At 62.5% G+C, this 115,343-nt stretch carries 92 protein-coding genes and 2 pseudogenes (1 of these 94 cut by a window edge); 49 read left to right on the top strand and 45 right to left on the bottom strand.

The genetic code is table 11. The features are described 5' to 3' along the window. The 3 genes in view from ACQZ2L_RS15185 to ACQZ2L_RS15175 are tightly spaced (at most 29 nt apart) and all read left to right on the top strand, a layout consistent with a single transcriptional unit that may run on beyond the window. On the top strand, nt 1-2,714 hold the 3' portion of the coding sequence (locus tag ACQZ2L_RS15185) for a TonB-dependent receptor plug domain-containing protein (protein WP_430326805.1). 127 nt of this gene lie to the left of the window's left edge; 2,714 of the gene's 2,841 nt are visible here — the last part of the coding sequence; the start codon falls outside the window, past its left edge; its stop codon occupies nt 2,712-2,714. Between the two features lie 29 nt (nt 2,715-2,743). Continuing rightward, nucleotides 2,744-5,527 (top strand): insulinase family protein, encoded by a 2,784-nt coding sequence (locus ACQZ2L_RS15180; RefSeq protein ID WP_430326804.1) that lies wholly within the window; start codon nt 2,744-2,746, stop codon nt 5,525-5,527. Further along, nucleotides 5,524-7,191: an ABC transporter ATP-binding protein/permease gene (locus tag ACQZ2L_RS15175; RefSeq protein WP_430326803.1), complete on the top strand. Its 1,668-nt coding sequence runs from the start codon at nt 5,524-5,526 to the stop codon at nt 7,189-7,191. The genes ACQZ2L_RS15180 and ACQZ2L_RS15175 overlap by 4 nt, the downstream gene beginning before the upstream one ends. 6 nt (nt 7,192-7,197) lie before the next feature. On the opposite strand, the gene ACQZ2L_RS15170 is transcribed toward ACQZ2L_RS15175, so the two are convergent. The 5 genes from ACQZ2L_RS15170 to choX form a co-directional block, all read right to left on the bottom strand. Continuing rightward, nucleotides 7,198-7,455, bottom strand: coding sequence for a hypothetical protein (locus tag ACQZ2L_RS15170; RefSeq protein ID WP_430326802.1), 258 nt, complete (start codon nt 7,453-7,455; stop codon nt 7,198-7,200). 239 nt (nt 7,456-7,694) lie between these two features. Beyond that, nucleotides 7,695-8,186: a thioesterase family protein gene (locus ACQZ2L_RS15165; protein WP_430326801.1), complete on the bottom strand. Its 492-nt coding sequence runs from the start codon at nt 8,184-8,186 to the stop codon at nt 7,695-7,697. 10 nt (nt 8,187-8,196) lie between these two features. Next, nucleotides 8,197-9,162: an L-carnitine dehydrogenase gene (locus ACQZ2L_RS15160; RefSeq protein ID WP_430326800.1), complete on the bottom strand. Its 966-nt coding sequence runs from the start codon at nt 9,160-9,162 to the stop codon at nt 8,197-8,199. A gap of 18 nt (nt 9,163-9,180) precedes the next feature. Next, nucleotides 9,181-10,065 carry a 3-keto-5-aminohexanoate cleavage protein gene (locus ACQZ2L_RS15155; protein ID WP_314874618.1) on the bottom strand — a complete coding sequence of 295 codons (885 nt, stop codon included), beginning with the start codon at nt 10,063-10,065 and terminating at the stop codon, nt 9,181-9,183. Nucleotides 10,066-10,261: 196 nt separating this feature from the next. Next, nucleotides 10,262-11,206, bottom strand: coding sequence for a choline ABC transporter substrate-binding protein (gene choX, locus ACQZ2L_RS15150; RefSeq protein WP_430326799.1), 945 nt, complete (start codon nt 11,204-11,206; stop codon nt 10,262-10,264). A gap of 145 nt (nt 11,207-11,351) precedes the next feature. Between choX and ACQZ2L_RS15145 the strand changes: the two genes are divergently transcribed. Further along, on the top strand, nt 11,352-12,299 hold the full coding sequence (locus ACQZ2L_RS15145; protein ID WP_430326798.1) for a GlxA family transcriptional regulator: 948 nt from the start codon (nt 11,352-11,354) through the stop codon (nt 12,297-12,299). A 10-nt stretch (nt 12,300-12,309) separates the two neighbouring features. Here the strand turns inward: ACQZ2L_RS15145 and ACQZ2L_RS15140 are convergent, their stop codons facing one another. Next, the gene (locus ACQZ2L_RS15140; protein ID WP_371411593.1) at nt 12,310-12,711 is read right to left on the bottom strand and encodes a lysozyme inhibitor LprI family protein; all 402 of its coding nucleotides are present in this window, start codon (nt 12,709-12,711) and stop codon (nt 12,310-12,312) included. A gap of 233 nt (nt 12,712-12,944) precedes the next feature. Between ACQZ2L_RS15140 and ACQZ2L_RS15135 the strand changes: the two genes are divergently transcribed. The 6 genes from ACQZ2L_RS15135 (at nt 12,945) to ACQZ2L_RS15110 (ending at nt 20,772) form a co-directional block, all read left to right on the top strand. Further along, nucleotides 12,945-13,922, top strand: coding sequence for a dipeptidase (locus ACQZ2L_RS15135; RefSeq protein ID WP_086976918.1), 978 nt, complete (start codon nt 12,945-12,947; stop codon nt 13,920-13,922). 76 nt (nt 13,923-13,998) lie between these two features. Further along, a complete protein-coding gene (locus ACQZ2L_RS15130; protein ID WP_314874605.1) occupies nt 13,999-14,529 on the top strand; it encodes a DUF5943 domain-containing protein in 531 nt (176 codons plus the stop codon). A gap of 21 nt (nt 14,530-14,550) precedes the next feature. Continuing rightward, nucleotides 14,551-16,611: a dimethylglycine demethylation protein DgcA gene (gene dgcA, locus ACQZ2L_RS15125; protein ID WP_101322481.1), complete on the top strand. Its 2,061-nt coding sequence runs from the start codon at nt 14,551-14,553 to the stop codon at nt 16,609-16,611. 195 nt (nt 16,612-16,806) lie between these two features. Next, nucleotides 16,807-18,759 (top strand): dimethylglycine demethylation protein DgcB, encoded by a 1,953-nt coding sequence (gene dgcB, locus ACQZ2L_RS15120; protein ID WP_430326797.1) that lies wholly within the window; start codon nt 16,807-16,809, stop codon nt 18,757-18,759. Further along, a complete protein-coding gene (locus ACQZ2L_RS15115; protein WP_430326796.1) occupies nt 18,759-19,991 on the top strand; it encodes an electron transfer flavoprotein subunit alpha/FixB family protein in 1,233 nt (410 codons plus the stop codon). The genes dgcB and ACQZ2L_RS15115 overlap by 1 nt, the downstream gene beginning before the upstream one ends. A gap of 10 nt (nt 19,992-20,001) precedes the next feature. Continuing rightward, nucleotides 20,002-20,772, top strand: a complete 771-nt coding sequence (locus tag ACQZ2L_RS15110) for an electron transfer flavoprotein subunit beta (protein WP_150572817.1) — start codon at nt 20,002-20,004, stop codon at nt 20,770-20,772. 670 nt (nt 20,773-21,442) lie between these two features. Here ACQZ2L_RS15110 and gbcA read toward each other — a convergent pair. Next, complete coding sequence (gene gbcA, locus ACQZ2L_RS15105) at nt 21,443-22,735, bottom strand: glycine-betaine demethylase subunit GbcA (RefSeq protein ID WP_430326795.1); 1,293 nt, start codon at nt 22,733-22,735, stop codon at nt 21,443-21,445. A 293-nt stretch (nt 22,736-23,028) separates the two neighbouring features. Here gbcA and gbcB point away from each other — a divergent pair, with 293 nt between their 5' ends. Then, nucleotides 23,029-24,129 carry a glycine-betaine demethylase subunit GbcB gene (gene gbcB, locus ACQZ2L_RS15100; protein ID WP_430326794.1) on the top strand — a complete coding sequence of 367 codons (1,101 nt, stop codon included), beginning with the start codon at nt 23,029-23,031 and terminating at the stop codon, nt 24,127-24,129. 30 nt (nt 24,130-24,159) lie between these two features. Here gbcB and ACQZ2L_RS15095 read toward each other — a convergent pair whose 3' ends face one another. After that, complete coding sequence (locus tag ACQZ2L_RS15095) at nt 24,160-25,785, bottom strand: methyl-accepting chemotaxis protein (RefSeq protein ID WP_430326793.1); 1,626 nt, start codon at nt 25,783-25,785, stop codon at nt 24,160-24,162. 282 nt (nt 25,786-26,067) lie between these two features. Between ACQZ2L_RS15095 and ACQZ2L_RS15090 the strand changes: the two genes are divergently transcribed. The 4 genes and pseudogenes from ACQZ2L_RS15090 to ACQZ2L_RS15075 all read left to right on the top strand — a co-directional run bounded on the left by ACQZ2L_RS15090 (nt 26,068) and on the right by ACQZ2L_RS15075 (nt 28,694). Continuing rightward, nucleotides 26,068-26,298, top strand: a complete 231-nt coding sequence (locus tag ACQZ2L_RS15090) for a hypothetical protein (protein WP_103435263.1) — start codon at nt 26,068-26,070, stop codon at nt 26,296-26,298. Continuing rightward, on the top strand, nt 26,295-26,597 hold the full coding sequence (locus ACQZ2L_RS15085; protein ID WP_101322472.1) for a cell division protein ZapA: 303 nt from the start codon (nt 26,295-26,297) through the stop codon (nt 26,595-26,597). Before ACQZ2L_RS15090 ends, ACQZ2L_RS15085 begins: the two co-directional genes overlap by 4 nt. A gap of 159 nt (nt 26,598-26,756) precedes the next feature. Beyond that, a pseudogene (locus ACQZ2L_RS15080) lies at nt 26,757-27,830 on the top strand (HAMP domain-containing protein); the annotation flags it as partial. Nucleotides 27,831-27,956: 126 nt separating this feature from the next. After that, nucleotides 27,957-28,694 carry a methyl-accepting chemotaxis protein gene (locus ACQZ2L_RS15075; RefSeq protein ID WP_430326873.1) on the top strand — a complete coding sequence of 246 codons (738 nt, stop codon included), beginning with the start codon at nt 27,957-27,959 and terminating at the stop codon, nt 28,692-28,694. A gap of 244 nt (nt 28,695-28,938) precedes the next feature. Here the strand turns inward: ACQZ2L_RS15075 and ACQZ2L_RS15070 are convergent, their stop codons facing one another. After that, entirely contained in the window at nt 28,939-29,988 is a 1,050-nt protein-coding gene (locus ACQZ2L_RS15070; RefSeq protein ID WP_181108049.1) for a low specificity L-threonine aldolase, read from the bottom strand. 293 nt (nt 29,989-30,281) lie between these two features. Here ACQZ2L_RS15070 and glyA point away from each other — a divergent pair, with 293 nt between their 5' ends. From glyA to ACQZ2L_RS15030, 8 genes are all read left to right on the top strand, one after another. Continuing rightward, nucleotides 30,282-31,535 carry a serine hydroxymethyltransferase gene (gene glyA / locus ACQZ2L_RS15065; RefSeq protein ID WP_101322469.1) on the top strand — a complete coding sequence of 418 codons (1,254 nt, stop codon included), beginning with the start codon at nt 30,282-30,284 and terminating at the stop codon, nt 31,533-31,535. Nucleotides 31,536-31,550: 15 nt separating this feature from the next. Further along, nucleotides 31,551-32,801, top strand: a complete 1,251-nt coding sequence (locus tag ACQZ2L_RS15060; protein WP_101322468.1) for a sarcosine oxidase subunit beta family protein — start codon at nt 31,551-31,553, stop codon at nt 32,799-32,801. A 15-nt stretch (nt 32,802-32,816) separates the two neighbouring features. Further along, the gene (locus tag ACQZ2L_RS15055) at nt 32,817-33,152 is read left to right on the top strand and encodes a sarcosine oxidase subunit delta (RefSeq protein ID WP_101322467.1); all 336 of its coding nucleotides are present in this window, start codon (nt 32,817-32,819) and stop codon (nt 33,150-33,152) included. Continuing rightward, the gene (locus ACQZ2L_RS15050; protein WP_430326792.1) at nt 33,149-36,163 is read left to right on the top strand and encodes a sarcosine oxidase subunit alpha; all 3,015 of its coding nucleotides are present in this window, start codon (nt 33,149-33,151) and stop codon (nt 36,161-36,163) included. Before ACQZ2L_RS15055 ends, ACQZ2L_RS15050 begins: the two co-directional genes overlap by 4 nt. Nucleotides 36,164-36,244: 81 nt before the next feature. Then, complete coding sequence (locus ACQZ2L_RS15045) at nt 36,245-36,877, top strand: sarcosine oxidase subunit gamma (RefSeq protein WP_430326791.1); 633 nt, start codon at nt 36,245-36,247, stop codon at nt 36,875-36,877. A gap of 10 nt (nt 36,878-36,887) precedes the next feature. Continuing rightward, a complete protein-coding gene (gene purU, locus ACQZ2L_RS15040) occupies nt 36,888-37,745 on the top strand; it encodes a formyltetrahydrofolate deformylase (protein ID WP_103435252.1) in 858 nt (285 codons plus the stop codon). 278 nt (nt 37,746-38,023) lie between these two features. Next, nucleotides 38,024-39,223, top strand: coding sequence for a formaldehyde dehydrogenase, glutathione-independent (gene fdhA, locus ACQZ2L_RS15035; RefSeq protein WP_430326790.1), 1,200 nt, complete (start codon nt 38,024-38,026; stop codon nt 39,221-39,223). Nucleotides 39,224-39,429: 206 nt separating this feature from the next. Then, nucleotides 39,430-40,005 carry a DUF2780 domain-containing protein gene (locus tag ACQZ2L_RS15030; protein WP_430326789.1) on the top strand — a complete coding sequence of 192 codons (576 nt, stop codon included), beginning with the start codon at nt 39,430-39,432 and terminating at the stop codon, nt 40,003-40,005. 30 nt (nt 40,006-40,035) lie between these two features. Here ACQZ2L_RS15030 and ACQZ2L_RS15025 read toward each other — a convergent pair whose 3' ends face one another. Further along, nucleotides 40,036-40,923, bottom strand: a complete 888-nt coding sequence (locus ACQZ2L_RS15025; RefSeq protein WP_430326788.1) for an acyltransferase — start codon at nt 40,921-40,923, stop codon at nt 40,036-40,038. A 182-nt stretch (nt 40,924-41,105) separates the two neighbouring features. Here ACQZ2L_RS15025 and ACQZ2L_RS15020 point away from each other — a divergent pair, with 182 nt between their 5' ends. The 4 genes and pseudogenes from ACQZ2L_RS15020 to creD all read left to right on the top strand — a co-directional run bounded on the left by ACQZ2L_RS15020 (nt 41,106) and on the right by creD (nt 45,421). After that, nucleotides 41,106-41,612: an ATP-dependent zinc protease family protein gene (locus ACQZ2L_RS15020; protein ID WP_430326787.1), complete on the top strand. Its 507-nt coding sequence runs from the start codon at nt 41,106-41,108 to the stop codon at nt 41,610-41,612. A 110-nt stretch (nt 41,613-41,722) separates the two neighbouring features. After that, nucleotides 41,723-42,403, top strand: a complete 681-nt coding sequence (gene creB, locus ACQZ2L_RS15015) for a two-component system response regulator CreB (protein WP_430326786.1) — start codon at nt 41,723-41,725, stop codon at nt 42,401-42,403. After that, nucleotides 42,403-43,830, top strand: a pseudogene (gene creC, locus ACQZ2L_RS15010) (two-component system sensor histidine kinase CreC); the annotation flags it as partial. The gene creB and the pseudogene creC, both read left to right, overlap by 1 nt. A gap of 262 nt (nt 43,831-44,092) precedes the next feature. Then, complete coding sequence (creD, locus tag ACQZ2L_RS15005) at nt 44,093-45,421, top strand: cell envelope integrity protein CreD (RefSeq protein WP_430326785.1); 1,329 nt, start codon at nt 44,093-44,095, stop codon at nt 45,419-45,421. A 106-nt stretch (nt 45,422-45,527) separates the two neighbouring features. On the opposite strand, the gene ACQZ2L_RS15000 is transcribed toward creD, so the two are convergent. From ACQZ2L_RS15000 to aceE, 6 genes are all read right to left on the bottom strand, one after another. Continuing rightward, nucleotides 45,528-46,151: a glutathione S-transferase gene (locus ACQZ2L_RS15000; RefSeq protein ID WP_430326784.1), complete on the bottom strand. Its 624-nt coding sequence runs from the start codon at nt 46,149-46,151 to the stop codon at nt 45,528-45,530. A 9-nt stretch (nt 46,152-46,160) separates the two neighbouring features. Then, nucleotides 46,161-46,826: a peptide-methionine (S)-S-oxide reductase MsrA gene (gene msrA, locus ACQZ2L_RS14995; protein WP_430326783.1), complete on the bottom strand. Its 666-nt coding sequence runs from the start codon at nt 46,824-46,826 to the stop codon at nt 46,161-46,163. A gap of 97 nt (nt 46,827-46,923) precedes the next feature. Then, a complete protein-coding gene (locus ACQZ2L_RS14990) occupies nt 46,924-49,617 on the bottom strand; it encodes a putative bifunctional diguanylate cyclase/phosphodiesterase (RefSeq protein ID WP_430326782.1) in 2,694 nt (897 codons plus the stop codon). A gap of 205 nt (nt 49,618-49,822) precedes the next feature. Beyond that, entirely contained in the window at nt 49,823-50,512 is a 690-nt protein-coding gene (locus ACQZ2L_RS14985; RefSeq protein ID WP_430326780.1) for an NYN domain-containing protein, read from the bottom strand. 305 nt (nt 50,513-50,817) lie between these two features. Further along, nucleotides 50,818-52,458 (bottom strand): dihydrolipoyllysine-residue acetyltransferase, encoded by a 1,641-nt coding sequence (aceF, locus tag ACQZ2L_RS14980; protein WP_101322450.1) that lies wholly within the window; start codon nt 52,456-52,458, stop codon nt 50,818-50,820. Nucleotides 52,459-52,471: 13 nt separating this feature from the next. After that, nucleotides 52,472-55,117 (bottom strand): pyruvate dehydrogenase (acetyl-transferring), homodimeric type, encoded by a 2,646-nt coding sequence (gene aceE, locus ACQZ2L_RS14975; protein WP_430326778.1) that lies wholly within the window; start codon nt 55,115-55,117, stop codon nt 52,472-52,474. Between the two features lie 383 nt (nt 55,118-55,500). Here aceE and glnE point away from each other — a divergent pair, with 383 nt between their 5' ends. From glnE to ACQZ2L_RS14935, 8 genes are all read left to right on the top strand, one after another. Beyond that, on the top strand, nt 55,501-58,434 hold the full coding sequence (glnE, locus tag ACQZ2L_RS14970; protein WP_430326777.1) for a bifunctional [glutamate--ammonia ligase]-adenylyl-L-tyrosine phosphorylase/[glutamate--ammonia-ligase] adenylyltransferase: 2,934 nt from the start codon (nt 55,501-55,503) through the stop codon (nt 58,432-58,434). A 231-nt stretch (nt 58,435-58,665) separates the two neighbouring features. Further along, the gene (gene waaF, locus ACQZ2L_RS14965) at nt 58,666-59,715 is read left to right on the top strand and encodes a lipopolysaccharide heptosyltransferase II (RefSeq protein ID WP_430326776.1); all 1,050 of its coding nucleotides are present in this window, start codon (nt 58,666-58,668) and stop codon (nt 59,713-59,715) included. Then, entirely contained in the window at nt 59,716-60,774 is a 1,059-nt protein-coding gene (waaC, locus tag ACQZ2L_RS14960; RefSeq protein WP_430326775.1) for a lipopolysaccharide heptosyltransferase I, read from the top strand. Next, nucleotides 60,774-61,898 carry a glycosyltransferase family 4 protein gene (locus ACQZ2L_RS14955; RefSeq protein WP_430326774.1) on the top strand — a complete coding sequence of 375 codons (1,125 nt, stop codon included), beginning with the start codon at nt 60,774-60,776 and terminating at the stop codon, nt 61,896-61,898. The genes waaC and ACQZ2L_RS14955 overlap by 1 nt, the downstream gene beginning before the upstream one ends. Continuing rightward, nucleotides 61,895-62,701 carry a lipopolysaccharide core heptose(I) kinase RfaP gene (gene rfaP / locus ACQZ2L_RS14950; protein ID WP_430326773.1) on the top strand — a complete coding sequence of 269 codons (807 nt, stop codon included), beginning with the start codon at nt 61,895-61,897 and terminating at the stop codon, nt 62,699-62,701. Before ACQZ2L_RS14955 ends, rfaP begins: the two co-directional genes overlap by 4 nt. Then, complete coding sequence (locus tag ACQZ2L_RS14945) at nt 62,701-63,435, top strand: lipopolysaccharide kinase InaA family protein (RefSeq protein WP_430326772.1); 735 nt, start codon at nt 62,701-62,703, stop codon at nt 63,433-63,435. The genes rfaP and ACQZ2L_RS14945 overlap by 1 nt, the downstream gene beginning before the upstream one ends. Beyond that, nucleotides 63,432-64,184 carry a lipopolysaccharide kinase InaA family protein gene (locus ACQZ2L_RS14940; protein ID WP_150571142.1) on the top strand — a complete coding sequence of 251 codons (753 nt, stop codon included), beginning with the start codon at nt 63,432-63,434 and terminating at the stop codon, nt 64,182-64,184. The genes ACQZ2L_RS14945 and ACQZ2L_RS14940 overlap by 4 nt, the downstream gene beginning before the upstream one ends. Next, nucleotides 64,184-65,626 carry a lipopolysaccharide kinase InaA family protein gene (locus ACQZ2L_RS14935; RefSeq protein ID WP_430326771.1) on the top strand — a complete coding sequence of 481 codons (1,443 nt, stop codon included), beginning with the start codon at nt 64,184-64,186 and terminating at the stop codon, nt 65,624-65,626. Before ACQZ2L_RS14940 ends, ACQZ2L_RS14935 begins: the two co-directional genes overlap by 1 nt. On the opposite strand, the gene ACQZ2L_RS14930 is transcribed toward ACQZ2L_RS14935, so the two are convergent. The 8 genes from ACQZ2L_RS14930 to ACQZ2L_RS14895 all read right to left on the bottom strand — a co-directional run bounded on the left by ACQZ2L_RS14930 (nt 65,599) and on the right by ACQZ2L_RS14895 (nt 76,599). Then, on the bottom strand, nt 65,599-68,409 hold the full coding sequence (locus tag ACQZ2L_RS14930; RefSeq protein ID WP_430326770.1) for a dermonecrotic toxin domain-containing protein: 2,811 nt from the start codon (nt 68,407-68,409) through the stop codon (nt 65,599-65,601). The genes ACQZ2L_RS14935 and ACQZ2L_RS14930 overlap by 28 nt on opposite strands. 71 nt (nt 68,410-68,480) lie before the next feature. Then, nucleotides 68,481-68,666, bottom strand: a complete 186-nt coding sequence (locus tag ACQZ2L_RS14925; protein ID WP_430326769.1) for a hypothetical protein — start codon at nt 68,664-68,666, stop codon at nt 68,481-68,483. Beyond that, a complete protein-coding gene (locus ACQZ2L_RS14920; protein ID WP_430326768.1) occupies nt 68,663-69,775 on the bottom strand; it encodes a PepSY-associated TM helix domain-containing protein in 1,113 nt (370 codons plus the stop codon). The genes ACQZ2L_RS14925 and ACQZ2L_RS14920 overlap by 4 nt, the downstream gene beginning before the upstream one ends. 68 nt (nt 69,776-69,843) lie before the next feature. Next, nucleotides 69,844-72,276 (bottom strand): TonB-dependent siderophore receptor, encoded by a 2,433-nt coding sequence (locus ACQZ2L_RS14915; RefSeq protein WP_430326767.1) that lies wholly within the window; start codon nt 72,274-72,276, stop codon nt 69,844-69,846. 106 nt (nt 72,277-72,382) lie between these two features. Continuing rightward, entirely contained in the window at nt 72,383-73,339 is a 957-nt protein-coding gene (locus ACQZ2L_RS14910) for a FecR domain-containing protein (RefSeq protein WP_430326766.1), read from the bottom strand. Further along, nucleotides 73,336-73,854, bottom strand: coding sequence for an RNA polymerase sigma factor (locus ACQZ2L_RS14905; protein ID WP_150571148.1), 519 nt, complete (start codon nt 73,852-73,854; stop codon nt 73,336-73,338). Before ACQZ2L_RS14905 ends, ACQZ2L_RS14910 begins: the two co-directional genes overlap by 4 nt. Before the next feature lie 97 nt (nt 73,855-73,951). Further along, complete coding sequence (locus ACQZ2L_RS14900) at nt 73,952-74,665, bottom strand: 3'-5' exonuclease (RefSeq protein ID WP_430326765.1); 714 nt, start codon at nt 74,663-74,665, stop codon at nt 73,952-73,954. Further along, the gene (locus ACQZ2L_RS14895) at nt 74,662-76,599 is read right to left on the bottom strand and encodes a DUF294 nucleotidyltransferase-like domain-containing protein (protein ID WP_430326764.1); all 1,938 of its coding nucleotides are present in this window, start codon (nt 76,597-76,599) and stop codon (nt 74,662-74,664) included. The genes ACQZ2L_RS14900 and ACQZ2L_RS14895 overlap by 4 nt, the downstream gene beginning before the upstream one ends. A 226-nt stretch (nt 76,600-76,825) precedes the next feature. Between ACQZ2L_RS14895 and ACQZ2L_RS14890 the strand changes: the two genes are divergently transcribed. Then, nucleotides 76,826-77,269 carry a response regulator gene (locus tag ACQZ2L_RS14890; RefSeq protein WP_430326763.1) on the top strand — a complete coding sequence of 148 codons (444 nt, stop codon included), beginning with the start codon at nt 76,826-76,828 and terminating at the stop codon, nt 77,267-77,269. A 138-nt stretch (nt 77,270-77,407) separates the two neighbouring features. Here the strand turns inward: ACQZ2L_RS14890 and ACQZ2L_RS14885 are convergent, their stop codons facing one another. Next, entirely contained in the window at nt 77,408-79,585 is a 2,178-nt protein-coding gene (locus ACQZ2L_RS14885) for a malate synthase G (RefSeq protein WP_430326762.1), read from the bottom strand. A gap of 450 nt (nt 79,586-80,035) precedes the next feature. On the opposite strand from ACQZ2L_RS14885, the gene ACQZ2L_RS14880 reads away from it, so the two are divergent. Beyond that, nucleotides 80,036-80,554 (top strand): glycine cleavage system protein R, encoded by a 519-nt coding sequence (locus ACQZ2L_RS14880; RefSeq protein WP_430326761.1) that lies wholly within the window; start codon nt 80,036-80,038, stop codon nt 80,552-80,554. Nucleotides 80,555-80,963: 409 nt separating this feature from the next. On the opposite strand, the gene rarD is transcribed toward ACQZ2L_RS14880, so the two are convergent. From rarD to ACQZ2L_RS14860, 4 genes are all read right to left on the bottom strand, one after another. Continuing rightward, nucleotides 80,964-81,851: an EamA family transporter RarD gene (rarD, locus tag ACQZ2L_RS14875; protein ID WP_430326760.1), complete on the bottom strand. Its 888-nt coding sequence runs from the start codon at nt 81,849-81,851 to the stop codon at nt 80,964-80,966. A 62-nt stretch (nt 81,852-81,913) separates the two neighbouring features. Next, on the bottom strand, nt 81,914-82,888 hold the full coding sequence (locus tag ACQZ2L_RS14870) for a serine/threonine protein kinase (RefSeq protein ID WP_101322428.1): 975 nt from the start codon (nt 82,886-82,888) through the stop codon (nt 81,914-81,916). A gap of 64 nt (nt 82,889-82,952) precedes the next feature. Then, entirely contained in the window at nt 82,953-83,717 is a 765-nt protein-coding gene (locus ACQZ2L_RS14865) for a TOBE domain-containing protein (RefSeq protein WP_430326759.1), read from the bottom strand. Nucleotides 83,718-83,789: 72 nt separating this feature from the next. Further along, entirely contained in the window at nt 83,790-84,527 is a 738-nt protein-coding gene (locus ACQZ2L_RS14860; protein ID WP_430326758.1) for a ComF family protein, read from the bottom strand. A gap of 89 nt (nt 84,528-84,616) precedes the next feature. On the opposite strand from ACQZ2L_RS14860, the gene bioB reads away from it, so the two are divergent. From bioB to ACQZ2L_RS14815, 9 genes are all read left to right on the top strand, one after another. Further along, entirely contained in the window at nt 84,617-85,675 is a 1,059-nt protein-coding gene (bioB, locus tag ACQZ2L_RS14855; RefSeq protein WP_430326757.1) for a biotin synthase BioB, read from the top strand. A gap of 1 nt (nt 85,676) precedes the next feature. Next, nucleotides 85,677-86,849, top strand: coding sequence for an 8-amino-7-oxononanoate synthase (bioF, locus tag ACQZ2L_RS14850; protein WP_430326756.1), 1,173 nt, complete (start codon nt 85,677-85,679; stop codon nt 86,847-86,849). Beyond that, on the top strand, nt 86,842-87,573 hold the full coding sequence (locus tag ACQZ2L_RS14845; protein ID WP_430326755.1) for an alpha/beta fold hydrolase: 732 nt from the start codon (nt 86,842-86,844) through the stop codon (nt 87,571-87,573). Before bioF ends, ACQZ2L_RS14845 begins: the two co-directional genes overlap by 8 nt. Then, a complete protein-coding gene (bioC, locus tag ACQZ2L_RS14840; protein ID WP_430326754.1) occupies nt 87,566-88,390 on the top strand; it encodes a malonyl-ACP O-methyltransferase BioC in 825 nt (274 codons plus the stop codon). Before ACQZ2L_RS14845 ends, bioC begins: the two co-directional genes overlap by 8 nt. A gap of 1 nt (nt 88,391) precedes the next feature. Further along, nucleotides 88,392-89,072 carry a dethiobiotin synthase gene (gene bioD, locus ACQZ2L_RS14835; protein WP_430326753.1) on the top strand — a complete coding sequence of 227 codons (681 nt, stop codon included), beginning with the start codon at nt 88,392-88,394 and terminating at the stop codon, nt 89,070-89,072. 123 nt (nt 89,073-89,195) lie between these two features. After that, nucleotides 89,196-89,492, top strand: a complete 297-nt coding sequence (locus tag ACQZ2L_RS14830; RefSeq protein ID WP_101322420.1) for a pyrroloquinoline quinone biosynthesis protein PqqE — start codon at nt 89,196-89,198, stop codon at nt 89,490-89,492. Between the two features lie 266 nt (nt 89,493-89,758). Continuing rightward, a complete protein-coding gene (locus ACQZ2L_RS14825) occupies nt 89,759-91,564 on the top strand; it encodes a phenylacyl-CoA dehydrogenase (protein WP_430326752.1) in 1,806 nt (601 codons plus the stop codon). A 210-nt stretch (nt 91,565-91,774) separates the two neighbouring features. After that, nucleotides 91,775-93,058, top strand: coding sequence for a diguanylate cyclase (locus ACQZ2L_RS14820; protein ID WP_430326751.1), 1,284 nt, complete (start codon nt 91,775-91,777; stop codon nt 93,056-93,058). A gap of 126 nt (nt 93,059-93,184) precedes the next feature. Then, nucleotides 93,185-94,963, top strand: a complete 1,779-nt coding sequence (locus ACQZ2L_RS14815; protein WP_430326750.1) for an acyl-CoA dehydrogenase C-terminal domain-containing protein — start codon at nt 93,185-93,187, stop codon at nt 94,961-94,963. Nucleotides 94,964-95,219: 256 nt separating this feature from the next. On the opposite strand, the gene ACQZ2L_RS14810 is transcribed toward ACQZ2L_RS14815, so the two are convergent. Beyond that, nucleotides 95,220-96,143: a LysR family transcriptional regulator gene (locus ACQZ2L_RS14810; RefSeq protein ID WP_430326749.1), complete on the bottom strand. Its 924-nt coding sequence runs from the start codon at nt 96,141-96,143 to the stop codon at nt 95,220-95,222. Nucleotides 96,144-96,310: 167 nt separating this feature from the next. Between ACQZ2L_RS14810 and ACQZ2L_RS14805 the strand changes: the two genes are divergently transcribed. Next, a complete protein-coding gene (locus ACQZ2L_RS14805) occupies nt 96,311-97,534 on the top strand; it encodes an aspartate aminotransferase family protein (protein WP_430326748.1) in 1,224 nt (407 codons plus the stop codon). A 340-nt stretch (nt 97,535-97,874) separates the two neighbouring features. Then, nucleotides 97,875-98,033: a YqaE/Pmp3 family membrane protein gene (locus tag ACQZ2L_RS14800; RefSeq protein ID WP_101322414.1), complete on the top strand. Its 159-nt coding sequence runs from the start codon at nt 97,875-97,877 to the stop codon at nt 98,031-98,033. Between the two features lie 51 nt (nt 98,034-98,084). Here the strand turns inward: ACQZ2L_RS14800 and ACQZ2L_RS14795 are convergent, their stop codons facing one another. From ACQZ2L_RS14795 to ACQZ2L_RS14750, 10 genes are all read right to left on the bottom strand, one after another. Continuing rightward, on the bottom strand, nt 98,085-99,917 hold the full coding sequence (locus ACQZ2L_RS14795) for an alpha/beta hydrolase family protein (RefSeq protein ID WP_430326747.1): 1,833 nt from the start codon (nt 99,915-99,917) through the stop codon (nt 98,085-98,087). After that, nucleotides 99,883-101,043 (bottom strand): pyrroloquinoline quinone biosynthesis protein PqqE, encoded by a 1,161-nt coding sequence (gene pqqE, locus ACQZ2L_RS14790; RefSeq protein WP_430326746.1) that lies wholly within the window; start codon nt 101,041-101,043, stop codon nt 99,883-99,885. The genes ACQZ2L_RS14795 and pqqE overlap by 35 nt, the downstream gene beginning before the upstream one ends. Beyond that, a complete protein-coding gene (gene pqqD, locus ACQZ2L_RS14785) occupies nt 101,015-101,290 on the bottom strand; it encodes a pyrroloquinoline quinone biosynthesis peptide chaperone PqqD (RefSeq protein WP_430326745.1) in 276 nt (91 codons plus the stop codon). The genes pqqE and pqqD overlap by 29 nt, the downstream gene beginning before the upstream one ends. After that, on the bottom strand, nt 101,287-102,042 hold the full coding sequence (pqqC, locus tag ACQZ2L_RS14780; RefSeq protein ID WP_430326744.1) for a pyrroloquinoline-quinone synthase PqqC: 756 nt from the start codon (nt 102,040-102,042) through the stop codon (nt 101,287-101,289). The genes pqqD and pqqC overlap by 4 nt, the downstream gene beginning before the upstream one ends. Nucleotides 102,043-102,051: 9 nt before the next feature. Next, nucleotides 102,052-102,963 (bottom strand): pyrroloquinoline quinone biosynthesis protein PqqB, encoded by a 912-nt coding sequence (pqqB, locus tag ACQZ2L_RS14775; RefSeq protein ID WP_430326743.1) that lies wholly within the window; start codon nt 102,961-102,963, stop codon nt 102,052-102,054. Between the two features lie 79 nt (nt 102,964-103,042). Further along, the gene (gene pqqA / locus ACQZ2L_RS14770; protein ID WP_003243383.1) at nt 103,043-103,114 is read right to left on the bottom strand and encodes a pyrroloquinoline quinone precursor peptide PqqA; all 72 of its coding nucleotides are present in this window, start codon (nt 103,112-103,114) and stop codon (nt 103,043-103,045) included. A 159-nt stretch (nt 103,115-103,273) separates the two neighbouring features. Further along, nucleotides 103,274-105,604: a pyrroloquinoline quinone biosynthesis protein PqqF gene (gene pqqF, locus ACQZ2L_RS14765; protein ID WP_430326742.1), complete on the bottom strand. Its 2,331-nt coding sequence runs from the start codon at nt 105,602-105,604 to the stop codon at nt 103,274-103,276. Between the two features lie 40 nt (nt 105,605-105,644). Further along, nucleotides 105,645-106,433: a carbon-nitrogen hydrolase family protein gene (locus tag ACQZ2L_RS14760; RefSeq protein ID WP_430326741.1), complete on the bottom strand. Its 789-nt coding sequence runs from the start codon at nt 106,431-106,433 to the stop codon at nt 105,645-105,647. Nucleotides 106,434-106,445: 12 nt separating this feature from the next. Next, nucleotides 106,446-108,125, bottom strand: coding sequence for a flavin monoamine oxidase family protein (locus ACQZ2L_RS14755; RefSeq protein ID WP_430326740.1), 1,680 nt, complete (start codon nt 108,123-108,125; stop codon nt 106,446-106,448). A 173-nt stretch (nt 108,126-108,298) separates the two neighbouring features. Then, entirely contained in the window at nt 108,299-108,760 is a 462-nt protein-coding gene (locus tag ACQZ2L_RS14750) for an Lrp/AsnC family transcriptional regulator (RefSeq protein ID WP_101322405.1), read from the bottom strand. A 194-nt stretch (nt 108,761-108,954) separates the two neighbouring features. Between ACQZ2L_RS14750 and ACQZ2L_RS14745 the strand changes: the two genes are divergently transcribed. After that, nucleotides 108,955-109,638 carry a hypothetical protein gene (locus ACQZ2L_RS14745; RefSeq protein WP_430326739.1) on the top strand — a complete coding sequence of 228 codons (684 nt, stop codon included), beginning with the start codon at nt 108,955-108,957 and terminating at the stop codon, nt 109,636-109,638. Nucleotides 109,639-109,651: 13 nt separating this feature from the next. Here ACQZ2L_RS14745 and ACQZ2L_RS14740 read toward each other — a convergent pair whose 3' ends face one another. From ACQZ2L_RS14740 to ACQZ2L_RS14720, 5 genes are all read right to left on the bottom strand, one after another. Then, on the bottom strand, nt 109,652-110,800 hold the full coding sequence (locus ACQZ2L_RS14740; RefSeq protein WP_430326738.1) for a Fic family protein: 1,149 nt from the start codon (nt 110,798-110,800) through the stop codon (nt 109,652-109,654). Nucleotides 110,801-110,969: 169 nt separating this feature from the next. Then, nucleotides 110,970-111,284 carry a helix-turn-helix domain-containing protein gene (locus ACQZ2L_RS14735; protein WP_430326737.1) on the bottom strand — a complete coding sequence of 105 codons (315 nt, stop codon included), beginning with the start codon at nt 111,282-111,284 and terminating at the stop codon, nt 110,970-110,972. Further along, a complete protein-coding gene (locus ACQZ2L_RS14730) occupies nt 111,281-111,625 on the bottom strand; it encodes a toxin (RefSeq protein ID WP_430326736.1) in 345 nt (114 codons plus the stop codon). The genes ACQZ2L_RS14735 and ACQZ2L_RS14730 overlap by 4 nt, the downstream gene beginning before the upstream one ends. A 520-nt stretch (nt 111,626-112,145) precedes the next feature. Further along, complete coding sequence (locus tag ACQZ2L_RS14725; protein WP_430326735.1) at nt 112,146-112,991, bottom strand: hypothetical protein; 846 nt, start codon at nt 112,989-112,991, stop codon at nt 112,146-112,148. Beyond that, nucleotides 112,991-115,183: an AAA family ATPase gene (locus ACQZ2L_RS14720; protein ID WP_430326734.1), complete on the bottom strand. Its 2,193-nt coding sequence runs from the start codon at nt 115,181-115,183 to the stop codon at nt 112,991-112,993. The genes ACQZ2L_RS14725 and ACQZ2L_RS14720 overlap by 1 nt, the downstream gene beginning before the upstream one ends. Nucleotides 115,184-115,343: the final 160 nt, after the last annotated feature.

Below are 115,343 nucleotides of genomic sequence, written 5' to 3'. Positions count from 1 at the left end.
AGGCCGCCGAGCGCACGCTGTTGAGCCAGGTGCACATGTTCGACATCCCCGCGCAGAACCTCGCCATCGCGCTGATCAACTTCGGCCAGCAGAGCAATCTGCAGGTGACGGTCGACCCGGACCTGCTCGACGGCCTGCAATCGAGCGCCATCAGCGGCCAGTTCAGCAGCGAAATCGCCCTGTCGCGCTTGCTCCAGGGCAGCGGCCTGGCCTGGGACTACGAGTACGGCGCGCTGGTCTTCCGTCGCCTGCAAAGCGCCGCCGACGGCGCGCTGGAACTGCACAACACGGTGGTTTTGGGCGATACCGAAGAGAACAGCTACATGGGCGCCACGGTCATCGACCGCAAGGCAATCAAAGCCTTCCCCGGCGCTAACGGCGACATCACCACGCTGCTGCAGATGCACCCCAACGTGCAGTTCAGCACCGACCAGAAAAGCTCGAACACGCCCGGCGAAATCGACCCGGCCGACATCAGCATCAACGGCGCGAAGTTCTATCAGAACAACTTCATGATCGATGGCATCTCGATCAACAACGACCTCGACCCCGGTGCCCACGGCTACAACGAAACCCGCCAGTTCGACTCGGCGCCGAGCCGCTCCCACGGCATAGCGCTGGACGCTGACCTGCTGGAAGAAGTGAAGGTCTACGACAGCAACGTGCCGGTCGAGTTTGGCGGCTTCAATGGCGGTGTGGTCGATGCCATCACTCGCCGCCCGAGCCAGGACCTGCACGGCAAGATCTCCTACGCCATGACCCGTTCGGAGTGGACCAGCTACCACATCACCCGGGAAAACAAAGAGACCTTCGACACGTCGTCAAACGAGAAAAACCAGCCTGAGTTCACCAAGACGACATTGCGCGGCACCCTCGAGGGCCACCTCACCGACAACTTCGGCGCGTTGCTGAACTTCTCCCAGAAGCGCTCGTATCTGCCCCTGCGCGGCTACGCCAACGGCTACAGCAGCCCCACCAGCGACAACGACCAGGAGCAGACCCGCCAGCTCGACAACTTCCTGCTCAAGACCTACTGGACGGTCAACGACCGCCTGACCCTGGACACCTCGATCGTCTACGCCCCGCAGGAAAACACCTACTACCGGGAAGACTACCGGGACTCGGGCTACACCAATATCAACGGCGGCTGGCAGGGCTCGTTCAAGGCCATCTACGAGGGCGACAGCGCGCGTTGGACCCAGCAGCTGGCCATGAGCGATCTGTATGCGTCGCGTGAGTCGGACAGCGATGAAGAGATCAAATGGTATTGGTCCGATACCAAGAACTGGGGCAATCCAGGCCTGACCAATGCGCGTAGCTCGCAAGGTGGCTTTGGCGATATCTACCAGACCCAGCGCAGCCTCGACTACAAGCTCAAGGCCGACTGGCAGACCTTCAATCTGGGCAGCACTACCCACAGCCTGACCACTGGCCTGGAGCTGGGTTGTCAGCAGGCAACCTGGGAACGTGAAGACCCTGCGTTGTCGGTCGCCACGTCCAAACGTGATGGCGGAGTGTGCAGCGGCAATGACCCGTTCTGCTCCACCGGCACATTGCTCAATGGCCAGAGTCGTCAATGGGCCACGGCGAAGATGAGCTACGGTGCCGGCAAAATCGACATGGCGCAGAAGAAGTACGCCTTGTTCATTCAGGATGAAATCGGCTACGGCAACCTCACCCTGCGTCCGGGCCTGCGCTATGAGGGTGACGACTACATGGAGAAGAAAAGCCTGGCGCCGCGCTTTGCCGGCGACTACGACTTCTTCGGTGATCGCAGCACCGTGCTGGTGTTCGGCGCCAACCGCTACTACGGTCGCAATCTGTTCAAATACCGCCTGGCCGATGGGCGTCAGGGTTACACCACACGCTATACCCGCACGACCCAGGAAGGCGACTGGACCAATGCCAGCCGCAACCCGAACCTGAGCAAGTTCTCGACGATGGACATCCCCTACGACGACGAGTGGATGCTGGGGCTCAACCAACGCTGGTTCAACACCGAGTTCCAGCTCAAGTACGTCAACCGTACCGGCAAGGGGCAGATCTACCGGACTCGTCCGTATTACTACCTCGACGCCAAGGACATTCCTGAAGGCTACAGCAAGGACTACTACAGCTACCTCAATGCGGGTACCAGCAAAAGTGAGAACCTCAGCCTGACGGTCACGCCGATGCAGCCACTGCGCTTCCATGGCACCAGCACCAGTGTGCAATTGGCACTGGACTGGTCGCGCTCGAAAAACGCTTATGGCGCGACCTATGAAGCAGGCCTGGACGGCGACCAGCTGGACAATGAAGACGTCGTTCTCGACGGCAAGCGCATCGCCTATCACGAACTGCCGGCCAGCGACTTCAACCGGCCATGGACCGGGCGCCTGACCACCATCACCGACATCCCTCAGTGGAACCTGTCGGTGAGCAACTTCTTCCGCTACCGCGGCCCCTACGATCAAGTGGTCGGGGTCGACCCCGATGTCGAGATCGACGGTGAAGTACTGAAGCGTTACGAAACCGTGGCTACCCCCGGTGCGCCGACCTGGGACATGCGTGTGGCCTGGGAAATCCCGACCGGCAATGACCAGGCGATGTTCGTCAATGTCGACGTGACCAATGTCACCGACCAGGTCAACAAGATCGCCAGCCGCGAGTCGGTCAGCCTGGTCAGCTACGAAGTCGGCCGCCAGTACTGGCTGGAAGTCGGCTACCGCTTCTGATCCTCCTATAAAAAACCGTGGACACCCTGATGAAAAAGCTCATTGCCGGCCTGCTTGGCCCGCTGCTGCTCTGCGCCTGCGCAGCGCTGCCTGACGCCGATACACCGCTGCCGTGGGACGCCGCCGTCAGCCAGGGCACCCTGGCCAACGGGCTGCAATACCGGCTGGTGCGCGAGACCAGCCAGCCCGGCAGGCTCGACCTGCGCCTGGCGGTCAACGCCGGCTCCATTGACGAAACTGAAGACCAGGTTGGCGTCGCGCACATGGTCGAGCACTTGCTGTTCCACAGCCGCGCCGGGCACAACAGCAACGTGCGCGAGCGCATGACCGAGCTGGGTTGGGTGCAGGGCCGGCATTTCAATGCCATGACCAACTATGAACGCACCCAGTACATGCTCAGCCCGCCGGCTGGCGTCAAGCAGACGCCGCAGGCCTTGCAGGTACTTGCAGACATGGTTTTTGCGGCCGACTACACGGCGGCGGACCTTGAGCGCGAGCGGCCGATCGTCATCGAAGAATGGCGCGGCGGCCTTGGCGTGGCCCAGCGCATGAACCAGCAACGTACGGCGTCGCAGCGGGTCGGTTCGCGCTACCCCGAACACCGCACCATCGGCAATGAAGCGGCGATCCGCAGTGCCAGCCTGGGCAGCCTGCAGGCGTACCAGGCGAAGTGGTACCAGCCTGGCAACATGGTCATCTCGGCGGTCGGTGACTTTGAGCCGGCGGCGATGCTGGCGCAGATCGAGCAGGCCTTCGGCACGGTCGCTGGCAGCGGCAGCCCGGCACGGGCCTATCGCGACCTGCCGCTGGACAACAGCCTCAAGGTCTTCCACCTGCACGACCCGCAGTCGGGCAGCAATCAAGTCTCGCTGCTGCTGCGCCTACATGAGCCGGACAGCCGCGGCAGCAGCCGCAATGCCTTGCGTGAGCGGCTGATCGACCGCATGACCCTGGCCATCCTGCTCGACAGCCTGCGCCGCCAGCCGCTGCAACCGGGCGTGCGTAGCTTGATTGCGCAGAAGACCCTGATCGGCAGCCAGTCGACCGTGCTGGGTATCGCCGCCGGGGTCGAGGGCCAGGCCCACGATCAGGCGCTGCGCCAGTTGCTCAGCGAGATCGAGCGGCTGCGCCAGCATGGTTTCAGCGAGGCCGATTTCCAACGCGAGCAGGCGCATATTCGCAGCCTCGGTGAGAAGACGGTGGCCAATACCAAACCACGCAGCTTCGAGCAGTGGGTCGAGCAATTGAGCAACGCTACTGTCCCTGAAGGGCGGGTGACTGATCGTCAGGCCACCGCCGGGCGCTATCTTGAAGTGCTTGAGCAGATCGATCGCCGCGACCTTGAGCAGCGCCTGCAGCGCTGGCTTGCCAGCCCTGACCGGGTGCTGCAGATCAGCGCGCCAGAGGCCAGCCTGGCGCGCCTGCCGACGGTCGCGGAGGTCGAAGCGCTGCAGGCAAGCATTGCCCAGACACGCCCGTCGGCACCTGTCAGCGAAGCGCCCAAGGTCGCTGCAACGCCTCGTTTCGAACTGCCTGCACCTGGCCCGGCCGGGACCATCGTTGCGCGCCAGGCTTTTGCTCAAGAGCAGGTCGAGCACTGGCAGTTGAGCAACGGTGATCGGCTGGTCTGGCTGCGCCGCAACGGCCCGGATGGCAAGTGGTTGCTGCAAGCGGAGTCATCGGCGGGCTACAACATCGACGGGGCGCCGGCTTGGCGTTTGCAGATGGCGGCGCAACTGGCGCTGGCCAGTGCCCCCCAGGCAGGCGCAAGCGAGGCGTTGATCGAGTGGCGCAAACAGCAGCGCGCCACCATCAGCCTGGAGCACTCACCGCAGCGCCTGCAGATTAACCTCAGCGCAGCGCCCGAGCAGCTGCCAAGCGTGTTCCAGAGCTATCGCCTGAGCCAGCAGGCGAACATCGACCCGGCGCTGTTCAGCGAAGCGCGCGCGGACCTGCTGGCACGCAGCGACAGCCGCCCGGATGATGTGCGCAGCCAGCAGGACAGCCAGCAGCGCCGGCTCAAATTCGGCGCCGATGCCTGGCAGGCGCCAACGCCTGTCACGCTGCAAGCGCTGACCAGCGAGCAACTGCGCGCTGACTGGCAGCGCCTCTCGGGTGCGCCTGTCACCTACTACCTGATGGCCGACATTGACCCTGCCCAACTGGAGCCGCTGGTGCGCGAGCAGCTCGCCAGCGTGCCGCGCACGTCCGCCTTGCCGAGCAAGCCGGTTATGCAGCAACCCGGCCAGCGTCGGCATGACCTGGCTATCGCGCTGGAGCCCAGGGCCGTGCTTGAGGCCAGCAGTTATCAGCCGCAGGCCTGGAGCCCTGAAGCGGCCATGCGTGTGGCCGCCCTGCGCGACCTGGCCAACCAGCGCCTCAAGCAGCGCCTGCGCGGTGAAGCCTCGGGGATCTACCGCTTGCAGTTCGACAGCGAACTGAACCCACAGACCCAGCGCATCGAGAGCCGCTTGAACTTCACTTGCGACCCGGCCCGGGTCGATGAGTTGTGGGCGCTGGCGCAGCAGACCCTGGCCGAACTGGACGTGGATGCACAGTGGGTTGCCGTGCAACGAAGCGAACTGTCTCGCCAGGAAGCCAAGCGCCGTGACGACCCGCAAACCCAGTTCAAGCGTTTGATCCTCAGCGAGCGTCACTGGCAAGACCCACGCTACCTGCGCACCCAGGCGCAGTTGCCGGCAGCGCTGAGCTTGCCAGCCCTGCAGCAGCAGGCGCGGCAGTTGTTCCCGCTGGCCAATCAGGTGCAGTTGCGCTTGCTGCCTTCGGTGACCGCACTGGAGCAGGCGCTGTGAATACGCTGCGCAGATTCGTCCGTCTGAGCCGGCCCTTTTGGCATGATCGCGGCCAGTGGCAGGGCTGGCTGATGCTGGCGGCCGTGATCGGCCTGGGCTTGCTGGTGGTGCAGATCAATGTGCTGATCAACAGCTGGAGCAAGGCCTTCTATGACACCCTGGCGGCGTTCGATACTGCTGCCCTGTATGGGCTGGTGGGCCAATATGCGCTGTATCTGGGCGCCTACGTGCTGATCATCGTCGGCCTCGATTACATCCGCAAACGCCTCGAACTGCGCTGGCGCCAGGCAATGACCGCACGCCTGACCGATGCCTGGCTGGCCGATCACGCTTTCTATCGGCTGGGCCTGAGCGGCGAGCCGGACAACCCTGACCAGCGCATCGCCCAGGATGTCGACCTGATGGTGGGGTTGAGCATCGAACTGGTGGCGTCATTGGTGATCAACCTGGCCCAGGTTGGCGCCTTTGCGCTGATCCTGTGGAACCTGTCCGGCGTGCAGAGCTTCAGCCTGTTTGGCGCGACCTTTACCGTGCACGGCTATCTGCTGTGGATCGTGGTCATCTACACCCTGACCGGGAGTGTCCTTACGCACCTGATCGGCAAGCCGCTGCACGCGCTGAACTACGAACGCGAGCACCGTGAAGCGGACTTTCGCGCGAGCCTGCTGCGCAAGCGCGACCATGCCGAGCAGATTGCCCTGTACCGCGGCGAAGGTGTCGAGCGCGAGCAACTGGCCCGGCGTTTTCAGGCGATTGCGAGCAACTGGCGGCAGTTGATCGGCCGCGAGCGTGACCTGAGCCTGTTTACCGTTGCCTACCAGCGGTTGAGCCTGATCATTCCGGTGTTTGCGGCCATGCCGGCGTTCATGAGCAAAGCCATCACCCTGGGTGGCTTGATGCAGATCCGCAGCGCGTTCAGCGCCGTGCACGATTCGTTGAGCTGGTTCATCAAGCTGTACAACAAGCTGGTGCGCTGGAGCGCGGCACTGGAACGGCTGGATCAGTTCGAGCGGGCCATCGAAGCCAGCCGGCAGCAGCTGGTCAGCGCGCCGCAGGGCAGTTGCCTGTGTACGCAAGGGCTGACCCTGTGCCGGCCAGATGGCAGCGCACTGCTGAGCAATCTCGATCTGCGGGTGGGCCAGGGCCAATGGCTGCGCCTGGCCGGCCGCAGTGGTTTGGGCAAGTCGACCCTGCTGCGCACCCTGCAAGGCTTGTGGCCGTATTGCCGGGGTAACTGGCAGTTGCCGCCCGGGCGCAGCCTGCTGTTGCCGCAGAAGCCGTACCTGCCACAGATGCGCCTGCATGAACTGCTGGCGTATCCGCAGTTGCAGCGCTTCGACGATGTGCTGTTGATCGACGCCCTGGTCAAGGTCGGTTTGAGCGAACTGGTCAGCCGCCTGGGTGACGAAGCAGAGTGGGAGCGGGTGCTCAGTGGCGGTGAACAACAGCGCCTGAGCCTGGCGCGGGCGTTGCTGTACCAACCCGACACGCTGTACCTGGACGAAGCCACCAGCCAGCTCGATTTCAACGCCGCCTATGGCCTGTTGCGTATGCTTCGTCGCGAGTTGCCGCAGTGTACCGTGGTGGGCGTGACCCACCAGGTCGGCCTCGGCGAATTGTTCGAGCGCACGCTGGAGCTGGAGCCTCAGCTCCAGCCCGCATGAGCCAAATCAGGCGCGCTTGCTGAACTGCGCCAATGCCGGCAGCAGCTGTTTCTCGATGGCCTGGCGCACTGCCGGGAGGATCGTCGCGCTGCCGGTGTACATCTGCTCGACCATGCCCTTGAGTGCACGTGCGTTGGGTTCGGTCAGCCCGCGCACCACCACTTCGCAGGCCTGCTCGGCGCTGGCGCCGGCGGGAATGTCAAAGCCGCGAGCGCGCATTTGCCCCAGCAGGTCGTCCTGATCAATCAAATCCGCATGCATCATGGTTGTTGTCCCTTCTTATCGCCAAGAGAGTGCTGCTGTGATTTACGACCGATTCTGTGACGACCGCGACATGCCCGCAACAACAGAATGCCGACATGGCTGCTTTGGCTATGAACAGGTCGCTCATGGCTAACTCGATCAACCAATGGGCCCGCACACTGGGGTCATTCACCGCAACGTGGGGTTTGGTCACCCTGACTCGTCACAGTGAATATCGCTCACTCTCCCGCCCCGACAGCTCACGGCTTGTCGGGGTTTTTTTTGCCCGGTAGCTGCAAGGTCCGACCTATCCATGTGTCTGCCGGCAATGGCGCTTGAGCCGCAACCATGGCCTGCAGTTGCGACCGGCTGTAGTCGCTGAACGGCGCCGAACTCGGCCCGGCCAGGTCCACGTGCAAGAGCATCTGCTCGCTGGCCGCCAGTGCCTGTTCGAGGTCTGCCCGGTGCAGGCTGTGGTAGAGGTGCAGGCGTTTGCTGTCAAAGCCGAGGATATGGGTTTGCACCCATACCTCGCTGCCCAGTTTGACCTCGTGCAGGTAGTTAATATGCGCCTCGAGGGTAAACAGCGAATGGCCGCTGTGCCCACGCGCGTCGGCGTCCAGGCCGATCTGCTCCATCAGCGCGTCGGTGGCGTAGCTGAAGATCAGCAGGTAATAGGCATCGCGCAGGTGGCCGTTGTAGTCGACCCAGTCCGCCTGGACTGGGGTGCGGTAGGTAATCAATGCAGGCATCGTCTGCTCCTCAGTCCGCAAAGCTCATGCCGTGCTCGGCTTTGCTGGTTTTCACCGCTTCCAGCACGGCCAGCAGGGTGTCGTCGCGGTAGCGTTCAAGGGCCGCGATACTGCGCTCGCCGAGTTGCTCCGAGGTGCCGGCAACCACGTCTTCGATCAACTGTTCGCTGAGCTCCGGCGCTGGCAGGTAGGTCCAGGGCAGCTTCAGCGCCGGGCCGAACTGAGCCATGAAGTGACGCATACCGGCATCACCACCCGCCAGGGTGTAGGTGAGGAAGGTGCCCATGAACGACCAGCGCAGGCCGGCGCCAAAACGGACTGCATCGTCGATCTCGCCGGTGGTAGCGACGCCGTCGTTGACCAGGTGCAAGGCTTCGCGCCAGAGCGCTTCGAGCAGGCGGTCGGCGATAAAGCCGGGGACTTCCTTGCGTACGTGCAGTGGGCGCATGCCGAGCGCGGTGTAGATGATCTTGGCGGCTTCGATGGCATCGGCAGCGGTATTGCGGCCACCAACGATTTCGACCAGCGGCAACAGATAGACCGGGTTGAACGGGTGGCCGACCACGCAGCGTTCGGGGAGGCTGGCCGACTCGTAGAATTCACTCGGCAATAGCCCTGAGGTGCTCGAGGCGATGATTGCAGCGGGCTTGGCGGCAGCGCTGATGCGCGCATGCAAATCGAGCTTGAGCTCCAGTCGCTCGGGTGCGCTTTCCTGGATGAAGTCGGCGTCGCGCACGCAGTCTTCGATGCTGTCGACAAAGCGCAGCCGCTGTTGTGCTGCACCTGCTGCCAGGCCTTGTTTCTCCAGCGCTGGCCAGGCATTGGCGACACGTTGGCGCAGGGCTTGTTCGGCGCCGGGGGCTGGGTCCCAGGCGATTACATCGAGGCCGTGGGCAAGGGCGCGGGCGACCCAGCCGCTGCCGATGACGCCACTGCCAAGCGCGGCAAAAATCTTGATATCGGTGATGAAAGGCATGTTCGACTCCTGAGGGAATTACCGGCGCTTGAGATTCATTTTTGCCCGGCCTTCAGCCGGTGTGAGCACGCGGGCGCCGAGCCGGCTGAGGATCTCCACCGCACGCTCGACCAACTGGCCGTTGCTGGCCAGCACGCCTTTGTCCAGGTACAGGTTGTCTTCCAGGCCGACCCGCACGTTGCCGCCGAGCAGCACGGCTTGCGCGGCCATCGGCATCTGCATGCGGCCAATGCCGAAGCCAGCCCAGGTCGCGCCTTGCGGCAGGTTGTCGACCATCGCCTTCATGGTCCCAGTGTCGGCTGGCGCCCCCCAGGGGATGCCCAGGCATAGCTGGAACAGCGGGTCGTCGAGCAGGCCTTCCTTGATCATCTGCTTGGCGAACCACAGGTGACCGGTGTCGAAGATTTCCAGCTCGGCCTTGACCCCCAGCTCGGTGATCCGTTTGGCGCCCGCGCGCAGTTGCGCCGGGGTCGACACATAGATGGCGTTGCCATCGCCGAAGTTGAGCGTGCCGCAGTCCAGCGTGCAGATTTCCGGCAGCAGCGCCTCGATGTGCGCCAGCCGCTCCAGCGGGCCGATCAGGTCGGTGCCGGGGCCAAACTCCATCGGCGACTCGCCCGGGCCGATCTCCAGATCGCCGCCCATGCCGGCGGTGAGGTTGACGATGATGTCGACGTCGGCCTCGCGGATGCGCTGCATGACTTCGCGGTACAGCTCGACATCGCGGCTGAAACGGCCGGTCTGCGGGTCGCGGACATGGCAGTGGACGACGGTGGCGCCGGCCTTGGCGGCCTCGACCGCGGCGGCGGCGATCTGCGCCGGGGTGATCGGCACCAGGTGGCTCTTGGCGACCGTGTCGCCAGCGCCGGTGAGGGCGCAGGTAATGATGACGTCGTGGTTCATGCTGGGGTTCCTGGCTAGAAGTCTGGATGGCGTGGGCTGTACGCGGTCCGTGTAGGAGCGGCCTTGCCGGGGCGCCGGACCGGTCGGAAAGGGCTGCGTAGCGGCCCCACGATTTATGCCGCGCCACAGATTGCCGGGGCCGCTACGCGACCCTTTCGCGACACAAGGCCGCTCCTACAAGGACCGCGTAGGTCGCTTAGTTGGCGCTGAGCTTGAGGTTGTCGGCAGCCGGCTTGCCGTCGAAGGTGGTCACCCCTTCAAGCCAGCGGGCTTTGTCTTCGGGGTGGTCCTGCAGCCATTTGCGGGCTGATTCCAGCGCGTCCTTGTGATCGAGCAGCGGCTGCATCATGCGGCTCTCGGTCTCGGCGCTGAAGGTCAGGTTGGCCAGCAGCCGGCTGGCGTTGGGGCAGCGCTCGGCATAGTCAGGCGCGGTCACCGTCCACACTGTGGCGCGGCCTTCGTCCGGGCCGAGGGCGTCTTCACTGGCGCCCAGGTAGACCATGTCGATGTTGACGTTCATCGGGTGCGGGGTCCAACCGAAGAACAGCACCGCTTCCTTGCGCCGCACTGCGCGGTCAACCGCAGCCAACATGCCGGCCTCGCTGGACTCGACCAGCTGGAACTTGCCCAGGCCGAACTGGTTCTTGGCGATCATTGCCTTGATCTGGGTATTGGCGCCTGAACCGGGTTCGATGCCGTAGATCTTGCCGCCCAGCTGCTTCTCGAACTTGTGGATGTCGGCAAAGCTTTGCAGGCCCTGATCGGCCAGGTATTTGGGCACCGCCAGGGTGGCGCGGGCATCGTTCAGGCTGGGCTCAGCGAGCACCTTGACCTGCTTGGCCTCGACGAACGGGGTGATGGTCTGGTTCATGATCGGGTTCCAGTACCCGAGGAACATGTCCAGGCGCTTGTCGCGGATGCCGGCAAAAATGATCTGTTGCGAGGCACTGGTCTGTTTGGTCTGGTAACCCAGGCCATCGAGCAATACCTGAGCCATGGCGCTGGTGGCGATGACGTCGGTCCAGTTGACCACGCCGAGGCGGACCTTCTGGCACACCGCAGGTTCGCCAGCAAATGCTGGCAGGGCAAAGCTGGTACTCAACACAAGGGGTAACAGGCTGCGGCGGATCAAGCTGTGCATGGTGGCTCTCCATCGGCAGTGCATGTTGTTATGGTGGGCGACCTCTGCGGGCCGTGTGACTAAGCTACCCGGCAAGCCTAGGCAAAAGTCGCACGCTGGCGACCAACATTTGCACCCTGGCGACTACCTTGTGCGGGAGCCCTCGATGGCCGTTACCATTCACTTTCTGCTGTTGCCGGGTTTTTCCGCGATGGGCTTTATCAGTGCCCTCGAGCCGTTGCGGGTGGCCAACCGCTTTCGCGGGGCGTTGTATCGCTGGCGCGTGCTCAGCCTGGACGGCGGCGCGGTGCAGGCGAGCAATGGCATGTCGGTCAATGCCGATGCTGCATTGGCGGGTGAGGCGGCGCCGCAGATGCTGTTGGTGGTGGCTGGCTTTGACCCGCTGGCGCACTACAGCCTGGCGTTGCAGCAGGCGCTGCGTCGGCTGGAGCACGAGGGGGTGATTCTCGGCGGGATCGATACCGGCGCGATGCTGCTGGCTGAAGCCGGCCTGCTCGAAGGCTATCGGGCGACCTTGCACTGGGAAGCGCTGGAGGCGTTCAAGGAACGCTACCCACGCTTGCAGGCCACCCAGGAGTTGTTCGAGATCGACCGGCGACGGATCACCTGTGCCGGCGGTACGGCATCGATCGACCTGATGCTCGATCTGATCGCCCAGGCCCATGGCAGCGAGCTGGCGGTGCAGGTTTCCGAGCAGTTCGTGCTCGGCCGCATCCGCCCACGCCAGGATCATCAGCGCATGCAGATTGCCGCGCGTTACGGGCTGAGCAACAAGAAGCTGGTCAAGGTGATCGGCGAGATGGAACGCAATACCGAGGAGCCGTTGAACACTCAGGTGCTGGCCGACCTGATCCAGGTCACCCGGCGCCAGTTGGAGCGGTTGTTCCGCCTGCACCTGAACGACACGCCGAGCGGCTTCTATCTGCGTCTGCGGCTGGACAAGGCGCGCCAGTTGCTGCGCCAGACCGACATGAGCGTGCTGCAGGTCAGCATCGCCTGCGGCTTTGACTCGGCGTCGTACTTTACCCGCTGCTACCGGGCGCGCTTCGAGCGCTGCCCGCGGGCCGACCGCCACACCAGTGCGGCGTCATGACGGCGGCGGGTTATTGTTGACCGATCGACTGCAGGTATTCGGAGCGATCATCGCTGCGTTGCGCCACGCAGGTGTTCCATGCCGCTTCGAAGGCCTTGCTGCCGGGCTTCTCGGCAGCGGTCTCGACCTTGCAGTCGGCATCGCGCAGTTGCGTCCACAGGGTTTGCGCCGCGCGGAAGCGCTCGGACAGGCTCTGCACCTTGTCGCCCTCATCCGGGTACTGGTCGCGGATTCGCTGGATCAGGTCATCGAAGGCCGCCTGTAGCTCGCGCTCAGCGGTTTGCTTGTTGTAGGCGGCGCAGGCGTAACCCTGGGCATCGCTGTCGACGTTGTCGCATGGGGTGGACTCATCGTCTGCGGCGAACGCGAACGGCGCGCTCAACAATAAAGTCAGGCCTATCAATGAATTGATCCGCAGCATGTTCACTTCCCATGAAAAAGTCGGGCAATTCTCGCTCAGCGCTGCCCCCTTGAACAGGCTTGAGCGACATTTGTCATGAAGCCAACTGTCGCGATGAGGGCTTTGACGCTTTCGGTATGGCCCTTGTCGTTTTTGCATCCGGCTCGTCGTTCGCGCAGGCATATGCTGGCCCTAAACGCCGACACCTGATTCGGCGCAACCCATATCAAAAAGGGGACAGCCTGATGAGCCCAGCCGAATTACACGCCGACAGCATCGTCATCGATGGCCTGATCATCGCCAAGTGGAACCGCGAGCTGTTCGAGGACATGCGCAAAGGCGGCCTGACCGCAGCCAACTGCACAGTGTCGGTGTGGGAAGGGTTCAAGGCCACCGTCGACCAGATCGCCGCCAGCCAGAAGCTGATCCGCGACAACAGCGATTTGGTGATGCCGGTACGCACCACCGCCGACATCCGCAAAGCCAAGGAGCTGGGCAAGACCGGTATCCTTTTCGGCTTCCAGAACGCCCACGCCTTCGAAGATCAGATCGCCTACGTCGATGTGTTCAAGCAGCTCGGCGTCGGCATCGTGCAGATGTGCTACAACACCCAGAACCTGGTTGGCACCGGTTGCTATGAACGTGATGGCGGCCTGTCCGGCTTCGGTCGCGAAATCGTCGCCGAGATGAACCGCGTCGGGATCATGTGCGACCTGTCCCACGTCGGCTCGAAAACCTCCGAAGAAGTCATCCTCGAATCGAAAAAGCCGGTGTGCTACTCGCACTGCCTGCCGTCCGGGCTTAAAGAGCACCCGCGCAACAAGTCCGATGCTGAACTGAAGTTCATCGCCGATCACGGCGGCTTCGTTGGCGTGACCATGTTTGCGCCGTTCCTGGCCAAGGGCATCGATTCGACCATCGACGATTACGCCGAGGCGATCGAATACACCATGAACATCGTCGGTGAAGATTCCATCGGCATCGGCACCGACTTTACCCAGGGTCACGGCCAGGAGTTCTTCGAATACCTGACCCACGACAAGGGCTACGCCCGCCGTCTGACCAACTTCGGCAAGATCATCAACCCACTTGGCATCCGCACTGTGGGCGAGTTCCCCAACCTCACCGAAACCCTGCTCAAGCGCGGCCACAGCGAACGCGTGGTGCGCAAGATCATGGGCGAGAACTGGGTCAACGTGCTCAAGGATGTGTGGGGCGAGTAAGCCGCACTCCAAACCGTTCTGCCCAGGCCAGAACCTGCCTGGGCCATCTTTCAAAAATTTCTGGAGTTAAGTTTCCATGGCCAAGATCGCCCCGCAATTGCCAATCGAAGTCGACAGCGAGACCGGTGTCTGGACTTCCGACGCGCTGCCGATGCTGTATGTGCCACGCCATTTCTTCGTCAACAACCACATGGGCATCGAAGAAGTGCTGGGCGCCGATGCCTACGCCGAGATCCTCTACAAGGCCGGCTACAAGTCGGCCTGGCACTGGTGTGAAAAAGAAGCCGAATGCCATGGCCTGGAAGGCGTGGCGGTGTTCGAGCACTACATGAAACGCCTGTCCCAGCGCGGCTGGGGCCTGTTTGAAATCGAAGCCATCGACCTCGACCAGGGCACCTGCAGCGTCAGGCTCAAGCACTCGGCGTTCGTCTATGTGTACGGCAAGGTTGGCCGCAAGGTCGACTACATGTTCACCGGCTGGTTTGCCGGCGCCATGGACCAGATTCTCGCCGCCCGTGGCAGCTCGCTGCGCACCGTGGCAGAGCAGGTCTACGGCGGGTCGGAAGAGGGCCACGAAGATGGCCTGTTCGTTACAAAGCCGTTGTAAGCCTGAGCCGGAGATAGCGTCATGGCCTTCGAAGCAATGTTCCAGCCGATCCAGATCGGCAAACTGACCATCCGTAACCGCGTGCTGAGTACTGCCCACGCCGAGGTGTATGCCACCGACGGCGGCATGACCACCGACCGTTACGTCAAATACTACGAAGAGAAGGCCAAGGGCGGTATCGGCCTGGCCATCTGTGGTGGCTCGTCGGTGGTCGCCATCGACAGCCCGCAGGAATGGTGGGCTTCGGTCAATCTGTCGACCGACCGGATCATCCCGCACTTCCAGAACCTTGCCGACGCTATGCACAAGCACGGCGCCAAGATCATGATCCAGATTACCCACATGGGTCGCCGCTCACGTTGGGACGGCTTCAACTGGCCAACCCTGATGTCGCCGTCGGGCGTGCGTGAGCCAGTGCACCGTGCGACCTGCAAGACCATCGAGCCGGAAGAGATCTGGCGGGTGATCGGCAACTATGCGCAAGCTGCGCGCCGGGCCAAGGAAGGTGGCCTGGATGGCGTCGAACTGTCGGCAGTGCACCAGCACATGATCGACCAGTTCTGGAGCCCGCGGGTCAACAAGCGTACCGACGAATGGGGCGGCAGCTTCGAAGGCCGGATGAAGTTCGGCATGGAAGTGCTCAAGGCCGTGCGCGCCGAGGTTGGCGACGACTTCTGCGTGGGCATGCGCATCTGTGGTGACGAGTTCCACCCCGATGGCCTCAGCCACGAAGACATGAAGCAGATCGCCGCGTACTACGATGCGACCGGCATGCTCGACTTCTTTGGCGTGATCGGTTCGGGCTGCGACACCCACAACACCCTGGCCAACGTCATCCCCAACATGAGCTTCCCGCCGGAGCCGTTCCTGCACCTGGCCGCCGGCATCAAGGAAGTGGTCAAGGTCCCGGTACTGCACGCGCAGAACATCAAGGACCCGAACCAGGCACAGCGCATCCTCGAAGGTGGCTATGTCGACATGGTCGGCATGACCCGTGCGCACATGGCCGACCCGCACCTGATCGCCAAGATCAAGATGGGCCAGATCGACCAGATCAAACAGTGTGTCGGTGCCAACTACTGCATCGACCGCCAGTACCAAGGGCTGGATGTGCTGTGCATCCAGAACGCCGCGACCTCCCGTGAATACATGGGCGTGCCGCACATCATCGAGAAGACCACCGGCGTCAAACGCAAGGTAGTCGTGGTCGGTGCCGGCCCTGCCGGCATGGAAGCGGCGCGAGTTGCCGCCGAGCGTGGCCACGACGTGACCGTGTTCGAGAAGAAAGAACAGATGGGCGGGCAGATCACCATTGCTGCCAAGGCCCCGCAACGCGATCAGATTGCCGGTATCACCCGCTGGTACCAGCTTGAGTTCGCCCGCTTGAAGATCGACCTGCGCCTGGGCACTGCGGCCGACATTGCGACCATCCAGGACCTGCGCCCGGACGTGATCGTGCTGGCCGTCGGCGGCCATCCGTTCGTCGAGCAGAACGAGCACTGGGGCGCCGCTGAAGGCCTGGTGGTCAGCAGCTGGGACGTGCTCGATGGCAAGGTTGCGCCGGGCAAGAACGTGCTGGTGTACGACACCATCTGCGAATTCACCGGTATGTCGACCGCGGACTTCATCGCCGACAAGGGCAGCCAGGTCGAGATCGTCACCGACGATATCAAGCCAGGCGTGGCCATGGGCGGCACCACCTTCCCGACCTACTACCGCAGCATGTACCCGAAAGAAGTGATCATGACCGGCGACCTGATGCTGGAAAAGGTCTACCGCGAAGGCGACAAGCTGATCGCGGTGCTGGAAAACGAATACACCGGCGCCAAGGAAGAGCGGGTGGTTGACCAGGTGGTGATCGAGAACGGCGTGCGTCCTGATGAAGAGCTGTACTACGGGCTCAAAGAGGGTTCGCGCAACAAGGGCCAGATCGATGTGGAGGCGCTGTTTGCCATCAAGCCACAGCCGATCCTCAGCCAGCCGGGCGAAGGCTACTTGCTCTATCGCATCGGTGACTGCGTGGCCCAGCGCAACGTGCACGCTGCGATCTACGACGCCTTGCGTCTGTGCAAGGACTTCTGATCGATCGCACATGAACTGGCCCCTGTAGGAGCGGCCTCGTGTCGCGAAAGGGTCGCGAAGCGACCCCGGCGATCTTGTGACGCTACATAGATCCTGGGGCTGCTTTGCAGCCCTTTCGCGACACAAGGCCGCTCCTACAGAGAGCCGCGTTGCCCTTGTGGCGGCGCACGATTTCAGCTGTTGTGGGAGCCTCCCATGTTGAACACCCTTCTACCCATTCTGCTGTTCGCGGCCCTTGGCCTGGCAGTGCTCGGTGCGTTGCGCCGGGTGCGCATGTGGCGCCGTGGCCGGCCGTCCAAGGTCAACCTGCTCGGCGGCCTGCTGGCCATGCCGCGGCGCTACCTGGTGGATCTGCACCATGTGGTCGAGCGCGACAAGTACATGTCCAACACCCACGTCGCCACTGCAGGCGGCTTTGTGTTGTCGGCAGCGCTGGCGATTCTGGTGCATGGCTTTGGCCTGCAGAGCAAGATCCTTGGCTACGCCTTGCTGGTCGCCACCGTGATCATGTTCACCGGCGCTCTGTTCGTCTTCAAGCGGCGCCTCAACCCGCCTGCGCGGCTGTCGAAAGGGCCGTGGATGCGCCTGCCGAAAAGCCTGTTGGTATTCGCGGCGAGCTTCTTCATTGCGACGCTGCCGGTGGCCGGCATCCTGCCCGCCAATACCGGCGGCTGGGTGATGGTCGCGGTGCTGGGGCTTGGCGTGCTGTGGGGCGTGTCCGAGCTGTTCTTTGGCATGACCTGGGGCGGGCCGATGAAGCACGCCTTCGCCGGTGCCCTGCACCTGGCCTGGCACCGTCGTGCCGAGCGCTTTGGCGGTGGCCGCTCGACCGGGCTCAAGCCAATCGACCTGGAAGACCCGAATGCGCTGCTCGGTGTAGAGAAGCCTGCCGACTTCACCTGGAACCAGCTGCTCGGTTTTGACGCCTGCGTGCAGTGCGGCAAGTGTGAGGCGATGTGCCCGGCGTTCGCCGCCGGCCAGCCGCTGAACCCGAAGAAGCTGATCCAGGACATGGTCATCGGCCTGGCTGGTGGCACCGACGCCAAGTTTGCCGGCAGCCCGTATCCGGGCAAGCCGCTGGGCGAGCATGGCGGCCATCCGCATCAGCCCATCGTCAATGGCCTGGTCGATGCCGACACGCTGTGGTCCTGCACCACCTGCCGCGCCTGCGTCGAGGAATGCCCGATGATGATCGAGCACGTCGATGCCATCGTCGACATGCGCCGGCACCTGACTCTGGAACGCGGCGCCACGCCGAACAAGGGCGCCGAGGTGCTCGATAACCTGATCGCCACCGACAACCCGGGCGGCTTCAATCCGGGCGGGCGGATGAACTGGGCCGCCGACCTTAACCTGCAGCTGCTCAGCGAGGTGAAAACCACCGAGGTGCTGTTCTGGGTCGGTGATGGTGCCTTCGACATGCGCAACCAGCGCACCCTGCGTGCCTTCGTCAAAGTGCTCAAGGCGGCTGGTGTGGACTTTGCCGTGCTCGGCCTGGAAGAACGCGACAGCGGTGACGTCGCCCGTCGCCTGGGCGATGAAGCTACCTTCCAGCAACTGGCCAAACGCAATGTCCAGACCCTGGCGCAGTACCGCTTCCAGCGCATCGTCACTTGCGACCCGCACAGCTTCCATGTGCTGAAGAATGAATACGGCGCGCTCGGTGGCGATTATCAGGTGCTGCACCACAGCACTTACATCGCCGAGCTGATCGCCGCCAACAAGCTCAACTTGGGCCAGCACAAAGGTTCCAGCGTGACCTATCACGACCCGTGCTACCTGGGCCGCTACAACGGCGAGTACGAAGCGCCGCGCGAAGTGCTCAAGGCGCTGGGCATCGAAGTACGCGAGATGCAGCGCTCGGGCTTCCGTTCACGTTGCTGCGGCGGCGGTGGCGGTGCACCGATCACCGACATCCCGGGCAAGCAACGGATCCCCGACATGCGCATGGACGACATCCGCGAAACCGAGGCCGAAGTGGTCGCCGTGGGTTGCCCACAGTGCACCGCGATGCTTGAAGGTGTGGTCGAACCACGGCCGCTGATCAAGGACCTCGCCGAGTTGGTCGCCGATGTGCTGATCGAAGCCGATGCTCCAGCTACTGCGAAAGCTGCAGCAGCCAAACGTGAACCTGCGGAGGTGCATTGATGAGCGACATCATCCGCCGCGACCCTCGCGCTGAGTGGATCGCCCGTAACCGTCTGCATCCGCTGCACGCAGCGATGCAGACCCAGCAAACCAGCTGGATGGGGCCTAACGGCATCATCCGCAAGAACCCTCACGCGATTGCCGCAGGTTTCATTGCGGCCAGCGGCCTCAAACGCCTGGACCGCAGCGGTGCCCAACAAGGCACCGCTACCGGGGCCCGGCGTACGGCTGCTGCTGAAGTGCAGTTGCCGCTGCATCAGGTGGCAGATCCGGCGTTTTACATCGCTGTGGTGCCGGACATGGTCGGGGGCCGCCTCGGTTCTCACGACCGCGACTTGCTCGGCTTGGCTCACAGCCTGGCTGGCAAGGATGGCGCGGTGCTGGCGATTGTTTTTGGCGAGCACAAAGAAAGCAATTTCGGCGCCGCCGGTGTCGATCGCCTGCTGGTGATCGAAGGCGAGGCATTCCAGGGTTATGCACCGGAGCAACTGGTGCAGGGCCTGCGCGCTGTGGATAACCAGTTTGCCCCGCAACATTGGTTGCTGCCAGACAGCCGCACCGGTGGCGGTGAGCTTGGCCGACGCTTTGCTGCATCGCTGGGTGAGCGCCCGGCAACGCGGGTCTGGCAGATCAAGGATGGCCAGTGCATCGGCCGTGCTGGCGCGGGTCAACAAGACCTGCAACGGGGCATGGCGCGGTTGATTCTGGCGGCTGCCGAATGCGCCGAGCCGGTCAGTGAAACCCGCCATGAGGCGCTACCGGTCGAGTTGTCCACAAGCGTTGCGCGCAGCCTGTCGCGGATCGAAGACCTCGGCTCGGTGGCGGTCGACCCGGCCGCCATTGCCATGGCCGAGTCGGAGTTCATCGTCTCTGGCGGCAACGGCGTCAAGGACTGGGAGCTGTTCCACCGCGCCACCGCTGCATTGGGCGCCACTGAGGGTGCCTCGCGGGTGGCCGTCGACGACGGCTTCATGCCGCGTACGCGCCAGGTTGGCGCGACAGGCACCTGGGTTACCGCGCGGGTGTACATGGCGGTCGGCATTTCCGGCGCGATCCAGCACCTGCAGGGTATTGGCGCTTGCGACAAGGTGGTGGCGGTGAACATGGACCCTGGCTGCGACATGATCAAACGGGCCGACCTGTCAGTGATTGGCGACAGCGCGGCGATTCTTCAGGCTCTGATCGAAGCTGTGGATAACTACCGCAGCGGCGGCCAGCGCGACGCGGCATAAGGGTTCCAACATGAGTACAAAGGTCATTAGCCTGGTTTCCATTGGTGCTCATCCCGGCTCTGGCCGTAGTCGCCGGGCCGAGCAGGATGCCCGTGCGGTCGAGCTGGGGTTGCAGCTGGCTGGGGATAACTTGCAGGTGGTGCATGCTGGCGATCACCGCCAGGAGGCGTTGCGGGCTTATCTGGGCATGGGCCTGGATCATCTGGATGTGCTCGAACAGCCGGAAGGGGCTGACGTGCTCGAAGTGCTTGGCGACTACTTACGTGATGCTGGCGCCCAGCTGGTGTTGACCGGCAGCCAGGCCGAGACCGGCGAAGGTTCAGGCATGTTGCCGTTCTTGCTGGCCGAGAAGCTGGGTTGGCCGTTGATTGTCGGGCTGGCTGAGGTCGAGTCGATCGAGAATGGCACCGCACAGGTCTTGCAGGCGCTACCGCGTGGTCAGCGGCGCCGGCTGAAGGTGCGCTTGCCGTTGCTGGCCACTGTGGATAACGCAGCACCCAAGCCACGCCAGAGCGCGTTTGGCCCTGCGCGGCGTGGCGTGCTGGCAGCGCGTGATGTGGCGATTGTTGAGGATGAGCTGCTGGCGGACGCCGAGCTGCAACCGGCCCGTCCACGGCCCAAGCGGCTCAAGGTGATCAAGGCCAAGAGCGGTGCGGATCGGATGAAGGCTGCGACGGCCAAGGCCAGCGGTGGCGGCGGCAAGGTGCTGAAGGATGTTTCCCCCCAGGAAGGCGCCGAGGCCATCCTGAAGTTGCTGGTTGAAGAAGGGGTGCTGCGTTAGCGGCAGTGCCTGATTCCTGCGCGGTCCCTGTAGGAGCGGCCTTGTGTCGCGAAAGGGTCGCGCAGCGGCCCCACATTTTCAGCTTCGCCGCTGACATTGCTGGGCCAGCTCCGCTGGCCTTTCGCGACACAAGGCCGCTCCTACACAGAGCGCTGTTCTTACGCACATTTGCTGTTAGTCAGGCTGTGGATAAAGTGTTCGCTCATGTCTGCAGCCCTTTGAATTCGGGGCGTGCAGCCCTCTGTACAATAATTGATCAACCTAAGCCATGGATTTCCATGGCTTTTTTCCGTGCACAGGCGTTGTAGTTGCCCACAATCGCTGTTAGCGGGGCTGTGGATAAACTGTTCGGCTAACTCGCTAGGCCACGTATCCCGTGGCTTACATAGGATTGATCAAAATTCAATCAATCTTCATCACAAGATGCTCGAATGCCTGAGATTCAGGGCTCTCGATAGCTTATCCACATGTGTAATCAATGTTGTTCACATTCTCTGTTGGCGCTTCTGTGGACAACATGTTTGGCATCCGCTGCAAGCCACTTATCTTAAGGCCTGTAGAGAAATGATCAATAATTGATCAGGAGGGGCTTGGAGCGAGGTCTGAGAATGCTACCGGGTACCTGTGGACAACGTGCCGGGCACACGCAAAGGCATGCCCGGCAGGTCAATTACTGCGTAACGACTTCTTTCAGATAAGGCGCAGGTTCCGCACCGAGGTTTTCCAGCACGCGCTGGCTGTACCAGTCGATGAAGTTGACCACACCAAACTCGTAAGTCTTGGAGTACGGCCCAGGTTGATAGGCAGTTGAGTTGATCCCGCGCTGGTTCTCTTCAGCCAGACGGCGGTCCTGGTCGTTGGTGGCGTCCCACACTTTGCGCATCTGCTCTGGGTCGTAATCAACGCCTTCAACAGCATCCTTGTGAACCAGCCACTTGGTGCTGACCAGGGTCTCCTGAGCGCTGATCGGCCACACCGTGAAGACAATCATGTGATCGCCCATGCAGTGGTTCCACGAGTGCGGCAGGTGCAGGATGCGCATCGAGCCCAGGTCCGGGTTCTGGATGCGGCCCATCAGCTTCTTGCTCGCCTGCTTGCCGTCCATGGTCATCGATACCGTGCCCTTGAGCAGCGGCATGCGCACGATGCGGTTACGCAGGCCGTGGCTCTTGTGCAGGTAAGGGATTTTCTCTGCTTCCCACGCGGTGGCGCAGGCAGCGACGTGGTCCTTGAACGACTGATCGGCACGCGGGTCGTTGGTGTCGTCCCACTCGAGCAGGGTCTTGAGCAGCTCTGGGTGCGAGCCGGAGCAGTGGTAGCACTCGCGGTTGTTTTCCAGCACCAGCTTCCAGTTGGCTTTCTCCAGCAAGGTGGTTTGCACCGCCACCTTGGTGTTCTCCATGTCGTACGGTTCCATGTAGTGGTCGAGCGTCGCCAGGAACTCGTCGATCGCCGGCGGGTTCTGCGCCAGACTGATGAAGATGTAGCCACCCGCGACTTTGACATTGACCGGCTTGAGGCCGTACTCCTTCATGTCGAAATCGGCGCCCATTTCGGTGCCGGCAAACAACAGGCGGCCATCGAGCTCGTAGGTCCACTGGTGGTAGTGGCAGACCAGCTTGGCGACCTTGCCCTTCTCGCTGGTGCACAGCCGCGAGCCGCGGTGGCGGCAGACGTTGTGGAATGCATGCACCTTGCCTTCGGCGCCACGGATGACAATGATCGGGTTTTTGCCGACCTGCAGGGTGAGGAAGTTGCCCTTGGTCGGGATCTCGCAGGTCATGCCTGCGATCAGCCATTCCTTCTGGAAAATTTCCTGCATGTCGATCTGAAACAGACGCTCGTCAGTGTAGAACGGCTGGGGCAGCGAGTAGGTGCGCTCGCGGGTCTGCAGCATCTCGGCGGTGGCCTTGCGTGCAGCTTCCAGTGGATCGCCCAGGCTCAGGGTTGCGGTGACGTCCATCGTTGTAATCCTCAAGGCCGATAAAGGCCGGCGAAAGGTGGCTAATCGTTGTTTTAGTGCCGCAAGGCAGGTGCAGAAAACATCAGGTCTAGTTGCCGTGGAGTGTGCGATCAAGGGCGCCTTGAGCCGTATCCATGGGCGACATGGCCGAATCGAATTCCGACGCGCCAGCCCTTGTCGTGCGGGGCTGGTCGCGATAAGCACGCCGATGTCGCTGATGGGAATGTGCCGGGCCACGGCCTTGAGCATTATCGGAGCCATAAAAGGCCGGTAGTCGGCCGCGGGAGAACAACATGTCCGAAACATTCCTCAACCCGGTCAGCACCCAGACCTGGGCCAACGGCCGCCACATCGTGCGCTGCGTCAAGGTCATCCAGGAAACCTGGGATGTGCGCACCTTCTGCTTCATGGCCGACCAGCCGATCATGTTCTTCTTCAAGCCCGGCCAGTTCGTCACCCTGGAGCTTGAGATCGAAGGCAAGCAGGTGATGCGCTCGTACACCATCTCCAGCTCGCCGTCGGTGCCGTACAGCTTCTCGATCACGGTCAAGCGGGTACCGGGTGGGCATGTTTCCAACTACCTGCACGACACCATGCACGAAGGCGCCGAACTGCCGGTGCACGGTCCGGTCGGCTTGTTCAACGCAATCGATTTCCCGGCACCAAAGGTGCTCTACCTCAGCGGTGGCGTCGGTATTACCCCGGTGATGTCGATGGCGCGCTGGTTCTACGACACCAACGCCAACGTCGACATGGTGTTCGTCCACAGCGCGCGTTCACCGAAGGACATCATCTACCACCGCGAGTTGGAGCAGATGGCCTCGCGCATCCCCAACTTCAGCCTGCACATCATTTGTGAAAAGCACGGGCTGGGCGAGCCGTGGGCAGGCTATCGGGGCTATCTGAACCAGCGCCTGATGGAGCTGATCGCCCCGGATTACATGGAGCGCGTGGTGTTCTGCTGCGGGCCTACGCCGTACATGAGCGCGGTCAAGCGCATGCTCGAGGCGGTCGGCTTCGACATGAACAACTACCACGAGGAGTCGTTTGGTGCGACCCCGGCAGAGGCCAAGGCCGACGCTGTCGAGCACGCCGAACAGGCAGCCGATGCACCGGAAGTGGATCTGTCCGATCTGAACCTGGTGGAATTCGTCGGCAGCGACAAGAGCATCCGCGTGGCCCCGGGCGAGACCGTGCATGCGGCGGCGGCCAAGGTTGGCCTGATGATCCCGAAAGCCTGCGGCATGGGCATCTGCGGCACCTGCAAGGTGCTCAAGCTGGGCGGCGAAGTGGACATGGAGCACAACGGTGGCATCACCGAAGAGGACGAAGCCGAGGGCTACATCCTCTCCTGCTGCAGCGTGCCGCGCGGCGACGTGCGTATCGAGTACTAAGCCGAGGCCGCTTGGGCCCTGCAGCCTGGGTCAGACGCGGAAGCGTGCAACCAGGCTGCTGAGGTCGACGGCCAGACGCGACAGCTCGGCACTCGCCGCGCTGGTCTGGTGTGCACCCGTGGCGCTTTGCACCGACAGGTCGTTGATGTTGACCAGGTTGCGGTCGACTTCACGGGCGACCTGAGCCTGTTCTTCCGCCGCACTGGCGATGACCAGGTTGCGCTCGTTGATGTGCGCTACTGCCGTGGCGATGGTGTCCAGCGCCAGGCCCGCGCCGCGGGCGATGTTCAGGGTTGATTCGGCGCGTTCGGTGCTGGTGCGCATCGAGTCGACCGCCTGGCCGGTGCCGCCCTGGATGGTGCCGATCATGCGCTCGATCTCGCTGGTCGACTGCTGGGTGCGATGCGCCAGCGCACGCACTTCGTCAGCTACCACGGCAAAACCACGCCCGGCCTCACCGGCCCGCGCTGCCTCGATGGCGGCGTTGAGGGCGAGCAGGTTGGTCTGATCGGCCAGGCCGCGAATCACGTCGAGTACCTTGCCGATATCCCGCGACTGTTCAGCCAGGTGAGTGATCAGCTTGGCAGTGCCCTGGACGTCACCGCTCATGCGCTCGATAGCGCTGACGGTTTCCATTACCAGGTCACGGCCATCGCTGGTCGAACGGCTGGCTTCGGCCGAAGCCTCCGAGGTGCTGACGGCATTGCGCGCCACTTCTTCGACCGCGCTGGTCATCTCTGTTACGGCAGTGGCGGCTTGTTCGATTTCGGCGTTCTGCTGCTGCAGGCCGCGCGCGCTTTCGTCGGTCACGCTGTTGAGCTCTTCGGCCGCCGAGGCGAGCTGGGTAGAGGAGCCGGAAATAAGGTGCAGGGTGTCGCGCAGCTTTTCCTGCATGCGTGCCATGGCCCGCTGCAGGCGCGCTGCTTCGTCGCTGCCTTCGGCGCGAATGGTGTGGGTGAGGTCGCCATCGGCTACTTGTTCGGCGGCCTGCAAGGCCTCTTCGATCGGCTTGACGATGCTGCGGGTCAGCAGCAGTGCGCAGACCAGGGTCAGCACGGTAGCGACGATGAGCAGGCCGATCACCAGGGTGAACGCCGTGCTGTACTGGTTGGCGGCGGTGGCGTTGGCGTTGCGCGCCTGCTCGGTGTTCATTTCCAGCAGGGTGTTCATGACCTTGTTGATCTGCTCGGAGTTGGTCAGCAGGTCGCGGTTGAGCAGGTCGGCCAGTTCGTCGATGCGATTGGTCTGGCTCAGGCTGCGCATGCGGGTTTCCAGCTGGCGGTACTGGGTCAGCAATTGGCCGTACTGATCGAACGCGGCTTGTTCTTCGGCGGCGACGATAAACGTCTGGTAACGGCTCTGGGCCTTGTCGATCTGTGCATTGCGCTCGTCCAGCAGGCGCAGGGTGTCTTGCTGAGTGGCCGGGTCACGATTGACCAACAGGCGATAGGACAGCGTACGCAAGCGCAGGCTCAGCGCGGTCAGCTCATCGAGGGTCTTGATGCTCGGCACGTTGATGCTTTCGATGGCGACACCCGCCTGGCGAATTTTGCCCATCTGGATCAGCGAAAATACGCCAAGGCCAAGCATCAATGCGCCGATCAAGGCAAACCCGAGCAAGGCGCGCGGGGCGATATTCATATTGCGTAGCGACATGATTTGGACAATCCAGGCAAGGTAAGGGGGCGCGCAATCCTTGCGTCGGGATGAGACCTGTATGGCTATCGGTCGTGACCGGCCAGTCTTGAGTGCGATGAGCAAAAGCCCGAGTTGGCCGCGACAAATCCTGACCGGCGGTTGACCCAGGCCGGAACAAGGTGGCCGATCCCCTGTCAATCTGGCCTGGCTGAAGCCTTTTGACCCGATATTTAATGGCGGGGGCGCGTGCTTTTCTTTATCGTGTGCGCCCTCTGCAACAACCCGAGATAGACATACCCCATGTTGGAAACTTCCCTGAATCAACTCGAGCAACTGGTCAACGACCTGATGCAGAAAAACACCCAGCTGAGCGAGCAGAACGCTGCCATCGCCCAGGAACTGGCCCAGGCCAAGGAAGATAACGACAGCCTGCAGCTGTCGCTGATGGAACAGGAAGAGAAACACGGCGCCGCTGCTGCGCGTATCCAGGCGCTGGTTGAGCGCGCCAGCGCAGGTGTCGTCAACGCATGAAACTGCAAGCGCAGCCGATCAATGTCGTGTCGATTCTGGGTATCGACTATTCGATCAAAGCCCCTGAAGGCCAGGAAGAGACCCTCTCGCAGGCTGTGCGGATGCTTAACACCGCCCTCAACGAAACCAAGCGCCAGTACCCGACCCTGATCGGTGACAAGCTGCTGGTTCTGGCGGCGCTGAACCTGTGCTCGCGGCAGATCGAACTGCAAAAAGAGCATCAAGTGACGCTCGCGCGCACCCAGGCGCAGATCGATGCCACGGTAGATGCCATCGCACGCACCATCGGCGAGCAGTAAAGCACTAGCCAGCAGGCAAATTTCGAGCGGGGAACAGCCATGCGGTGACGCGTGGCTGTTCCCCGTTTTGCGTTAAGCGTTTGTCGATGATTACTGGATTGAATGGATACGTAAGTGTATACAATCTCCCAAAACAAGAATCCTGGGGGAGGGAAACGTATGCGTATCTGGCGGCGAAGTATCCAGTTGCAGTTGATCGCAGGCATGGGCGCAGCCCTGTTGGTGAGCATCCTGGTGGTGGTTGCGATCTATACCGTGGCGCTCAATCGCCTGACCGAGCGCTATCTGCTGGACACTGCGCTGCCGGCCAGCATCGAGGCCATCCGCAACGATATCGAGCGCATGCTCAGCCAGCCGCTGGTGGCGGCCGCCGATATCGCTGGCAATACCCTGCTGCGTGACTGGCTCGCTGCCGGTGAGAATCCCGCGGAGGCGGCGCGCTTCGTTGAATACCTGGAGGCTGCCAAGCAGCGCAACCATGCGTTTACCGCGTTGTTCGCCGCCACTGCCAGCGGCCACTACTACAACGAGAAAGGCCTGGATCGCACCCTTAGCCGGCAGAACCCCAAGGACCAGTGGTTCTATGGCTACATCGACAGTGGTGCCGAGCGGCTGATCAATATCGACGTGGATGGTGCCACCGGCGAGGTGGCGCTGTTCATCGACTACCGCATCGAAAAGGCCGGGCAACTGGTCGGCATCGCCGGCATGGGCTTGCGCCTGACCGAGTTGTCCAGGCTGATCCACGACTTCAGCTTTGGCGAGCAGGGCAGGGTCATGCTGGTGCGCAACGACGGCCTGATCCAGGTCCACCCGGACAACCAATACAGCGCCAAACGCACGCTTTCCGAACAGGTCGGTGGCGACGCCGCCAAGCTTTTACTGGGGCAGGGCGCAGGCCTGCAACGTAGCCAGTTCGAACGTGACGGCGAGCAGTATCTGGCCCTGAGCCTGCCGCTGCGTGATCTCAACTGGACGCTGGTGGCCGAAGTGCCGCAGGCGCAGATCTACGCGCAGATGCGCCAGGCGGTGTGGCTGACCAGCTTGATCGGTGGGGCAGTCGCTTTGCTGTCATTGCTGTTGGTGGTGCTGCTGGCACGCGGGTTGGTGCGCCCGATCCGCCAGGTGACCACGGCGCTGGTGCAGATCGGTGGCGGCGCCGGCGACCTGAGCCATCGCCTGGATGATTCCCGCGAGGATGAACTGGGTGACCTGGCTCGCGGCTTCAACCGCTTTCTCGACAGCCAGCGGGCGCTGATCGCCGAGGTGTTGAGCACTACCGAGCGCCTGCACCGCTCGGTCGAGCAGGTAACGCAGGTGGTCGGCAACACCGCTGACCGCTCGGAACGCCAGCAACAGATGACCGAGATGGTTGCTACCGCCGTGCACCAGATGGGCCTGACTGTGCAGGATGTTGCGCAAAACGCCGGGCATGCGGCGTACGCCTCGCAGTCGGCACGTGACGAAGCGGTGCAGGCGCGCGCACAAGTGCAACAGTCGGTACAGGGCATCCACGGCATGTCCGGTGAAATCAGCCGGGCTGCCGAGGCGGTGGGCCAGTTGGCGCAGGAAGTGGCCTCGATCGATGAGGTGCTGGCGGTGATTCGCAGCGTTTCCGAGCAGACCAACCTGCTCGCCCTCAATGCGGCCATCGAGGCAGCCCGCGCCGGTGAAATGGGCCGTGGCTTTGCCGTGGTCGCCGATGAAGTGCGCACCCTGGCCCGGCGCACGCAGCTGTCGACCGATCAGGTGCAGCAGATGATTCAGCGCCTCAAGCAGGGCGCCGGCGTGGCTGTGACGTCAATGCAGGCCGGCCAGCTGGCCACCGGTAGCGGGGTTGAAGCAAGCCAGCGCACCGGCACCTCGCTAGGGGCGATCACCGATCAGGTCGAGCGCATCAGTGACATGAACCAGCAGGTGGCCACCGCGACCGAGCAGCAGTCAGCGGTGACTGAAGAGATCAATCGCAACGTGCAGGGGATTTCTGACCTGGCGCGGCAGACCGCCGCCGAGGTGCTTGGTTGTCGCGAGGAATGCCAGACACTGCGCCGCCTGGCCGATGACTTGGCGCGGCAGATGGGTGGTTTCAGGCTTTAAGGTGATGCGTCGGGAGCGTGCACAGTAGCCGGGGTATTTTGTGGTGTTGCACAAATCCCGGGGCCGCTGCGCAGCCCTTTCGCGACACGAGGCCGCTCCTACAGGACCCCGCCGTATCTAAGACGTGCGCTGCTGTAGGAGCGGCCTTGTGTCGCGAAAGGGGCGCGTAGCGGCCCCGACATTGTGTGGTGGTGCACAAATCGCCGGGCCCGCGTTGCGGGCCTTTCACGACACAAGGCCGCTCCTACAGGGGGGTGGCTGCCACGACGGCGCGGATATCTGCCGCCAGCTCACGCACGCGCGTGAGCTCGGTGTCCCACGAGCACATGAAGCGTGCGCCGCCGCTGCCAATGAAGGTATAGAAGCGCCAGCCCTTGTTGCGCAGCGCCTCGAGCGCCGGCTCCGGCATCTGCAGGAACACCCCGTTGGCTTCCACCGGGAACATCAGCTTTACCTGCGGCAGGTCGCTGACCAGCGAGGCCAGTAACTGCGCGCAGTGGTTGGCGTGGTTGCCATGGCGCAGCCAGGCGCCGTCTTCCAGCAGGCCCACCCAGGGCGCGGAGAGGAAGCGCATCTTCGATGCCAGTTGGCCGGCCTGTTTGCAGCGGTAGTCGAAGTCTTCGGCCAGCTCGCGATTGAAGAACAGGATCGCTTCGCCCACGGCCATGCCGTTCTTGGTGCCGCCGAAGCACAGCACGTCGACGCCGGCCTTCCAGGTCAGCTCGGCGGGCGAGCAGCCGAGGAACGAGCAGGCATTGGTAAAGCGCGCGCCGTCCATGTGCAGGTTGAGGCCCAGCTCCTTGCAGGTGGCGCTGATCGCCTTGAGCTCGTCGGGGCGGTACACGGTGCCGACTTCGGTGGCCTGGGTGAGGGTCACCACGCGTGGTTTCGGGTAATGAATGTCCTGGCGTTTGAGCGCCACTTCGCGGATCGACTCAGGCGTCAGCTTGCCGTTGACGCTGGGGGCGGTGAGCAGCTTGGAGCCGTTCGAGAAAAACTCCGGAGCGCCGCATTCGTCGGTTTCGACGTGAGCAGTCTCTGAACAGATCACGCTGTGATAGCTCTGGCACAAAGAGGCCAGGGCCAACGAGTTGGCCGCGGTGCCGTTGAAGGCGAAGAACACTTCGCAGTCGGTTTCGAAGATCTTGCGAAAGTACGCCGCCGCACGCTCGGTCCACTGATCGTCGCCGTAGGCGCGCTCGTGGCCCTGATTGGCCTTGGCCATCGCCGCCCAGGCTTCGGGGCAGATGCCGGAATAGTTGTCGCTGGCGAATTGCTGGCTGTTATCTGTCATGACACGGTCCTGTGAACGACGCAGAGATGCACTCTAAACGATCATTTACCCGGTTGCCTATACAACCGTGCACGGCGCAATTGCCCGGCCCGCCGGCGGCTCAAGCACGCGGGCTCAGGCAAATGGCTGATTCTGGCAAGCATGCCCGCCCGCGACAGCTCAACTGCGAATGTCGTAAACGCGCCATTGCAAGGCGTGCGCAGGCATCTGACCCACCCGCCGCAGTCATACCATCGGCACAAAGGGGCACTGAACCCTACTGACAAAAAATGATCGCTGCCGGGAGACACATGATGTTCAGCAAGCAAGACCAGATCCAGGGTTACGACGACGCGCTGCTGGCGGCGATGAATGCCGAAGAACAACGTCAGGAAGATCACATCGAGCTGATCGCTTCGGAAAACTACACCAGCAAGCGCGTGATGCAGGCCCAGGGCAGCGGCCTCACCAACAAATACGCCGAAGGCTATCCGGGCAAGCGCTACTACGGCGGTTGCGAGCACGTCGACAAGGTCGAGGCACTGGCCATCGAGCGCGCCAAGCAATTGTTCGGTGCCGACTACGCCAACGTCCAGCCGCACTCCGGCTCGTCGGCCAACAGCGCCGTGTACCTGGCCCTGCTGCAGGCCGGTGACACCATTCTGGGCATGAGCCTGGCCCACGGCGGCCACCTCACTCATGGTGCCAAGGTGTCGTCCTCGGGCAAGCTGTACAACGCGGTGCAATACGGCATCAACACCGACACCGGCCTGATCGACTACGACGAAGTCGAGCGCCTGGCGGTCGAGCATCAGCCGAAGATGATCGTTGCCGGCTTCTCGGCTTACTCCAAGACCCTCGACTTCCCGCGCTTCCGCGCCATTGCCGACAAGGTCGGCGCGCTGCTGTTCGTCGACATGGCCCACGTTGCCGGCCTGGTTGCCGCTGGCCTGTACCCGAACCCGCTGCCATATGCCGACGTGGTCACCACCACTACTCACAAGACCCTACGCGGTCCACGTGGTGGCCTGATCCTGGCCAAGGCCAACCCGGACATCGAGAAAAAGCTCAACGCTGCAGTCTTCCCCGGCGCCCAGGGCGGCCCGCTGATGCACGTCATCGCCGGCAAGGCAGTGTGCTTCAAGGAAGCGCAGGAGCCAGGTTTCAAGCAGTACCAGCAGCAGGTCATCGACAACGCCCAGGCCATGGCCGAAGTGTTCATCAAGCGCGGTTATGACGTGGTGTCCGGCGGTACCGACAACCACCTGTTCCTGGTCAGCCTGATCCGTCAGGGCCTGACCGGCAAGGACGCTGACGCAGCCCTGGGCCGCGCGCACATCACCGTCAACAAGAACGCCGTACCCAACGACCCGCAGTCGCCGTTCGTTACCTCGGGCCTGCGCATCGGCACCCCGGCGGTCACAACCCGCGGTTTCAAGGTGGCTCAGTGCGTGGCACTGGCCGGCTGGATCTGCGATGTCCTCGACAACCTGGGCGACGCCGACGTCGAAGCCGACGTTGCCAAGCAGGTCGCCGCACTGTGCGCCGACTTCCCGGTTTACCGCTGAGTGGAGTAACAGACAATGGAACGCTATTCGGGCTTCGGCCTTTTCAAACACTCCCTCAGCCACCACGAAAACTGGCAGCGCATGTGGCGCACGCCGACCCCGAAAAAGGTCTATGACGTGGTGATCGTGGGCGGCGGCGGGCATGGCCTGGCCACTGCCTACTACCTGGCCAAGGTGCACGGCATCACCAACGTTGCCGTGGTCGAAAAAGGCTGGCTGGGCGGCGGCAACACTGCGCGTAACACCACCATCGTGCGCTCCAACTACCTGTGGGACGAGTCGGCCAAGCTCTACGAGCACGCCATGAAACTGTGGGAAGGCCTGTCGCAGGACATCAACTACAACGTGATGTTCTCCCAGCGCGGCGTCTACAACCTTTGCCACACCCTGCAGGACATCCGTGATTCGGAGCGTCGGGTCAGCGCCAACCGCCTCAATGGCGTCGACGGCGAGCTGCTCAATACCGACCAGGTCGCGGCCGAAATCCCGTACCTGGACTGCTCGAAAAACACCCGCTATCCGATCCTCGGTGCAACCGTTCAGCGCCGTGGCGGCGTGGCCCGTCACGATGCCGTGGCGTGGGGCTTTGCCCGCGCTGCCGACGCTTTGGGCGTCGACCTGATTCAACAGACCGAAGTGACCGGCTTCCGTAAGGAAAACGGCGCGGTGATTGGTGTCGAGACCAACAAGGGCTTCATCGGCGCCAAGCGCGTCGGCGTGGTCACTGCCGGTAACTCCGGGCACATGGCGCGCCTGGCCGGCTTCCGTCTGCCGCTCGAGTCGCACCCGCTGCAGGCGCTGGTTTCCGAGCCGATCAAGCCAATTATCGACAGCGTGATCATGTCCAACGCGGTCCACGGCTACATCAGCCAGTCGGACAAAGGCGACTTGGTCATCGGCGCCGGTATCGACAGCTGGGTTGGCTATGGCCAGCGCGGTTCGTATCCGGTGATCGAACATACCCTGCAGGCGATCGTCGAGATGTTCCCGATCCTCTCGCGGGTACGCATGAACCGCCAATGGGGCGGCATCGTCGACACCTGCCCGGACGCCTGCCCGATCATCTCCAAGACCCCGGTGAAGAACCTGTTCTTCAACTGCGGCTGGGGCACCGGCGGCTTCAAGGCCACCCCAGGCTCAGGCAACGTGTTTGCCGCAAGCCTGGCCAAAGGCGAAATGCACCCACTGGCTGCGCCATTCTCCATCGACCGCTTCTACAACGGTGCGCTGATCGATGAACACGGCGCTGCGGCCGTCGCCCACTAATCGGAGACAATCGTCATGTTGCATATTTTCTGTCCCCACTGCGGCGAGCTGCGCTCCGAAGAAGAGTTTCACGCCTCAGGCCAGGCCCATATTGCCCGCCCGCTCGATCCGGCGGCTTGCTCCGACGAGGAGTGGGGCACCTACATGTTCTTCCGCGACAACCCGCGTGGCATTCACCACGAACTGTGGGACCACGTTGCCGGTTGCCGTCAGTATTTCAACGTCACCCGCGACACCGTGACCTACGAGATTCTGGAAACCTACAAGATCGGCGAGAAGCCGCAGATCACTGCCGCCAGCAAGGCTAGCGCCGCGCCGTCGACCGTCAAAGGCCTGGGGGAAAAAGTATGAGCCAGAGTTATCGCCTCGCCAGCGGCGGCCGTGTCAACCGCGGCAAAGTCCTCAATTTCAGCTTCAACGGCAAGACCTATCAGGGTTACGAAGGTGACAGCCTGGCAGCCGCGTTGCTCGCCAACGGTGTCGATGTGGTCGGCCGCAGCTTCAAGTATTCGCGGCCTCGCGGGATCATCGCGGCCGGCACCGAAGAGCCGAATGCGATCCTGCAGATCGGTTCCAGCGAAGCCACCCAGATCCCCAACGTGCGCGCCACTCAGCAGCCGCTGTACGCCGGCCTGGTCGCGACCAGCACCAACGGCTGGCCGAACGTCAACAACGACGTGATGGGCATCCTCGGCAAGGTCGGTGGCAGCATGATGCCGCCGGGCTTCTACTACAAAACCTTCATGTACCCGAAATCGTTCTGGATGACTTACGAGAAGTACATCCGCAAAGCCGCCGGCCTCGGTCGCGCGCCGCTGCAGAACGACCCGGACAGCTACGACTACATGAACCACCACTGTGACGTGCTGATCGTCGGTGCTGGCCCTGCCGGCCTGGCCGCAGCGCTGGCCGCTGGCCGCAGCGGTGCGCGGGTGATCATCGCCGATGAGCAGGAAGAGTTCGGCGGCAGCCTGCTCGACAGCCGCGAGACCCTCGATGGCAAGCCTGCCACTGATTGGGTCGCAGCTACCGTGGCCGAGCTGCAAGGCATGGCTGAAGTGCTGGTACTGCCACGCGCTACCGTCAACGGCTACCACGACCATAACTTCCTGACCATTCACGAGCGCCTGACCGACCACCTCGGTGACCGCGCGCCGATTGGCCAGGTCCGTCATCGCGTCCACCGTGTGCGTGCCAAGCAAGTTGTACTGGCTGCTGGCGCCCACGAGCGTCCGCTGGTGTATGGCAACAACGATGTGCCGGGCAACATGCTTGCCGGTGCTGTATCGACCTACGTGCGCCGCTATGGCGTGGCGCCTGGGCGCAAGCTGGTGCTGTCGACCAACAACGACCACGCCTACCGCGTTGCGCTGGACTGGCACGATGCCGGCCTGCAAGTGGTGGCGATCGCCGATGCGCGGCACAACCCACGCGGTTCGCTGGTGGAAGAAGCACGCGCCAAGGGCATTCGCATCCTCACTTCCAGTGCTGTGGTTGAAGCGACTGGCAGCAAGCATGTGACCGGTGCCCGGGTTGCCGCCATCGACGCCCAGGCGTTCACCGTGACCAGCCCTGGCGAAACCCTGGCCTGCGACCTGATCGCGACCTCCGGCGGCTACAGCCCGATCGTCCACCTGGCCTCGCACCTTGGCGGGCGTCCGGTATGGCGTGAAGACATCCTCGGTTTCGTCCCGGGTGATGCGCCGCAAAAACGCGTCTGCGTTGGCGGCATGAATGGCGTCTACCCGCTCGGTGATGTCCTGGCCGATGGTTTCGAAGGTGGCGTGCGCGCTGCTACCGAAGCTGGCTTCAAGGCCGTGGTTGGGACCCTGCCCAAAGCCGTCCAGCGCACTGAAGAGGCTACCCTGGCGTTGTTCCAGGTGCCGCATGACAAAGGCACTCGTGGGCCGAAGCAGTTCGTTGACCAACAGAACGACGTCACCGCTGCCGGCATCGAGCTGGCGACCCGTGAAGGCTTCGAGTCGGTCGAGCACGTCAAGCGCTACACCGCGCTGGGCTTTGGTACCGACCAGGGCAAGCTGGGCAACATCAACGGTCTGGCCATCGCTGCCCGTTCGCTGGGTATCAGCATTGCGCAAATGGGCACCACCATGTTCCGCCCCAACTACACGCCGGTTACCTTCGGTGCGGTAGCGGGTCGTCACTGTGGCCACCTGTTCGAACCGGTACGCTTCACCGCGCTGCATTCCTGGCACGTGAAAAACGGCGCCGAGTTCGAGGATGTCGGCCAGTGGAAACGTCCGTGGTACTTCCCTAAACCCGGTGAAGACATCCACGCTGCAGTTGAGCGTGAGTGCAAGGCAGTGCGCGACAGCGTCGGCCTGCTGGACGCCTCGACCCTGGGCAAGATCGACATTCAGGGCCCGGATGCGCGTGAGTTCCTCAACCGTATCTACACCAACGCCTGGACCAAGCTCGATGTGGGCAAGGCCCGTTATGGCCTGATGTGCAAGGAAGACGGCATGGTCTTCGACGACGGCGTGACCGCCTGCGTCGGCGACAATCACTTCATCATGACCACCACCACTGGCGGCGCCGCGCGCGTGCTGGGCTGGATGGAGCTGTACCTGCAGACCGAATGGCCGGAACTGAAGGTGTACTTCACCTCGGTCACCGACCACTGGGCAACCATGACCTTGTCTGGCCCCAACAGCCGCAAGCTGCTGGCCGAGATCAGCGACATCGACCTGGACAAGGACGCCTTCCCGTTCATGACCTGGAAGGAAGGCACCGTTGGCGGCGTGCCGGCGCGGGTGTTCCGCATCTCGTTCACCGGTGAGCTGTCGTACGAAGTCAACGTCCAGGCCAACTACGCCATGGGTGTGCTGGAGAAGATCGTTGCCGCTGGCAAACAGTACAACCTGACCCCGTATGGCACCGAGACCATGCACGTGCTGCGTGCCGAGAAGGGCTTCATCATCGTTGGCCAGGATACCGATGGCTCGATGAACGCCGACGACCTCAACATGAGCTGGTGTGTCGGGCGCAACAAGCCGTACTCGTGGATCGGCCTGCGTGGCATGAACCGCGAAGACTGCCTGCGCGAAGACCGCAAGCAACTGGTCGGGCTCAAGCCGATCAACCCCAAGCAGTGGCTGCCGGAAGGCGCTCAGCTGGTGTTTGATCCCAAGCAGCCGATCCCAATGGACATGGTCGGTCACGTCACCTCCAGCTATGCCTCCAACTCCCTGGGCTATTCGTTTGCCATGGGTGTGGTCAAGGGTGGTCTCAAGCGCATGGGTGAGCGGGTGTATTCGCCGCAGGCCGATGGCAGCGTGATCGAAGCAGAGATTGTGTCTTCGGTGTTCTTCGATCCGAAGGGTGAGCGGCAGAACGTCTGACGCCAGACCGATGCTCAACTCTCGTGGCCGCGGCCGAGCGCCGCTGCCACGCCTGAACACAAGAATTCAAGGCAGGTAACAATGAGCGCTATCAACGTCTTCCAGCAAAACCCCGGCGCCGAGGCCAAGGCCCAGACGCCGCTGCACCATGCAGACCTCGCCAGCCTGGTGGGCAAGGGCCGCAACAACGCAGGTGTGACCCTGCGCGAGAAAAAACTGCTCGGTCATCTGACCTTGCGTGGCGACGGCCATGATCCGGCCTTTGCCAGTGGTGTACACAAGGCCCTCGGCCTGGAGCTGCCGGTGGCGCTGACCGTGGTCGCCAAGGGCGAGACCTCGCTGCAGTGGGTAGGCCCGGATGAGTGGCTGCTGATCGTCCCGGGCGGGCAGGAATTTGCGGTCGAGCAGCAACTGCGCGAAGCCCTGGCGGGTTTGCACATTCAGGTGGTCAATGTCAGCGGCGGGCAGACCCTGCTCGAGCTGCAGGGCGCCAATGTGCGCGACGTGCTGATGAAATCCACCAGCTATGATGTACATCCAAACAACTTCCCGGTGGGCAAGGCGGTCGGCACGGTGTTCGCCAAGTCGCAGTTGGTGATCCGCCGCACCGGTGAAGACACCTGGGAACTGGTGATTCGCCGCAGCTTCGCCGATTACTGGTGGATGTGGCTGCAGGACGCCTCGGCTGAATACGGCCTGAGCATCGAAGCCTAAGGAGAGACACATGAGTCGGGCACCGGATACCTGGATTCTCACCGCCGACTGCCCGAGCATGCTCGGCACTGTCGATGTGGTGACGCGGTTTCTCTACGAGCAGCGTTGCTATGTCACCGAGCACCACTCCTTCGATGATCGGCTGTCGGGGCGCTTCTTCATTCGCGTCGAGTTCCGCCAGCCAGATGATTTCGATGAAGCGGGTTTCCGTGATGGCCTGGCCGAGCGCAGCGATGCGTTTGGCATGACCTTCGAGCTGACCGCACCCAATCACCGCCCCAAGGTGGTGATCATGGTGTCCAAGGCCGATCACTGCCTAAACGACCTGCTGTATCGCCAGCGCATCGGCCAGTTGGGCATGGAAGTGGTCGCGGTGATCTCCAACCACCCCGATCTGGAGCCGCTGGCGCAGTGGCACAAGATCCCTTATTACCACTTTGCCCTCGATCCCAACGACAAGCCGGCGCAGGAGCGCAAGGTGCTCAAGGTGATCGAGGACAGTGGCGCCGAGCTGGTGATCCTGGCGCGCTACATGCAGGTGCTGTCGCCTGAGCTGTGCCGGCGTCTGGATGGCTGGGCGATCAATATCCATCACTCGTTGCTGCCGGGGTTCAAGGGCGCCAAGCCTTATCACCAGGCTTACAACAAGGGTGTGAAAATGGTCGGTGCCACTGCGCATTACATCAACAACGATCTTGATGAAGGGCCGATCATTGCCCAGGGCGTCGAGGTGGTGGATCACAGCCATTACCCGGAAGACCTGATTGCCAAGGGGCGCGATATCGAAGGGCTGACCTTGGCTCGGGCGGTGGGTTATCACATCGAGCGGCGGGTGTTTCTTAATGCCAATCGGACGGTGGTGCTTTGAGATTGCTGGGGCCGCGTTGCGGCCCTTTCGCGACACAAGGCCGCTCCTACGGCCAACTCGGTCCCCTGTAGGAGCGGCCTTGTGTCGCGAAAGGGTCGCGCAGCGGCCCCAGCAATCTCAGATCCCACCTGACGCCCGCTGACAAGCCACTGTCGTTTCCAGTCACAACCCCCAGCGCCCACAAGCCCACAATCCCCTCATTCCAGTAGTACATGCCGCCCATGGATGGCGGCGCTTCAACCAACGCTGCATAAGTACAATTCAAGCGAGGTAAGAGCATGTCTGGTAACCGTGGAGTGGTGTATCTCGGTGGCGGCAAAGTCGAGGTGCGAAACATTGACTACCCAAAAATGCAGGACCCACGCGGCAAGAAAATCGAGCACGGCGTGATCCTCAAGGTGGTCTCCACCAACATCTGCGGCTCAGACCAGCACATGGTTCGTGGCCGCACCACCGCCCAGGTGGGACTGGTCCTCGGCCATGAAATCACCGGCGAAATCATCGAGATGGGTCGTGATGTCGAGCGCATGAAGATCGGCGACCTGGTCTCGGTGCCGTTCAACGTCGCGTGCGGACGCTGCCGTTCCTGCAAGGAAATGCACACCGGCGTATGCCTGACCGTCAACCCGGCACGTGCCGGCGGCGCCTACGGTTATGTCGACATGGGTGACTGGACCGGCGGCCAGGCGGAGTACGTGCTGGTGCCCTACGCCGACTTCAACCTGCTGAAACTGCCGGATCGCGACAAGGCCATGGAGAAGATCCGTGACCTGACCTGCCTGTCGGACATTCTGCCCACCGGTTACCACGGTGCAGTCACCGCCGGCGTCGGCCCAGGCAGTACTGTCTACGTCGCAGGCGCCGGCCCGGTAGGCCTGGCCGCTGCAGCATCGGCCCGCCTGCTGGGTGCTGCCTGCGTAATCGTCGGCGACTTGAACCCGCTGCGCCTGGCCCATGCCAAGTCGCAGGGCTTCGAGGTGGTCGATCTGTCCAAGGACACCCCGCTGCATGAACAGATCATCGACATCCTCGGCGAGCCGGAAGTGGACTGTGCCGTCGATGCGGTAGGTTTCGAAGCGCGCGGCCACGGCCATGAAGGGGCCAAGCACGAAGCGCCGGCGACAGTCCTCAACTCGCTGATGCAGGTTACCCGTGTCGCCGGCAACATCGGTATCCCAGGCCTGTACGTAACCGAAGATCCGGGTGCAGTGGACGCCGCGGCCAAGATCGGCGCACTGAGCATCCGCTTTGGCCTGGGCTGGGCCAAGTCGCACAGCTTCCACACCGGCCAGACCCCTACCATGAAGTACAACCGCCAGTTGATGCAGGCGATCATGTGGGACCGGATCAACATCGCCGAGGTGGTGGGCGTGCAGGTGATCAACCTGGACCAGGCGCCGGAAGGGTACGGCGAATTCGATGCTGGCGTGCCGAAGAAATTCGTTATCGATCCGCATAAGACCTTTAGCGCTGCGTAAATTTTGGGGCCGCTCTGCGGCCCTTTCGCGACACAAGGCCGCTCCTACAACGACCGCGTAGTCTGGACGTGCGCGGTCCCTGTAGGAGCGGCCTTGTGTCGCGAAAGGGCTGCGAAGCAGCCCCAATGCCCCCCCCGGAACAAACCCCCAAAACCCCAGTCCAATGCCTCGTTTCCCAGGCCACTCCGGCCAACGAGGTCCCCCCGATGAAAGCGCTCACCCTGGCAACCCTGATGACCCTGGCTGCAAGCCCGGCGTTCGCCTTCAACCTCAATGACGCGGCCAACGCCGTGTCGGCCATGCAGACCCCCACCCAACAGGGCAAGGTGCAGGCCCCCGCTGAATCGGCCAACCTGCTCAACACCCTCGGCAGCCAACTGAACATCACCCCCGAACAAGCCATCGGCGGCGCTGGGGCAATGCTCGGCCTGGCCCGCAACAACCTCAGCACTGCCGATTATGGCCAGCTAACTCAGGCTGTACCTGGGCTGGATCTGCTCGCCGGGGCCAACGCACTCGGTGGTCTGGGTGGTTTGGGCGGCCTGCTCGGCAACGGTGGCGACAAGCAATCGGGCCTGAACAATGCCTTGGGCACCAACGTCGAGAACCGCAACGACCTCAATGACGCCTTCAAGGCGCTGGGTATGGATACCGGCATGATCGGCCAGTTTGCCCCGTTGATCCTGCAGTACCTCGGCCAGCAAGGCCTGGCCGGCTCGCTGCTGCAGAACCTGGGTAGCCTGTGGGGCTCGCCTGCGGCGGCTACCCCACCGTCGATCTAAGCCGCATAGGCCCCGGCAAGTGCGCCGGGGTCAGGCCAGCTCGGCGCGCAACTGCTCGATGCGCTGGTCCTTGTCCAGCCACAGCTGATTGACCCAGGCCTGCACGCGTTGGCGGAACTGCGGGTCATTTTCGTAATCGCCATTCCACAGGCTGGGGTCCAGCTCGTGCACCTGAATGTCGATAATCACCCGGCTGACGCTGCCGTTGAGCAAGTCCCAGAAGCCCGGCGCCTTGTTGCCGGGGTAGACGATGGTCACGTCCAGCAGCGCATCGAGCTGCTCACCCAGCGCTGCCAGCACAAACGCCACACCGCCGGCCTTGGGCTTGAGCAGATGCTTGAACGGCGATTGCTGTTCGCGGCGTTTGGCTTCAGTGAAACGGGTGCCTTCGAGGTAGTTGACCACGGTCACCGGCTGGCGCTTGAACAGCTCGCAGGCGGCCTTGGTAATTTCCAGATCCTTGCCTTTGAGCTCCGGGTGTTTCTCCAAATATGCCTTGCTGTAGCGCTTCATGAACGGGTAGTCCAGACCCCACCAGGCCAGGCCCAGCAGTGGCACCCAGATCAGCTCTTTTTTCAGGAAGAACTTGAAGAACGGCACGCGCCGGTTGAGGCTTTCGATCAACGCCGGGATGTCCACCCAGCTCTGGTGGTTGCTGACGCACAGATAGGACGTGTCAGTACGCAGGGTATCGACCCCACGCACGTCCCACTGAGTCGGCACGCACAGGGCAAAAATGGCCTTGTCGATGGCCGACCAGCTTTCGGCGAACCACATCACGGCGGCCGAGGCGTAGTCGCGGCCGCGCCCGGGCAGTACCAGCTTGAGCAGGGCGAACACCATCAATGGGCAGATCATCACCACGGTGTTGAGCAGGAGCAAAAGGCCGGTAACGATCCCGGTCAGCAGGCGACGCATAAAAACACTCTTGTTGTAAGAAATTGGCAGGTTGCAATGATAAGTGCGCTAAACGCCTACGCCAAACTTCCTGGATCAGCAGGGCCAGACAAATGTTTCACATTATGTTGAGTAAGCTTGGGCAACGAACCTATCCCGTTGTTGCAGTCTAAGCACTGTCTCGTATTTAGGAAGCCTGCCCTGTGAAATCGATGCTTGCCCTGTTGTCCTTGCTGGCCCTGCCGGTCATGGCCGCCGAGCCGACCCTGTATGGCCGTTACGAGTACATCTCGCTGCCGGAAATCGGCGGCCAGACGTTGAAGGCGAAGATGGACACCGGTGCCCTGACCGCCTCGCTGTCGGCCAAGGATATCGAGCGGTTTACCCGTGACGGTGAAGACTGGGTGCGCTTCCGCCTGGCGACCAAGGATGCCGATGGCAAGGTCTACGAGCACAAGGTGGCGCGTATCAGCAAGATCAAGGCGCGTGCCGACGAAGACGAAGAAGAGGGCGAAACCGCTGAGGCCGCCAAGCGTCCGGTGGTCGATCTGGAGCTGTGCCTGGGCGGCGAGAAGCGCACCGTCGAGGTCAACCTGACCGACCGCAGCAGCTTCAACTACCCGCTGCTGATCGGTGCCAAGGCGTTGCGTGAGTTCAAGGCGGCGGTCAACCCGGCGCGTAGATACACCGCAGGCCAGCCTGGCTGCTGAGACGGCGCCCACGGTTAGCCAACGGCAAGCTGCAAGCGCGAGCGGATCGGTGTAAGTTCTCGCCATCCGCTTCGTCTTGAAGCTTTCCGTATGAGGCTTGCAGCCAGACCGTGGCCCACATTCTTATTGTCGAAGACGAATCGGCGATTGCCGATACCCTGATCTATGCCCTGCAGGCCGACGGCCACAGCACCGAGTGGGTTTCGCTCGGCAGCGCTGCAGTCGAGCGCCAGCGCTTGCTGCCGGCGGACTTGGTGATTCTGGATATCGGCCTGCCCGACATCAGTGGCTTTGAAACCTGCCGCCAGTTACGCCGGTTCAGCGAAGTGCCGGTGATGTTCCTGAGTGCCCGTGACGCTGAAATCGACCGAGTGCTGGGCCTTGAGATCGGTGCCGACGACTACGTGGTCAAACCGTTCAGCCCGCGGGAAGTGGCGGCGCGGGTGCGGGCGATCCTCAAGCGCATGGCGCCGCGCAGCGAAACGCCCGCTGTGGCAACGCTGTTTCAGGTCGACACGCTGCGCATGCAGATCGTTTACCGCGGTATCAGCCTGGCCCTGACTCGTCACGAGTTTCGCCTGCTGCAGTGCCTGCTTGAGCAGCCGCAGCGGGTGTTCAGCCGCGAGCAGTTGCTCGACGCGCTGGGGGTAGCGGGGGACGCTGGCTACGAGCGCACCATCGACAGCCATATCAAGAGCCTGCGCGCCAAGCTGCGGCAGGTCGCCGCCGACGCCGAACCGATCCAGACCCACCGCGGCCTGGGCTATAGCTACAGCCCGGAACACGCCTGATGCGCCTGGGTATTCGCATCTTTCTGGTGTACTTCCTGTTTGTCGGGTTGGCTGGCTATTTTTTGCTCAATACCGTGCGTGAGCAGATCCGCCCGGTGGTGCGCCAGGCGTCTGAAGAAACCCTGGTCGACACTGCCAACCTGCTGGCGGAGATCCTCCATGACGACGTCAAGGCCGGCACGCTTGGCCAAAGCCGCTTGCCGCAGTTGCTTGAATCCTACGGCCAGCGTCGCCCTGGCGCGCAGATCTGGGGGCTGGCGAAGAATCAGGTCAGCCATCGCATCTATGTGACCGACGCAAATGGCATCGTCCTGCTCGACTCCGCCGGGGTCGATCTGGGCAAGGATTACTCACGTTGGAACGATGTCTACCTGACCTTGCACGGGCAATACGGTGCGCGCTCTTCACGCAGCGACCCGGATGACGAAAGCACCTCGGTGATGCACGTCGCGGCGCCGATCATGGATGCCGGCAAGATCATCGGCGTGGTCACCGTGGCCAAGCCCAACAGCTCGCTGCAGCCGTACATCGACCGCGCCGAGCGGCGCCTGCTCAATCTCGGCCTGGGCTTGATCATCCTTGGCCTGCTGGTCGGTGCGCTGTTGTCGTGGTGGCTGGCGCGCTCGCTGCGCAGGCTCACCCACTACGCCCAGGCGGTCAGCGCAGGCCAGCGCGCGGCGTTGCCGCATTACAAGGGCGGCGAGCTTGAACAGTTGGCCACCGCAGTCGAGCGGATGCGCACCGAGCTTGCTGGCAAGGCCTATGTCGAGCGCTATGTGCATACCCTGACCCACGAGCTGAAAAGCCCGCTGGCGGCGATTCGCGGTGCTTCCGAGCTGCTGCAGGGCGACATGCCCGCCGAGCAGCGGCTGCGTTTTGCCAGCAATATCGAGCGCGAGAGCGGGCGCTTGCAGCAGATGATCGAACGCTTGCTGAACCTGGCCCAGGTCGAGCAGATGCAGGCGCTGGAGGATGAGCAGGAGGTGGCGCTGGCGGCGCTGGTCGACGAGTTGCTGCTGGCCCACGCAGCGCGTATCGACAGCGCTGGCTTGCAGGTGCGCCAGCGGGTGCCGGCGGCGGTGCGGTTGCGTTGTGACCCGTACCTGATGCGCCAGGCATTGGCCAACCTGCTCGAGAACGCGCTGGATTTCACCCCGGCGGGTGGAGCGTTGCTGTTCGAGCTGGAGCAGGGCGGCGAGCGCGTGGCGCTGAGCCTGTTCAACCAGGGTGAGGCGATCCCGCAGTATGCGATCGGGCGCGTCAGCGAGCGCTTCTATTCGCTGCCGCGACCAGGCAGTGGGCGTAAGAGCAGTGGGCTGGGGCTGAATTTCGTGGCTGAGGTGATGCAGCTGCATGGTGGCGAGCTGGCGGTGGATAACGTCGAGGGTGGGGTGCGGGTGAGGTTGTGGCTGCCCTTGCGGCGTGTCTGTGAATTGCCGGGGCCGCGCTGCGGCCCTTTCGCGACACAAGGCCGCTCCTACAGGGGACCGCGCAAGACCCGGGCCTTGCGCTGATTGTGTAGGAGCGGCCTCGTGTCGCGAAAGGCCCGCACAGCGGGCCCGGCGGTTTCGGCAGCGAAGCTGATGTGTGCGGCTCACCCCAGCATCTCCACACAATCTCCACATTGGCTCCCTGCTGGCTCCACAGGCGCGGCACAGACTGTGCCGATCGCCAACGGAGCCCCTGCCCATGAACAAGACCCTGAGTTTCAAGCTCGGGATGATTGCCCTGCTGATGTTGCTGCTGTTGATCCCGCTGCTGATGATCGGCGGCCTGATCGAAGACCGTCAGAGCCTGCGCGATAATGTCCTGGCCGACATCGCCCAGAGCTCCAGCTTCGATCAGCTGATCTCCGGCCCACTGCTGGTGGTGCCATACCGCAAGTACGAGCGGCGCTGGATCGACAAGGACGGCCAGAGCGTACAGGAGACGGTCACCGTCAACGGCCAGCTGTACTTCCTGCCGGAGACGTTCGACGCGGACATCAACATCGATACCGAACTGCGTGCCCGCGGCATCTACCAGGCGCGGCTGTTCCACGCCAAGAGCCAGATAGCCGGACGCTTCAAGCTGCCCGAGCGTTGGGGCATCGACAAGGACTACGAGGACTACCGCTTCGACAAGCCGTTCCTGGTGGTCGGCATCAGCGACATCCGCGGCATCGAGAGCAACCTGGAGCTGCAGCTGGACGATCAACGCCTGCCTTTCGCTGCAGGTACCGGTCTGGACTGGATGCGCGGCGGTGTGCACGTGCCGTTGCCGCAGTTCGATGGCCAGCAGGCGCGTGAGTTCAGCTATGGCTTCGAGCTTGCCCTGCAAGGCACCGGGCAGCTGTACGTGCTGCCGATCGGGCGCAGCAGCAGTGTCGACATGCAGGCCAACTGGCCGCACCCAAGCTTTGTCGGCAGTTACTTGCCAAGCCGGCGCGAGATCAACGGTGAGGGCTTCAAGGCCCACTGGCAGACCTCGTTCTTTGCCACCAACCTGGAAGATGCCCTGCGCCAGTGTGCGACGGTCGCTGACTGTAGCGAGTACAAGCAGCGCACCTTTGGCGTGAGCTTTGTCGACCCGGTCGACCAGTACCTCAAGAGCGAGCGGGCGATCAAATATGCGCTGCTGTTCATTGCCCTGACCTTTGCCGGATTCTTCCTCTTCGAAGTGCTGAAAAACCTCAGCGTGCACCCGGTGCAGTACGTGCTGGTCGGCGTGGCGTTGGCGTTCTTCTACCTGCTGTTGCTGTCACTGTCCGAGCATCTGGGCTTTGGCCCGGCGTATGGTTTGTCGGCGTCAGCCTGTGTGCTGCTGATCGGCTTCTACCTCAGCCATGTGCTGCGCAGTGTCTGGCGCGGGTTGGGCTTTGCTGGCGGGCTGGCGGTGCTCTACGCGATGTTGTTCGGGCTGCTCAGCGCCGAAGACTATGCGCTGTTGATGGGCTCGCTGCTGTGCTTTGGCTTGCTCGGCGTGTTCATGGTGCTGACCCGGCGCCTGGACTGGTCGCGGGTGGGGAGGTCGGCATGAGGGAGGAACGTGAGCTGGGGCGCCGGCTGGCGCTGCAGATCGGCCTGCTGTTTGCGCCAGGCCAGCGTTGAAAGCGGGGCCGCATTGCGGCCCCTTTTGCCGTCAGTCAGGCAGCTGGCGCAGTGGCGCGCAGCGAAGGCCGCTGCGACACTTCGGCGTACCAGGCCGCCAGACCGGGCTGGCGCTCACGCCAGCCGAACTCAGGCTGGCGCAGGTCCAGATAACCCAGCGCGCAGGCAACGCCGATGGCGACCATGTCGAACCCGGAGATCAACTCGGCCAGATGCTCCTGCTCCAGGTTGGCCAGGCTGCGCCGGATCTTCTCGCTCTGCGCGTTGAGCCAGCCATCCCAGCGCTTGTCCTGCGGGCGCAGGAAACTCTCGTAGCGGCTCGATACCGCCGCATCCATGATCGCATCGGCCTGCGCCGCCAGGGTCAGCCGGCGCCAGCGGGCCGAGCCCTCACGCGGGATCAGCGGGGTGCCGACGTGCTGGCTGTCGAGGTACTCGCAGATCACCCGGCTGTCATGCAGCACAGTGCCGTCTTCCAGGCGCAGGGCCGGGATCTTGCCGATCGGGTTGTCCTGGTTAAGTTGCTCGTTGCCAGCCACCGGGCTGATATTCACTGCCTGCAACTGTACCCGCGGCAGTTGCCCGGTTTCGTGCAGCACCACCATGACCTTGCGCACGAACGGCGACAGCGGCGAGTGGAACAGGGTCATCGTGCTCATGGCCTGGCCTCAGTTGCCTTGCAGGCTGGGCGGCAGGCAGACGCCGGTGCCAGCGATGCCGCAGTAGCCGTTGGGGTTCTTGGCCAGATACTGCTGGTGGTAGGCCTCGGCGAAGTACACCGTTGGCGCCTGCTCGATCTCGGTGGTGATCGGGCCAAAGCCGGCCTTGTCCAGCTCAGCCTGATAGGCCGCTTTGCTCGCCTTGGCTTGCTCGAGCTGCTCGGGGCTGGTGCAGAAGATCGCCGAGCGGTACTGGGTGCCGACGTCGTTGCCCTGGCGCATGCCCTGGGTCGGATTGTGCAGCTCCCAGAACATCGCCAGTAGCTCCTGATAGCTGACCTTGTCTTTGTCGAACACCACCAGCACCACTTCGGTGTGGCCGGTCAGGCCCGAGCAGACCTCTTCGTAGGTCGGGTTCGGGGTGAAGCCGCCGGCATAGCCGACCACTGTGCTGACCACGCCTTCGCGTTGCCAGAAGCGGCGCTCGGCGCCCCAGAAGCAACCCAGGCCAAAGATGGCGAAGTCGACGTTCTGAAAGAACGGCCCAAGCAGCGGCGTCTCGTTGAAGACGTAGTGCATCTCGGGCAGGCTCATCGGCGTCTCGCGGCCAGGCAGGGCCTGTTCCGCAGTAGGCAGGACGTTTTTGTTCACCAGGATTTCCGAACGCAGGACCATGGCCGTTCCTCTGTAGATTCAGTAGATGTAGGCAGGGGCCGTCAGCGCGCTGCTGCAGCCCGAATGACTTGTATAGTGCCCGAGACTGAGCGCGCTGTCAGGCCACTGGTCCACGCGGATAGCGCTTGAGGCGCTCGACCAGTTCGCGGCCGGGGATTGGCCGGTCGAACAGGTAGCCCTGGCCGACGTCACAGCGATGGCGGCGCAGGAAGGCCAGCTGCGCAGGGGTCTCGATGCCCTCGGCGACGACCTTGAGCTTGAGGTTGTGAGCCATGGCCACCACCGCCGAGGTGATTTCCATGTCGTCCTGGTTGTCCGGGATTTCGTTGATGAAGCTGCGGTCGATCTTGATGATGTCGATCGGGAATTTCTTCAGGTAGCTCAGCGACGAATAGCCGGTACCGAAGTCGTCCATCGCCAGGGTCAGCCCCAAGGCCTTGAGTTCGATCAGTTGGCGGTGGGTGTCTTCGGTCGCCTCGAGCAGCAAGCCTTCGGTCAGCTCCAGTTCCAGCAAATGCGAAGGCAGGCCTTCTTCCTTGATGATCGAGCCGATCGAGCTGACCAGCTCCGGGTCGGAAAACTGCTTGGGCGAAAGGTTGATGGCCACGTGCAGATCACCCAGACCGGCGGCGCTCAGCTCAAGGCTCATGCGGCACGACTGGCGCACCACCCACTTGCCGATAGGGATGATCAGCCCGGTTTCTTCGGCCACGCTGATGAACTGATCCGGGCGGATCATGCCGCGCTCCGGGTGGTTCCAGCGCAGCAGCGCCTCCAGCCCGAGCAGGCGCCCGCTGCGCAGGCACAGCTTGGGCTGGTAGAACACCTCCAGCTCGTTCTGGGTCAGGGCGCGTCGCAGGTTGTTCTCGACGAACAGCTTGTAGCTGGCTTCGGCGTTGAGCACTTCGGTGAACACCTGTACCTGATGCTTGCCGTTGGCCTTGGCCTTGTGCAGGGCCAGGCCTGCGTTTTTCATCAGGGTCTGCGGGTCGCTGCCGTGCAGTGGTGCGCAGGCCAGGCCGACCGAGGCGGTGACGTTGATCAGCTGGTTGTCGACGAACATCGGCTTGTCGAGGGTGCGCAGCAGTTGCAGGGCAATGCTCTGGCCGCCCTCCAGGCTGGTGTGGTCGAGCAGCACGGCAAATTCGTTACTGGCAAAGCGCGCAAGGATGCCGCCGACGGTCAGGCTGTTGCGCAGGCGCCGGGCCAGGCTCACCAGCAGCTTGTCGCCGGTCTGGTGGCCAAGGCTGTCGTTGATCCGCTTGAAGTTGTCGATGTCGACCAGCAGCAGGCACAGCGAACTGGCGCTGTCGCGGCTGAAGCGCTCATCGAGGTTGCGAATGAACGCCGGGCGGTTGCCCAGATTGGTCAGGTTGTCGGTGTAGGCCAGGCGCTCGATGCGCTGCTGGGCCAGCTTGCTCTGGGTGACGTCTTCGTAGATGCCGATGTAGTGGGTCAACTCGCGGTTGTCGCCGTACACCTTGGAGATCGACAACTGGCCCCAGTAAGGTTCGAGGTTCTTGCGCCGGCTTTTGAATTCGCCCTGCCAGCTGTTGCCCATGTCCAGGCTCGACGGCGAATCGAACAGCAGCTCGCTGAGGTTTTCCAGCGCCGGCAGTTCGGACAAGCGATGGCCTTGGACCTCATCGGTGCTGTACTGGGTGATTGCGGTGAAACTTGGGTTGACGTACTCGACCACGCCGTCGCGGTTGACCAGCAAAAAGGCGCTGGCGCTTTGCTCGACCGCGCGCTGGAACAGGTGCAACGCGCTGGCAGCGGTACGCCGGTTGTGGTTGGTGATGACCTGGGCGAACTGGTCGGCGAGCTCGCCGGCAAAAGCGATTTCATCCGACTGCCAGGCTCGCGGCATGCCGGTCTGCTCCAGGCATAGCACGCCGACTACCTGGCCGTCGACGCGGATACTGGCGTCGAGCATGGCGTTGTCGGAGGCCGGGAACAGGCTCTGCGCCATGTCGCGGGTACGCGGGTCGTGGCTGGCATTGTGCGCGTCGATGGCGCGGCTGGCATGCAGCGCTTCGATGTAATCGGGAAACTGGCTGGCGTCGATTGGGGCCGGCAGGCGGTGCTCCTGATCAAGCCGGTACCAAGCGATGATCGGCTCCAGCTGCTGGTCATGCAGGTACCAGATGCTCGAGCAGTCGACGTTGTAGATTTCACAGGCGCTGCGGGTGATCAGCTCGGCGGCTTCGAGCAGCGAGTTGTCGGCGCTATAGCGCTGCCGCGCCAGGCGCAGAATCAAGTCTTGCTGGGCCCGTACCCGCTCCAGATGCTCGAGCTGTTCCTGCTGCGCGCGCTGGTTCAGCTGCAGGGCGATCTGCAGGCGGTTGTTGCGGGTTTCCAGGTCGCTGGCGGTCATGTTGATGCTGTCTTCGGCGTGATCATCGAGCACTGTCAGGTACCCGCGCAGCAACTGCCGGCCATGCTGCTTGTAGACTTCGCCGCACTCCAGCAAACGCAATGGCGCCGGGCCAACGTGCAGGGTGTAGCGCACCCGGTAATGACCACGGCGCGACAGCTGCAACTGGATCTCGTCATGCAGGCGATAGCGTGCTTCGGGCTCCATCAGGCTGGCATACGGCGAGCTGACCAACGCGCACAGCTCAGCGGCAGGCAGGCCGAATTGGCGGTCGCAGTTGGGGTCCAGGTAGAGCATCGCCCAGTTGGCTTCGTTGAGCCTTTCGAAACGCAGCATGCCCAGCCGCGAGGGCACGGGTAGCTGGGTCACGACCTCGGCCGCCACTCGGGTCGCGGCATCGGGTTGGCTTTTCATCGAAGACTCGCTTGAAGAGGGTGACAGGGCCTGGCAGGCAGCGCATCTGGCAAGGTTGCATCATGTCCCGAAGGCTGGCAAGCGGCCATGTCGGGCTATTGGCAGTTTATCGGCAGGGGTGTGCGTTTCTGCAGCTTGTGTGCGGCAGGAATACAAGTTTAGTGGCTCTCGGGAAGGCCCAGCCGGAGTGCTGCGCTCGCGCTGATTACCAGTAGTCAGGCTTGATCGCAGGTTTTTTCCGAGTCGGTACACGGGGCGGAAACTGATGCTGGGCCAGCTCCAGATTGGTTACAACGTGGCGCATCCAGTGCACATATTGCTTCAACGAACCAGGTACTGTTCGATTGATGCCCTCGCGGTGCGGCAGGATCACTCCTAGGCGCAGCTCGGGAAAGTCTTCGTGAAGCGCTTTTATGGCAGGTGTCATGTCGGTATCAGCCGAGACCAGAACGATCTGCTCAATCTGCTGTTCGGCTGGCAACGCTGCCTGTTTCGCCGCGAGCCGGTACATGCTGATGGCGATATGAACATCAGTCTCTTTTTCTTCGAGCTTCCAGATGTCCACTTGGTCAGCCCTGGATGCAGGCGTGTGCTTGTCGACAAAGCGTGGCGCCTTGCCAGACTCTAATTGATGGCGGCCATAGAACACCTCTACCCCGCGGGCAATCAGGGCGCGCAGGTAGGTGTCTTGAGCTTCTTTGGAGAGGCTGCCCCGGCTGGCCAGCGATGGTTTGACTCCCGAGGTGAAGAAGCTCACAGCCTCCAGGGTGCTGCCCGGGCGGTCGACGTGAATGACGTGCGCCAGCAGTGCTTGCAGATCAAGCCACTTGTACTGGGTGCCTGCCAGCAGGCCATAGAAAAGGTTGTAGCCATCGACGAAGCAAACAGTACGCAAAATTTCCCATCCCTAGAAACGAAAAAACCGGCACGGGGCCGGTTTCTTCACCCCAACGGCCAGCGAACTTAATCGCTGCGTACGGGGCTGAGTAGTGCGTCAATAATCCACTATTTGCAGGACAGGATCAATGGGGTGTTACTTTTTGATAAAGAAGTCAGCGCCACGCCTCGCGAGTCAGCCTGCTTGGCTTAACGGTGATCCAGGCAAAAAAAGCCCCGCCAGGGGCGGGGTTGAGGTACGAGCGTGGCAGCTCGAAAGTGGTGCCTGCTGCCCCGGCATGTACCGGGGCAGCAGTTGCAGCATTACAGCAGGATGGTGCGGATATCACCCAGCAAGTCGCTCAGGCGCTTGGTGAAGCGCGCAGCAGCGGCGCCGTTGATCACGCGGTGATCGTACGACAGCGACAGCGGCAGCATCAGCTTGGGCTGGAAGGCCTTGCCATCCCAGACCGGCTGGATGGTTGCCTTGGATACGCCCAAGATCGCCACTTCCGGCGCGTTGACGATCGGCGTGAAGCCGGTGCCGCCAATGTGGCCGAGGCTGGAGATGGTGAAGCAGGCGCCCTGCATCTCGTCGGCCGAAAGCTTTTTGGTACGGGCTTTTTCAGCCAGTGCCGCAGCTTCGCCAGCCAGTTGCAGCAGGCTCTTCTGGTCGACGTTCTTGATCACCGGTACCAGCAGACCATCCGGGGTGTCGACGGCGAAACCGACGTTGACGTACTTCTTGCGGATGATTGCCTTGCCGCTTGGCGCCAGCGAACTGTTGAAGTCCGGCAGCTCCTTGAGCAGGTGGGCGCAGGCCTTGAGCAGCAGTGGCAGCACGGTCAGCTTGACGCCGGCCTTTTCCGCTACGGCTTTCTGCGCGACACGGAAGGCTTCCAGCTCGGTGATGTCAGCCGAATCGAACTGAGTCACGTGCGGCACGTTGAGCCAGCTGCGGTGCAGGTTGGCAGCGCCGACCTGCATCAGGCGGGTCATGGCCACTTCTTCGACTTCACCGAACTTGCTGAAATCGACCACCGGGATCGGCGGGATACCAGCACCACCGGTTGCACCGGCGGCGGCCGGGGCTTCCTTGGCCTTCTGCATCATCGCCTTGACGTAGACCTGCACGTCTTCCTTGAGGATGCGACCGTGCGGGCCAGTCGCCGAAACAGCGCCCAGCTCGACACCGAATTCACGGGCCAGCTGACGTACTGCAGGGCCGGCGTGGACCTTGGCATTGCTGGCAGCAGCCGGAGCAGCAGCCTGGGCCGGAGCAGCAGCAGGCGCCGGTGCGGCGGCAGGTGCGGCAGCCGGAGCAGCCTCAGCCTTGGCCGGTGCGGCAGCAGCCTGGGCCGGGGCAGCAGCAGGTGCGGCGCCAGCGATCTTCAGCTTGAGGATCAGGTCACCGGTGCCGACTTCGTCGTCCAGCTTGGCGATCACTTCTTCAACCACACCAGCGGCAGGCGAAGGGATCTCCATGGAGGCCTTGTCGGACTCCAGGGTGATCAGCGACTGGTCAGCTTCGACGGTGTCGCCGGCCTTGACCAGTACTTCGATGATCTTGGCCTTGCCCGACGAGCCGATGTCCGGCACGTGGATGTCCTGCACGGTGGCAGCAGCAGGCGCAGCGGCCGGCGCAGGAGCAGCCTCGGCGGCTGGCGCAGGCGCGGCAGCCGGTTGTTCGGCGGCAGGCGCAGCAGCGGCCGGAGCCTCGGACGCCGCAGCACCCTCGGCTTCCAGAACCAGCAGTTCGTCGCCTTCTTTCAGGCGATCGCCCAGCTTGACCTTGAGCTCTTTGACGATGCCGGCTTTAGGCGCCGGAATCTCCATGGAGGCCTTGTCGGACTCCAGGGTCAGCAGGCTCTGGTCAGCTTCGATGCGGTCGCCAACCTTGACGAACAGCTCGATGATTTCACCTTCACCGCTGCCGATGTCAGGTACGCGAATGAGTTCGCTCACTTAAAAATACTCCTCAGCAGTCCAGTGGGTTGCGCTTGTCCGGGTCGATGCCGAACTTGACGATGGCATCAGCTACCACCTTCGGTTCGATCTCGCCACGGTCAGCCAAGGCTTCCAGGGCAGCCAGCACCACGAAGTGACGGTCGACTTCGAAGAAGTGACGCAGCTTCTTGCGGCTGTCGCTGCGACCGAAACCATCGGTACCCAGGACTTTGAACTCTTTGCTCGGCACCCACTGACGGATCTGCTCGGCAAAAATCTTCATGTAGTCGGTCGATGCGATAACCGGGCCTTTGCGACCGGTCAGGCACTGCTCGACGTAAGTCTGCTGTGGCTTCTGGCCAGGCTTGAGGCGGTTGGCGCGTTCTACGGCGAGGCCGTCGCGACGCAGTTCGTTGAAGCTGGTAACGCTCCACACGTCGGCACCGACGTTGAACTCTTCGCGCAGGATCTTCGCTGCTTCACGGACTTCACGCAGGATGGTGCCGGAGCCCATCAGCTGAACGTGGTGCGCCGCGTCGCGGGTGTCTTCTTCGAGCAGGTACATGCCCTTGACGATACCTTCCTCGACACCGGCCGGGATTGCCGGCTGCTGGTAGGATTCGTTCATCACGGTGATGTAGTAGAAGATGTCCTGTTGCTCTTCGGTCATCTTCTTCATGCCGTCCTGAATGATCACCGCCAGCTCATAGCCGTAGGTTGGATCGTAGGTGCGGCAGTTCGGGATGGTCCCGGCCAGCAGGTGGCTATGACCGTCTTCGTGCTGCAGGCCTTCACCGTTGAGGGTGGTACGGCCGGCGGTACCGCCGATCAGGAAGCCACGGGTGCGGCTGTCGCCAGCGGCCCAGGCCAGGTCACCGATACGCTGGAAGCCGAACATCGAGTAGAAGATGTAGAACGGCAGCATCGGCTGGTTGTGGTTCGAGTACGAAGTACCGGCAGCGATGAACGACGACATGGCGCCGGCTTCGTTGATGCCTTCTTCGAGAATCTGACCTTTCTTGTCTTCGCGGTAGAACATCACCTGGTCTTTGTCGACTGGCTCGTAGAGCTGGCCGACCGACGAGTAAATGCCCAGCTGGCGGAACATGCCTTCCATACCGAAGGTACGGGCTTCGTCCGGGATGATCGGAACGATGCGCTGGCCAATCTCTTTGTCCTTGACCAGCTGCGCGAGGATCCGCACGAAGGCCATGGTGGTGGAGATTTCACGGTCGCCCGAGCCGTCCAGGATGGCCTTGAGGGTTTCCAGTGGCGGGGTCGGGATGCTCATGCTCTTGACGCGGCGCTGTGGCACGAAGCCACCCAGGGCGGAGCGACGCTCGGCCAGGTAACGGGCCTCGGCACTGCCTGGTTCTGGTTTGAAGAACGGCAGGTTCTCCAGCTCTTCGTCCTTGACCGGGATGTCGAAACGATCGCGGAAGTGACGCAGGCTGTCGACGTCGACCTTCTTGGTGTTGTGCGCGGTGTTCTTGGCTTCGCCAGCACCGGTACCGTAACCCTTGATGGTCTTGGCCAGGATGACGGTCGGCTGATCCTTGTGGTTCACAGCCTGGTGGTACGCCGCATAGACCTTGTACGGGTCGTGGCCGCCACGGTTGAGCTTCCAGATCTCGTCATCGGACAGGTCTTCGACCATGGCCTTGAGCTCTGGAGTATTGAAGAAGTGCTGACGGACGTACGCGCCGTCCTTGGCCTTGTAGTTCTGGTACTCGCCGTCGATGACTTCGTCCATGCGACGTTGCAGGATACCGTCGACGTCCTTGGCCAGCAGTGGGTCCCAGAAACGGCCCCAGACCACTTTGTTGACGTTCCAGCCACCACCACGGAACACGCCTTCGAGTTCCTGGATGATCTTGCCGTTACCGCGCACTGGGCCGTCGAGGCGCTGCAGGTTGCAGTTGATGACGAAGATCAGGTTGTCCAGCTTCTCGCGGCCAGCCAGGGAGATCGCGCCCAGGGATTCTGGCTCGTCGCACTCGCCGTCGCCCATGAAGCACCAGACCTTTTGCTTGCCGGCCGGGATGTAGCCGCGAGCTTCGAGGTACTTCATGAAGCGTGCCTGGTAGATCGCCTGGATCGGGCCCAGACCCATCGAAACGGTCGGGAACTGCCAGAAGTCAGGCATCAGCCATGGGTGCGGGTACGACGACAGACCTTTGCCATCGACTTCCTGACGGAAGTTGTTCATCTGCTCTTCGCTGATCCGGCCTTCCATGAAGGCACGGGCGTAGACGCCAGGCGAGGCGTGGCCCTGGAAGAAGATCAGGTCGCCGCCGTGTTCGTCGGTTGGGGCCTGGAAGAAGTAGTTGAAGCCGATGTCATACAGGGTGGCACTGGAGGCGAAGCTCGAGATGTGTCCGCCCAGGTCCGAATCCTTCAGGTTGGTGCGCACGACCATGGCCAGTGCGTTCCAACGTACCAACGAGCGAATGCGGCGTTCCATGAACAGGTCGCCAGGCATGCGTGCTTCGTGGGTGACAGGGATGGTGTTGCGGTATGGCGTGGTGATGGCATACGGCAGCTGGGAACCACTGCGGGTGGCCAGCTCGCCCATACGGGTCATCAGGTAATGAGCGCGGTCTTCGCCTTCTTTGTCGAGGACCGACTCCAGGGCATCCAGCCATTCCTGGGTTTCGATTGGATCGAGGTCTTGCATGGCTTGCTCCAGGGCGGAAAGGCAACCAGAATCGGCTGCCTGAGTTTGCGACTGGCCTTATGGGCAGACGTCGTGAATTCTTGGATTACCGGAGTGTGACCCGGCGCCGTGTAGTTTTACTACAAAAGCTTTCGCATTTCATGCTTTTACACGGTCGGGGTAGTAGTAATACTACAGAAATGCGACGTTTGGTCGCACCCTGGCTTGTGGGGAAAAACGTTCATGTTGGTTGGCGATGTAGCTGAGGCGGGTGAATCTTGATGTTTAATGCCAATGATTCGTTGATTTCAGCTATTTACAACTTTTGTATGACAGTTCAACCGTGGTCCCGCTTCCCCGTAGCCAATTACACCCCTCTCTTTGTTGCCGATCAAGGATAGCCCATGCGTCTGCCTTTGCCTCTCGATCTGCCCGCTGGCTTGCAACCACTGGTCGCCCGTAATCAACAGCTGCTGAACGAGGCACTGAGCAATCAGGACGACCCTGGCCTGACTACGTTGAGCGCCGAGCATCGGCAGCAGTTCGAGCAGGTGGCTGCCGCCAGCGAGTTCATTTTTGATCAGGCTCAGCGCGAGCCGGGGGTGTTGCTCGAGCTGCTCGCCAGCGGTGATCTGGAGCAGGCCTATGCGCCGGGCGAGATGACCGCGCGGATTGCCGCCGTGGCCCAGGCGGCGCAGAGTGAAGAAGAGCTGGCGCGCAACCTGCGCCGGGCGCGCAACCGTCAGCAGATGCGCATCATCTGGCGCGACATTACCCGCCAGGCGGCGCTGGGGGAAACCTGTCGCGACCTGTCCGATATGGCCGACGCCTGCATCGATCAGGCTTACCAATGGCTGTACCCGCGTCATTGCCAGCAGTTCGGCACGCCGATCGGCAGCCGCAGTGGCGAGGCGCAGCATATGGTCGTGCTGGGCATGGGCAAGCTCGGCGCGGTCGAGCTGAACCTGTCTTCGGACATCGACCTGATCTTCGCCTTTGCCGAAGGCGGCGAGACCGAAGGGCTCAAGCGCTCGCTGGACAACCAGGAGTTCTTTACCCGGCTTGGCCAGCGCCTGATCAAGGCACTCGACCCGGTCACCGTCGATGGCTTTGTGTTCCGCGTCGACATGCGCCTGCGTCCCTACGGCTCGGCCGGCGCGCTGGTGCTGTCGTTCAATGCACTGGAGCAGTATTACCAAGACCAGGGCCGCGACTGGGAACGCTACGCCATGATCAAAGCGCGGGTAGTGGCCGGTGATCAGGCTGCCGGCGCCCAGTTGCAGGAGATGCTGCGCCCGTTCGTCTACCGGCGCTACCTGGACTTCTCGGCAATCGAAGCGCTGCGCACCATGAAGCAGCTGATCCAGCAGGAAGTGCGGCGCAAGGGCATGGCCGACAACATCAAGCTGGGCGCTGGTGGTATCCGCGAGGTCGAGTTCATCGCCCAGGCGTTTCAGCTGATCCATGGTGGGCGCGACCTCAGCCTGCAGCAGCGGCCGCTGCTCAAAGTGTTGGCCACCCTTGAAGGGCAGGGTTATCTGCCGCCAGCAGTGATTACCGAGCTACGCGAAGGCTATGAATTCCTGCGTTATACCGAACACGCCATCCAGGCCATTGCCGACCGGCAGACGCAGATGCTCCCCGACAGTGACATCGACCGGGCGCGGGTTGCGTTCATCCTCGGCTTTGCCGACTGGGACAGCTTCCATGCCCAGTTGATGTACTGGCGCGGGCGCATCGACTGGCACTTCCGCCAGGTCATCGCTGACCCGGATGAAGATGAGGCCGAGGGCGAACTGGTGGTGGGTGGCGAATGGTCGCCATTGTGGGAACAGGCTCAGGATGAAGAGGCCGCCTGCCGCCAGCTCGAGGAAGCTGGTTTTGGTCAGCCAGCCGATGCCCTGCGCCGCCTGACCGGCTTGCGCGCCAGCCCGCAATTGCGCTCGATGCAACGCCTTGGCCGCGAACGCCTGGATGCCTTTATCCCGCGCCTGCTGGCTCAGGCCGTGGAACACGATAATCCCGACCTGGTGCTGGAACGGGTACTGCCGCTGGTCGAGGCGGTGGCGCGGCGCTCGGCGTACCTGGTGTTGCTGACCGAGAACCCAAGCGCACTGCGCCGGCTGCTGACGCTGTGCGCAGCCAGCCCGTGGATCGCCGAACAGATCGCCCGCTATCCGCTGCTGCTTGATGAGCTGCTCAACGAAGGCCGGCTGTTCAGCCCACCGTTGGCGCCGGAGCTCGCCAGCGAGCTGCGCGAGCGGCTGACGCGCATCCCCGAGGACGATCTCGAGCAGCAGATGGAAGCCCTGCGCCACTTCAAGCTGGCGCACAGCCTGCGCGTTGCCGCTTCGGAAATCAGCGGCAACCTGCCATTGATGAAGGTCAGCGACTACCTGACCTGGCTGGCCGAGGCAATTCTTGATCAGGTGCTGGCCCTGGCCTGGCGCCAGACCGTAGCCCGTCACGGTCAGCCCAAACGCAGCGATGGCAGCCCGTGTGATCCAGGTTTCATCATTGTCGGCTATGGCAAGGTCGGCGGCATCGAGCTGGGCCATGGCTCTGATCTGGACCTGGTGTTCATCCACGACGGCGACCCGCAGGCTGAAACCGACGGTGCCAAGCCGATCGACAGCGCGCAGTTCTACACCCGCCTGGGCCAGCGCATCATTCACCTGCTGACCACCCAGACCAACTCCGGCCAACTGTATGACGTCGACATGCGCCTGCGCCCCTCGGGCGCTGCCGGTTTGCTGGTCAGCTCGCTCGGCGCGTTCGAGCGTTATCAGCAGGGCGAGGCCTGGACCTGGGAGCATCAGGCGCTGGTGCGGGCGCGTGTGCTGGTGGGCTGCAAGGATGTGGCGAGCGCGTTTGAAGCAGTGCGGGCGAGGGTGCTCGGCCAGCCACGTGATCTGGACAAGCTGCGCGCCGAGGTCAGCGAGATGCGCGCCAAGATGCGCGGCAACCTGGGCACCAAGCAGACTGCAGCGGGCACCGCCAGCAATGCCTTCGAGGCTGGCGTGCCGTTCGATATCAAACAGGATGCCGGCGGTATCGTCGATATCGAGTTCATGGTCCAGTACGCAGCACTGGCCTGGTCGCACGCGCACCCGGCACTGCTGCGCTGGACCGACAACATCCGCATCCTCGAAGAACTGGAACAGGCCGGGCTGGTGCCGGCCAGCGATGCAATATTGCTGCGAGAAGTGTACAAGGCGTTTCGCTCGGCCTCGCACCGCCAGGCCCTGCAGAAGCAGGCCGGGGTGATCGATGCGGCGCAGTTCGCCAGTGAGCGCGCCGAGGTCCGGCGGATCTGGGGTGAGTTGGGTTTGACTTGAGATTGCCGGGGCCGCAGGGCGGCCCTTTCGCGACACGAGGCCGCTCCTACAGGATTTGCAGCGCCGCAGGAACCCGCTCCCACAGGGTTATGAACTGCTGAGGTCGTGCTCTTTGCGGGATCAGGCGCTAAAAGCCTTGCTCCACCACCAGTGGTACACTGCACGCCACCTAGCCTGAATATAAAGAGGGGAGACCGTGCTGCACTTTCCCCCAGCGTTCCTGGACAAAGCATGAGAATACTGATCATTGGCCCCAGCTGGGTCGGCGACATGGTAATGGCGCAGACCTTGTTCCAGTGCCTGAAGCAGCAGCACCCTGAGTGTGAGATCGACGTGCTGGCGCCCGAATGGAGCCGGCCGCTGCTCGAACGCATGCCCGAAGTGCGCCAGGCCTTGAGCTTCCCGCTCGGCCACGGCGCGCTGGAGCTGGCCACGCGCCGGCGGATCGGCAAGTCGCTGGCGGGCCAGTACGACCAGGCGATCCTGTTGCCCAATTCGTTGAAGTCGGCGCTGGTGCCGTACTTTGCCGGCATCCCCAAACGCACCGGTTGGCGCGGCGAGATGCGCTACCTGCTGCTCAACGACGTGCGCAAGCTGGACAAGGCGCGTTACCCGCTGATGATCGAGCGCTTCATGGCCCTGGCCTATGCGCCCGGTGCCGAGCTGGCGCAGCCGTATCCGCGACCAAGCCTGCAGATCGAGGCGCCGAGCCGCGACGCCGCGCTGGCCAAGTTCGGCCTGGCGCTGGACCGGCCGGTCCTGGCCTTGTGCCCGGGCGCCGAGTTTGGCGAGTCCAAACGCTGGCCGGCCGAGCACTACGCCGAAGTTGCCGACGCCATGATCCGTCAGGGCTGGCAGGTCTGGCTGTTTGGCTCGAAGAAAGACCACCCGGTTGGCGAAGCCATCCGCGAGCGGTTGATCCCCGGCCTGCGCGAAGAGTCGTACAACCTTTCCGGCGAAACCTCGCTGGCCGAGGCCATCGACCTGATGTCCTGCGCCGATGCCGTGGTTTCCAACGACTCGGGGCTGATGCACGTCGCTGCGGCGCTGAACCGTCCGCTGGTGGCCGTGTACGGCTCGACCTCACCAGGCTTCACCCCGCCCTTGGCCGAGCAGGTCGAGGTGGTCCGCCTGGGCCTGGAATGCAGCCCGTGTTTCGACCGCACCTGCCGCTTTGGCCATTACAACTGCCTGCGTCTGCTCGAACCGGGCAAGGTCATTGCCGCGCTGCATAATCTGGCCGGGCCGAACCGTATCGATGTTCTGGCTGAGGTCGACTGAGTGCGGGTTCTGATCATCAAGACGTCTTCGTTGGGAGACGTGATTCATACCTTGCCGGCGCTGACCGATGCCGCCCACGCCATCCCCGGCATCCGTTTCGACTGGGTGGTGGAAGAGGGCTTTGCCGAAATCCCGAGCTGGCACCCGGCGGTCGACCAGGTAATCCCGGTGGCGATACGGCGCTGGCGCAAGAACATCTGGCAGACCCTCAAGAGCGGCGAATGGAAGGCCTTCAAACAGCGCCTGCGCGAGCGCCAGTATGATCTGGTGATCGACGCCCAGGGCCTGGTCAAATCTGCCTGGCTGACCCGCTACGTCAAGGCGCCAGTGGCCGGGCTTGACCGCTTCTCGGCGCGTGAAGGCCTGTCCAGCCGCTTTTACGACCGGCCGCTTTCGGTCGCAGTCGGCCAGCATGCCGTGGAGCGCTTGCGCCAGCTGTTTGCCCTGGCGCTGGCTTACGACCTGCCCGAAGGCATCGGCAACTACGGCCTGGACCTTGATCGCCTGCAATTGCCACCCACGGCGCCGTTCGTGGTGTTCCTGCATGGCACGACCTGGGCAACCAAGCATTGGCCCGAGGCCTACTGGCGCGAGCTGGCCGAACGTATGGGCCGGCGCAATCTGCAGGTTTGCCTGCCATGGGGCAATCAGGCCGAGAAAGACCGGGCCGAGCGCATCGCCCAAGGCTTGAGTAATTGCCAGGTACTGCCCAAATTGAATCTGGTAGGGGTGGCTCGCGTGTTGGCCGCAGCCAAGGCTTGCGTGGCGGTGGATACCGGCCTGGGTCATCTGGCCGCAGCGCTGGATGTACCGACCATCTCCCTGTTTGGCCCCACCAATCCTGGTTTGACCGGCGCCTACGGACGTGTCCAGGTCCACCAGGCCAGCGACTTCCCTTGCGCGCCCTGCCTGCAAAAGAAGTGCACTTATAAACCGAGCGCCGAGGATCTGCGCCGGTTCGATATCAAACGCGAGTGGCCATTGTGCTTCACTCGCCTGAATCCCGAGCATGTGGCGAGCCGCTTGAGCGCGTTGCTGCTGGCTGAGGATGTTCGTTAATGCAACTGGCTTTCGTACTGTACAAATACTTCCCGTTTGGCGGGCTGCAGCGTGACTTCATGCGCATTGCCCTGGAGTGCCAGCAGCGTGGTCATCAGATCCGCGTTTACACGCTGATCTGGGAGGGCGAGGTTCCGCCTGGCTTTGAAGTGCTGGTGGCGCCGGTCAAGGCGATCTTCAACCATCGCCGCAACGAGAAGCTCAGCGCCTGGATGGCGGCTGACCTGGCCAAGCGCCCGGTCGACCGTCTGATCGGCTTCAACAAGATGCCCGGCCTGGACGTCTACTACGCTGCCGACGGCTGCTTCGAAGACAAGGCGCAGACCCTGCGCGGCAGCCTGTACCGGCGCTGGGGCCGTTACCGCCACTTCGCCGAGTACGAGCGTGCGGTGTTCGCCAAGGATGCCCGCACCGAGATCCTGATGATCTCCGAAGTGCAGCAGCCGCTGTTCATCAAACACTACGGTACACCGGTGGAGCGTTTTCATCTGCTGCCGCCAGGGATTTCCCAGGACCGTCGGGCACCGGCCAACGCCGCTGAAATCCGTGCGCAGTTCCGTCAGGAGTTCAAGCTCGCTGACGACGACCTGCTGCTGGTGCAGATTGGCTCCGGCTTCAAGACCAAGGGCGTCGACCGCAGCCTCAAGGCGCTGGCTGCGCTGCCGGCGGCGTTGCGCAAGCGCACCCGGCTGATGGTCATCGGCCAGGACGACCCCAAGGTGTTCCAGTTGCAAAGTGCCGCGCTGGGCCTGGGCGAGCAGGTGCAGTTTCTCAAGGGGCGCAGCGATATCCCGCGCTTCCTGTTGGGCGCTGACCTGCTGATCCACCCGGCCTACAACGAAAACACCGGCACCGTGCTGCTCGAAGCGCTGGTCGCCGGCCTGCCGGTGCTGGTCTCGAAAGTATGCGGTTATGCCCATTACATCGCCGAGGCCGACAGTGGCCTGGTGCTCGATGAGCCGTTCGCGCAGGAGCAGCTCGACCGCTACCTGCAACGCATGCTCGAAGACGGCGAGGCCCGTGCGGCCTGGTCGCGCAATGGCCTGGCGTTTGCCGACAGCGCCGACCTCTACAGCATGCCGCAGCATGCCGCCGATGTGATCCTCAACCAGGAGCGCGCATGAAGCTGATATTGGCGCAGCCGTTCAAACGGCTGTGGGCCGGGCGCGATGCCTTCGAGGCCGCCGAGCAACTGCAGGGCGAAGTGTTCCGTGAGCTGGAAGGGCGGCGTACGCTGCGCACCGAGGTCGAGGGCGCAGGTTATTTCGTCAAGATTCACCGCGGCATCGGCTGGGGCGAGATCTTCAAGAACCTGTTTAGCGCCAAGCTGCCGGTGCTCGGCGCCGGCCAGGAATGGCGCGCCATCCAGCGCTTGCATGAAGTCGGCGTGCCGACCATGACCGCAGTCGCCTACGGCGAGCGCGGCAGCAATCCTGCGCAGCAACACTCGTTCATCATCACCGAAGAGCTGGCGCCGACCATCAGCCTGGAAGACTTCAGCATCGACTGGGTCAAGCAGCCGCCACAGCCGGGCCTCAAGCATGCGCTGATCGCCGAAGTGGCGAAGATGACCGGCGGCATGCACCGCGCCGGGGTCAACCACCGCGACTGCTACATCTGCCATTTCCTTCTGCATACCGATCGCCCGGTGCGTGCCGACGACTTCAAACTATCGGTGATCGACCTGCACCGCGCCCAGACCCGCAGCAGCATCAGCCGCCGCTGGCGCGACAAGGACCTGGCCGCGCTGTACTTTTCGGCGCTGGATATCGGCCTGACCCGGCGCGACAGGCTGCGCTTCCTGCGCGGTTACTTCCAGCAGCCGCTGCGTCAGATCCTCACCGAGGAGGCGCGCCTGCTGGCCTGGCTCGAAGGCAAGGCGCAGAAACTGTACGCGCGCAAACAACGCTATGGGGACGCACTCTGATGGCGGGTTGGACGCTGCTGCCGGAGTATCAACACCTGGCAGCAGATTTCGGCAGCCTCGAGGCGGTGTTCGCCATCGATGGCGAGCGCCTGACCCGCGACCCGCTCAGCGAAGTGGTGCGGATCCAGCGCGACGGCGTGTACTACTACGTCAAACGCTATACCGGCGCCGGCAAGCACCTGCGCCGCTACCTTGGCCGGCCGCGGATCAAGGCCGAATGGCAGAACCTCAAGCAGTTCGCCAAGTGGGGCATTCCCACCGCCGAAGTGATTGGCTGGGGCCTGGAGCGCAACGGCCTGGCCTTTGGCCGTGGGGCGATGATCACCCGCGAGCTGCCGCGTACCGAAGACCTGTCGGAGCTGGCCAAGCGCAATGATCCGCGCCTGGCCGACCGCGCCTGGGTCGACCACGTCAGCCGCCAGTTGGCCCGGCATACCCGGGTCATGCACGACAACCACTTCGCCCATAACGATCTGAAGTGGCGCAACCTGCTGGTGGACGATCAGGGCACGCTATTCTTCATCGATTGCCCGACCGGCGATTTCTGGCGCGGATTCATGCTCCGCCACCGCGTCATCAAGGACCTGGCTTGCCTGGACAAGGTCGCCAAGTATCACCTGTCTGCGACCCAGCGCCTGCGCTTCTACCTGCAGTACCGAGGGCACCAGCGGTTGAACGCCAGCGACAAACAACGGGTACGCGAAGTGGTGCGCTTTTTCGAGGGAAGGGAATGACCGACTATCTGGCCAGCAGCGAGCTTGCCCTGCTGCAACGCCACGGCTTGAACGATTTCGAGGCGCTGTGGGCGCTGCAACTCGATGCAGTGGACGAACCCAACACCGGTCGTGGCGGCTGGAGCAGCGTGTTTCGCCTGGAGCTCGAGGGCAAGGGCTACTACCTCAAGCGCCAGCTCAACTACTTCACCCGCACCCTGCATCGGCCCTTCGGTGAACCGACCTTCGCCCGCGAATTTCGTAACATCACGCGCTACCAGAAGCTGAAGATCCCGGCCTTGCAGGCGGTGTTCTACGGTGAGCGCAAGGGCAACGGCGAGCACCGCGCGATGCTCATGACCCGCGCCCTGGATGAGTGGAACGACCTCGACAGCCTGCTGGCGCAATGGCCGCAACTGGCTGCAGAAAAACGCCTGGGCATCCTCCAGGCGTGCGGCCAGCTGGGGCGTACCTTGCACGCTGCCGGTCAGGTACACGGTTGTTTCTATCCCAAGCACATCTTCCTGCGCGAGCGCCGCGAAGGCTGGCAGGCGCAGTTGATCGATCTGGAAAAGACCCGGCCGCTGCTGCTCGGCATGCGCGACCGGCTGAAAGACCTGGAACCGTTGTTGCGCCGAGCCCGCGCCTGGAGCGAAGGCGATGTGCGCAGCCTGCTGGCGGCCTATCTGCAGCAACCGGCCGACAGCGCGCTGGTGACTACCTGGCTGCAGCGGCTGGTGCGCCGTCAGCATGAAAAAGAGGCTCGTTGATGCGTTTGTCTGAACTCAAGACGGCTGGGCGCACGCCGAGCCTGCCGCTGAACATTACCCTGGCCGATGCTGCTGGCAGCGCTGAGCTGCAGCTGCTCAGCCTGCTGCGGGTGCTGCCTGGCCAACGCTACGTCGGCGCCGGTGTCTGGCGCGGCAAGCCGGTGTTGGCCAAGCTGCTGGTCGGCAGCAATGCCGCACGGCATTTTCAGCGCGAGCTGGATGGCGTCAAGCTGATTGCCGGGCAAGGCTTGACCACCCCGCAACTGCTGGCTGACGGCCTGCAGGAAGGCGAAGGTGGCTGGCTGCTGTTCGAGTACCTGGAAAACGCCCAGAGCCTGGGCGCTGCCTGGGCCGAGGTCGAGGCGCTGGCGCCGCTGGCCGATGAGCAGCAACAGGTATTGGGCGAGGCGCTCGGTGCGGTTGCGCAGATGCACGCCAGAGGTCTCTGGCAGGCTGATCTGCATCTGGACAACCTGCTGCGCCACGGTGGCCAGCTGTACCTGATCGATGGTGCCGGGATCAAGGCCGAGACGCCGGGGCAAAGCCTGTCGCGCCCGCGCGTGCTGGAAAACCTCGGCGTGTTCTTCGCCCAGTTGCCCAAACGCCTCGAGCCGTTCACCGAAGAGCTGCTGGTGCATTACCTGCTGGCCAACGGTGAGCATGCGCTGCCGCTGGAGGCCTTGCAGAAGCAGGTCGACAAGGTCCGCGCCTGGCGGCTGAAAGACTTCCTGGACAAGGCCGGTCGCGAGTGCACCCTGTTCAGCGTCGAACGCAGCCTGTCTGGCCTGCGCGCTATTGATCGCAGCGAAGTGACGGCGATGCAGCCGGTGCTGGAGCAGGCCGATGCGCTGATCGACCAGGGCCACCTGTACAAGACCGGTGGCGCCGCCAGCGTGGCCCGGGTCGAAGTTGGCGGCCGGCCGCTGGTACTCAAGCGCTACAACATCAAGAACACCGCGCACTGGTTGAAACGCTTCTGGCGCCCCAGCCGGGCCTGGCATTCATGGATCGAAGGGCAGCGTCTGCGCTTTCTCGAGATCGCCACGCCCAAGCCGCTGGCAGTGCTTGAACAACGGGTCATGGGCCTGCGCAGCCGTGCTTATCTGGTCACCGAATACGCCGACGGGCCGGACCTGCTCGAATGCTTCGCGCCGTTCGTTGCCACCGGCGAGGCCCCGGATGACCAGGTGCAAGCCTTGCTGCACCTGATGCAGCAACTGATCCGCGAGCGCATCAGCCATGGCGACATGAAAGGCCACAACCTGTTCTGGCAGAACGGCCAGTGGTCGTTGATCGATCTTGACGCCATGTGCCAGCACGCCACTCAGCTCAGCTTCGCGCCTGCCTACGCCCGTGATCGGGCACGCATGCTGCGTAACTGGCCGAGCGACAGCGCTTTGCACAAACGTCTCGATCAGCTGTTGCCACGGCTGGCCGAATAGCTGGCGGGCAGCTCCAGCCAGTTGCTGCTGCGGCCCGCCTGGCGCACGCGGATGCGCCATTGGTTGTCTTGCCAGCGCAGCACGGCCCAGGGTTTGACCCCGGCCTGGGCTGCCTGCGGTATCAGCAGATGGTAATGGTCGGCCAGTAAATGCCTGCGCAGGCCCAGCTGACCGCTGTCGGTCTGCAGGTACAGTTGCTGTTCGTGCTGGTGCAGACCTGTGGCGTTGCCAGACGGGCTTCCGGCCAATGCAGGCTCGAGCAGGCACTCGCTGCACAGCACGTCGAGGTCGGGCAGGCCGTCATACCAGTGCACCGGTGAGTCGATCATCCAGGCGCCGCTGCCCAGGCGTTTGATCGGCTGTTGCAGGTAGGCATCCGGTTGCTCGGGATCGATCACACGCCAGCGCTCCCCGTCGAAACTCACTTTGTAATGCTTGCCCTTGTCGTCCCTGACGAAGTACAGCGACAAACCGCCGAACGCCGAGACCTGCTCGTACACACCAATCTCATGGATGCCATCGATGCGGTAGCGCAGCGAGCCGGGATCGACGCTGACCTGATAGCGGGCCGGCAATGGCAGCGGTGGTTGTTTGGGCAGCCCCCGCAGGGCCCGGCGCACGACGCCGGTGGCGAGGTAGCTGCTGCCGGCATCGGTGGCATGGCTGATAGCGTTGTAGGCGTGGCGGAGCACGCCTTCGATATCGTCTCGTTGGTAAGCCTGAATGGCATCCCAGCTGTCCAGAATCATGCGCCCGATCGACAACGCCAGCAGGGCCTTGGCGGGCAGTACCAGGCTCACCAGGTCCAGCAAGCGCCAGGACAGGTCGATGACCGACTGCAGGTTGACCTCGCGGGTGGTATGGGTGCTGGCATCGACCGCTGCGAGCTGGGCACGTACCTCGGCCAGGTACAGTGCCCTGAACAGCTTGCCGGCAACTGCCGGGCGGCTCACATGGCTCCCAAGGCGGCCCTTGAGCAGCAGTTGTTGTATATCGCTGGCCTGGGCTTGCGGCAGTCGCGCTACCAAGTACTCACGCAGTGCGGGTTTGTTGCGCAAGGTGCGCAGCAACTGGCGGGTGCTGGAGAACTCGCGCCAGCTGCGTCGATCCGGTGCATCCGGGGTGTACAGCAGAAACGACGGTACGCTGGCCTGCTCGGCGTTGACCAGCAGTACGCCCTGCACGGTGTGGCCTTTTATCAGCAGTTGCCTGACCGTCAACGCATGGCCTTCCACGCGCGCGCGCAGGTCATTGTCTGGCTGGTCCAGTACCGCCGTCGCCCAGCGATAGCCACGCTCGCTGCGGTCGTCGGCAAAGTGCCGGGCATACCTGGCCTTGACCGCATCGGCGCGCATGCGCGCACGGTTGATCCGGGCGTGTGCCTGCAGCCGCCAGCGGCCCACCCGTGAGTCGATCAGCTGGGTGTAGAGGAACTCTGCATAGCGCCCGCCAACATTCAACTCACGCACCAGCTTCTGTACGTACGCCGGCGTCAGCGCTTCAGGCAGGGGTTGCTGATCGAGATGGCTGACCCGTGCGGTCAGCCAGTAGTCGAAGTCGAACCAGGCCAGGTTGACCATGGCCAGTTCGTCCAGCGGCAGGCGCTCGGTGACCATTTCGATGATTTCATCGCCGACCTGTTTCAGGCCGTGCCAGGTGATGTAGAGCGACGGGTTGAACGGATAGGGTTGCGGCCCGACCTGACGCGAGCGAGTGATGCTCAGGAGAATCTGCTCAGGCACCAGGTGCAGGCCGAAGTCTTCCTGCAAACGCTCCTGCAAGCGCGCGCGGGTCCACGTCCTCAGATCGTTTTGCTGGTAGAACTGCTCCGCGGTAGGGATGCCTGGCGCTGCGGCCTGTTCACTGGCCACCACCAGTTCCTGCATGGTCTGCATGATATGGCTGAGGCCCTGGCTGTCGGCGTTGCGTAGCCACGCCGGCATGTGCTTTTCCAGCAGCAGCGAATAACGTGTGTTGAGTGCGGCCTGGCTACCCAGGTCATGCTCGAGGGACATTGCTGCAGTCACCTGGGCATAGCGTGTCGTCGGCGACTGCGTCTGGCTGCCGCTCCACAGCGACGGCTGGTTGAGGCGCTGGCGCTGGGTCTCGATCAGTTGCAGCACCTGCGCTTCGACCGGATCATCGGCGTACCACTCATAGCGCAGGCGTTCGGCCTGACGCGCGTGTTCGGCAGATTGCGGGTTGGCGTAGAGGTGCAGCAGCGATTGGCTCTGCACTGGGTCTTCCAGGCGTTCGCACAGTTCGTGGTGCAGCGCCTTGAGCGTTGGGAACACTTCGATGCCCTGTGACAGGCAGCACAGCAGTGCCTCGCCAGTCGGCTGGTCGGCCTCGAGCAGTGTGCCCTCGGCGCTGCCGCGGATGATCACGATCACCCCGGGCAGGTGACTGCGCCAACCAGGGTGCTGACGCTCGAGCAATGGCCGATAGACCTGGGGCCGTTGTGCGGCGGCGATCTGCTGGCGCTGCCAGGCGCGTGGGTGTTCGATGCAGGTGCGCAAGGGCGCGGCCTGCTCGGCGCTGAGGGTATCGTCACTGCTGCGCAGGTCGATCTCGGCGAGGAGAAACAACTGGCGCAGGGCGATCAGGCGTTGTCTGCGGTTAAGGCCTTTGGCATTGCGCTCGGTCCAGTAGCTGGCCAGATCACTGTGAAGCTGGCGCCGCGTCGGTAGGTCGTTGTGCAAAGGTTGCGCGATGACCGGTAGCGGCTCAAGCAGGGCGTTGATCTGGCCGGTGAGGGTTTCGATGAGTTTCAGTGGTTGCATGGTCCGCTCCAGTTGATGGGGGACCCTGCATCCTAGGTACTCAAAAAGGGCTGTGGCTGTAGCCGGATAACTCAGCTGCGCCTGCGCCTGAGCAATGCCTGCACCCCAAGCACCGCCGGGATTCCCAGGCCAATCCAGGCCAGAACATCCCAGCCATCATCACCGAGCAAGGCGGCGAACAGCCCGGCTGCGCCCAGCAGCGCGATGAGCAAGGGCCAGGTGAAGATCCGCCAGGTCGATTGCGAACGATGGCTCATGCTTTGGCCTGCGCACTGCTGCGGCGTTTGCCCCACCACAGGTACAGGCCGCTGCCGAGTACGATTATGGTCAGCACATCCAGCACTGCCCAGAGGATCTGCATGGGCCGCCCGCCATAGTCGCCAAAGTGCAGCGGTTGCGACAGGCCCATGGCATCCATGTACCAGGGCCGTTCGCCGACCGCAGTCACGGCGAGGGTCCTGGCGTCGATCAGTACCGGCGTGAACAGGTGCGAGGTCAGGTGCGTGGCGCCGTTCATGAACACGGCGTAGTGATGCTCGCTGGAGAAACGCGTGCCGGGGAAGGCAATGAAGTCGGCGCGCATGCCGGGCGCTGCGGCACTGGCGATCTCCAGCAAGCGGCTGGCTCGAGCGCGCTCGGTAAGCGGCGGCGCATCGCGATAGGGCGCGACCATGGCTGCCAGGCTGTCATTGCGCCAGGCGGCGATGACCAGGTCGGCGCAGGCGCTGATAACCCCGGTAACGCCCACCACCAGCGCCCAGGTCAGGGTCACCACGCCGAGCAGGTTGTGCAGGTCGAGCCAGCGCAGCCTGGGCGATTTGTCCTGGCGTACGCTGGCGAACGGCAAACGGCGCATGAACGGCGCATACAACACCGTACCGGAGATGATCGCGACCACGAACAACAGGCCCATGAAGGCCAGCCAGAGCTTGCCGGCAAGCCCGGCGAACATGTCCACGTGCAGACGCAGGAGGGTCATCATCAAGCCGCCGTTGGCCGCCGGCATGGCCACCGCCTCGCCGCTGCGCGCATCGAGCATGAAGGTGTGCGAGTCGTTGGGGTCGCTGCCTGCCGTGGCTGCGGTGATGGCGACCACGCCATTGGGCTCGTCTTCGTCGTAGCCGAAGTACTGCATGACTTCGCCAGGGCGGTGCTGCTCGGCCTTGAGTACCAGTTGCTGCAGGTCCAGGTGCGGGGTCTCGGCAGGCATCTGGCGCAGTACCGGGGCGTCGCCGAGCAGGTGTTCCAGTTCGTGATGGAAGATCAACGGCAGGCCGGTGATTGCCAGCAACAGCAGGAACACGGTGCAGACCAGGCTGCTCCAGGTGTGGACCTGCGACCAGCGGCGGATGGTGAGGCTTTTCATCGTTGAGGGGCTCTTGGCGAGGGCGTCAGCGGGCATGCCAGACCGCGGCATGCCCGCTGACCATTGCATCAGAACTTGTAATTGACGCTGGCGACCACGTTGCGCTCGTCGCCGTAGTAGCAGTAGTAGCCATCACAGGTCGACAGGTAGTCCTTGTTGAACAGGTTCTTGGCGTCTACTGCGACGGTGACGCCTTTGAAGGTGCTGTTCATCCGGCCAAGGTCATAATGCACCGAGGCGTCATAGACGGTGTACGAGCCGACATGGCCCCAGTCGCTGTTGATCGTGTTGCCGTAGGTATCGCCCACGTAACGCACCCCGACACCTACACCGAAGCCGTCCAGCGCACCGCTGTGCCAGGTGTAGTCCGCCCAGGCAGTAGCCTGGTTACGCGGTACCTGAGCCATGCGCTTGCCTTCTTCAGCGCTGAGCCCTTTGATGATTTCGCTGTCGTTGTAGGTATACGAACCCACCAGTTTCAGGTTGTCGTTGACGTCAGCCGTGGCTTCGAGCTCCACGCCCTTGACCCGCACTTCGCCAACCTGGCGGGTCACGCCGCCTTCGGTAACCGAGATGTTTTCCTGGGTCAGGTCAAACACGGCTGCACTGAACAACGCGCTGCTGCCCGGTGGCTGGTACTTGATGCCCAGCTCGTACTGCTTGCCCTCGGTGGGTTCGAACGCAGTGGTGCTGTTGACCACTGAGCCCATGGCCGGCTGGAATGATTCGGCGTAGGAAATATACGGCGTGATGCCGTTGTCGAAGACGTAGCTCAGGGCAGCGTTGCTGCTGAACTTCTTGTCGCGCTGGGTGCTGGTGGCATCACCCTGATTGTGGAAGGTGGTGCCGGTATGGACCCAGTCCTCACGACCACCGAGGGTCAGGCGCCAATTGTCCAAGGCCATCTGGTCTTGCACGTACAAGCCGGTCTGTTGGGTTTTCTGGTCGTAGTCGTACATGTCGAAGTACTGGACGTTGGAGAAGTCCTGACCATAGATCGGCTTATGGATGTTGCTCGCCGGGACGCCAGCCGAGCCCCAGCGCCAGCGCGCGTTGCTGTCGGAGCGCTGGTGATCGAGGCCCAGCAGCACGGTGTGGCTGACTACGCCGGTATTGAAGTCGGCCTGGAAGTTGTTGTCCACGGCAAACTGGCTGATGTCTTCTTCAACGATACCGGCGGTGCGTTGCACGGTGCCGTCGGCGCTTACCGCTTCGTCCGGGCCTGCGGGCCAGATCTGACCGCCTGCGGTAATCCCCTTGAAGTCCAGCTCGTTGCGCGCGTAACGCAGGTTCTGGCGGAACTGCCAGACATCGTTCAAGCGTGTCTCGAAGGCGTAGCCCAGGTGATAGTAAGTGCGGTCGTAGGATTCCCAGTCCGGATCACCGAGGTTCTTGTGGTGGGAAATCTTGCCCGCCGGGCTGGCGAGCTTGGTGCCCTGCAACGGCAGGAACTGCCCGGTAATGCCGGTATCGTCGCGGGTGAACTGAGTGATCAGGGTCAGCTTGGTGTCGTCGTTGATGTTCCAGGTCAGGCTTGGCGCCAGGTTGTAGCGTTTGTCTGGAATGTGATCAACCGGGGAGTTGCTGTCACGCACCGTGCCGCTGACGCGGTAAAGAAACTCACCCTGTTCGTCGACTTTGCCGGTGCTGTCGAAGTTGATCTGCTTGTGTTGATTGCTGCCAGCCTGCACTTCGATCTCGTGCGCACTCTGCGCCTGCGGCCGGCGCGAGGTCATGTCGAGCAGGCCGCCGGGCGGCGTCTGCCCGTAAACCGATGAAGCCGGGCCGCGCAACACGGCGATGCGCTCCAGGTTCCACGGCTCGATCTTGGGCGTCGCGTAATTGCCTCGGGGCAACGGCAGGCCGTCGAGGAACTGGGTCGGGACAAAGCCACGTACCAGCAACCAGTCGTTGCGCGAGTCGGAGCCGTAGCCGCTGCTCTGCACGCCAGCGGTGTAGCGCAAGGCGTCGTTGAGGCTGAGTACCGGGCGGTCGTCCATCTGCTGGCGGGTGATCACCGAGACCGAGCGCGGCAGTTCGGCAATGGCGGTGTCGGTCTTGCTGCCGGCGGCGGTGCGGGTCGCCGTGTAGCCATCGCCTGCACCCCATGCGCTTTCATAGCTGGAGTTGGCATTGATGCTGGTCTCCGGCAACGCCAGGCTGCCTTGCGGCGTGGCCACCAGGCTGTAACTGCCGACGCTGCTCTGCTGCAGTTGCAAGCCACTGCCGCGCAGGGCCGCCTGCAGCGCGCCGAGGGCATCGTACTGGCCTTTGACCGGCGCCGCGTTGCGCCCGCTGACCAGCGCGGGATCGATCGCCAGGGCGATACCGGCCTGGCTGGCGATCTGATTCAGGGTCGTCGCTAGCGGTGCGCTGGGCAGGTCATAGGCGCGTTGCGACTGCTCGGCAGCGTGCAGGGCAGGGCTGGCCAGCGGTATGGACAGGGCAATCGCCAGAGCCATCAGGCTGGGGCGCAGGATACGATCAACGGCACGGGACATGCAGCGGCTCCTCGACGGATAAGTGCTTTGTGCTTCCTTGCCGAGCGAGAATTGAAAAGTGACAGGGGCCTGTCGAAATAAATGTATCGGTGCTGCGGCTAGCGGCTCATTGCGCCACGACCTTGACCCACCATGGCGTGCGCTGCTCGACCTTGACCGGCAATGCAGGGGTCAGTGAGGCCAGTGCCAGGTCGATATCGGTCAGCGGGAAGCTGCCGGTCACACGCAGGTCGGCAACCTCGGGCGCGACGCCCAGATGACCGCTGCGGTAGCGGCTCAGCTCAGCGACCAGGTCGGCCAAGCGCACGTCGTCGACCACCAGCATGCCGCGGGTCCAGGCATCGGCGCCGGCCACAACCGGGCTGATCTGGCTGAGGCCATTGGCTGTCATCATGACCTGCTGGCCTGCTGCCAGAACCTGCTCATCTGCACGGTTGGACGGCATTGCCGCGACCTGCGACTGGAGCACTTCAAGGCGCGTGCCTTGCGCTTCGCGTTTGACCAGGAAGCGCGTGCCCAGTGGGCGCAGGCGACCATCATCGGTACGCACCAGCAGCGGCCGCAGGTCGTCATGGCCGGTTTCAACCGAGATTTCGCCCTGATGCAGAACGATCACGCGCTGGCTGCCTTCGAAGTCGATATCCACGGCGGTATGGGTATTGAGGCTGAGCAACGTGCCGTCTTCCAGGCGCAGGGTGCGCAATTCGCCGGTGGCGGTGCGCTGATCGGCCAGCCAGTAACCCGGCGACAGCGACGGTGCATCGAGTTGCAGCACCAGCGCGGCGACCAGCAGCACGCTGGCGAGCCCGCCGCCCAGTGTGCCCACCCGCCGGCGCAGGCCGACCCGCGACTGCAGCAGCGCCTTGCGCGCTGGGCCGACTGCGCCGCTGAAACGCTGGTCGAGCATGCCCAGCTGGCGCCAGGCGCGGGCGTGCTCTTCGCTGGCAGCGTGCCAACGCAGGAACTCGCTGCGTTGCTCTGGCGCGCCGGGGCTGTCGTCCAGGCACAGCTTCCAGGCGATTGCAGCGTCCAGCGCCTTGTTCGAGACCGGGCTGGCGTTCACGTCGGCTCGCCATACAGAGCGATGTAGCACTGGCGCATGCCTTGGGCCAGATACTGACGCACACGGGAGACGGAAACGCCCAGGCGCTCGGCGATTTCGGCATGGCCCATTCCATCCAGGCGGTTGTGCAGGAATGCAGCGCGGGCTTTGCTCGACAGTTTGCCAAGCAAGCGGTCGATGGCCTTGAGGTCTTCGAGAATCAGCAGTTGTAGTTCCGGCGAGGGCTGTTCGGCTTCGGGCATTTGCGCGAGTTCAGCCAGATACGCCTGCTCCAGGGCAGCGCGGCGGAAATGGTCGAACAGCAAGCCCTTCGCCACTGCGGCAAGAAACGCCCTTGGCTCGCGCGGCACTGGCAGCTGGTCACGGCCGAGCAAGCGCACGAAGGTATCCTGGCTGAGGTCCTCGGCGCGTTGCTGGCAGCGCGTGCTGCGTTGCAGCCAGGCCAGCAACCAGCTGCGGTGGTCGCGATAAAGCGCACCGATCAGATCAGCATGTGGACTGTGCGCAGACGGCAAGAGCGTTCCCCGGAAAGAATGCGTTAACTAACGATAATTATTCGCGATTGTTACAGAGGCGGGTGGCCGCACGCAATCGACGTCTATCGGATAGCTATTACCAACTGTGACTCTGAGCCTTGCGCCGGCGCCATTGCTGCAGGCGCGTGCTCAGTTGCAGGGGGCTGTCGAGCTGCTGCCGGCGGGCCTGGCTGAACAGGATCAGGGCCAGTTCGGCGGTTACCTGGGCGTCGGCACTGGCATGGTGGCGCTCATCCACCTGCAGGCCGAAGTGGCCGATCCAGTCGTCCAGGCCGGCCTCGCGCATGACCGTGTCGGGGTTGAGCATCGGCGCAATTTCGGCCACGTCGTAAAAGCTGTGCTGCAAGCGATGGCCGAGGCTATCTTTCAGGGCGCGGCCGAGCATGTGCTGATCGAACGGCGCGTGGAACGCCAGCAGTGGGCTGTCGCCGATGAATTCGAGCAACTCCAGCAGCGCCGTTGCCGGTGCTGAGCCGGCGGCCAGGGCATCCGGGCCGAGGCCGTGGATCAACACGCTGGGGTTGGTCTTCTGCGCCGGGCGGTGCAGGGTGCGCTCGAACTGTTGGCTGAAATCGATGGCGCCGTCTTCGATAGCCACCGCACCGATCGACAGAACCTGATCACGGTTTAAGTTGAGTCCGCTGGTTTCCAGGTCGATGACCACCCAGCGCTGCTCGCGCAGCGAGTGCACGCCTGGCGGCGCTGGCTTGGGCAGTTGCGCCAGGCGCTGGCGCATGGCCGGGTCAACGGCAGCAGGGACAGACGGACGCAGCCAGGTAAACAGACTCATAGCTGATACCGCAGGGCCAGGCTGCTTTGCAGGCGTTGAGCCTGGCGCAGCGATTCACGCAGGATACGCCGATCGAGCTGGTTAAGGCTGTCCGGGTCGAGCCGATTGGAGTAGGCCTGGTTGGCGCGGCTTTGGCGTTGATGCTGTTGCATGCGGGTCTGCTGGATAAAGTGGTAAGCCTCCTCGAAGGCGGCGCCGTCGAGGGCATCGATGACTTCTCTGGCGACCAGCTGGCGCAGGCGCTCGAGGGTGTTGCAGGCGCCAATGCCGTTGGCCAGGGCGAGGAGCCTTGCGCCGTCGACGAACGGCGTCAGGCCCTGCACCTTGAGGTCAAGGGTGGCGGCCTTGTCGTTGCCCTGGCGGGTCAGCACGAAGTCGCGCAGGCGCCCCACTGGCGGCCGCTGGCGCAAGGCATTGTCGGCCATCATGCGCTGGAAAATGCGGTTGTCGCGGACTTGGGCAAGCATGCCCTGGCGCAGTTGTTCGACCGCCTGCTCATCGCCCCAGACCGCGCGCAGGTCGAAGTAAATGGACGAACCGAGCAGGTTTTCCGGGCTGGCCTCGCGGACGAACCCGGCAAAGCGCCGTGCCCATTCGCTGCGCGACAGGCACAGGTCGGGGTTGCCGGCCATGATGTTGCCCTGGCACAGGCTGAAACCACACTGCGCCAGGCACTGATTGATGTACTGCGCCAACGGCAGCAGGGCGCGTCGATGGGCGTCGGCCTGGGCAGTATCGTCGGCCTCGAACAGGATGCCGTTGTCCTGATCGGTGAACAGGGTTTGCTCGCCGCGGCCTTCGCTGCCAAAACACAGCCAGCTGAACGCTACGCCGGGGTCGCCACGCTCGGCCAGGGCCAGCTCGATCACCCGGCACACGGTGTGGTCGTTGAGCAGGGTGATGATCTGGGTGATCTGCGTCGATGAGGCGCCATGGGCGAGCATGCGCTCGACCAACTGGCTGATCTCGCCGCGCAGCGACACCAATGTGTCCAGCCGTGGCGCATGACGGATGGTCCGCGCCAGGTGGACCAGATCGACCCGCTGCAAGGAGAACAGATCGCGTTCCGACACCACCCCACACAGGCGCCGCTCATGCACCAGGCAGACGTGGGCAATGTGCCGTTCGGTCATCGCCATCGCTGCATCGAACGCAGTGGCATCCGGCGCCAGGTAAAACGGCGCGGCGGTCATGTGCTGGGCAATCGGCGCGCTCAGGTCGGTGCTGGCATCAGCCACTACCTGGCGCAGGTCGCGCAGGGTGAAGATCCCGATCGGAAAACGCTGCGGGTCGATGATCACGATGCTGCCGACCTGCTGTTCGTGCATCAGGCGTACCGCTTCGCGCAAGGGCATGTCCGGCGTGCACACCACCGGGTGCCGCATGGCGAGCTCGCCCAGTGGCGTATTCAGGGAATATTGGCTGCCGAGGTTTTCTACCGCACGGTGGCGCACCTGCTGATTGACCTGATCGAGCAGGCTGCTGACGCCGCGTAGGGCAAAATCACGAAACACATCCGACATCGAGAACAGGCGAATGAACGCGGCTTTGTTCAACTGCAGGCAGAAGGTGTCTTCGCCGGCGACGTGCTCGGTGCGGGTCGCTCGCTCGCCAAGCAGGGCCGCCAGCGGGAAGCATTCGCCGCTGGTGATCTCGAAGGTGGTTTCCACCCCGGCCTGGCTGACGTGCTGGCGCTCGCCGACCACGCGCCCTTGCTTGACGATATAGAAGTGCTCGACCGGGCCATCGGCGGGCTTGATGATGCTCTCGCCGCTGGCGTGGAAGCGCAGCTGGCATTGCTCCACCAGAAAGGCCAGATGGCTGTGTTCCATCTGCTTGAATGGCGGAAAACGCTGCAGGAATTGCAGCGTGCCCTGAATGTTCTGCAAGACCGCGGTTCTGCCGGCTTGGCTGTAGGCGTCCTTTTTACTCATGAGCTGACCGTATCGCTGTGCCGATCTATATATATCTAACTATATATAGTGAAGTCGGCCTTGTTGTTCTCGGTCCCCATGGTCGGCTGGCGGCCGGTTCGTGCCCATTGGACGTAAGTCTATGAGGGCATAACGCCCGTTCGGCGACGTTGGCTGCACGGGCGGATAGCACCTTCGGCGAATTTGTGGTCATACGCTGTGCAGATGATATTTCAACGGGAAGACCATGGCTGAGCATGACGACATTCTGAGTGACGCCGAGCGCGAGGCGTTGGCCGTGGTAACCGCGCCACCGCCGCAGCTGCCGCTGGTCTTGGTGGTGGATGACGATCTGCTCAGCCGCAGGGCGCTAGCTTGGTATCTGCATCGCAAAGGTATCCGCTGCATCAGTGCGTCGAGCGCATTGGCTGCGCTGCGGGCACTCAGGCGTGAGCCGCGCATTGGCATGATGATCACCGATTTGCGCATGGGGCCAGTGGATGGGCTTGAGTTGATCAAGCAGATTCGCAGTTCGGTGCGGGCAGATCTGCCCATTGTGGTGGTGTCGGGGGAGTCGCAGGTGCCTGAAGCGGTCAAGGCCATGCACCTTGGGGTGCTGGACTTCATGGTCAAGCCGCCAGATCTGGACAAGCTGTTGCGGCTGGTGAGGAAGGAATTGCGGATTGAGTGAAGCTGGGGGGCTGCTTTGCAGCCCTTTCGCGACACAAGGCCGCTCCTACAGGGTCGGCGCTGATTTGAAGGGCGCCGCTATCCTGTGGGAGCGGGCTTGCCCGCGAAGGGCCGCAAAGCGGCCCCCAGCATTTTCCACTTACAACCCGTTACGCGCCTTGAACTCGCGGCGGCGACGGTGCAACACCGGCTCGGTATAACCGTTCGGCTGCTTGGCCCCTTCGAGCACCAACTCCAGCGCTGCCTGGAAGGCGACGTTGTCGTCGAAGTTCGGCGCCATTGGCCGGTACGAGCTGTCGGCAGCGTTCTGCTGATCGACCACCGCCGCCATGCGCTTGAGGCTTTCCACAACCTGCTCTTCGCGCACGATGCCGTGGCGCAGCCAGTTGGCCAGCAATTGCGCGGAGATACGCAGGGTGGCGCGGTCTTCCATCAGGCCGACGTTGTTGATGTCCGGCACCTTCGAACAGCCCACACCGTGGTCGATCCAGCGCACGACATAGCCGAGGATGCCCTGGGCGTTGTTGTCCAGTTCGTTGCGAATTTCTTCGTCGGACCAGTTGGTGTCGGCTGCCAGCGGGATGATCAGGATGTCATCGACCGAGGCCGCTACACGCTTGGCCAGTTCCGCCTGACGCGCCTGCACATCAACCTGATGATAGTGCAGTGCGTGCAGTACCGCGGCGGTCGGCGACGGCACCCAGGCGGTGTTGGCACCGGCCAGGGGGTGGGCGATCTTCTGCTCGAGCATGGCCGCCATCAGGTCAGGCATGGCCCACATGCCCTTGCCGATCTGGGCACGGCCTTGCAGGCCGGTGGCGAGGCCGACATCGACGTTGTTGTTCTCGTAGGCGCCGATCCACTTCTCGTTCTTCATGGCGCCCTTGCGCACAACGGCGCCGGCTTCCATCGAGGTGTGGATTTCGTCACCGGTACGGTCCAGGAAGCCGGTGTTGATGAACACCACGCGCTCGGCCGCAGCCTTGATGCACGACTTGAGGTTGACCGTGGTACGGCGCTCCTCGTCCATGATGCCGACCTTCATGGTGTTGCGCGGCATCTGCAGCACGTCTTCGACGCGGCTGAAGATTTCTGCGGCAAACGCCACTTCTTCCGGGCCGTGCATTTTCGGTTTGACGATATAGACGCTGCCGGTGCGGCTGTTCTTGCGGGTGGTGGTGCCCTTGAGGTTGTGCAGGGCGATCAGGCCGGTGAACAGGCCATCCTGGATGCCTTCCGGGATCTCGTTGCCCTGGGCGTCGAGGATCGCCGGGTTGGTCATCAGGTGGCCAACGTTGCGCACGAACAGCAGCGAACGGCCATGCAGGCTGACGCTGCCGCCGTTCGGTGCGGTGTACTCGCGGTCCGGGTTCATGGTCCGGGTGAAGGTCTTGCCGCCCTTGCTGACGCTTTCGGACAAGTCGCCTTTCATCAGGCCCAGCCAGTTGCGGTAAACCACCACCTTGTCGTCGGCATCGACCGCGGCAACCGAGTCTTCGCAGTCCATGATGGTGGTCAGGGCCGATTCCATCAGGATGTCTTTGACGGCGGCGGCGTCGGTGCTGCCCACCGGGGTGCTGGCGTCGACCTGGATTTCGAAGTGCAGGCCGTTGTGCTTGAGCAGGACTGCGGTCGGCGCTGCGGCCTCGCCACGGTAGCCGATCAGCTGCGCATCGTCGCGCAGGCCGCTGTTGCTGCCGCCCTTGAGCGCAACTACAAGCTTGCCGGCATCGATGCGGTAGCCGGTGGAGTCGACGTGCGAGCCGGCAGCCAGAGGCGCAGCCTGGTCGAGGAAGGCGCGGCCGAAGGCGATCACCTTGTCCCCACGGACCTTGTTGTAGCCCTGGCCTTTTTCGGCGCCGCCTTCTTCGCTGATGGCGTCGGTGCCATACAGCGCGTCATACAGCGAGCCCCAGCGGGCGTTGGCGGCGTTGAGGGCGAAGCGCGCGTTCATCACCGGCACTACCAGCTGCGGGCCGGCCATGCGGGCGATTTCTTCGTCGACGTTTTGCGTGGTCGCCTGGAAGTCTTCTGCTGGTGGCAGCAGGTAACCGATTTCCTGGAGGAATGCCTTGTAGGCTGCGGCGTCGTGAGCCTGGCCTTGACGCGCCTGGTGCCAGGCGTCGATCTGGGCTTGCAGCTGGTCGCGTTTGGCGAGCAGGTTTTTATTCTTCGGAGCGAGGTCGTTGATGATCTTTTCCGCACCGAGCCAGAAATCCTTGGCGACGATGCCGGTGCCTGGGATGGCTTCGTTGTTGACGAAGTCGTACAGCACCTTGGCGACCTGAAGGCCACCGACTTGAACGTGTTCAGTCATTGCTTGCCTCACTCTGCTCAGCTATTTCGCTCATCGTATTAAGCCTGTAGCGCTTCTTCAAACACGCACCAGTACATGCCCGCAGGCGGCTGGGTGCGGCCTGCCAGACGCGCTGGCGGGCGGTTTGCGTATTTTCACAGGCGCCATCGGCAGACATCCAGTCGACGTTTTGTAGTCCGCGTCGGGGCATACTACATGAAGCAGCAGGCGGGTGAACATCAGACTAAAAGCGTCGCTGTGCGACCATTTGGTCGCATAGGGTCACGCTGGGAAGCCGCATGTTCGCAAAAAACAGGTAGATTGTTCCAGATAAATCTTGAAACAGTACACGATTAGTCATTCAGACTGCCCTGCGGCAGGTTGCCACAGCTTGCCTATACTCACTCGACTGTCAGCCTTTGCGCCGTGTTCGGCCTGGGCTGAAACCTTGGCAGGGCAGAGGAGTATGCAGTGGACCACCTAGTATTGACCGTGATCGCCCCAGACCAGGCCGGGCAGGTTGAACGCATTGCCCAGTGCATCGCCAGCCACAACGGCAACTGGTTGGAAAGCCGCATGTCGCGCATGGCCGGGCAGTTTGCCGGGATCCTGCGGGTGGCGGTGCCGACTGAGTCCCACGCGGAGTTGGTGCATGCGCTGGAGCAGTTGATCAGCCACAACATCCGTGTGCTGATCGCCGAGAGTGGCGCTGAGCCTGCGGCTAACTGGAAGCCAATCAGTATGGAACTGGTGGGCAATGACCGCCCAGGTATCGTTCGCGACATTACCCGATTGCTGGCAGACAAGGGGGTAAATCTGGAGCGCTTCACCACTGAAGTGCGCCCGGCGCCGATGAGCAGCGAGCCGTTGTTCCACGCCAACGCGTTGCTGGCGTTGCCGGTGGCGCTTTCGTTGGAGGATCTGCAGCACAGCCTGGAAGAGCTGGCGGATGATTTGATGGTTGAGTTGGAATTGCGTTCAGAGGAGTAGGCTGTTAGGGGTCTCTCTCTGGGGGGCTGAAAATTGCGCCTGGCTTGAGTGACCCGGGGCTGCTTTGCAGCCCTTTCGCGACACAAGGCCGCTCCTACAGGGACCGCGCCTGTGGATAATACGCGGTCACCTGTAGGAGCGGCCTTGTGTCGCGAAAGGGGCGCAAAGCGCCCCCAGCAGTTCTACGAAGCACCTCAGTTATCCCAGATTCACGGGGACGTCCCTGTGGATAACCTGGGGGCGTAGCGCTCCAGGCCAATGAACGCGCGGCCTGCCGAGAGTTGAGCAAAAAACGCTCAGTAATCAAGCGCTTGTGCACAAAGCGCGGGGATCAGCATGTGGATAACCTCTGGAGAGCTTGCTGCAGGCCACGCAAATCGTGGCCTGCAGGCTTTTGGTCATTTATTGATCAGGTGCGTTTGCGCACCTTCAGCCAAGCATCCACGCTGTACAGCGCCAAACCGGCCCAGATGAACATGAATGCGACCAGCGTGCTCGACGAAAGGTGCTCATCAAACAGCAGCACCGCCTGCAACAGCACCAGGCTCGGTGCCAGGTACTGCAGGAAACCCAAGGTGGTGTAGGGCAGGTGTCGCGCGGCTGCGTTGAAGCATACCAGCGGGATCAATGTGACGGGCCCGGCGGCAATCAGCCAAAGGGCTTCAGTGCTGCTGAAGAAATCCCCCTGCGTGCTGCTCGCAGCCGGGTGCAGCAACAGCCAGCCCGCAGCCAATGGCACCAGCATCCAGGTTTCCACCACCAGCCCGGGAAGTGCCGCGACGGGCGCCTGCTTGCGGATCAGCCCATAGAAGCCAAAGGTCAGCGCCAGCACCAGCGACACCCACGGCAGGCTGCCGACCTGCCACACCTGCTGCGCGACTCCGACCGCTGCCAGGCCGACCGCCAGCCACTGCAGCCGACGCAAACGCTCGCCGAGCAGAAGCATGCCCAGCAGCACGTTGATCAGTGGGTTGATGTAATAGCCGAGGCTGGCTTCGAGCATGCGTCCGTTGTTTACCGCCCAGACATAGGTCAGCCAGTTGCCGGCGATCAGCGTACCGCTCAAGGCCAGGATTGCCAGGCGCCTGGGGTTGTCGCGCAATTCGCGCCACCAGCCGGGGTGCTTCCACACCAGCAGCAACAGCGAACCGAACAGCGCCGACCAGAGCACCCGGTGGACGATGATCTCGACCGCCGGCACGCTCTGAATGGCTTTGAAATACAGCGGGAACAGGCCCCAGATGATGTAGGCCGTCAGGCCAAGAATATACCCGCGACGCGGGTTTGCAGCGTGCATGCCGAATCCTTGCTTAGGTAGCTAAATAACAGCACCTATTGTAGACAGACCTGCACCTGCTCCTAGAACAATTTCAGCGGCGCTTCGTCCAGCGCCGAGATCTGCTCGCGCAACGCCAGGATCTGATCGCCCCAGTAGCGTGGCTGGCCGAACCAGGGGAAGCTGCGCGGGAATGCCGGGTCGTCCCAGCGCCGCGCCAGCCAGGCGCTGTAGTGCAACTGGCGCAAGGCCCGCAGCGGCTCGATCAGCGGCAGCTCGCGCGGGTCGAAGTCGTGGAACTCGTTGTAGCCGTCGATCAGCTCGGCCAACTGACCCAGGCGTTCCTCGCGGCTGCCGGCGAGCATCATCCACAGGTCCTGCACTGCCGGGCCGGTCCGGCAGTCGTCCAGATCGACCAAGTGGTAGGCGTCTTCGCGGTGCATGATGTTGCCTGGGTGGCAGTCGCCGTGCAGGCGGATGGTCTGGTGCGGGGTGCGCGCGTAGATCGCTTCAACCCTTTTGAGCAGGTCGCGAGCGACCGACTCGTAGGCGGGCAGCAATTCTTTGGGCACGTAGTTGCCGTCAAGCAAGGTCTGCAGCGAGGCATGCCCGAAGTTATCCACAGCGAGCGACTCACGGTGCACGAACGGCCGCGTGGCGCTGACCTTGTGCAGGCGCCCGAGCAACTGGCCGAGGGTGTACAACTGGTCGAGATTGCCCGGCTCTGGCGCCCGGCCACCGCGGCGCGGGAACAAGGCAAAGCGAAAGCCCTGATGTTCGAACAGGCTCTGCCCTTCATGGCTGATCGGCGCGACCACCGGCACTTCGCAGTCGGCAAGCTCGGCGGTAAAGGCATGTTCTTCGTGGATCTGCGCGTCGGTCCAACGCCCCGGCCGGTAGAACTTGGCGATCAGCGGCTGCTGATCTTCGATGCCCACCTGATAGACCCGGTTCTCGTAACTGTTGAGCGCCAGCACGCGGGCATCGCTGAGAAAGCCCAGACTTTCTACCGCATCAAGGACCAGGTCGGGGGTGAGGGTATCGAAAGGGTGGGACATTGGAGCTCCGCAGGGCGACATCGTGAGCACCATGGTACTCCATTACCCCTCGCACCGGCGGCTGCTAGGCCGGCACGCCCAGCAGTACATACGCAGGATGGAACTGCGCACGCAGTTCGCTGCCGGCGGCCACCCCATGAGCTGTCAGCCACTGGCTGTCGGCGAAGGCGCAGAGGGTCTGGCCATTGCTCAATTGCAGGCGCACTTCGCAGCTGGCTTCTTCTTCGGCGAGCACCTCTGCGACCGTGGCGCCGAGCGTGTTACTGCCTGGTGCTGCGGTGTCCTCCGGGCCGAGCAAGTGCACCCAGCCGGCCTTGAGCAAGGCCACTACCTGGCTGCCTGGCGCCAGTTCCAGCCGCTCGGTGCTGTCGCGGGTGATCAGCGCTTGAATCTGCAGCCCGCCGCTCAGCGCCAGGGTCACCCGGTCATGCCGACCTTCACTGCTCACTGCGCTGACCTCACCCTGCAACTGATTACGCGCGCTGGTGCGCAGCATCAGCCGGCCGAGCAGGTCAAGGTCGCTGCTATGTTCGGCGGCCTCGAGCACTTGCGCCTGCAACGCTTGCAGGCGCAAGTAAAGGCGCAGCACGCGCTGGCCCTCTATCGACAACTGCGCACCGCCACCACCACGGCCGCCGGTGCTGCGTTCGACCAAGGGCTGCGCGGCAAGGTTGTTGAGCTCGTCGATGGCGTCCCAGGCCGCTTTGTAGCTGATCCCGGCAGCCTTCGCCGCGCGGGTGATCGAGCCTTGTTCGGCAATGTGCTGGAGCAGGGCGATGCGCTGCGGGCGGCGGGCGATGTGCTGGGTGAGCTGGGTGGGCAGAGACATGCGCTTGAGCCAGGCGGGGTGAGACTGGCGAAGTTGCCTCCCGTAGCGTCATCAGTCAAGCCCGGCGCCCGCTCAGGCCTGGCCAGGTTTGGCCGTGCGCGCCAGGCAATAGACATCGACCCGCTGGGCGCCAGCCTTGCGTAGCAGCTGGGCAATGGCCTGGGCAGTGGCGCCGGTGGTCAGCACGTCGTCGACCACTGCCAGGTGCCGTCCTTCGATATCCACGCCTGGCGCCAAGGTAAACGCTTCACGCAGATTGCGCCGGCGCGCCTTGGCGCCGAGTTTTTGCTGGGCCGGGGTGTCGCGAGTGCGCAGCAGCCAGCGCTCGTTGCAGGCGATGCCCAGTTGGCCTGACAGCCAGCGCGCAAGCATGCCGGCCTGGTTGAAGCCGCGCTGGCGCAGCCGCCGCGCCGCCAAGGGTACCGGCAGCAAATATTCTGGCCTGGGCAAGCCTTCGGCGTAGCGATGCGCCAATGCATCGCCGAGCAAACCCGCCAGCAGACGGCCGAGGGGCCACTGCCCGCGATGCTTGAAGCGACTGATCAGGCTGTCCAGCGGAAAGCCGAAATGCCACGGCGCAATCACCTGGCTGAAGGCCGGTGGCCGGCGGTGGCAGGGTCCGCAAAGCAGGCCGGCGATGGCCAGCGGTAACGCGCAGCGCAGGCATTGCTCCTCCAGCCAGGGCAGTTCCTGCTCGCAGGCGCTGCACAGCGGGTAGGGTTGATAAGCGTGTTCATCACACAGCAAACATATTTGATTAATATTTGTACACTTGTAAACCAGCCATCTGAGTATTGGTTGACAGTCCATGGCCCTTCCGTAAATATTGCGCCTATCCGTGATGCGCTGGCGGCTTTATTGGCCTGCGCGCCAGTCAGAGCCTAGATAAGGAAACGCCGATGAGCGCCAGCACAATTGCTACAACACGTCACGACTGGGGCCTGGCCGAGGTCAAGGCGTTGTTCCAGCAGCCCTTCAATGATTTGTTGTTCCAGGCGCAAAGCGTGCACCGCGCGCATTTCGATCCCAATCGCGTGCAGGTCTCGACCTTGCTGTCGATCAAGACCGGCGCATGCCCGGAAGACTGCAAATACTGTCCGCAGTCCGGCCACTACAACACCGGGCTGGAAAAGCAAAAACTGATGGAAGTGCAAAAAGTGCTGGAAGAGGCCGCCCGGGCCAAAGCCATCGGCTCGACGCGCTTCTGCATGGGCGCGGCCTGGAAGCATCCGTCGGCCAAAGACATGCCTTACGTGCTGGAGATGGTCAAAGGGGTCAAGGCCTTGGGCCTGGAAACCTGCATGACCCTCGGCAAGCTGGACCAGGACCAGACCGCCGCGCTGGCCCAGGCTGGCCTGGACTACTACAACCACAACCTCGACACCTCGCCCGAGTTCTATACCAGCATCATCACCACCCGAACCTACAGCGAGCGTCTGCAGACTCTTGCCTATGTGCGCGACGCCGGCATGAAGATCTGCTCCGGCGGCATCCTCGGCATGGGTGAGTCGCTGGACGACCGCGCCGGGCTGCTGATTCAGCTGGCCAACCTGCCTGAGCCTCCTGAGTCGGTACCGATCAACATGCTGGTCAAGGTTGCCGGCACGCCGCTGGCCGAAGAAGCCGACGTCGACCCGTTCGATTTCATCCGTATGCTTGCGGTAGCACGGATTCTCATGCCCAAGTCGCACGTACGGCTTTCCGCCGGGCGTGAGCAGATGAACGAGCAGATGCAGGCGCTGGCCTTCATGGCCGGGGCCAACTCGATCTTCTACGGCGAAAAACTGCTGACCACGGCCAACCCACAAGCCGACAAGGACATGCAGTTGTTCGCCCGCCTCGGGATCAAGCCGGAAGCGCGCGAAGAGCACGCTGACGAAGTGCATCAGGCTGCCATCGAGCAGGCCCTGGTCGAGCAGCGCAGCAGCGAGATGTTCTACGACGCAGCGTCGGCCTGAAATGGCCTTTGACCTCGCCGCGCGCCTGGCCGAACGGCGTGCGGCCGATCTGTATCGGCAACGGCCGCTGCTGCAGACCGCGCAGGGGCCGCAGGTGGTGGTCGACGGCCAGCCGCTGCTGGCCTTCTGCAACAATGATTACCTGGGCCTGGCCAATCACCCTGAGGTGATCGCTGCCTGGCGCGCCGGCGCCGAACGCTGGGGTGTCGGTGGCGGTGCTTCGCATCTGGTCATCGGCCACAGCACCCCGCATCACCAGCTTGAAGAAGCGCTGGCCGAGCTGACCGGGCGGCCGCGTGCGCTGCTGTTTTCCACCGGCTACATGGCCAACCTCGGTGCCATCACCGCGTTGGTCGGGCAGGGCGATACGGTGCTGCAGGACCGCCTCAACCACGCTTCGCTGCTTGATGGCGGCCTGCTCAGCGGTGCGCGCTTCAATCGTTATCTGCACAACGATGCGCAGAGCCTGGCCAGCCGCTTGCAGCGGGCCACCGGCAATACCCTGGTGGTCACCGATGGCGTGTTCAGCATGGATGGCGATCTGGCCGACCTGCCCGCACTGGCCGCTACTGCCCACGCCGCGAATGCCTGGCTGATGGTCGACGATGCCCACGGCCTCGGCACCCTGGGCGCCAACGGCGGTGGCATCGTCGAGCACTTCGGGCTTGGTCTGGAGCAGGTGCCGGTGTTGATCGGTACCCTCGGCAAGGCCTGCGGCACCGCAGGTGCGTTTGTTGCCGGCAGCGATGATCTGATCGAGGCACTGGTGCAGTTCGCCCGACCGTACATCTACACCACCAGCCAACCGCCGGCGCTGGCCTGCGCCACGCTCAAGAGCCTGCAGCTGCTGCGTGACGAAAGCTGGCGACGCGAGCAGTTGGCGGCGTTGATCCGCCAGTTTCGCGAGGGGGCAGAACAGATCGGCCTGCAACTGATGGACAGCCAGACGCCGATTCAGCCGATCCTGATCGGCGACAGCGGCCGTGCCCTGCGCCTGTCGCAGATGCTGCGCGAGCGCGGCTTGCTGGTGACCGCTATCCGCCCGCCGACGGTACCGGCCGGCAGCGCGCGGCTGCGGGTGACCTTGAGCGCGGCGCACACCGAGGCGCAGGTGCAGCTATTGTTGAATGCATTGGCAGACTGTTATCCACAACTGGAGCGCGCCGATGCGTAATCGCCTGATTCTCTTGCCCGGCTGGGGGCTGGGTACTGCTGCACTGCATCCATTGGCGGCAAGCCTGCGCGCGCAGGATTCGCGCTTGCAGGTCGACCTGTTGCCGCTGCCGGAATTGCCCGAGGGCGATGTCCAGGCCTGGCTCGAGCATCTTGATCGCACCCTGCCCCAGGACACCTGGCTGGGTGGCTGGTCACTGGGCGGGATGCTCGCCAGCGAGCTTGCACGCAAACGCGGTGATCGCTGCTGCGGCCTGCTGACCCTGGCCAGCAACCCCAGTTTCGTCAACCGCGCCGACTGGCCGCATGGCATGCCGGCAGACACCTTCAGTACCTTTGTCGACGGCTGTCGCAGCCACCTGCAGGTCACCCTGAAGCGCTTTCGCTCGCTGTGCACCCAGGGCGCGCCGGATCAGTTGGCCGTGCTCAAACAGCTCAATGTCGGCCTGCCGAGCACTGATCCGCTGTACCTGATGAGCGGCCTGGAGGTGCTGGGCAAGCTGGATACCCGCGACGCCTTGGTGGAGTACACCGGGCCGCAGTTGCACCTGTTTGCCGGCAGCGATGTGCTGGTCCCGGCAGAGGCAGCCATGGCGCTGTGCGAGCTGGTGCCGGACGTCGAGGTCGGGCTGGTTGAAAACACCTCGCATGCTTTCCTGCTGGAATATCCGCAGGACCTGGCTGCGGGCATCAAGATTTTTTTGCACGAGAGCGGCGATGACTGATCTGTCCCATCCGACCCTGCCGGGCGCCTTGCCTGACAAACGCCAGGTGGCGGCGTCGTTTTCCCGGGCTGCTGCCAGTTATGACAGCGTCGCCGCGTTGCAGCGCGCCGTCGGGGTTGCCTTGCTCGAGCAGTTGCCGGCTGATCTGACCCCAAGCCGTTGGCTCGACCTGGGCAGCGGCACCGGTCACTTCAGCCGCGTGCTGGCCGAGCGCTTTGCCGGCGCTGTCGGTGTGGCCGTCGATATTGCCGAAGGCATGCTGGGCCACGCTCGGCAGCAAGGCGGTGCGCAGTTTCATGTGGCCGGCGATGCCGAGCGCCTGCCGCTGCAGGACGCCAGCGTCGATTTGATTTTCAGCAGCCTGGCGGTGCAGTGGTGCAGCCAGTTCGCCAGCGTGCTCAGCGAAGCACAGCGGGTGTTGCGCCCTGGCGGAGTGCTGGCGTTCAGCAGCCTGTGCGTCGGCACCCTGGAGGAATTGCGCGCCAGCTGGCAAGCGGTGGACGGCATGGTCCACGTCAACCGCTTCCGCCGGTTCGACGATTACCAGCGGCTGTGTGCCGGCAGCGGCCTGCAGCTGCTCGCTCTGCAACAGCGTGCGCAGGTGCTGCACTACCCCGACGTACGCAGCCTGACCCATGAACTGAAGGCGCTGGGTGCGCATAACCTCAACCCCGGCCGGCCAGCCGGCCTGACCGGGCGGGCGCGCATGCAGGGTTTGCTGCAGGCCTACGAACACTGGCGCCAGCCGGCCGGCCTGCCGGCCACCTATCAGGTGGTGTATGCCGTGCTGCGCAAGCCGCTGCAGGATGGGGAATGACATGAGCCAAGCGTATTTCATTGCCGGTACCGATACTGATGTGGGCAAGACCACCATCGCTGCAGGCTTGCTCCATGCGGCCCGCCTGCAAGGCTTGAGTACTCTCGCGGCCAAGCCGGTGGCGTCGGGTTGCACGGTGACCAACAAGGGCCTGCGCAATGCCGATGCGTTGGCCCTGATCGATCAAAGCACAATCCAGTTGCCTTATGAACGGGTCAACCCGTTCGCCTTCGAGCCGGCAATCGCCCCGCACCTGGCGGCGCGCGAAGCAGACGTGGCGCTGGCGGTGCCTGCTTTGCTCAAGGCGATGCAGGAGATTCTGGCAGAGGGCGCCGACTTCACCTTGATCGAAGGTGCCGGCGGTTGGCGGGTGCCGTTGTCGGACCATGCCAACCTGTCCGATCTGGCAATCGCGCTGAAGCTACCGGTGATCCTGGTGGTCGGCGTGCGCCTGGGCTGCATCAATCACGCGCTGTTGAGTGCCGAAGCGATTGCCCGCGATGGCCTGCAGCTAGCCGGCTGGGTGGCCAATGTGATTGATCCGCGCACCTCGCGGCTGGAAGAAAACCTGGCCAGCCTCGCCGAACGCCTACCCGCGCCGTGCCTGGGGCGCGTGCCCAAACTCAAGCAAGCCAGCGCCGATGCGGTGGCCGAACATCTGCAGCTGGATCTGCTCGATTGAGCTGCCGGGCATACCTTTGGTCTATCGGCTGGCACTAGGCTATTAGCGATTTAAACGGGCCTTTTCAGCGTTGGCCTGCTTTAATGAAGCTTGTCCGTTATCCAGCGTCATCGGAGTTTTGACATGGAAATCACCGGTAGCTCTGCCTACTACGCAGGTCTTGGCGCCATTCAGGCGGGCCAGAACCGCGTTGATCAGGCCGCCAGCCAGATCGCCAATGGCACCGTCGAACGTGCCGCCACCAGCCAGTCCAGCGACTATCAGGCCGAGCGCTTGCGCGCCGTCGACCGCAGCCAGCAAATGGACATGGCCACCAGCACGGTGCAATTAGCACTGGGCAAGACCGAAGTCGAACTGGGTGTGAAAGTCGCCAAGGCTTCCGACGAACTGCTCGGCCGCTTCATCGACACCTACGCCTGATTGCTGATCTCGCTGAAACCTCTGCGGGCCTGACTGCGATGGCGCTGACCAGACAACACCGTTGTCTGCTCGGTTGCCGTCTGCAGTCAGGCCCGCAGTTGCATTTACGGCTGCATGGCAGATACGCCCTGTTTCACGACGTAAATGGCACCATAGTCACTTCTTGACTTTGTTTGCACCTAAACGTAAGTTTCAAACAACCGTTTGACCGAGAGCCGGTAGCTGTCGGCGCTCACTCCACCGGACTCCTCAAGAGGTTCATCGCAATGCCTGAATACAAAGCCCCTCTGCGTGATATTCGCTTCGTTCGCGACGAACTGCTCGGCTATGAAGCGCACTACCAGAGCCTGCCGGGCTGCGAGGAAGCCACGCCCGACATGGTCGATGCGATCCTTGAGGAAGGTGCCAAGTTCTGCGAGAACGTGCTGGCGCCGCTGAACCGCGTTGGCGACCTTGAAGGTTGCAAGTGGAGCGAGTCCGGTGTGCAGACCCCGACTGGCTTCAAGGAAGCCTACAAGCAGTTCGTCGAAGGCGGCTGGCCGAGCCTGGCCCACGATGTCGCCCACGGCGGCCAGGGCCTGCCCGAGTCGCTGGGCCTGGCCGTCAGCGAGATGGTCGGTGAAGCCAACTGGTCGTGGGGCATGTACCCCGGCCTGTCCCATGGCGCGATGAACACCATCTCCGAGCACGGCACCGCCGAGCAGCAGGACACCTACCTGAGCAAGCTGGTCACCGGCGAGTGGACCGGCACCATGTGCCTGACCGAGCCACACTGCGGCACTGACCTGGGCATGCTGCGGACCAAGGCCGAGCCGCAGGCGGATGGCTCGTACAAGGTTTCCGGGACCAAGATCTTCATCTCGGCCGGTGAGCATGACATGGCCGACAACATCGTCCACATCGTGCTGGCGCGCCTGCCCGATGCCCCTGCTGGCACCAAAGGTATTTCGCTGTTCATCGTGCCCAAGTTCCTGCCGAGCGCCGACGGCGCCATCGGCGAGCGCAACGGCGTCAGCTGCGGCTCGCTCGAGCACAAGATGGGCATCCACGGTAACGCCACCTGCGTGATGAACTTCGACGGCGCTACCGGTTACCTGATCGGTCCGGCCAACAAAGGCCTGAACTGCATGTTCACCTTCATGAACACCGCTCGCCTGGGTACCGCGCTGCAAGGCCTGGCCCACGCTGAAGTGGCATTCCAGGGTGGCCTGCAATACGCCCGTGACCGTCTGCAGATGCGCTCGCTGACCGGCCCCAAGGCACCTGAAAAGGCCGCTGATCCGATCATCGTCCACCCTGATGTACGGCGCATGCTGCTGACCATGAAGGCCTTTGCCGAAGGCAACCGGGCGATGGTCTACTTCACCGCGCAGCAGGTCGACATCGTCAAGTACAGCAAGGACGAAGAAGCCCGCAAGAAGGCCGATGCACTGCTGGCCTTCATGACCCCGATCGCCAAGGCGTTCATGACCGAGGTCGGTTTCGAAGCGGCCAACCATGGCGTCCAGATCTACGGCGGCCACGGCTTCATTGCCGAGTGGGGCATGGAGCAGAACGTGCGCGACAGCCGCATCTCGATGCTCTACGAGGGTACCACCGGCATCCAGGCCCTCGACCTGCTCGGGCGTAAAGTGCTGATGACCCAGGGCGAAGCGCTCAAGGGCTTCACCAAGATCGTGCACAAGTTCTGCCAGGCCCAGGAAGGCAACGAAGCGGTCAAGGAATTCGTCGAGCCGTTGGCGGCGATCAACAAAGAGTGGGGCGAACTGACGATGAAAGTCGGCATGGCCGCCATGAAAGACCGTGAAGAGGTCGGCGCCGCTTCGGTCGATTACCTGATGTACTCGGGCTACGCCTGCCTGGCCTACTTCTGGGCTGATATCGCCCGTCTGGCAGCTGAAAAACTCGCCGCCGGCACCAGCGAAGAAGCGTTCTACACCGCCAAGCTGCAGACCGCGCGCTTCTACTTCCAGCGCATCCTGCCGCGTACCCGCACCCATGCAGCGACCATGCTGTCCGGTGCTGGCAACCTGATGGCGATGAAAGAAGAAGATTTCGGCCTGGCTATCTAAGTCGCGCTGGCAACATCAAAAACCGTCTGCCCTCACCGGCAGGCGGTTTTTTTATGAGCGCTCGTCGGGGCCGCGTAGCCTCGTATACAGAAAAAGCTAAGACTGGCTTCACGCCTGCCGTTAAACATCCCGTGTGCTCATCTATTCATGTGCGCTGCCGATGAAGTAAAGGCACAATGCCATTATTGATCTGCCGGGTTGGAGATACCCTTGTTTCAGTTATCCGCTGTACGCGTAAGCCATTTCCTGCCGTCACTGGTTTTACTGGTGTCGGGGCTGGCGGCGGCCTATGTGAGAGACCTCAGCGTCTTTTTCACGTCTTTGTTCAATGTGCTGCCGACCATGGTGCTGCTGCTCGGCGGCGCCTATTGCGCGGTGTACCGCCGGCAGCGCGAGCTGTTCCTGATGGTCACGGTGTATATCGCTTACTACCTGCTCGATACCCAGACCGACTTCTATCGCGACAACGGCCGCGTGCGTGAAGACGCAGCGGTGATCTTTCATCTGGTCTGCCTGCTGCTACCGGCGTTGTTCGGCCTGTTCGCCGCCTGGCAGGAGCGCACCCACCTGGCCCAGGACATGCTCGCCCGCTTTGCCGTACTGTTTGCCGTCGGCAGCGTGGCGGTGGCCTTGCAGCAAAGCTTTCCGCAGGCGCTGCTGGGCTGGCTGGCGGAGATCCGCTGGCCGTCGCTGCACGGTCAGTGGATGAGCCTGATCCAGCTGGCGTACCCGGTCTTCGTCATCGTCTTCATCCTGCTGGTAGTGCAGTACCTGCGCCAGCCGCGGCCGCTGCATGCGGCGCAGATCACCGGTTTGCTGGGCCTGCTGTGGATGTTGCCGAAAACCTTCATCCTGCCGTTCACCCTGAACATCATGTGCAGCCAGGTCATGCTGATGATTGCCGCAGCGGTCGCCCACGAGGCCTATCAGATGGCCTTCCGCGACGAGCTCACCGGCTTGCCCGGCAGGCGTGCGCTGAACGAGCGTATGCAGCGGCTGGGGCGCAACTATGTGATCGCCATGACCGACGTTGACCACTTCAAGAAATTCAACGATACCCACGGCCACGACGTCGGTGACCAGGTGCTGCGGCTGGTTGCCAGCCGGCTGTCGAAAGTCACGGGCGGCGGCCGGGCTTACCGCTATGGCGGCGAAGAGTTCGCCCTGGTGTTTGCCGGCAAGACTGCCGAGGAGTGTCTGCCGCACCTGGAAGCGGTACGCGAGATGATCGCCAACTACGCCATCCAGCTGCGCGACCAGAACAGTCGCCCGCAAGATGATAGCGCCGGCCGGCAACGGCGCAGCGGCTCGGCCAGCGCCACCGTGTCGGTCACCATCAGCATCGGCGTGGCCGAGCGCTTGATCGACCACCGCAACCCTGAAGCGGTGCTCAAATCTGCCGACGAGGCGCTGTACAGCGCCAAGGCTGCCGGGCGTAACTGTGTGGTTATGTTCGGCCACCAATCACGCCGCGGCGCTGTGCGAATGGCCTGACTGAGGTTGACTGTAGGGTCACGTGATGACCCTATGTCTCGCAAAAGTTGTTCGGTTACACTGATTTCACTCCAGTGCCGCGGTCCTCGCCAGGACCGCCCCGACCCGACTAGTGAGAGGTTGTCCATGGCTGACTATAAAGCGCCCCTGCGTGATATGCGCTTCGTTCTCAATGAAGTCTTCGACGTGGCCACGCTCTGGGCACAGCTGCCCGAGCTGGCCGAGGCGGTCGACCAGGACACCGCTCTGGCGGTGCTGGAAGAAGCCGGCAAGGTCACCGCCCGCAGCATCGCGCCGCTCAACCGCGCCAGCGATGAAGAGGGCTGCCACTGGGACAACGGCAGCGTACGCACTCCAGCCGGGTTCATCGAGGCCTACCAGACCTACGCCGAAGGCGGCTGGGTCGGTGTTGGCGGTGATCCGCAGTTTGGCGGCATGGGCATGCCCAAGGCGATCTCGGCGCAGGTCGAGGAAATGATCAACGCCTCGAGCCTGTCGTTCGGGCTGTATCCGATGCTCACCGCAGGCGCCTGCCTGTCGATCAATGCCCACGCCAGCGAAGCGCTCAAGCACAAATACCTGCCGAACATGTACAGCGGCGTCTGGGCAGGCTCCATGTGCCTGACCGAGGCCCATGCCGGCACCGACCTGGGCATCATCCGTACCAAGGCCGAGCCGCAGGCGGATGGCAGCTACAAGGTCACTGGGACCAAGATCTTCATCACCGGTGGCGAGCACGACCTGACCGAAAACATCATTCACCTGGTGCTGGCCAAACTGCCGGACGCACCGGCGGGGCCCAAGGGCATTTCCCTGCTGCTGGTGCCCAAGTTTCTGGTCAACGACGACGGTAGCCTAGGTGAGCGCAATGCAGCCCACTGCGGCTCGATTGAGCACAAGATGGGTATTCAGGGCTCGGCGACCTGCGTGATGAACTTCGACGGCGCGGTCGGCTACCTGGTCGGCGAGCCGAACAAGGGCCTGGCGGCCATGTTCACCATGATGAACTACGAGCGCCTGGGCGTCGGCATTCAGGGCCTGGCCTCGGCTGAGCGCTCTTATCAGAACGCCGTCGAGTACGCCCGCGACCGCCTGCAAAGCCGCTCGCCAACCGGCGCACAGGCGAAAGACAAGGTCGCCGACCCGATCATCGTCCATCCGGATGTGCGGCGCATGCTGCTGACCATGAAAGCCTTGATCGAAGGCGGTCGAGCATTCTCCACCTACGTTGCCCTGCAACTGGACAACGCCAAGTACAGCGAAGACCCGACCACGCGCAAGCGCAGCGAGGACCTGGTGGCGTTGCTGACACCGGTGGCCAAGGCGTTCATGACCGACACCGGGCTTGAGTGCACCGTGCATGGCCAGCAGGTGTTTGGCGGCCACGGTTACATCCGTGAGTGGGGCCAGGAGCAACTGGTGCGCGACGCCCGCATCACCCAGATCTATGAGGGCACCAACGGCATTCAGGCGCTGGACCTGATGGGCCGCAAGGTGGTCGCCAGCGGTGGCGCGTTCTACCAGGTGTTTGCTGACGAAATCCGCCAGTTCGTTGCTGGCGCTGATAGCGAGTTGGGCGAATTTACCCAGCCATTGGGCACTGCCCTGGATCAACTGGATGGGCTGACCGAGTGGGTTATCGAGCAGGCCAAGCTCAACCCGAACGAGATCGGCGCCGCGTCGGTTGAGTACCTGCATGCGTTCGGCTACGTCGCTTACGCCTATATGTGGGCGCGCATGGCCCAGGCAGCCAAGGCTGGCGAGGGCGATGCGGCCTTCTATCAGGGCAAGTTGGGCACGGCGCGGTTCTACTTTGCGCGGTTGCTGCCGCGGGTCGATTCGCTGGTAGCTTCGGTCAAGGCGGGTAGCGAGTCGCTGTATCTGCTGGACGCCGCGCAGTTTTGATCACCGGCGTTGCATGCCGTAACAAAGTTGGGGTGATTTGTAAGCCTTTTCCTACACGACGTGGTGACTTTTCGCCTCTATCTTCAGATTGGATCCACAGCTAATATTTCTCACATGGACGGAACGCAGGAAGCGTAAAGGACAGAACAGGGACACGAAGGAATCTCGCCAGGATGGTGAGGCGATAGGGATGTCAGGGAAACAGTCTGGAAAACCCCGCTTAGGCGGGGTTTTCTTTGTTGCGTGGTTTTTACCGTCAGCCCAGTACGTCCAGCGGCGACACGGCCAGCTGGCGCCCGTCGGTTTCTTCTTCGAGCAACGTGCGCAGCAGCTCCAGTGACGCCTGTTGGCGCTGGGCATCGCGGAACACCAGGCCAACCTTGAGTGGCACGCGCGGTTCGCTGAGGGGCTTCCACAGCAGCCCTTGATCATCCTCGGCTGCCGCCTTGGCCCGCCCTGGCAGGATGGTTGCCAGCGAGGTGTGTGCCAGGCTGTCGAGGATTCCCGCCATGTTGTTCATTTCGGCCTGTACCTGCGGCCTGCGGCCCTGGCTGGCCAGCTGCTCCTTCCAGATCTGGCGGATCTGAAACTCTTCGCCCAGCATCAACAGCGGCAGTTCGGCTGCCTGCCTGATCGAGACCTTCTTGAAGTCCTTCAACGGGTGAGTGTTGGGGATGACCAGTTGCAGCTCATCTTCATACAGCATCAACCCGTGCAGGCCTGCCTGGCGCGGCGGCAGATAGCTGATGCCGATATCCAGATTGCCATTGAGCAGACGCCGCTCGATCTCCAGCCCCGACAGCTCGTAGATCTGCACCACCAAATGCGGCTGCGCCCGGCGCACGCGCTCCAGCAACTGCGGCACCAGCCCCGGGCGGACTGTTTGCAGGACACCGATGGCAAGGGTCCGCAGTGCCTGGCCTTTGAAGCTGCGCATAGCCTCATGGGCGCGCTGCAGTCCGTCGAGCAAGGGCTGGGCATGGTTGTACAAGGTGTGCGCTGCCAGTGTTGGCAGCAGGCGCTTGTTACTGCGTTCGAACAGGCTCAGGTCGAGGCTGTGTTCCAGTTGCCGGATCTGCTGGGACAAGGCCGGTTGCGACAGTGACAGGCGTTCGGCAGCACGGCCGACGTGGCCCTCTTCATAGACCGCGACGAAATAACGCAGTTGGCGAAAATCCATAAGCAACACTTATCGAAAAAGCTGGGAAATCGAAATGGCCAGGGTGCCCGGTTGTGCCTAGTCTAGCGGCGTTTTCAAGCATTTACCTGCTGTTGCAGCGACCGATTGTTGCAGTCGCTGAAAAACACTTTTGATAGGCCACGCTGAAAGATCGGTCTGGAGTTCTGATGAATCTGTTCAAGCTGCGTCGGCCAGCTGTCGCGGTGGTCGAACCTGTACCAGCAGCACCGGCAGCTGTCGCGCCGCTAACGAGTGAGTGGCTGATGGCATCCGCCGCGCTGCCTGCGCCGGTTTTTGTGCGTGGGCAAGGCTCGTGGTTATGGGATAGCGACGGTCGGGTTTATCTGGATTTCTCCCACGGCGGTGCAGGCAACAGTCTCGGCCATTGCCCGCAAGTGGTGAGCGAAGCGCTGGGTGCTCAGGCCCAGACATTGCTCAACTGCGGTGGGCAGCTGACCAACCACAATCAGTTGCTGCTGGCCCAGGAGCTCTGCCAAAGCACCGGCAGTGACCAGGCGTACCTGCTCAACAGCGGCGGCGAAGCGTGCGCGGCGGCAATCCAGCTGGCACGCAAGTGGGGCCAGCTGCACCGTAGCGGCGCCGATCATGTCATTACGGCCAGCCAGGCTTGCCACGGGCGCGGTCTGGATACGTCGGGCTTCAGCCAGGTGCCATTCAACGACCTGAGCGCACTGCACGCCGCCGTCGACTCGCGCACGGTCGCGATCATGCTCGAACCGATCCAGGGCGAGGCCGGCGTTATCCCGGCCAGCCGCGAGTATCTCCAGGGTGTCGAACGGCTGTGTCGCGAGCTGGGCATCCTGCTGATATTCGATGAAGTACTGACCGGCATCGGCCGCTGCGGTGCGTTGTTGGCCGAACAGCGATATGACGTGCGTGCCGACATCATCGCCCTTGGCGCAGGCCTGGGGGGGGGTGTGCCGGTCGCTGCGCTGCTGGCCCGCGGCAGTGCCTGCTGCGCCGAGCCTGGCGAGCTGCAAGGCAGTCAGCACGGTAATGCGCTGATGTGTGCGGCCGGCCTGGCGGTATTGAACAGCATGCTTGCGCCTGGCTTTTTCGAGCAGATCAAGGACCGCGGTCGCCACCTGCGCGAAGGCCTGAGCAGGTTGTCGGGCCGTTATGGCCATGGCGAAGTGCGGGGGCAGGGTCTGCTGTGGGCGCTGCAGTTACACGATGAGGTGGCGCCAGCGCTGGTCCTGGCGGCATTGCAGGAGGGCTTGTTGCTGGATGCGCCGCAGCCCGATGTGGTCCGTTTTGCCCCGGCGCTGACAATCAGCCGCGGGCTTGTCGACGAGATGCTGCTGAAGCTGGCCAGAGCCTTTGCCCGGCTGCACGGGCATCAGCACAACCGTCGCGCGATGCGCGCCTGATCGGCAATAGCGCTCACCTATTCAACGAACCGTCTGGCGTTTCTGCGCATCGCCCCTGGCCTGTCTTATTCGGCCCGGGGCGTTTTTTTGTCCCTGTAGGAGCGGCCTTGCCGGAGCGCCGGACCGGTCGGAAAGGGTCGCGTAGCGGCCCCCAGATTTCAGCTTCGCCGCTGACATCGCCGGGCCAGCTATGCTGGCCTTTCGCGACGCAAGGCCGCTCCTACGGGGACCGGGTAGACCAGCGCGCTACTTCGGCGAACCCCACTCGCGGGCGCAATGCCTGCGGAACCTCTGCAAGAGCGCGCGAGTCTGTGTAGTAACCATTGACGGAGAGACATGCATGGACTTCATTCGCATCATTATCGCGATTCTTCTGCCGCCGCTTGGCGTGTTCCTGCAGGTCGGCTTTGCCGGTGCGTTCTGGCTGAACATCCTGTTGACGTTGCTGGGTTATATCCCCGGCATCATCCACGCGGTATATATCATCGCCAAGCGCTGACGTGACGAGGGCCGCGCTGCGGCCCTCTGTTGCAATTGCAGCGTACGCGGCTCAACGGCCGAGTACCCGGCAATAGAACTTCCATTCTTCCTCGAGTGCATGCGCAAGGTTTTCGGCCTTGCGGAAACCGTGCCGCTCACCGGCATAAAAATGCCCTTCAGCCTCGATTCCGTTCGCTTTCAGCGCCGCCAGCATGACGCGGGTCTGCTCGGGAACTACTACGGCATCCAGTTCACCTTGGAAGAAGATCATCGGCACCTTGATTTGCTCGGCGTGCAGTAGCGGCGTCCGTTGGCGGTAGCGCTCGGCGTCTTGTTCAGGATCGCCAATCAGCCAGTCCAGATAATCCCCTTCGAACTTGTGTGTCGCCTGTGCCAGCGCCAGCGGGTCGCTGACCCCATAGAGGCTGGCGCCGGCGCGAAATACATCGGCGAAGGCCAGGGCGCACAGGGTGGTGTAGCCGCCAGCACTGCCGCCGCGAATGAACGCCTGCTGCGGGTCGATCAGGCCAAGCCCGGCCAGGTAGCTGACTGCAGCGCAGGCGTCTTCGACGTCGACTTCGCCCCAGCGCAGGTGCAGCGCCTGTCGATAGGCGCGGCCATAACCGCTGCTGCCGCGATAGTTCAGGTCAGCCACAGCAAAGCCGCGTTGGCTCCAGTATTGGATGCGCGGGTCGAGTACCGGGTAGCAGGCCGAGGTCGGCCCGCCGTGGATGAACAGCACCAGCGGCGCGGCGCCTTGCGGATGGTTGGCCGCCGGGTAGAAGAAACCGTGCGCCTGGGCGTCGCCACTGGGATAGCGGATCGGCTGCGGGCGACTGACGCGCTCGGCGGGCAGCGGCAGGCCGCCGCCGGTAAGCACGCGGGTCTTGCCGCTGACGCGCTCGATGGCGATGACTGCAGCTGGGCTGATCGGCGAAGCGGCGATGGCGTAGATATGGCGGTCATCCAGAGCCAGACTGCGAAAGCGGGTGTACTCGCTGGCAAAGCGCTGAACCTGATCACCGCTGTGCAGGCCAAGCTGGGCAAAACCGTCTTCGAACCAGCTGGCCAGATAGCTATCAGGTGCGATTGCCAGCCAGCTGCTGGCACCCAACTGCCAGGGCGCGGCGGCGTGGTCGGCGGCGACCGCTGGTAGTGCCTGCCACTCGCCCTCTATCTCACCCCATGGCTGCCAGAAACCGTTGCGATCAGACAGGCAATACAGCCTGCCTTGCGCGTCGAAGCGGGGTTGCTGCAAGGACTGCTCCGGGCCGATATCGCCGGCCAGGCACTGCGCCGCAGTCCATTCGCCGTGACTGTCGCGCTGGCGACTCATCAACCGCGTGCGGGTCCAGGGCTGTGCCGGGCGATCCCATTCGATCCAGGCCAGGCGCTGACCGTCTTCGCTCAGGGTTGGTGCCGAGTAGAAGTCGGCGCCTTCGGCCAGCACCTGACGACCCTCATCGGCGAAGCAGACCAGGCGGTGCACAACGCTGTCAGCGTACTGCTCTTCGACAGCGAGCACTGCGCCGGCATGCCACAGCACATCGCCATAGCGGCAGCCGGCGGCAGCTGTCAGGGCACATGGCAGTGAGCCATCGAGGCTTTGCAGGTAGATCTGCTGATCGGACTCGTTGACGAAGATCAGCGCATCGTCGCCGAGGCAGAAACTGCCGCCGCCGTATTCATAGACGCGGCTGCGTGCGCTGAAACCGTCCGGCGTCAGGCAATGGGCTTGCTGCTCGCGCCAGTGCCACAGGCGGCAGGCACCGTCAGCAGGGCGGAATTCGTTCCAGAACAGCCCGGCCGCGCCGACCTTGAGGTCGGCGAAGTCGGTGCCGGCGGCGACGGCCTGGGCGGCGCTGAACTCAGCCGCGGGCGATGACTCGGGAGTTTCGTTCATTACGGAATGTCAGCTCTTCGATGGCCTGGTGGGCGTGCTCGGCTTCCTCGCGTGCCTGGAGGATGATGCCATGCTCGGCCGACTTGGCGCACACCGGGTCGGCGTTGCTGGCATCGCCGGTAAGCATGAACGCCTGGCAGCGGCAGCCGCCGAAGTCCTTTTCCTTCTCGTCGCACGAGCGGCAGGGTTCGGGCATCCAGTCGAAGCCGCGGAAGCGGTTGAAGCCGAACGAGTCATACCAGATGTGCCGCAGGTCGTGCTCGCGCACATTGGGGAACTGCACCGGCAACTGCCGCGCGCCATGGCAGGGCAGTGCGGTGCCGTCGGGGGTGACGGTCAGAAAGATACTGCCCCAGCCGTTCATGCAGCCCTTGGGCCGCTCTTCATAGTAGTCGGGAGTGACGAAGATCAGCTTGCACGGGTTGCCCTGCGCCTTGAGCCGCTCGCGGTACTCGTTGGTGATGCGTTCGGCTCGTTCCAGCTGCGCACGGGTTGGCAACAGCCCGGCGCGGTTGTGCTGGGCCCAGCCATAGAACTGGCAGGTAGCCAGCTCGACGAAGTCGGCCTCAAGCGCCACGCACAGCTCGATGATGCGGTCGATCTTGTCGATGTTGTGCCGGTGGGTAACGAAGTTGAGCACCATCGGGTAACCGTGGGCTTTGACGGCGCGGGCCATTTCGAGCTTTTGCGCGAAGGCTTTTTTCGAGCCGGCGAGCAGGTTGTTGACCTGCTCGTCACTGGCCTGAAAGCTGATCTGGATGTGATCCAGGCCGGCCGTCTTGAATTCGGCGATGCGCTTTTCGGTAAGGCCGATGCCGGAGGTGATCAGGTTGGTGTAGAAGCCCAGGCGCCTGGCCTCGCCGATCAGCTCGGCAAGGTCCTGGCGCACCAGCGGTTCGCCGCCAGAGAAACCCAACTGTGCCGCGCCCATCTCGCGCGCTTCGGCCATGACCTTGAACCACTGTGCCGTGGTCAGCTCCTGGCCTTGCTCGGCAAAGTCGAGCGGGTTGGAGCAGTACGGGCATTGCAGCGGGCAGCGGTAGGTCAGTTCGGCGAGCAGCCACAGCGGCAGGCCGACGCCGGGTTTGCCGGCTGTTTCAGGTGAGGACGATCCAGTGTTCGGCACGGGCCACCTCCATGAATTGCTCGATGTCGTCAGCGACCTCGGGCACATCGGGGAACTGCAGGGAAAGCTCGGCGATGATCAGCGCGACTGAGCGTTGGCCATCGATCAGGCCGCCAATCAGCGCGGCGCTTTCGTTGAGTTTGATCATGCCCTCCGGGTACAGCAAGACATGCCCTTGCTGCGCCGGCTCATACTGGTAGCGGTAGCCTGGGCGCCAGCTGGGCACCTGTTGACGGTCAAGACTCATAGTGTGATCCCCTTGTGCCAGACCCGCTCGCGGGTGACGGAGTGGTAGGGCGGGCGGTCCAGCTCGTAGGCCATGCTCATGGCGTCGAGCATGCTCCAGAGAATATCCAGCTTGAACTGAAGGATCTCCAGCATGCGTTCCTGGCTGGCGCGAGTGGTGTAGTGCTGCAGGGTAATCGCCAGGCCGTGCTCGACGTCGCGCCGGGCTTGGCCGAGGCGGGTGCGGAAGTATTCGTAGCCAGCCGGATCGATCCACGGGTAATGCTGTGGCCAGCTGTCCAGCCGCGACTGGTGAATCTGCGGCGCGAACAGCTCGGTCAGCGAGCTGCTGGCGGCTTCCTGCCAACTGGCGCGGCGGGCGAAGTTGACGTAGGCGTCGACGGCAAAGCGCACGCCGGGTAGCACCAGCTCCTGCGAGCGCAGTTGCTCCGGGTCCAGGCCAACCGCCTGACCCAAGCGCAGCCAGGCATCGATGCCACCGTCTTCACCGGGCGCACCGTCGTGGTCGAGTAGGCGCTGGATCCACTCGCGGCGAATCTCTCGATCCGGGCAGTTGGCGAGGATCGCGGCGTCCTTCAGCGGAATATTCACCTGATAGTAGAAACGGTTGGCGACCCAGCCCTGGATCTGCTCGCGGCTGGCGCGGCCATCATACATCGCCACGTGATAGGGGTGATGGATGTGGTAGTAGGCGCCCTTGGCGCGCAGGGCCTGCTCGAATTCGGCAGGCGACATCGGCGTTGCGTCGCTCATGTGCGGCTCCTACAGCTCGATGCTCATGCCGTCGTAGGCGACTTCGACGCCGCGGCGTTCGACTTCGGCGCGCTCGGGCGAGTCTTCATCGAGGATCGGGTTGGTGTTGTTGATGTGGATAAGGACCTTGCGCTGGCTGGCGAAACCCTCCAGCACTTCAAGCATGCCGCCAGGGCCGCTCTGCGCCAGATGGCCCATCTCGCGACCGGTGCGGGTACCGACGCCACGCTGCTGCATTTCATCATCGCGCCACAGCGTGCCGTCGACCAGCAGGCAGTCGGCACTCTGCATCATTTCCAGCAGGGAGTTGTCGACCTGACCCAGACCTGGGGCATAGAACAGCTTGCCGCCGGTGCGCAGGTCTTCGACCAGCAGGCCGAGGTTGTCGCCCGGGTGCGGGTCGAAGCGGTGCGGCGAATATGGCGGCGCGGCGCTGCGCAGCGGGAACGGGGTGAACTTGAGGTTCGGGCAGGCCGGGATGACGAAGCTGCCTTCGAGCTCGATGCGGTTCCAGGCCAGGCCGCCGTTCCAGTGGCTAAGCATGTTGAACAACGGAAAACCGCTGGTCAGGTCCTGATGGACCATGTCGGTGCACCAGACCTGATGCGGGCAGCCTTCACGCAGGCTGAGCAGGCCGGTGGTGTGGTCGATCTGGCTGTCGAGCAGGACGATCGCGTCGATACCGCTGTCGCGCAGGGCGCGGGCCGGCTGCATTGGCGCAAATGCCTGCAGTTGCGCGCGGATGTCTGGCGAAGCGTTGCACAGGATCCAGTGCTCGCCGTCGTCGGACAGCGCAATCGATGACTGGGTACGCGCCTGCGCGCGCAGCGAGCCATCCCTGAAGCCCTTGCAGTTGACGCAGTTGCAGTTCCACTGCGGAAATCCGCCACCGGCAGCTGAACCAAGAATCTGGACGTACATGGCCATCCTCTATGCAAAATGCTGTAGGCAAAAACAACAACGCCCCGGCGGGACCGAGGCGTCGAACCGCAAGCCAGGCTTAGCGGTTGGCGAAATACATGGTCACTTCAAAGCCGATACGCAGGTCAGTGTAAGCAGGTTTGGTCCACATGGGATTACTCCTTCGGGATTGGGCTTGTGGGTTTTCAGCTACATATTTGGTACCCCCTGAGGCGGGAGGTTCCATTTGCTGAGGTTGCGCTATCTTACAAGATAATTATGTACCAGAAGGTTCATTTTGCGAGAAGGGTTGTTGCATGGCGAGTAACAATCACTCCCAGTGCGAGTCCGGCGCCGAGCTGTTGGCCAGGCACAGCCAGCCGTGCTGGGCCGCGATCAGGGCTGTCAGCAAGGCGTCCAGACTGGCTTGATCAGTGTTCAGAATAGCTGCTTGCAGCATCCCGAGATCGGCCGCGGCACCGGCCAGGTAGGTTTGCCATGCCCACTGCGCGACCTCGGCGTCGGGCATCGCCGCCTCGTCGAAGCTATCAGCCAACGCTTGCCGAGCGGCGTTGTCGAGGGTCACGTCTGTGTTGAAGACCTCAAGCAGATGCGCAAGGATCTGCTCCGGCCTGGCGTGGGGTGATTGCACGCCAAACAGCAGGCCACCTATGCCGTCGGTCTGGCGGAAGGCGCTGAACACTGCGTAGCCCAGTTGCAGTTCGACGCGCAGGCGCTGGTACACCGGGCCCTGCAGCAGTTGTGCAAGCAGCCGTCCGGCGCCTTGTAGCTGCGCCGGCAGCGGACAGAAAAGTAACAGCGCGTGTTCGCTGCCTGTTACGTCGGCATGCAGCCAGCGTTTGCCCGGCACAGTGCTCATGTTGAACAACCGCTCTCGGCCGGCAGGTTCGTCCCACATCGTGCGGGCGACTGCCGAGCCCAATGCTGCCAGTTCAGGGTCGCCGAAGCCGACCGCCAGCCCTTGGCAACGAGTGCTCCGCCAGACCTGGTCGAGGATTGCCTGATCCAGCACTCCGGCAGGTTCTGGCTGAGCGGTGGGCGCAGTCGCTACCGCGTCGGGCCAACGCTTGAGCAGCGCCCTGATTGGAATCAACGCAGGTTCATCCGCTACGGGTGCTTGCCAGCAGTGAGCAGCAGGTTGGTTCAACACTGTCAGTGCCTCTTCAACCAGCCGCACCACGGCCGCGGGGAGCCCGGCGCAGCGTAACTGCCAGTACTCTCCACTGCTGCTGAAGTCCATCTGTAGCGAGGCCTGCTCGGCGCGCTCGGTCAGTGGACGCAGCGCGTTGACCAGCACTGCGTACAGTCGCTGGCGCAGAGGTGTTGCGATCCTCCAGCGTAGATACAGCGCAGCGTACTGGCGCGAGCTGGGCAGGCAGGTGCTGATGTGCAGAGCGGGTGGTAGCGCTGCCGTCGTGTCGGGCAAGCTCGCGAGCAGCAGTGGATCGGCAGGCGGCAGTTGCCAGTTTCCATATGCCTGCAGGCGCAGGCCATCCAATACTGCAGTCAGGGCCTGGAGCGACTGCGCATCGAGTGCTTGCAGCGGGTTTTCACGGCTGTCTCGCTGCGCCAGCTCCAGTGCACTGGCGGACAGTGCACGGCGTTTTTGCAGATGAGCATAGGCTGCGTTCAACGCGCTCAGGTCTGCTTGCCTGATGAACTGCAACCAGCCGTGCAGCAGCGCTCTTACCTCATCGACCTGCGCGGTGTCGGTCAAGCGCAGGCGTATTATCCAGAGCAGCTGGCCGGCGAAGGCATACAACAGCTGTGGCTGGCATTCACGCACCCAGCCGCGTTGGCGCAGTGCGGCCAGCCAGGTGCCTTCGCGGCTGTCGCTGATGCACCCCAGCAGCAGATCCATGGCCTGCTGCGCACCCGCCGGCAACCCGTCGTGGGCAAACAGCAGGTCGAGTTGGCCGTGCTCGGGCGTTGGCGGCACCAGCGTTTGCTCTATCAAAGCCGGTGGCAGCGCCTGCTGCACTCGCTGGCCGCTGGCGAAAACGCTGGCGTAGCGCTCGCCCATGGCTTGCAGCTGGTCCAGCGACTGCGGCCCGCACAGGCTCAGGACCATCTGCCCGCCCTGATAGAAGCGTTGGTGAAAGCCCCTGAGCTCGCGCTGAAACTGCGGGTTGTGCAGGTTCAGGCTGTGTCGGTTGCCCGCATGAAAGCCGCGCAGCGGATGACCCGCTGCTAGCCGCTGCAGCAGCGCGAACTGGCCCTGCGCTTCACGATTGCGCGACCAGGCGATGAACTCGGCGTGGATCACCTCGCGCTCACTGACTTGCCGCGCCAGGCTCAGGTCAGGCTCGGCGAGCATCTGGCACAGGCGCTCGAGGCCACCGGCCAGTGCAGCGGGCGGCACTTCGAAAAAAAACTCAGTGGTCCGTTCGCGGGTGCTCGCATTGACCTGGCCGCCAACACCCTGAACGTAGCGCATCAGGCCATCCTCAAGCGGAAAGCGTTCGGTGCCGAGGAAAAACAGGTGCTCGAGAAAGTGCGCCATGCCCGGCCAGCGCGCCGCCGCGTCATGGCTGCCCGCATGCACGCGCAAGGCCGCGGCTGCGCGCTTGAGGCGCGGCGCGTGGCGCAAGGTCAATCGCAGGCCGTTGGCCAAAGTCAGGTCGCGGGTGGCGTCAGGCATGAGTTCTCCAGGGCGAATGCGCATGCTAGCGCATTCGCGCTCAGCTCTGGTGAAGGTCGCGCCGCAGGTCCTGCAAGTACGGGAATGCCTGGCGGCCGGCCACGACCTGGTGCCTGTCCAGCTCCGCGTGCAGCTGGCATTCATTTTCGCCAGCCAGCGCCAGCACAGCGCCGTCCGGGCCGATGATGCTGCTCTGCCCGCAATACTGGATATCGCCTTCCGCGCCACAGTAATTGGCGTAGACCAGGTAGCACTGGTTTTCCTGGGCGCGGGCGCGCACGGTCACCTGGCAGACGAAGTCGTACGGCTTCATGTTTGCCGTCGGCACCAGAATCAGCTCGGCGCCGTCCAGCGCCAGGCGCCGGGCATTCTCGGCAAACTCGATGTCGTAGCAGATCAGCATGCCGACCTTCCAGCCGTTCAGCTCGACCACCGGAAAGTGATTGCTGCCGGCATCGAACATGGCCCGGTCCAGCTCACCGAACAGGTGCGTCTTGCGGTAGTTGCCCAGGCTGCGGCCATGGCTGTCGATCAACTGCACGCTGTTGTAGATGGCGCCGTCTTCGCCGCGCTCGGGGTAGCCATAGACAATGGCAATCCCCAGCGCCTGGGCGATCTCGACAACGGCCATGGCCGAGGGCCCTTCCGACTCTTCGGCCAGTTGCTCGACCTGTTCACTGCCGATGTTGTAGCCGGTCAGGAACATCTCCGGGCACACCAGCAACTGCGCGCCGTCGGCCGCAGCCTGGTGCGCCTGCTGCTGCAAACGTTCGAGGTTGCCAGCCAGATCGAGGGGGCCGGGGTGGCCTTGGAACAGAGCGATGCGCATGCCGCCTCCTGGTCAGTCGGGCAGGGCGATTGGCCCGAGCTCATCGAATACATCGCCTGGGCCGGGGTTGTCCGGGTGGGTCTTGCCGCCGAAGTGGTTGATGATACCCCACACCGCGTTCAGCGAAGTCTGCACCGCGCCTTCGACCCAGGCCGGGGTCCACGACACATCGTCGCCGGCGATGAAGATGCCGCGTTGCGCGCTCGGCAGGTGGTCCTGCATGAAGTGCGCGTACATCCGCTGGTTGTAGCGGTAGTGGCCCGGCAGCGCACCTTTGAAGGCGCCGAGGAAGTACGGGTCGGCCTCCCACGAGATGGTGATCGGGTCGCCGATGATATGCCCGGCAATATCGGTGTTCGGGTAGATCCGGTGCAGGGCGTCCAGCGCCAGCTGCACGCGTTTTTCCACCGGGTGCGGGAGCATCTTCAAGGCGTCGCTCATCCACGCGTAGGACAGGCAGATCACCCCCGGCTTGTCGTCGCCGTTATCGAACAGGTAGGTGCCACGGGTCAGGCGGTCGGTGAGGGTCATGCTCATCAGATCGCGGCCGGTTTCCGGGTCCTTGTCCTTCCAGAACGGCCGATCGACCATGACGAAGGTCTTCGACGATTGCATGTAGCGGGTGCGGTCCAGGGCCATCCACATCTTCTGCGAGAACAGCGATTCTTCGCAGTCGATCTGGGTGGTCAACAGCCAGCTTTGGCAGGTGGTCAGCACAGCGGCGTAGTGGCGGCAGCCGCCCCAGGTGTCGGTGACTGCCAGTTGGCCATCGCTGGCCCGGGCAATCCGTTTGACCCCGGTGCGCGGCGCGCCGCCATGCAATGAGCTGAGGCTGGTGCCGGCCGGCCAATGTGCGCAGCGCTCCGGCACATGGCGCCAGATGCCTTGAGGCACCTGCTCGACACCGCCGACGATCAAGTGCTGGTGATCGTCGCAGTTGGTCATCACCACGCGGAAGATTTCCAGCATCGAGTTGGGGAAGTCCGAGTCCCAGCCGCCGGTACCGAAGCCAACCTGACCAAACACCTCGCGGTGCTGGAAGCTGAGCTTGGCGAAGGCCTTGGAGGTGGCGACGAAGTCATAAAAGGTGCGGTCGTCCCACAGCGGTACAAGAGTGTTCCACAGCTCCTTCAGGCGCGGCACATCGCGGTCGCGAATGGCCTGCTGGATATCACCAAAGCGCGCGCCGGTTTCCAGCGCGTCCGCCCAGGCGTCGGCGACTTCCTGAAACAGCGCCGGCAGATCCGCCGCGCTTTCGGCGTAGTAGGTCTGGCCTTCCAGGTCGATGACGGTACTTGGCGAAGCAGGAGTCAGCGGGTTTGGGAACGGTTTGGTTTCCAGGCCCAGCTTGTCGACGTAATGGTAGAAAGCTGTCGAAGACACTGGAAAGCGCATGCCGCCCAGCTCGGCAATGATCCCGTCGGTGCCGTTGAAGGCTTGCGAACGCAGGCGCCCGCCCATTTTCGACGCTTCATATACCACTGGTTTGAGGCCAAGCTTCATCAGCTCGTAGGCCGCTACCAACCCCGCAATGCCGGCGCCGATAATCGCCACTTCTTCGCCCTGGCGCTCCAGCGGGATACTGCCAAGACCGGCCGGATGCTCCAGCCAGTCGTCGAAGGCGAAGGGGAAGTCCGGGCCAAAAATCGTGATCGGTTTCTTGCCGTCGGCGGGGTGGCGATTGTTGTTCATGTTATGACCTTGCCAGGGGCTGCGCGGAGGGCGAAGCGTGAGTATAGGAAATGCCTGGGGTCATTCTAGGGTGTGCTAGGTTCGTTATTAAGACTCATGCTGACGTCGTTTTAATCTGTGTTTCGCCATTTTGAGGTTAATTACGTCGTTATGACGAAAGCAGTAAGTGGCCTTCAGATCGGCTGCCCGCGGTCTATCTTGCTGCTGAGGATGATCGAGGTGGTGGTTTTTTCCACACCGTCCAGGCTGCCGATCTGGTCGAGCAACTGGTCCAGCTGTTCCGGCGACTCGCTGTGCAGCCACGCCACGTAGTCGAACTCGCCGCTCACGGCACACAGCTGTTGCACCTGGCCCATGGCAGTCATCCGCCGCACCACTTCCTTGCCTGCACGCGGTTGGACCTTGATCCCGACATACGCTTGCAGCCCACCGCCGATCAAGCGCTGGCCCAGGCGTACGCCGTAGCCGGCGATGACCTTGCTGTTTTCCAGGCGCTCAAGGCGTGAATTGACTGTGGTGCGGGCAATGCCCAGCTGCCGGGCGAGGTTGGCGACGCTTTCGCGGGCGTTGATCTGGAGCAGGGCGATCAGCTGGCGATCGATTTCGTCGAGGATGATTTGACGCGGTTGCGACATGTCGGCTCTCTGCAGCTGGAACTTGAGTGACGACACTTATAACGCAGATAAACCCACTGCGGCAGAGTCGCGGGCAGACTGGCGCGGATGATCTATGCTTTTGATATCAATCGAAGTTCGCACGCCAGCGGAGTCAGGCGTGATGGCCTGGCAATTACCGTTGAAGTCTTTACGCAGTTCCAGAGATGGGAAGGATGACCAGATCCAAAGACCTTACACAGCTGCAGGTAGATGGCATTTTTTGCATCAGCTTGCGCGATCGCGCCGATCGGCGTCTGCTGTTGGAGCGCGAGTTCGCGGGCAGCGGGCTGAAGATCGAATACGTGCTGGTCGAGCGCGATCAGCACAGCCCCGAACGGGGCTGTTTTGACTCCCATGTTGAATGCGCCCGTATTGCCTTGGAGCGCGGCTATCGGCGCGTGTTGATTCTCGAGGACGACGCCACGCTGGTAGCGTTCGAGCCGTTTCAGGTCGAGCAGGTCAACCGCTTTCTGCAGAGCGCCGATCCAGAGCTGTTCTACCTCGGCGCAAACCTGGGCAAGGTGTGGTTGACCTGGCGCCGCGGCATCGCTCGGGTGCGTGCCCGCGGCAGCCATGCTTATATATTGTCGAACCGCGGCTGTCAGCGCCTGCTGGAGCACGGCGGTTACGCGGGCACTGCTCTGGACAAGGTATTGGCGCAGCACTATCGCGGTTACATGGCCTTTCCCATGTTGAGCCAGCAACAGCCTGAAGAGATTGTCGCCAGCGACATCGTCCGCGCCCGCTCCACCGACGGTACCGCCGCCGATGCGGCATTCTGGCGAGATAACTGGCGTCGGCAGTACAGCCAGGTGCTGCGTAATGTGGGTAAGACGCTGTTGCTGCGGGACTTATGAGTGTTCTGCGCTGCTAGCCAGCGAATACAGGCAGGTTGATCTGGTAGCGTGTACTGCGCCCGCCGCCTGGCAGGCGTACCAGGCAGCCTTTTTCAATCAGGTCGCTGAGGTGGCGAGTTGCAGTGGCTTTCGACACCTTTGCCACCGCCTGGTACTGACCAGCATTGATGCCATCAGCAAAGCCACCGCGCTCGTTGAACAAATCGCCATCAAGCAGGCGGTTGAGCACTTTGATCTGCTCAGTCGAAAGCGCTTGCTGGCCATGCTCCTGCCAAAATCGAGACTTGGCCAGCACTCTGTCGATACGTCCCTTTGCCTGTTCAAGGCTACGCAGCAAGGTTTGCAGGAACCATGTCAGCCACGGAGTTATGTCCAGGCTGCCTTTCTGGCTGGCCTCAAGATTCTCGTAATAACCTTTGCGATCCTCAAGAATGCTCGCGGACATGGCGTAGAAGCGAATCGCCTGCGGTTCGCCCTGAGCCAGCGCCAGGTCGGTAATCGCCCGTGTCAGACGGCCATTGCCGTCGTCAAAAGGGTGCAGCGTGACGAACCAGAAGTGCGCAATCCCCGCGCGCAGGAATGGATCGAGGCTGGGGGCGTTGCGGGAGGCGGCGAACCAGTCCAGGAACCCTGATAACTGTTCATCCAGCCCTTGCCGAGGCGGTGCTTCGAAATGCACCTTGGGCCTGTCGAGCCGACCCGATACCACTTGCATCGGTTCTTCGCCACGCAAGCTGCCCACCCGCACAGGTGCAGACAGGCGCTGCTCGTCTGCCGGAAACAGCAAGTAATGCCAGCGCAGTAAACGCTCCAGTGTCAATGCTGCAGCCTGCTCGCGAGTGGCATCGAGCATCAACTCCGCCAGGCCCTCACTGCGCGGGCTGGCGCGGCCCTCGGCGTCCAGCCCCAACCGACGGGCCAGAGAGGATCGCACCGACTCGACATTAAGCTGTTCGCCCTCGATGGCCGAGCTGGTGATGATGTTCTGTAGCAGGGCGTCGAGGGTGCAGTGAGCCTGGTCGGTGGTGTTGGCAACACTGGCCATCCCAGTCAGACAAGCTTGTGCCAGAGCGCAGGCACGCAGTAACGGTGCGAGCGGCTCCTCTTGGCAGGTAAACGTTGGCCAATCGGCGTGTTGCCAGATCCAGAACGGGAGGGGCATGCGGGGAGAGCCTTCGGGTGTGAGCCGATTATAGGCCTTACTCGGCTCATTTTGTGAGCCGAATAGCGGTGCTAATCGGCTCACGGCGACTCGATGCGGAGGTGCTAGGCGCTCTCGATCGTGAGCTAACCGTTGTGGCTGAGGTCAGACCGACGCGGGATCTGATTGATCAGGCCAGCGCCGCCAAGTGCTCTACGGTTTCTGGATATCTTTGCACGAGGCGGATCAAGGTTACGGCCTGGGCATTTGGTTTGGCGCGCCCCTGCTCCCAGTTCTCCAAGGTGCGGGCATTGGTGCGCAGATACATGGCAAAGACCGGGCGGGACATGTTGAGCTTCTTGCGGATGCCAACCAGCTCGTCTGCACTGATCGCTGGCAATTCATTGAGTTGCACTTTGTGGGAACGGAGCGTGACCTTACCCTGACGCTCATCAGCCAGGGCTTCAAAGCCTTCGACCAGTTCGGCAAAAATGTCACGGGTCATGATTTGTTCCTCGCCTCGATTTCGGTGTCTAGCAGTTTCCTGAGAGCCTTCTTCTGGGGCTCGCTCAGGTCGTCCTGGACATCCTTGCCATAGACGGTAAATAACCAGAACTGAGCGCCACCCAGCCACCAGTAGTAAATGATCCGAATGCCACCACGCGTGCCCTTCTGGCGTTTTTCATCGGCGAAGCGGATTTTACGCAAGCCGCCTGTACCCTGGATCACATCCCCGGCTTCAGGATTTTTCAGGAGGACGGTCTGGAGAGCGCGAAAGGCCTCGTCATTCAGGTAGTCCACCCGATGCCTTTGAAACGGTGGAAGCTCGACAAACAGTGCCTTCATTTTTCTGTACGTCATCTGCGTATAGTTTGTGGTGCGTTAGGCGCGCCGTCAAGGTGGTCTGGTGCTCGTTGGTCAGCTTATCTGGATTGGCGACAGGATCCTCGTCGCGAAGGTGCAAGTAGGGCTTGAGCTTTATATCGATTTGTACCCGCTGATGGCGGGCTGTCCTAGCCATGTAGGCCTGCCTCTACCAATGGCTGAATGTGCCTGGCGAACAGGATGTGTCGGTTGCCAAGGTGGGCTAATTTTTGTGGCGGACACGAAAAAGCCGCGCAATGCGCGGCTATCAATTTGGTGGGCCCACACGGACTTGAACCGTGGACCAGAGGATTATGAGTAGCCTAGGAACACTAGAAGGTCAGTAAAGTCGTGCGCAAGTGAGCGCAGTTACAACCAGCTAAAAGCAGCGTACCTAACTGTGCTGAGCGAAATGTAGAGAAGTGTTCAAAAGCTTAGCACTGTACCGATGTTGTACTGTGCCAAGCGCCTAGCCGGTCAAGAAAATGTAAGAAAGGTATCCTCACGCTAGCGGAGTTAGAAAATCGATCAGAGCACGAACAGATTGAGATGAGTGTAGGCGTTCAGTACCTAGAAGCCCGCCCTGATCCACGATCACGCTCATCGACGAGCCTGGCTTGGCCCGTTGACCCATAAGACTGACTGCCGCTTTCACTCTCTTCGCTTGCTCAGCCGATGCGCGCTCGCTGTCGTCGTGCTCTGTACTCCATTGAAAACGATCATCCACAACTGCGAGGAAAGGGGTCAAATCAAGACACTCCTCAATCACGCTCTCAAGCGTGCCCTTATCCTGAGTAGAGTGTCGCCAAATGTAAGCGTATATATTTTCTTCAGCGCCTTGGTCATAGCCGCACGTATTAACTACATTGTTCCATGTCTCTGAGATCCAGGGGGAGTCGGAGATAACCGCAAAATCTTTGGAGATCTTGGCCAAAGTGCGTTGAGAGCCGATACTGTCTGCGTCGGCCATGAATAGATAACTGATTCTCGACGCTTTGGAACCCGTTGAGAATGCCTGTCCAACATTGTTTAGTACAAATAATTTTTCTAGAAATGGTGTAACGGATGATTTCCGGTTTGAACCTCCATAGTTAAAAATTAGTACAAGTTTTTCATCTTTTCTAAGGACATGGTCGGGTAGGAAGAATTTTTTCGCCATGTCAAGGCGTAGGTCATCTGCGACGTGGTCTTGAGCGCTTTTTTTAAATATTGAGCTAAACGGGTATGGGAATTCAGAAAAGCGAAGAGTTTGTCGCTCGTAATTGAATGCTTTCTCAAGTGTGAGTCTTGTGAAAGCCGCATCATGCGGCCCCTCACAGAAGATCAGGAGCGCCTGAATGTCAGCCATCAGTTCGCCTCCCTCAAGTCAACATCTCCAGCATCAAGAAGGCCTTTGAATTCATGTCCGGTAAACTCTCGAGCGGTGATCAAACCTTTATCCGATACTAATGCGTGGTAAGCCATGTCGTTATGCGTGCTGATGCCTTCAGCAAATGCATCAATGCACTCTTTGCTGTGGCTCGTTATAAAAACTTGGACGTTGAAAGTTAATACCATGTTGTGGATAAACTTTGCAAATGGGCCAATGAGCTTTGTGTGGATTGCGTTCTCAAACTCGTCGATTAACAATATGCCATTTTGGGATGAAGCGAACAGTAGAGAAAGGAAAAACATCCTCTGCAACCCTTCCCCGTATGCAGAAAGATCAACGCCCTGTTCAAAGCGATCATCGCTCACAAGGAACCGCTGCCTCTCGTCAGTTAGGCGGATGTCTTGAAGTGACGGTAGAATTTGCTCCTTCAAGAAGGAGAAAATTATTGGCAGGGCTTTCGCTTGCGTACTCCGATGGTAATAGTTGGCATAGCGATGAGGCTCATTTAGAAAAAATGGGCTTGTAAAAATCACGGGGCATAGGTGCTTTATGCTGTCGCCTTGAGTCTCCCTTTCACGTCCTTTGTACATGCGAGAGCACGATACGTTTCGGTGGATGCCAAACTTTGTATCTATTTCTATGGATGATAGGTATCGAGATTTATCTATGGTCGCATCTTCCTCCATTTGCGCTTTGATGCTGCTATGAGTTTTCTCGTTGTCGAATATGCCGCTGACTAAATATTCGTCACCGTTGATCTGTTCAAGGATCCACTCCGGATCTACTTGGTCCGCCGAAAATTTTCCACGGCGTCTCATAACTTCGAGTAGTCCATCGAAATCATTTTGCTTTGCCAGAAGGTAGATGGCCTCAAGTAAGGTGGTTTTGCCTGAGTTGTTAAGTCCTGCAAAAATATTTATCTTCGATAGTTTGTTTATTTTTAATTGGGTCAGTTTTTTGTAACGTTCGACAGAAATGCTAGTGAAGTGAGCATCAATTCGGTCATGGAATACAGATTTTTGATCCACCCCTGCTAAGCTCGTCGAGCTGACGGCACGTGTTCTGTTGATTATGCCCTGTAACTTTCCTTGCGCATGTTCAAGCTCAGAAAGATTCGACGGACGGATTGCTAGTTGGCTGAGTGTATCGATGTCAATAGCGATGGATTTTACTGCCGCTTCCTGTCTTTCCTTGAACACAAGATCGCTTGCACGATAGGCAGAATTCAGGTCTCTTGTGATTTTTAGCTGATCTAACGCTTTAGGATCAGATATGATCTTTGCTAGGAGATCAATATCGTCACGCTTGTTGATCGCAGGCTCGAGGTATTTTTCAGCTAAACCTACTTCACCATCGTCATCGGTCTCTTCCGCAGGCTCGCGAGACAGTAAAGAGAAGAAAAGATCTCTGTTTGTTGGGTGAGTTGCGGTAGCAGTCTCCTCATTCCAACCAAGCCATTCCTTGAGTGCCTGGCTCCTTACGGACTGCCTAAAGATCGGGAAGCGTGTCTCGTTGAATTGGTCGCCGTAGTCAGATGCTCTATATTGCGCTACGAGTGAAAGCGCTCGGAGGCTTCTCCTAAGCTCGACTTTCGAAATACCTATGCGCTTACATATTTCATTTTCGCTAATTTTATACGTGGAGTTCATTTTCTCCAATAATTTTGCTTGGTTCCACTCTCCCCATTTTTTGTTACCGCTGATGTGCTTTAGCGCCATCAAGGTTAGGTGATGCATTTCGTCAGCGTCGTTGTAAATTACGACGGGAATCTGGCTAAAAATCTCAGGGTCTAACTTTCCAATGTCTGCACCTTTGCTCTCACGGTCTTGGAATAAGACCTTTAGCGCCGCTACACGCCTATTGCCTTCAACTACAACATAGCCGCCGTCTGCTAATGCTCGAACTTGGATTTGGTCAACAGGTAGATAGCCGTTAGTCTTGAAGCTATCGATTAAATCCTGTATGTGTTGATTTCGCTCTCCAGTGATAAGCCGCAATGTACGCTGTGCAACTATTTTGTCCTTCGCGTGCTCGTCAGGCACGTCTATCTGCTCCTCCTCGTGAATGATTCGATAGTTATTTGGGTCCAGATGTAGGTTTCGGATGCTGAACCGTTTAGTGCTTGAAAGGGCTTGTGCTGAATCTTTGATTTCTTCTGCGTCGCTCATTATATTTTAAACCTGTATGGCCTTTATTCTGTGCATGGGGTTATATGCCTCATCTGCTCCGAAGGTGGAAGACGGGATAAAGCTATACATGTTCTCTGAGTCAAAAATGCTTGTGCTTTTCCGTCGATCATCCGTCCAATCTACACAGATTTTGTACGTG

The organism is Pseudomonas shirazensis, from assembly GCF_050496565.1.
Taxonomy (GTDB): Bacteria; Pseudomonadota; Gammaproteobacteria; order Pseudomonadales; family Pseudomonadaceae; genus Aquipseudomonas; species Aquipseudomonas shirazensis_A.
This window is presented reverse-complemented; position numbering and strand designations above follow the sequence as displayed.

Bases quoted from the DNA above. Each gene is read 5' to 3' on its own strand.
- ACQZ2L_RS15180 (WP_430326804.1), top strand. From the start codon at position 2,744: ATGAAAAAGCTCATTGCCGGCCTGCTTGGCCCGCTGCTGCTCTGCGCC.
- ACQZ2L_RS15170 (WP_430326802.1), bottom strand. From the start codon at position 7,455: ATGATGCATGCGGATTTGATTGATCAGGACGACCTGCTGGGGCAAATG.
- ACQZ2L_RS15165 (WP_430326801.1), bottom strand. From the start codon at position 8,186: ATGCCTGCATTGATTACCTACCGCACCCCAGTCCAGGCGGACTGGGTC.
- ACQZ2L_RS15160 (WP_430326800.1), bottom strand. From the start codon at position 9,162: ATGCCTTTCATCACCGATATCAAGATTTTTGCCGCGCTTGGCAGTGGC.
- ACQZ2L_RS15155 (WP_314874618.1), bottom strand. From the start codon at position 10,065: ATGAACCACGACGTCATCATTACCTGCGCCCTCACCGGCGCTGGCGAC.
- choX (WP_430326799.1), bottom strand. From the start codon at position 11,206: ATGCACAGCTTGATCCGCCGCAGCCTGTTACCCCTTGTGTTGAGTACC.
- ACQZ2L_RS15145 (WP_430326798.1), top strand. From the start codon at position 11,352: ATGGCCGTTACCATTCACTTTCTGCTGTTGCCGGGTTTTTCCGCGATG.
- ACQZ2L_RS15135 (WP_086976918.1), top strand. From the start codon at position 12,945: ATGAGCCCAGCCGAATTACACGCCGACAGCATCGTCATCGATGGCCTG.
- ACQZ2L_RS15130 (WP_314874605.1), top strand. From the start codon at position 13,999: ATGGCCAAGATCGCCCCGCAATTGCCAATCGAAGTCGACAGCGAGACC.
- dgcA (WP_101322481.1), top strand. From the start codon at position 14,551: ATGGCCTTCGAAGCAATGTTCCAGCCGATCCAGATCGGCAAACTGACC.
- dgcB (WP_430326797.1), top strand. From the start codon at position 16,807: ATGTTGAACACCCTTCTACCCATTCTGCTGTTCGCGGCCCTTGGCCTG.
- ACQZ2L_RS15115 (WP_430326796.1), top strand. From the start codon at position 18,759: ATGAGCGACATCATCCGCCGCGACCCTCGCGCTGAGTGGATCGCCCGT.
- ACQZ2L_RS15110 (WP_150572817.1), top strand. From the start codon at position 20,002: ATGAGTACAAAGGTCATTAGCCTGGTTTCCATTGGTGCTCATCCCGGC.
- gbcA (WP_430326795.1), bottom strand. From the start codon at position 22,735: ATGGACGTCACCGCAACCCTGAGCCTGGGCGATCCACTGGAAGCTGCA.
- gbcB (WP_430326794.1), top strand. From the start codon at position 23,029: ATGTCCGAAACATTCCTCAACCCGGTCAGCACCCAGACCTGGGCCAAC.
- ACQZ2L_RS15095 (WP_430326793.1), bottom strand. From the start codon at position 25,785: ATGTCGCTACGCAATATGAATATCGCCCCGCGCGCCTTGCTCGGGTTT.
- ACQZ2L_RS15090 (WP_103435263.1), top strand. From the start codon at position 26,068: ATGTTGGAAACTTCCCTGAATCAACTCGAGCAACTGGTCAACGACCTG.
- ACQZ2L_RS15085 (WP_101322472.1), top strand. From the start codon at position 26,295: ATGAAACTGCAAGCGCAGCCGATCAATGTCGTGTCGATTCTGGGTATC.
- ACQZ2L_RS15075 (WP_430326873.1), top strand. From the start codon at position 27,957: ATGACCGAGATGGTTGCTACCGCCGTGCACCAGATGGGCCTGACTGTG.
- ACQZ2L_RS15070 (WP_181108049.1), bottom strand. From the start codon at position 29,988: ATGACAGATAACAGCCAGCAATTCGCCAGCGACAACTATTCCGGCATC.
- glyA (WP_101322469.1), top strand. From the start codon at position 30,282: ATGTTCAGCAAGCAAGACCAGATCCAGGGTTACGACGACGCGCTGCTG.
- ACQZ2L_RS15060 (WP_101322468.1), top strand. From the start codon at position 31,551: ATGGAACGCTATTCGGGCTTCGGCCTTTTCAAACACTCCCTCAGCCAC.
- ACQZ2L_RS15055 (WP_101322467.1), top strand. From the start codon at position 32,817: ATGTTGCATATTTTCTGTCCCCACTGCGGCGAGCTGCGCTCCGAAGAA.
- ACQZ2L_RS15050 (WP_430326792.1), top strand. From the start codon at position 33,149: ATGAGCCAGAGTTATCGCCTCGCCAGCGGCGGCCGTGTCAACCGCGGC.
- ACQZ2L_RS15045 (WP_430326791.1), top strand. From the start codon at position 36,245: ATGAGCGCTATCAACGTCTTCCAGCAAAACCCCGGCGCCGAGGCCAAG.
- purU (WP_103435252.1), top strand. From the start codon at position 36,888: ATGAGTCGGGCACCGGATACCTGGATTCTCACCGCCGACTGCCCGAGC.
- fdhA (WP_430326790.1), top strand. From the start codon at position 38,024: ATGTCTGGTAACCGTGGAGTGGTGTATCTCGGTGGCGGCAAAGTCGAG.
- ACQZ2L_RS15030 (WP_430326789.1), top strand. From the start codon at position 39,430: ATGAAAGCGCTCACCCTGGCAACCCTGATGACCCTGGCTGCAAGCCCG.
- ACQZ2L_RS15025 (WP_430326788.1), bottom strand. From the start codon at position 40,923: ATGCGTCGCCTGCTGACCGGGATCGTTACCGGCCTTTTGCTCCTGCTC.
- creD (WP_430326785.1), top strand. From the start codon at position 44,093: ATGAACAAGACCCTGAGTTTCAAGCTCGGGATGATTGCCCTGCTGATG.
- ACQZ2L_RS15000 (WP_430326784.1), bottom strand. From the start codon at position 46,151: ATGAGCACGATGACCCTGTTCCACTCGCCGCTGTCGCCGTTCGTGCGC.
- msrA (WP_430326783.1), bottom strand. From the start codon at position 46,826: ATGGTCCTGCGTTCGGAAATCCTGGTGAACAAAAACGTCCTGCCTACT.
- ACQZ2L_RS14990 (WP_430326782.1), bottom strand. From the start codon at position 49,617: ATGAAAAGCCAACCCGATGCCGCGACCCGAGTGGCGGCCGAGGTCGTG.
- aceE (WP_430326778.1), bottom strand. From the start codon at position 55,117: ATGCAAGACCTCGATCCAATCGAAACCCAGGAATGGCTGGATGCCCTG.
- glnE (WP_430326777.1), top strand. From the start codon at position 55,501: ATGCGTCTGCCTTTGCCTCTCGATCTGCCCGCTGGCTTGCAACCACTG.
- waaF (WP_430326776.1), top strand. From the start codon at position 58,666: ATGAGAATACTGATCATTGGCCCCAGCTGGGTCGGCGACATGGTAATG.
- ACQZ2L_RS14955 (WP_430326774.1), top strand. From the start codon at position 60,774: ATGCAACTGGCTTTCGTACTGTACAAATACTTCCCGTTTGGCGGGCTG.
- rfaP (WP_430326773.1), top strand. From the start codon at position 61,895: ATGAAGCTGATATTGGCGCAGCCGTTCAAACGGCTGTGGGCCGGGCGC.
- ACQZ2L_RS14945 (WP_430326772.1), top strand. From the start codon at position 62,701: ATGGCGGGTTGGACGCTGCTGCCGGAGTATCAACACCTGGCAGCAGAT.
- ACQZ2L_RS14940 (WP_150571142.1), top strand. From the start codon at position 63,432: ATGACCGACTATCTGGCCAGCAGCGAGCTTGCCCTGCTGCAACGCCAC.
- ACQZ2L_RS14935 (WP_430326771.1), top strand. From the start codon at position 64,184: ATGCGTTTGTCTGAACTCAAGACGGCTGGGCGCACGCCGAGCCTGCCG.
- ACQZ2L_RS14930 (WP_430326770.1), bottom strand. From the start codon at position 68,409: ATGCAACCACTGAAACTCATCGAAACCCTCACCGGCCAGATCAACGCC.
- ACQZ2L_RS14925 (WP_430326769.1), bottom strand. From the start codon at position 68,666: ATGAGCCATCGTTCGCAATCGACCTGGCGGATCTTCACCTGGCCCTTG.
- ACQZ2L_RS14920 (WP_430326768.1), bottom strand. From the start codon at position 69,775: ATGAAAAGCCTCACCATCCGCCGCTGGTCGCAGGTCCACACCTGGAGC.
- ACQZ2L_RS14915 (WP_430326767.1), bottom strand. From the start codon at position 72,276: ATGTCCCGTGCCGTTGATCGTATCCTGCGCCCCAGCCTGATGGCTCTG.
- ACQZ2L_RS14900 (WP_430326765.1), bottom strand. From the start codon at position 74,665: ATGAGTCTGTTTACCTGGCTGCGTCCGTCTGTCCCTGCTGCCGTTGAC.
- ACQZ2L_RS14895 (WP_430326764.1), bottom strand. From the start codon at position 76,599: ATGAGTAAAAAGGACGCCTACAGCCAAGCCGGCAGAACCGCGGTCTTG.
- ACQZ2L_RS14890 (WP_430326763.1), top strand. From the start codon at position 76,826: ATGGCTGAGCATGACGACATTCTGAGTGACGCCGAGCGCGAGGCGTTG.
- ACQZ2L_RS14885 (WP_430326762.1), bottom strand. From the start codon at position 79,585: ATGACTGAACACGTTCAAGTCGGTGGCCTTCAGGTCGCCAAGGTGCTG.
- rarD (WP_430326760.1), bottom strand. From the start codon at position 81,851: ATGCACGCTGCAAACCCGCGTCGCGGGTATATTCTTGGCCTGACGGCC.
- ACQZ2L_RS14870 (WP_101322428.1), bottom strand. From the start codon at position 82,888: ATGTCCCACCCTTTCGATACCCTCACCCCCGACCTGGTCCTTGATGCG.
- ACQZ2L_RS14865 (WP_430326759.1), bottom strand. From the start codon at position 83,717: ATGTCTCTGCCCACCCAGCTCACCCAGCACATCGCCCGCCGCCCGCAG.
- ACQZ2L_RS14860 (WP_430326758.1), bottom strand. From the start codon at position 84,527: ATGGACTGTCAACCAATACTCAGATGGCTGGTTTACAAGTGTACAAAT.
- bioB (WP_430326757.1), top strand. From the start codon at position 84,617: ATGAGCGCCAGCACAATTGCTACAACACGTCACGACTGGGGCCTGGCC.
- bioF (WP_430326756.1), top strand. From the start codon at position 85,677: ATGGCCTTTGACCTCGCCGCGCGCCTGGCCGAACGGCGTGCGGCCGAT.
- ACQZ2L_RS14845 (WP_430326755.1), top strand. From the start codon at position 86,842: ATGCGTAATCGCCTGATTCTCTTGCCCGGCTGGGGGCTGGGTACTGCT.
- bioC (WP_430326754.1), top strand. From the start codon at position 87,566: ATGACTGATCTGTCCCATCCGACCCTGCCGGGCGCCTTGCCTGACAAA.
- bioD (WP_430326753.1), top strand. From the start codon at position 88,392: ATGAGCCAAGCGTATTTCATTGCCGGTACCGATACTGATGTGGGCAAG.
- ACQZ2L_RS14830 (WP_101322420.1), top strand. From the start codon at position 89,196: ATGGAAATCACCGGTAGCTCTGCCTACTACGCAGGTCTTGGCGCCATT.
- ACQZ2L_RS14825 (WP_430326752.1), top strand. From the start codon at position 89,759: ATGCCTGAATACAAAGCCCCTCTGCGTGATATTCGCTTCGTTCGCGAC.
- ACQZ2L_RS14815 (WP_430326750.1), top strand. From the start codon at position 93,185: ATGGCTGACTATAAAGCGCCCCTGCGTGATATGCGCTTCGTTCTCAAT.
- ACQZ2L_RS14810 (WP_430326749.1), bottom strand. From the start codon at position 96,143: ATGGATTTTCGCCAACTGCGTTATTTCGTCGCGGTCTATGAAGAGGGC.
- ACQZ2L_RS14805 (WP_430326748.1), top strand. From the start codon at position 96,311: ATGAATCTGTTCAAGCTGCGTCGGCCAGCTGTCGCGGTGGTCGAACCT.
- ACQZ2L_RS14800 (WP_101322414.1), top strand. From the start codon at position 97,875: ATGGACTTCATTCGCATCATTATCGCGATTCTTCTGCCGCCGCTTGGC.
- ACQZ2L_RS14795 (WP_430326747.1), bottom strand. From the start codon at position 99,917: ATGAACGAAACTCCCGAGTCATCGCCCGCGGCTGAGTTCAGCGCCGCC.
- pqqD (WP_430326745.1), bottom strand. From the start codon at position 101,290: ATGAGTCTTGACCGTCAACAGGTGCCCAGCTGGCGCCCAGGCTACCGC.
- pqqC (WP_430326744.1), bottom strand. From the start codon at position 102,042: ATGAGCGACGCAACGCCGATGTCGCCTGCCGAATTCGAGCAGGCCCTG.
- pqqB (WP_430326743.1), bottom strand. From the start codon at position 102,963: ATGTACGTCCAGATTCTTGGTTCAGCTGCCGGTGGCGGATTTCCGCAG.
- pqqF (WP_430326742.1), bottom strand. From the start codon at position 105,604: ATGCCTGACGCCACCCGCGACCTGACTTTGGCCAACGGCCTGCGATTG.
- ACQZ2L_RS14760 (WP_430326741.1), bottom strand. From the start codon at position 106,433: ATGCGCATCGCTCTGTTCCAAGGCCACCCCGGCCCCCTCGATCTGGCT.
- ACQZ2L_RS14755 (WP_430326740.1), bottom strand. From the start codon at position 108,125: ATGAACAACAATCGCCACCCCGCCGACGGCAAGAAACCGATCACGATT.
- ACQZ2L_RS14750 (WP_101322405.1), bottom strand. From the start codon at position 108,760: ATGTCGCAACCGCGTCAAATCATCCTCGACGAAATCGATCGCCAGCTG.
- ACQZ2L_RS14745 (WP_430326739.1), top strand. From the start codon at position 108,955: ATGACCAGATCCAAAGACCTTACACAGCTGCAGGTAGATGGCATTTTT.
- ACQZ2L_RS14740 (WP_430326738.1), bottom strand. From the start codon at position 110,800: ATGCCCCTCCCGTTCTGGATCTGGCAACACGCCGATTGGCCAACGTTT.
- ACQZ2L_RS14735 (WP_430326737.1), bottom strand. From the start codon at position 111,284: ATGACCCGTGACATTTTTGCCGAACTGGTCGAAGGCTTTGAAGCCCTG.
- ACQZ2L_RS14730 (WP_430326736.1), bottom strand. From the start codon at position 111,625: ATGAAGGCACTGTTTGTCGAGCTTCCACCGTTTCAAAGGCATCGGGTG.
- ACQZ2L_RS14725 (WP_430326735.1), bottom strand. From the start codon at position 112,991: ATGGCTGACATTCAGGCGCTCCTGATCTTCTGTGAGGGGCCGCATGAT.
- ACQZ2L_RS14720 (WP_430326734.1), bottom strand. From the start codon at position 115,183: ATGAGCGACGCAGAAGAAATCAAAGATTCAGCACAAGCCCTTTCAAGC.